Origin of the sequence: Roseimicrobium gellanilyticum (genome assembly GCF_003315205.1) — a bacterium.
Lineage (GTDB): Bacteria > Verrucomicrobiota > Verrucomicrobiia > Verrucomicrobiales > Verrucomicrobiaceae > Roseimicrobium > Roseimicrobium gellanilyticum.
This window is the reverse complement of sequence record NZ_QNRR01000003.1, coordinates 115,343-230,685: the sequence shown is the minus strand read 5'-3', so window position 1 is coordinate 230,685 and position 115,343 is coordinate 115,343. Positions and strand designations below refer to the sequence as shown.

Below are 115,343 nucleotides of genomic sequence, written 5' to 3'. Positions count from 1 at the left end.
CGCGTGACCTGCCAGATGGCCGCCGTGGTTCCGAGAGCCTTCAGCCCCTCCGGCCACACGGGTGGCTGCTCCAGAGTAGGGAAGGGCGCACGGAGCAAGTCCAGCGGCTGACCAAACCAATCGTATCCCTCATTGTCCTTGAAGTAACCGTCCGCCGTCCCTTCAAAGATCGCCCGGGCACTGCGTTTCGATTTCTCGCCGAAGAAGACCGCGTTTCCCACCACTGCGATTTTCGCCCTGGGAAGGTTGGCCGTTTCGGCTGTGGGCACCGAGGCGTGGATGGCTCGCTGGCCGGGATTGGCGATCACGTTGTTCACGACCACGCCGGAGGTGTTGAGCTTGAAGACGGGATTGCGCTCCACATTGCTGGAGTAGAGGTTGCCTGCGATGGCCACGTGCTGCGTTCCATCGAGCACCAGCGTGCCTTTTGAGTGAGGGCCTTCCTCGTGGGTGGCGTCGTTGAGGGACTCCGCGATGATGCAGTTGCGAATGAAGATGCGCTGGGCAGGCTCGCCTGTGGGTGACTTGTAGGTGCTGGCGGAGATGCCTTCATCCAGACTCCAAGTGACCGAGCAGTGGTCGATCCACACATCCGCAGGACCTCCACTCGTGGTGATGCCATCTGGCTGCCAGCCACTCTTCTTGGGCTGGCCTGCATCACCGGGACGCACATGCAAGTGTTGCAAGACGACTTGATTGGCTTCGATGCTCAGCCCACCTTTGATCAAGGTGATGCCGGGTGCGGGCGCTGTCTGTCCTGCAATATAGACCTGCGGTTCCTTGATCTCGATGCCCTTCATCTCAAGATCGATCACGCCGGCGACATCAAACACGACGATCTTTGGTCCCGGTACCTTGAGTGAGTCGCGCAAGGTCCCTTTGCCTTTTGACGCGAGCGAAGTCACGTGGATGACCTGCGCCGCATCCAGATCCATGCCCACATCCGGCACCAGCGCGTGCTGCCATTTCCAAGGGGCGGTCTGGGCAGGGAGCGATGTCGACAATGAAAGGGCGCACAAAAGGAGGAGCGGGAGCGACAATTTCATAAGGCACAGGGGAAAACGTCACCTTCGAGCACACATATCATCTTTCCCCGGTAAAGGTGCTGGAACATCCCCCGTTGGAGATTGCATGACACGTCGCACTCTTCTCACCACTGCTGCTTCCGCCGCTGCTGCCATGGCCTTGCCAGCCCAAGGCCAGACGACTGCCCCCTTCAAGGGCAAGATCCGCAAGTGCCTGAAGTGGGGCATGGTGAAGGATCAATCGCTCCCACTTCCGGAAGCATTCCGCAAACTCAAGGCCTGTGGCTATGATGGAGTGGAGCCCAGCTTCAAACACGTGAAGGACGCGGATTCCTGGCTGGCTGCGAGTAAGGAGACTGGGCTCGTGATTGACTGCGTGGTCGGAGCGGGAGAGCCAGATCTCAATGCAGTCATCGACCTCGCGAAAAAGCTGGGCGGTGACAGCATTCTCGTCACCACCGGTTATGACCAGAAGAAGACCTGGTGGGAGAACTGGAAAGAGTCCCAGGCTAAAATCAAAGCCGCTGGTCCGCATGGCGAGAAGCAGGGCATCAAGGTTCTCATTGAGAACGTGTGGGCCAGCTTCCTCATCAGTCCGCTGGATATGCAACACTACGTGGAGGAAATCGCCCACCCGTTTGTAGGAGTGCACTATGACGTGGGAAATGTGATGCGCTGGGGCGTGGCCGAGCATTGGATCCAGGTGATTGGCAAGCACATCGGGAAACTCGATATCAAGGAGTATGACCTTGGCGTCGCCATGAAGGAAGGCATGAGCGCCGGATTCAAGAAGCCGATCGGCGAAGGAAGCATCAACTGGGCGGCAGTGCGCGAGGAACTCGTCAAGATCAACTATACAGGCTGGGCGGCTGCGGAAGTGGCTGCGGGAGACTGGGACTACCTGGCTGACGTGGCGCAACGCATGGACAAGGTGCTCGGAATCGTATGAGCATTCGGCAAAAATAAGTGGTGCTGCCAGCGGGCTCCGCTAACATCCTGCCCGTCATGCGTCGGGTATTGCTTAGCCTTGCACTTGTGGCGCTCATTGTGGCGCCAGGATTTGCCGTCACTCCGGCCAGCGTTCGTCTAAAGAACGGCGCAGAGGTCAAGGGTGAACTCCTCAAGGAACGAGCCGATGCGCTGGTGCTCGACCTCGGCTTCACCATCCTGACGATTCCGCGCAATGAAATCGCCGAAGTGAAGCGGGATGAGCAGGCCCAGGAGGCGAAGCCCTCGGACGCCACCCGCCAGCGGCAGGAAGATATCTTCTATGCCGAGGCCGACCGCAGCGCCATGGCGGTGGAGGAGAATGTGAAGCGTGTCTCCGAGGGTGTGGTGCAGATCCAGACCGCCACCGGCCTCGGCTCCGGTTTCATCATCAACTCGCTCGGCCACGTCGTGACGAACCAGCACGTCATCGCCGGAGAGCAGGAGATTCGTGTCGTAGTGTACCGGCAGAGAGCTACCGGCATCGAGAAGGAAACCTACTCGAAGGTGAAGATCGTCGCCATGAATGGTTTCCTCGACCTTGCGCTGCTGCAGATCGATGACGAGGAGGCAAAAAATCTTCCTCACGTGGTGCTCGGTGAGTCGGATATCATTTCCCAGGGCGAACATGTTTTTGCAATCGGCAGCCCGCTGGGACTGGAGCGCACCGTGTCGCAGGGCATCGTAAGTGTCCGCGCCCGGGAGAATGGTGGTCGTTGGTACATTCAGACGACCACGCAGATCAATCCCGGGAACTCCGGTGGTCCGCTTTTTAACGCACGGGGTGAAGTCGTGGGTGTGACCAACATGAAGCTCGCGGGCGCCGGGGTGGAAGGCGTGGGTTTTGCCATTCCTGCGAGCCTGCTGAAACTCTTCCTGAAAAACCGCGAGGCATTCGCCTTCGACGCACGCAACCCCAATCACGGCTTCCGCTATCTGCCGCCGGTTTCCTCTGAAAGGCCCAAGGCTGAAGAGGCTGCCAAGAATTCTCCCAAGTCCAAACCATGAAAGCCAGACGTCATTTTTCTCTACGCACGCTCGGTCAGTCTTTGCTGACGGGCGCCTTCTTCGCCATCAGCGTGGCCGCTCAAGGTGCTGGCAAGGTGGAAGACTGGGTGAAACTCCTGCCGGAGAGCGCGGTGGTGGTCATTGGCATCAAGGACACTCCGGAGTTCGTGAAGGACTGGGATGGCAGTGGTGCGGGCCGCTTCATGGAAGATGAAGCCGTGAAGCGCTGGATGGCGCCGATGTACAAAAATGGAGAGGCGCCGTGGGACAAGTTTTTCAAGGAGGGGACCGGGGAATCGCTGCGCGAATCCTCGGCGCTGTACTCTGGTGCGGCGGTGGCTGGTTTCATCCTGGAATCGCCGGAAGACTTCGAGTCTGATGACACCCGGCTCGTTGCGATTAGTGACATTGCCGGAAACGAAAACAAGCTGGCCGAATCCAGAGCGAAGCAGATCGAGGCCTACAAGAAGGATGAGTATCCGGATGCCGTGCTCAAGAGCAAGGAGATTGACGGCGTGCAGGTGAGCTACATCTCGGATGGCGATGACGAAGATGCCTGGTGGATCGAAGCATGGGCGGTGGTGAATGGATTGCTCCTCGAGGCATCTGATGAAGAGTTGATCACCGACTTGATCGCGCGTGTGAAGGCCGCACAGGGGGAGCACCCCGCTGCAGCGCACTTTGCCCGACTGGCGGAAATCCGCGGCAGCGAGGCGGACATCACCATCTATGGCCATCTCGATCCGCTCTTCGCCATGGCCAAAGAGCGCTTCGAGGAGGAGGCTGGGGATCAGCCGTCTCCCATTACTCCACAGGGTGTCTTTGATGCGCTGGGGGTGGGGGAGCTGCATGCGGTGGCAGCCTGCATCGAGCTCAATGACCAGCACGCACGGGGTGACGTGGTGCTCTTTCACGATGAGAAACCACAAGGAATTATCCCGGCCTTGATCCGTGGCACCGGTACGGATGTGCCCCAGCCCGCCTTCATTCCTGCAGACGTGGATGCTGCCACGGTGAATCGCGCGAGCCTGGGAAATATCTATGACACGCTCTTCAAGTCACTGGCCAAACTCGGGCCCATGGCGATGATGCTGACCGGTCAACTCGAAGGTCTGGAGAAGCAGGCGGGCATCAACATTCGCAACGATCTCCTGGGCAGCCTGGACGATGTGTATCTGGAGATGAGCAAGGTGTCCCCAAGCGCGGAAGGACCGCTCCCGGAGCAGAATCAGGTGAGCGCCTTCAAGCTGAAAAATCGTGACCGCTTCCAGTCTTCCTTTGATGCGCTGTGGAAGCTCATCGGAAATGGCTTCGGCGTGTTCGAGGAGACGGAATACGAGGGGCACAAGATTTTCATGATGAAGCCCTCTCTTACGGGCGGGCAAAAGACCGTCGGCACGCCGTCGCTGAATTTCGGCTATGTCATCACGGACGAGTACGTCTTCATGGTGCAGGGGACGCCGGATCTGCTGCACAAGGTGCTGGGCCGACTGAAGAACAGCCCGGCTGGCACGAGCCTGTGGGAGCAGCCGCAGTCCCAGGCGGCGCTGGCCGCCCTGCCGAAGGGCTTTACCGCGATGGGACTCAGCAGTGGCAGCGCGATCCTGCGCACGCTGCTGACTACGATGTCACGCGCCCAGTCCATGGTGCCCAATGTGAAGGCGGAGGAGAAGTCTGCCAAGAAGGGACCGAAGTCGAAGCCCGGTGCTGCTGCTGAGGTGGACGAGGGTGAAGTGACCGAAGACGGGGATGAAAGCATCTTTGATCCGAATGCCGCGCCGCCGGATGAGATCTTTGAGCGCTACTTCGGCGTAGGCGCTTCCGCTGTGTATCCGCTCACGGATGCCACCCAGTTCATCTACATCTCCCAACCTGCGGAGAAGAAATAACAGCATGTCCGCAACAAGCGCTCTCCGCGTACGCGGGTTCGTCATTTCCAGCACTACGTCCGCATGCCGCAGGAGCAGTCGGTGGGCTTGCAGGCTGGCGTATGCAGGTCTGCTGGGCGGCTCGCTGGGTGCTTCTGAACCAGCGCCCGCCCTGCCAACGATCCGCTTCACTGGTCCTGAGGTGGTCCGGCTGGATTGGAATACACGCTGCCCGCGGGTGGCTGATTTCGATGGTGATGGCCGCATGGATCTCGCGGTGCTGAATCTCGATCGCTCTCGTGTGGAGTTCCTTCTGCAAACGAAGGAGGGACCAAAGGAAGCGGACGCCGCACCCAGTTCACGGAAGGATGTCTGGAATCCCGTGCTGGAGGTCTCGCGTTTCCGTAAGGAGGCACTCGTCACCGGGGAATCCATGTACGCGCTCGTGGTCGGTGACTGGAACGGTGACGGCAAGGCTGATGTGGCTTATACCACCGATGGCAAGCGCCTCGTCTTGCGCACGCAGGGCAAGGACATGGTGGACTGGACGCAGAAAAAGGAGATCCTGCTCGACTCCGTAGCCTACGATGCGGATTCACTCCTCGGAGCGGACCTCAATGGGGACAAGCGCACGGACCTCGCGCTGCTGACGAAGTCGAGACTGATGGTGTGCCTGCAAGGTGAAAAGGGTGCCTGGGAAGAACCGCGAAACTATGCGCTCACGCAGCAGGGATGTGCAGGCCTGCGTGCGGCAGACCTCAATGGCGATGGGCGCACGGATCTCTTCTGCACCTCGGAGGAGGCGGATGCACTGCTCGTGAGATTGCAATCCAAGGACGGTGGTTTCGGCGAAGAGTGGCGGCTGGAAATCCCCTCCGGCGAGAGCTGGGTGACTCCCGTGAAGCTCGGGAAAGATATCGCCCTGGGCTGGCTACAGGCGGGGACGGAAATGGTGGAGCTCGCGCGCCTGAACTCCGCGACCGTGGCAGATGCGGATCGCGCGGCCTCTGTGCGCCACGCCATTCCGCCTTCGGATTCCAAGACGGGTGCTGCCGTCTTCGGCGATGTCACGGGAGATGGTGTAGATGATGCGGTGCTCGCCGAGCCAAAGCGTGCCCGTGTGTGGCTCTTTGCCGGTACCGCTGACGGTGGTTTTGATGAGGGGAAAGAATATCCCTCGCTCAGCGGCATTGAGGGCATGAGCCTTGCGGATGTGGATGGTGATGGGAAGGCGGAGGTGGTGATTCTCAGCCCGGCGGAGAAGAGCATTGCGCTTGCCCGGTGGGATGCGGATAAGGGACGCCTCGCCTATCCCGAAGTGGTGTATGAGAGCGAGGACTCTCTCACCGCCATGACCACTGGCCGTCTCGCGGATGGAAAGGACATGGTGGTGCTCTGCGCGCGCGAATCCAGGCCAAAGAACTCGCTCGTGAGTCTCGCCTGGAACGAGAAGGAGAAGAAGCTGGTGCCGACTGCGCTGGAGATTCCCGGACTGCTGGCGAAACCGGGAGCACTGCGCATCCTGGATGCGGATCAGGATGGCCGTGGTGATGTGGCTGTCTTCGCCAGCCTGACGAACATGCAGATTCATGTGAGCCGTGCGGATGCGAAGGCTCCCTTCAAGAAGGTGGAGGGGCTTCCCGACAATCTCACCAGCCGCCTCCAGCCCGTCGCGCTCACCCAGGCGGACATCGACGGAGATGGAAAACCGGAATTGATTGCGGCGAAGGATCAACTCGCCCGCGCCATCCGCATTGATGCATCCGGCAGGGCGAAGGTGGTGGAGCAGTTCAATGCACCCGATTCCAGTGCGCAGCTTTCCTGTGCCATCGTGCTCCCCGGGAAGGCGGGCACCGGGAAGAAGGTGCTGCTCTTTGACAATGCCTCCTCCCAGCTTCACGAGCTGGCCGTGGATGCGGATGGGGTCTATCGTGTGCGGCGCTCCCGCAAGATCCACGGGGCGGCCTTGGAAGAAGTCCGTGTTCTGGGAAAGAGCGGCGACCTCCGGTTGCTGCTGCTGGGAAAGCAGAGCTTCGATGTGCTGCCGCTGGAAGGCCGCACGCTCAAGCTGGAGACCATCGCCAGCTTCACCACGGAGCTCAAGGACACCAAGCCTGCCGACCTGCTGGCAGCCAGGTTCACCGGTGGCGATTCGGATGACCTCATGCTGCTGGACACGCAGCAGAGCCGGGTGGCGGAATTTTTCCGCACGAAAGATGCGGAGCATCACGATTGGCAGAGCTTCCTCTACTTCCGCATCTTCCAGGCGGATCCACACTATCGTGGCAAGACCGGATTTGATGCGGAACCCCACGACTACACCGCGGCGGATCTCAATGGCGATGGCCGCGCCGATCTCTGCCTGCTGGTGCATGATCGTCTCCTGCTGTACGTGCAAGAGTAGGCTGGCTTCAACGTGAAAGGCTTCTCCAGAAGCCTTTCACGGTATGCTGCCTTCTGTGTTGTTTACGAAAGCACGGGCGTGATTACATGCCCGTGTACATCCGTGAGACGGCGCTCAATTCCGTTGTGGTAGTAGCTGAGCCGTTCGTGGTCGAGTCCCAGCAGATGCAGCATGGTGGCGTGCAGATCGTAGATGGTGGTCACATCCTGCACAGCCTGGTAGCCAAACTCATCCGTAGCACCGTGGCTGTGTGCTTTCTTTACGCCGGCACCTGCCAGCCATACCGTGAACCCCTTGGGATTGTGATCACGCCCGTTCGCTCCCTTCTGGAACGTGGGCATGCGGCCAAACTCGGTGACGAAGGCGACCAACGTGTCCTGCATCAGACCCCGTGCTTTCAGATCGCGCAGCAGCGCGGCGCAGGGTTGATCCAGGATCTGAGCATGACCTGGGTACTGTGCCGCGATGGTTTTGTGCCCATCCCAGTTGCCCACGCCTTCACCCATGGCGTAGCTTCCGTGGAAGAGTTGCACAAACCGCACTCCACGCTCCAGCAGGCGGCGTGCGAGAATGCAGTTTTTTGCAAAGCCCGCCTTGCTAGCATTGGTGTCGTTGGCACCGTAGAGATCCAGGGTGGTCTTGCTCTCACCCCGGAAGTCGCCCAATTCGGCGGCGGCAAGTTGCATGCGTGCCGCGAGTTCGTAGCTGGCCACGCGCGCCGAGAGTTCCGAGTCCCCGGGATGCTGAGCCAGGTTTTCCGCATTGAGTCGCTTTAGGAAATCACGAGTAGCTTTCTCAGAGGCCGCCGTGATGGTCGCGGGCGGCGCGAGATTCGGAATGGGCTTGTCTGCATTGAATGCCGTGCCCTGGAAGACAGCGGGAAGAAATCCATTCGCCCACTGGCGCTGCCCAATCTGCGGACCACCACGTGGATCAGGGATTGCGACAAAGGCCGGCATGTCTGAGCATTCACTGCCCAGCGCATAGCTCGCCCACGATCCCATGCTGGGAAATCCGTCCAGCGTGAAGCCCGTGCTCATCTGGCTCTCCGCGGGGCCGTGCGTGTTGCTCTTGCCCGTCATGGAGTGGATGAAGCACATGTCATCCGCCAGCTCCGCGATGTTCGGCAGGAGATCGCTCACCATCTTGCCGCTCTGACCGCGAGGCTTGAAGTCCCAGAGTGGTTTGATGAGATTGCCCTGCTCCCCTTGGAAGGTGACTAGCTTTCCGCTGCCGGGCATGGGCGTATCGTGCCGCTTCACCAGCTCAGGCTTGTAGTCGAAGGTGTCGACGTGACTGAGGGCTCCGGTGCAGAAGATGACCAGCACCCGGCGTGCCTTTGGCGCGAAGTGCGGCTGCCGGGGGGCATAGGGGCGCGCCGGATCGATGAGTGGGCGGACAGGTGGTGCCGAAGCGAGCAGTCCGTCACGCGAAAGCAGCGACGCCAGAGCGATGCCGCTCAGTCCATGGAAGGTGTTTCCAAGGAAGCGGCGGCGATCGAGGAGGTGTCGATTGTTCATGGTCTTGCTCGTGGTCATTCTCATGGGCTACCGGATTTGCAGAAACTCATTCGCGTTGTAGAGCGCACGGCATAGGGCGGGAAGGCCATATTCACGCACGAGTGCCTCTGCTGCGTTTGATTCCCCGGTGGTGGATTCACGGCCAAAGGCGAGAAGGAAGGCACGGTTGATTTGAGCTCGTGTATCGCTTCCGGCTTCACGCTGCACGCGTGCGGCGAACAGCTCCGCCTGCTGCACGGCGAATTTGCTGTTCAACAGGCTCAGTGCCTGGAGTGGGGTCGTGCTCAAGGTGCGGCTCGGAGTGGCTTGTCCGGCATCTGGGCAATCGAACGTGCCGAAGATGTTGTCCAACTCCACGCGGGGCTTGTTCTGGTACACCATGCGCCGGAACTCGGTGGGGCCGTAGTCGGTCTTGGTGGTGTACACCTTCACATAATTGGTGTTCGGTTCGAAGAGGTCGAAGCCAGGGCCGCCCATCTTCAGATCAAGGGAGCCACTGACAGCGAGAATCGTGTCACGCAGAGGTTCCGCTTCCATGCGGCGTGGAGGGAAGCGCCAGAGAAGACGAGAGCCGACGTCCACCTTCATGGCCGCTTCATTGGTGGCGCTGTCCTGTCGATAGGCGGCGCTGTTGAGGATGAGCCGGTGCAGGTGCTTCAAGCTCCAGTCACTGTCCATGAGTTCACTGGCCAGCCAGTCGAGCAGCGCAGGGTGGGAGGGTTTGCCGCCGTTCACTCCGAAGTCGCTCGGTGTATCCACGATGCCAGTGCCGAAGTGATAGTGCCAGAGACGATTTGCGATGACGCGGGCCGTAAGGGGGTGCTCCCGGCGCACCAGCCATTCCGCGAGGGCGAGACGGCGTTGGTGCTCAGGCATCTCAGACGTGAAGGTGATTTTCGGTCCGAGCGAGGCAAGTGCGTTGGGCGCAACGATTTCACGCGGCTGGGTCACATCGCCGCGCTGATACCGGTGAATCTCGACGGGCGGTGCGAACTTCCCAGCATAGGCCATAGGCATCGTGGTGGCATCGGTGATGAGCTGGCTGAGTTGCGTGCGTTTGCCTTGCAACGCCTGGAACCGCATTGCTTCCGATGCTGGCAGTCCATCAGCGCGAGCAATCGTGGCGATGCCCAACTTGGTGGCAGCGTCCAGGCGGTCGTGATGAGATGCCACCCGCACCCAATGGGTGCCATTCTGCGAAATTTCCACCGCATACTTCGTGGGCAAGCGGTCGTTGTAGCGGGGTACATTGTCGCGGTCCCGACTCCACACCACGCGGTCGATCATTTCGGGTTTTGCGAACTCGATTTGTACCCAGCCCTTGCCAGGCTCATCCGAGATCCAGCTATGGTCATTTCCGTAGAGGCCGTCGTTGAGATGAGCGACTTGATGAATTGCATATCCCGGCAGTGTGCTGGAGGCGCTGGCCTTCGCACCCAGCGAAGCAAGCGCGACATTTCTGGGCTTTTCTTCAGTCGTGAAGACTTCCAGCTCATCCATACAGGGCTGCAACTGTGTGGTGTCCTCAATGGTGAAGCGGACGAACTTCGCGCTCGTGGCTGCGAATCGCTCCGTATTCGCGCTCCGCTTCACTGGCACACGAACTCTGGGCGACTGTGCCTTATCTGACGCATCGCCACTCACGAGATCCTCCTGGAGCACCAGCACATCCGCCGTGGGGTATCCCTCGTCGCCCCCCACGCGCAGAATCAGACTCGAACTTGCCGTGAACTCGTGCATTCCGAGATCCTTGAACCCGCTCCACAGCTTGCGGTTGGGGGTGGTGCCGCTGCCATCGGCAAACTTTCGATGGTCTGCTTTGCCGATTTCCATCTGGTCTCCAGTGGTCTTTGGGTTTCCGTCCCGGTCGAAGATGTAGCGCGCATCTTCGTCATGCGATTTGTATCCGCTGCCCCAGGAGATCCACACACGGAACTTGCCTTCCGCCTTCGGCTTCCACTGGAAGACATCGCCCTTCGCGTTCTCGTGCAGCCACACCCAATAGCCGTCACCCAGCGTGGGCAGGTCCTTTTCAGTGCCAGTGTAGGATTTCTCACCCCGATTGGTTCCTCCCTCGTAGGTGGTGCGTTTGGCGTTTGCCATTTGCAGCTTGATGGTGTGCTCCTTGTCTTCAGGATGAATGACGAGTGTGCGTGCAGTCGTGGCTGCAGGTTCGAATCGTGCCAATTGAGTTTGTACTCCTTCGAGTTGGCCTTCCAGCTTCTTCGCCTTCACCATGCGATCGTCATAGTCCGATGGTTTGAGGGTGCGCTCACCATGGCGCACACCGGAGAAGACTGCCGCGATGGCATGGTAGTCCGTGTGGGATACGGGGTCGAACTTGTGCGTGTGGCACCTTGCGCAATTCAGCGTGAGACCCATGAAGGCAGCGCCGGTGGCGCTCACCATGTCGTTGAGTTCATCCGCGCGTTGTTGAGCGGTGAGTACCGGGTCGGGACTCTTCACGGTATCTACCGCGCCACCTACAAGAAAGCCGGTGGCCTCGTCCTGACCCGTGCTGTCGCCGGCGAGTTGGTCCTTCACAAACTGATCGTAGGGACGGTCCTCGTTCAGCGCGCGAATCACATAGTCACGGTAGGGCCATGCATTCGCGCGGGCAGAGTTCTTCTCAAAGCCGTCGCTCTCGGCAAATCGCACCACGTCCAGCCAGTGCCTTGCCCAGCGTTCGCCGTAGTGCGGAGATGCGAGCAAATCATCCGCCAGCTTTCGCACGGCGAGATCTGCGTCTTTCCCGTAGGCCCGGGTGAAGGTGGCAATCTGCTCAGGTGTCGGAGGCAGACCGACCACGTCAAAATACATCCTACGCACGAGGACGCGTCCGTCGGCAGGCGGCGACATTTTCAGCCCTTTTTCTGCCAGCTTCTCTTCGATGAAGACATCAATCGAGCTACTTTGAGTGTTGTTTGGCACGGCTGGCCTCTTCACTGACTGAAACGCCCAGTGTGTCTTCAGCGGATCGTTCAGTGCCACACCGTCATCCGGCCACAAGGCACCGGCATCGATCCATTGCTTCAACGTCTGCACCTCGGTGTCCGAGAGCCGTTCCCCCTTGGGTGGCATGAGAAGGTCCTTGTCCTCACCGCTGGTAAACTTGATGAGAGGGCTCTGCTTGCTATTGCCCGCAAGGATGGCGCTGCCGTGCTCCTCGCCACCCTTAAGGGCGGCAGCTTTCACATCGAGTCGCAGGCCGCCCTTCTGTTTCGTTTCACCGTGACATGAAAAGCAGTGTTTCTCGAAGATGGGCCGGACATCCCGCGCAAAGTCCACGGCCGCAGGGCAGGCATTCGCAGCCAGCAGGAGAAACAGGGAAGTAGGCAGGGACCGACGCATGGATGTCCGAGAATACGGGATTCCCGGCGAATCTTCCCTCACGAGAGATCGTGAGGCTGTAAGAGCCTGCTCTCAAATCAGCCCCTCTTTCAGCGCCTTGGCGACGGCACCCGTGCGGGTATTGACTTCAAGCTTTTTGTAGATTCCACGCAGGTAGGTATCCACCGTGTGCAGGCTCAGTCCCAGGCGATCGGCAATCTCCTTGCGGATGTACCCCTGCACCATGAGTTCCAGTGTGTCCTTCTCCCGCGCGCTGAGTCCGTAGTCAGCCTGTTTCGGCGCGAACTGGGAGAAGAGCTTCAGCATGCAGTGGGCAATGCGCGGTGTCATGGGCACGCCGCCCGCGAGAGAGAGCTGGATGCCCTGCACCAATTCCTCCACGGAAGCGCTCTTTAGCAGGTAGCCTTGGGCGCCGTTGCAGATGGCCTCGGTGATTTTTCCCTCTTCTTCAAAGACCGTGAGAATCAATACGCGGCATTCCGGAGCGAGATCGCGGATGCGGGGGATGTGGTCCAGCCCGCTGCCATCTGGCAGGCCCACGTCGAGCAAGATAACATCCGGCGCGGTGTCCCTGCCATCAAGGGCCTGCAGCAGGGCCTTGCCTGTGGAGAATTGTTTCTCGCACAGCATCTCCTCCCGTGCACTCAGGGCACGCGCCACGGCGCCGCGATAGGTCGCGTTGTCTTCGGCAATCCAGATGCGGGCGCGTGTGCTCATGGGGTTATTGCAGCGGGACGGTGATGGTGACCGTTGTTCCCTTTCCGGTATCAGACTCAAAGGCGCAACTTCCTCCTATGCGTCGCGCCCGCTCGCGAAGGTTGTTGAGTCCGAAACCTGAGTTGGAGGACGCAGCGGTATCGAAGCCGCGGCCATTGTCATCGATAGTGACCTTTAGAGCGCCACCTTTCACTTCCACGAGCATGCCGGCGGCAGTGGCCTGGCTGTGTTTTACGATGTTTTGCAGCACCTCCTTGCACATCAGATAAAGCTCGCGGCGCATGTCCAGGCTCATGGTGATCCGTCGTGCGTCCTCCATCGCATTGAAGGCCACCTGTTCCATCCCCTTGAGCATGCGCTCTGCGAGTGCACGCAGGCCGTTCACGAGGTCACCGGGAGCTCCGGGCTGGATCATCCACACCAGATCGTGCATGGAGCCGGCGGTCTCCTGCGCCACGCGCTGGATCTCTTCCAGCAGGGATGCCCGCCCTGCTGCATCCGCCTTTTCCGCCTCACGCGAAAGCAGTGCAATGCCTGCCAGGTTGCTGCCGACTTCATCATGCAGGTCACGCGCGATGCGTTCACGGAGTTGCCGAAGGTCACGTCTCCGCCGCAGGCTGTTGCGGATGAGAAAGACGGTAGGCAGCACAAGCACCAGTGTGCCGAGAGTGATGCCTGCTGACATCGCCCACTCCCGCCATTGTTGCATGCGTGCGGTGCGCTCTTCTTCGAGTTCGGTCAGCTCACGCTCCAGCGAAATACTCCGCTCCAATTGCGCGATCCACGCTGGGAATGCCAGGATGGGGTTCTCACTGGCATCACCATCCACCAGATTCGCGTCGGCCCAGGGCTTGTCCGGGTAAACACTGGTGGTGCGCGGTGTTCTGCCCTTGGCCGCGTTTCTGCCCGCGGAATACACCTGCACCTCGGACAAGGCCACCGCATGGTCGGTGAAACGTTCCCACTGTTTGGTGGTCGTGATTCGGACGTACCTTCCTATGATGCCATTGGCTGGCATCACGGTCGGATTCATCCCGGGATTCGGGAAGTCGGTCGCCGTGAAGTCTGCCACGAGATGAGGGAGCGAGAACGAAGGTTCAAGCGCGCTCTCCACCTTGAAGCGCACAGGAAAACCAAATCCCACCCAGTGTGGGTATCCCGTCCAGCGCATGGGAAAGAGGCGCACATCCTCGATGGGATATGCCTCCCCGAGATCGAGCGTGATCTCTAATGGCGTGTTCGCCTCGGGATAGGCAATGCTGTGCCAGCCCTTTCGCTCTGTCGGCACGGCGCCCACAGGTGGTCCCAGAATGCTCTCGCTGTCGGTCAGATTTGCCAGTGACCATACGGGGGGTGCTTCACGGGAAGTCGGCGCGGTGACGGGGCGGCCAGCTGCGAGATTGCGATCATTTCGCAGCACCATGATTTCCGCCAGGGCCAGCGATGGCCAGCTGACCTGCCCATTCTTGTTGCGACGGCCCGCGGGCAGGGTGGAAGTGAGACGCAGATATCTTCCTTTCGTCTCTCCTACCCGCAGGATCACGGGCACCTTTCCGGGATTGGGGAAGTCCGCCTTCGTATGATCATCGATGGTCGATGCCGTCGCGAAGCCTGCGTCATCCGAGACTTCCACCTTGAAGCGCCACGGGAAGCCATAGCCTTCGATGCCACCCTGTTCCTTAGGCAGAACCACCGGTACGATTACCACGGTGTCGAGTGTCTCACTGGCTGACAGATCAATCTGTACCCAGAGCTGTTCTGGCGTCCCTTGAAGGATGCGGCTGTGATAGCCGAGCCGTTCCCCGGTCTGCTCGGCGGGAACGCGTGCCAGGGTGCCAAGAATCTGATGAATCTGACCAATGCGGGCATCCGTGCGTTGGAGTTCCCCATCCAGCACATGCGCTGCGCGGGAGAGCAGATCTCCCTCCGCCTGTGCCCGGAGCGGCACAAGGGCCAGCAGGCAGATGAAAGTGCAGAGACGGTGGACGGTATCCATGAAGCAGACGTTGCTCATACGAAGCCGAGTGGCCAAAACCTTGCAAGGGGAGGCTTGTCCGGTGGGATATAAGTGTGGCAAGGTTTTGCCCGTACCCGCGTTTCCTTTTCCAATGAAGACTGCTCCCTCTTCCTCCACCACCTGGTCACGCCGCCGCCTGCTGAAGACTGTATTCTGCTCGAGCGCGGCCCTTGGCCTGAATCTGCGTCCCGATGGCATCTCCGCAGCGGAGTCCGCGGCGGACGATCAGCACTGGTTTGCGCTGGGTGATTTTGGCAGCATGCAACCCGCCCAGTCCGCCGTGGCGGATGGCATGAAGGGTTACGTGGGGAGACTCGGAGTGAAGCCGAAAGGACTCCTGCTTCTCGGGGACAATTTCTACAGCAAGATGACCGGCGGCCTGAAGTCGGAGCGCTGGAAGACGGGGTTTGACGACATGTACCCCAAGAGTGTCTTTGACTGCCCCTGCCCCGCCGTGCTGGGGAACCACGACTACCACGACAATGCAGGCGGAGAGCTCGTGCAGGTGGAGTACAGCAAGCAGCCCGGCACCCGTTGGACCATGCCGAACAAGTGGCATCGCATGGACATGGGGGGGAGCGCTGGCAAGCCGCTGGTCACCTTCATCTGCCTTGACACCAACTTCCGTGCCGTGAGTGGTGGGAGGAACAAAAAGGATGGGAAGCTGAAGAACTCACTTATTGAAGCAGAGGAGCAAGAGCAGCTCTACTGGTTCAAGGAAGAATTGAAAAAGCCACGTGCCACGTGGACGATTGTGGTGGGGCACCATCCTTTGTATAGCAATGGCATCCACGGCGACTCCAAGCCACTGCAGGCGGCATTCGATTCGTTGATGCAGGAAAACGGCGTTCACCTCTACATGTGCGGTCATGACCATGACCTCCAGCATCTGGAGTTCGCGGGAAAGAAGACCAGCCACATCCTTTCAGGTGGTGGTGGTGCCCGTGTGCGTGAACCGAAGATTGCCGACCGTGGCCCCTACTCGAAGGCCGTCTATGGCTTCAGCCACATCCAGGCGAACGAGCAGCGTTTCATTTTCCGCCACATTGATGCCAATGGAAAGCTGCTGCATGAGTTTGAGAAGCGCCCGGACTTCAGCTTCAGCGTGACGAAAGTCTCATAACCGGTCACCGTAGAGGCATCGCCGGAGAGCCTGGTATTGCAAGGGGCTCCGGCGCATCGCGTATCCATCGCATGCCTCACCGCGTTCTTGCTTTTCTTGCAGCACTCCACCTCGGAGCAGCTGGCGATCTTGCTGCCGCAGATCTCAAGCCGGATGAGTCCAAGACGATTCCTGCAGACGCGATCCGACCAGTGGTGGTGTCGGCAGATGCCGCAGCCGTTGCAGGGATGAAATCTCAGGCACCCAAGGCCACGCTGCCGGAAGGCTGGGAGCTGGTCACGGCAGCAGCGGCCCCGCTGGTCACGCATCCCATCATGGGCTGCCTGGATGACAAGGGGCGCTTGTTCCTGGGGGATGCGGTGGGACTGAACTGGAACAAGAAACGGCTCGAAGAGAATCCGCCCAACCGCGTGTTGATGCTGGAGGACGCGGATCACGATGGTGTTTTCGAGAAGAGCACGGTCTTCGCAGACAAGCTGACTTTTCCCCAGGGCGCGGTGTGGCTGAAGGGCAGCCTGTATGTGGCTTCACCTCCCGGCATTTGGAAACTGACGGATGCGGATGGCAACGGCGTGGCAGAACAACGTGAGATGATCGTGGGTGGATTCGAGTACACCGGCAATGCGGCAGATGTGCACGGACCATTCCTGCATCCGAACGGGAGGCTCTACTGGTGCCATGGGCGCAAGGGGCACAAGGTGGCGCAGAAGGATGGCACTCTCGTGCATGAAGGACTGGCCAGTGGCATCTGGTCCTGCGAGCCGGATGGCGGCGATGTGCGGTGGCATTCCCTGGGGTGCGCGGACAACCCTACGGAGATCGATTTCACGCCCAGTGGGGACATCATCGGCACCTGCAACCTCTACTACTCCCAGCCGCGTGGGGATACACTCATGCACTGGCTGCAGGGGGGCGTGTATGAGCGGGCAGACATGATGAAGGCCATTGAAGGTCTGCCACGCACGTTGGAACATATGCCGGTGATTCATAATTTCGGCCACGTGGCGGTGAGTGGGTGTGTGATTTCCAAGAGTGGATTGTTCGACCCAAAGAATTCCACGGTGGAGCAACAAGCCGGACTGTTGAGCATGTTCGTGACCCACTTCAACACCCAGCGGGTGGTGCGTATGGAGTTGCTGCCGCATGGTGTGACTTACAAGGCCACGGAGCATGAGTTCCTCCGGCTGCCGGATTCGCCGGACGTGCATTTCACGGACGTGATCGAGGATGAACTGGGCGACCTGCTCGTGCTGGATACAGGTGGATGGTTCCGCATTGGCTGTCCCAGCAGTCTCATGGCCAAGCCGGAGGCGAAGGGCGCAGTGTATCGCGTGCGAAGAAAGGATGTGAAGGGAGGATTGGCCAAGGTGGTCAACACCCTGAAATTCTGGAAGGAGTCCTGGGAGATCCGCGATGAGAATGAGGCGTTGAAGCAACTGACTGGGAATCAGAATGCCCGCGCCAAGGTGCAGGCGTGCCAGTGGATCGCAGAGCATCCGGGCAAGAATCCCCAGGTGCGCGATGCGGTGCTGAAGCTGCTCGATTCAGCTGTGGAGCCAGCGCTGGAGCATGCTATTATGCATGCCGCGCAAGCGTTGTTTGCCAAGGGGGGGCTTCCACCCATCGATACGCGAAATGAATTGTTGGCCAGCCGCCTTCTGGTCCTCGCATCGCAGGGTGAGAATCAGGCCGATGCAGCTGCCTCACTGCTGTCAGCGGCCAGAAATGTGAACGCGGCTGGGGATTCCGGTCTTGCCAATGCCATTCGTCGTACGGCGTGTGCCATGCCGAACGGTGGCGAAGTCATGCTGCCGGTAATGCAGAAGTGGCTGGAGGAGTCTCCTGCATCTGAGATGAAGCTGCAGATGGCCGCGGAGATTATCGAGGCGCATTTCAAGGAGGTGCCTGTGCAGGATTTCGTGGCAGCGATGCTCGGCAGCGCTCAGGTCTCCGTGCGCCGTGTGGCATGGCACATCCTTTCCACGCAGACGACCGGCATCACGAATGAGAAATGGCTTGAGCCCCTGGAGAAGAGTCTTGCGGAAGCGGGCTCCAGCGATCTGGGGCTGCTCATCGAAGCTGTGACCCGGTTGAAGAGCGACCGATTCAACGTGGTGCTGCAAGCCATGGTGAATGATCCGAAGCGTCCTCAATCCATCCGCCTCAAGGCGTTGAGTGCGACCTCGCGTGGCAGCAAGATCTTGAGTCCCGAAGGTTTCGCCTTGCTCACCCAGTTGCTCGGAGACGTGACGAACGTCACCGCACGCATCGAGGCCGCCCGAGTGCTGGCCACCGTGCCTCTCATGAAGGAGCAATTGCTGCAGCTTGCGGGGACGATTCCCACGCTGGGGCCGTTGGAGCTTCAGGAGATGCTCAAGCTCGTGCGCAAGACGAAGGATGCGGACACCATCAAGGCCCTCGCAAGTTCCTTCGCTCAATCTCCGGTTGTCGGTGCGATCGAAGAGAGCGCGTTCAAGACCGCCTTCGCCAACTCGCTGCCCGAGGCATATGACTTGGTGGCTCCCGCCATCCGGCAGGCGGCGGCGCTCACCGATGCGAAGAAACGGAAACTCGCCTCCCTGGCCAGCGAAGTGCAGACTCAAGGGAGGGCCGAGGAAGGAAAGAAACACTTCGCCACGGGGAAGGGGACCTGCCTTGCCTGCCACAAGGTGGGTGAAGTCGGGCGCGCGCTCGGCCCGGACCTCACGAAGATTGGCGCCATTCGCACAGAGCGTGATCTTCTCGAGAGCATCATGTTCCCCAGCAACACGCTGGCACGTGACTACGAAGCGCATGCCATCGAGACCAGCGATGGCCAGAGCCTCATGGGCCTCATCCGCAGTCACACCGCTGAAGGGTTGCTCCTCGTGGATTTGGCCGGCCAGGAGAAGAGCGTGCCCCACGCCAGCATCGTAGCGAACACCACCCTCACCACGAGCCTCATGCCCATGGGACTGGATGGCACCATGACCGAGCAGGAACTGTGTGACCTCGTGGCTTGGCTGCGCTCACTGAAATAGCGGCCATCCAGAAATCTGGCGTTCCGTGACTCATGCCGCTTCAGCATTAGTCACAGAATAAAATGGTATTTTGGATATCACGGGAAAGGTGTCCATTGGCGGGAGTGGATGCATCTTTGCATCGACGTTCTGCCACCGAATCATAGCCTCTACGAACGCATTCCTCCCGTGCAGTTGAAACGCAATTCCCTGTTTTACATCATCACACTTGCCGCGGTTGGCGCGGTCATGGTGATGGTATTGCAATGGGGTGCATCGCTGCCGGTCCCTGAAGGCGTGCCAGCGGTGGCCAAGGCCCCGTCGACTGCGGTGCACGCTGCGTCGGCGAATGCTCTTGATGCCATGTGGCACGGGATAGCAGGGCATTTTCAGAGCCCGCTTGCCCATCTCTTTGTGCAATTGCTCGTCATCATCGCTGCTTCGAGGGTGATGGGTAAGGTGTTTACCTTGCTGGGACAGCCCTCCGTGATCGGAGAGATGGCCGCGGGTATTTTACTGGGGCCGTCACTATTTGGCGCGGTGGCGCCGGATGCTTTTGCGGTGGTATTCCCGGCGTCTTCCATGGAGTCGCTGAAGTTGCTCAGCCAGGTGGGGGTTTGCCTCTTCATGTTCGCTGTGGGTATGGAGCTGGAGATTGGGCATGTGCGCAGCAAGGCGCAAACCGCAGTGCTGGTGAGCCATGCCAGCATCGTGTTCCCCGCTTTGCTTGGGGTGATTCTCGCCTATTTCCTCTACAGCAATCTCGCGGCACCAGGCGCGAAATTCACTGCCTTTGCGTTGTTCATGGGCGTCTCGATGAGCATCACGGCGTTTCCTGTACTGGCCCGCATCATGCAGGAGCGTGGCATGACGAAGACAAGGTTGGGTGGCACGGCAATCACCTGCGCCGCCATTGGTGATGTGACCGCATGGAACTTTCTGGCCTTTGTCGTGGCTTTTGCCCAATCCACCGGTGTCGCAGGCACCGTTCTCAATCTCCTGCTTCTGGTGCTGTTCATGGTGGTAATGATCTTTGTGGTGAGGCCTGGGCTGCCCCGCTGGATTGGTGCCGCGCGCCTTGGAAAAGATGAGCCTTCGGGAGGTGTGCTCGCCACCATACTATGTGTGGTAGTGGCCGCAGCCCTCTTCACAGAGGTGATCGGCATTCATGCACTGTTCGGTGCTTTCCTGGCCGGGGCCATCATGCCAGACACCCACGGATTCCGTCACAAGATTGCCGTGCGTGTTGAAAAGTTCAGCTCAGTGTTGCTGCTGCCGCTCTTCTTTGCCTTCATCGGATTGCGCACACAGCTGGGACTGCTCAATGACTGGGCTGGCTGGCTCGTGTGCCTGGTGATTATCGTGGTCGCAACTTTGGGCAAGCTCGGCGGCACGGCTTGCGCTGCTCGCTTCGCAGGCATGAACTGGAGGGAGTCACTCCAACTGGGTGCGCTGATGAACACCCGCGGGCTGATGGAGCTCATTGCCTTGAATATCGGCTACGATATGGGAATCCTCTCACCACGGATTTTCACGATGATGGTGATCATGGCGCTCGCTACCACGTTGCTTACGGGACCTCTCCTCTCCTTCTTTGGCAACCGGGGGAAGGCTCCAGACGGCGCCTCGCTGGGGACCACATCTTAGTAGGAGAAGCTGGCATATCTCGCCGCAAGATCGAGCCATGTGGCAGCGATTCGATTGAATGCGCATCCGCTTTCTCCTGCTTGCCGCGGCTCTGTTGAGCCAGCCTTCCTCCGGAGTTCTCGCCCAGTTCGACACGGAGCAGGGGAATTCCCAGCTGGATGCTCTGCGTGGTAACTTCAAAACCGAGGTCGGCCGCCTTGAGGGACAGCTGGCCCGTGAAATCAAGACGAAGGAAGACTGGCTTTTGAAAAAGGATGAGTACCGCCGCCAGCTTGCGGAGATGCTCGGGCTCGATCCCATGCCTCTCCGCACGGACCTGAAGGCGACGAAGACCGGAGAGTTCGAGCATGAGGGCATCATTGTGGAGAACCTCCACTACCAGTCGATGCCCGGCCTGTATGTCACGGCGAATCTCTATCGTCCCAAGCAGGTGGAGAAGCCCCTGCCCGCCGTCCTCTACGTCTGTGGGCACTCCAGCAAGATGAAGGACGGCATCAGCTACGGGAACAAGACGGGCTACGAGCACCACGGGGTGTGGTATGCGAAGCATGGCTTCGTGTGTCTTGTCATCGATACCGTGCAGCTCGGTGAAATTCGCGGCGAGCATCATGGCACCTACAGCAAGGGACGCTGGTGGTGGATGGCGCGTGGCTACACACCCGCTGGCGTGGAGGCATGGGCGGGCATCCGTGCCCTAGACTATCTGGAGTCACGTCCTGAAGTGGACAAGACGCGCTTTGGTGTCACGGGACGCAGCGGTGGCGGCGCGTACTCCTGGTGGGTGGCGGCACTGGATGAGCGTATCAAGGCCGCAGCGCCCACCGCCGGCATTACCACCTTGCGCAATCATGTGGTGGACGGGTGCGTGGAAGGACACTGCGACTGCATGTTCATGGTGAACACCTACCAGTGGGACTACGAAACCGTGGCGGCTCTCGTGGCACCACGCCCCCTGTGCATTGTGAACACGGACAAGGATCGCATCTTCCCGATTGATGGGGTCTTCAACATCTATCAAAACGTCCGTCGCATCTACAAGCTGCTCGATGCGGAGAAGAATATCGGCCTGCAGTTTGCGGAAGGACCGCACATGGATACCCAGCCGCTCAATGTGGGTGAGTTCCATTGGATGACACGGTTCCTGCAGGGCGCGGAACTCATGAGCACACTGGATTCACCGGCGGTGAAGGGCATTCCGATGGAGAAGCTACGAGTCTTCACCGAGCTCCCCAAGGACGAAAGGAACACGAAGATTGATGAAACCTTCGTGGCGAAGGCTCCAGCGCCAGCCAATTCTGAAAATGCTGATCAATGGAAGGAGTGGCGCGAACGCTCCATGAACGCGTTGCGTGAGAAGGTCTTTCGAAGCTGGCCAGTTCCCAGGGAAGAACAGAAGGCTCCCAGCCTGACACTTCAAAAGATGAACGAGGCGGACGGCGTGGTGATGACCGTGGTCGATGAAGCATGGAGTGACCTGCTGCTTCGGCGGAATCAAGGTGCGAAATTGCCGGTGTATCTGGCACATCGTGCAGGGCTTGGGCACAAGGATTTGGAACTGGTGGTCCTCAACGTGCTCGATGAGCAGGGATGGACTGAGTTCGTCTCCACGTACGGTTCGAAGTTTCCTGAGTGTTTCCCCAGCGGCATGCCTCCGCAATCTGATGCGAAGGCATTCGAGCAGGAGAAGAAGATGTTCCAGAACTTCAAGTGGGGGATGGCCTATGTGTGTCCACGTGGTATCGGACCCACTGCGTGGGACAAGTCGGTGGACGGCAGCAGTGCAAAGGAAAAAGCCAGCGCTGACAAAGCCCGGGCCCAACGTCTGCGCCGTTTTTACCTGCTGGGGCAGACGTTGGAAGGTCAGCAGACTTGGGACATCCTTTGCGCCATTCGGGCTGTGAGATCGTTCAGCGGGCTGGAGAACACGAAGCTCTGGTTGCAGGCCAGCCGCCTGCAGGCCGGGAATGCAGTTTACGCGAGCTTGTTTGAAAACGGCATCACGCGCCTGGACCTGCACGAAGTGCCGCGCTCACACGCGGAGGGACCCATCTATCTGAATGTGCTGAAATACCTCGACATGCCACAGGCAGTTGCCATGGCGAGCGAGCGCACGCGCGTCATTGTCTATGATGATGACAAGGAAGCCTGGTCCTATCCCCAGCAAGTGAGTGACAAGCTGGAGTGGGGGAAGGAAAAGAAAGCTGGCTTCTCCCGACGCGATGTGCCGAAGATGGCGGCGGAGTAGTAACGTGGAAGGCGTCTCCGGAAGACTTGGATTGCATCGCCCGGCTTCCTCACGGCCGTTTCATGCGGTACACATCCAGTGAGTGCAGGGATTCACGTGAGTGGAAGGTTGCGGTGCGCTCGAAGCGGGCGGTGTCTTCCAACACCGCAAGGATGTCCGCGCTTTTGAGTTGGGCCAGATCACGGAAGCCCACGATGACATACAGTTCCTTGCCTGTTTGGAGTGCCCTCTCCATATAGGGCTGCACGGTGGCGAGGTCGCGGGCGCGGCTTTCTCCGCGCGGATCGTAGAGCGCTGAGAAGCGCCAGAGCCAGACGGTCAACACGCCGGAGGTGGCATCGGGAGAGAAGGGTTCATGACGCGCGATGGTGGCTGCCACGGCGCCCTTGTAGTTTTCCTCCGCCATTGAGACCAGGCTTGCATTTGCAGGCCACAGGGACGCGCTCATCAGCAGGACCAGCGCAATCATCGTGTTTGCGAAAGTCATGTTCCTCCATCGTTGGGGCACGCATCGCGCACAGAAGCATGCTGCTTCCAGCCAGCCCAAAGCCACACACATGGCGAGGAAGGGGAGGGTGAAGATGAGGTACCAGGGGCGCAGTTCGTCCTCGAGGATGTATTTGAAGTGGAGTGTGCAGATAATCGCGGCAGAGAGCACACTGGTCACCACCAACGCCACCGGCTTGCTACGTCGCCACATGACAAAGAAACCCAGTGTGAATGCGCCAAACAAGACCACGAATCCGACGCCCGTGAGTACGGGAGATTGGGACAGCAGACGTTCCCAGCTCAGCTCATGTGGATTGGTGGCATACTGCTCATGATATGAAATGCCGGTGAAGGGCTGCGTGAGCAGATTGTGGAACCACACCTTGTCCATTGGCAGCCCCTTGAGCCAGAGAAGGCGTCGTCGCGCACTTTCGATCTGCGGCACGTGGGGAAGATACAGGGAAACGAAGACCGCTGCTGCCAGCAGGTTCGCGGTGAGCCACCGTATCAGGAGTGGCAGACGGTCCCGGCGCATCAGCATGAGGGCTGCGGCCGCCACATTCACCATCGCCAGCGCATACATGACGCCCGCCCATGAGTACATGATGAGGAACTCCATCAGCGCCACCGCCAGCCAGTCCCGCCAGCGATTTTTCTCCAGGGCATTCGTCAGACAAATGAGAAACGCCGGTACGAAGAGCAGCATGAAGGCATAACCACGTGCCTCCACGCCATAGCGCACATGCCACGGATGCATCGTGAGGAATGCGGCGGTCATCAGTCCCGGCAAGGGAGCCCCCCACCTCTTGAGGAGCAGAGCCATGGTGATCAAGGCACCCAGTCCTGCGATCAGAACAGGCAACCGGATGATCCACTCCGTGAAAGCAGTGTGTGGCTGGCCGGTGATTTTCTGCCAGAGATTCAGGCACAAGCGGCTCGTGGCGCTGAAGACCACGTGATTGTTCGCCCCATGGCGGGCGCTGAAGAAGGTTTGCTCCCAAGTGGGTTGCTCAAAAAACAGGGGGCCATCGAGCTGGGTTTTGTCCACCGGGCGGAAGTTCCCGTGGATGTACGCTCCCACGGCATGGGCCTCATCTCCCCAGAAGGAGTGGTCCATTCTGGGAAGCCGCATGGCCAGAGCGCCGAGCACAATGACTCCAAGCACTACGCCAAAGACTTGTGGGGACAGCTGGGGATCCGTCTTTTTTCCCAGCATGAACGTCGTTCCGCTGCCGGGCTCCCTTTTCACTCCCCACCCCAGAGAGACCACCAGCAGCAGGCCGCACAGGCCCACCCGCGCTGCAGCGCCGTACCAGAGGCCGGTCGAGAGATGCTCGTTGAAGGTCGGTTCCTTGCCTTCCGCGCGGTGGCGGGCCCACGCGGATTTCCACGGCGGGCGCATTTCGTCGAGTTGTTCCGCAGAAAATAGCAGCACTCCCAAGAGGATCAGGCGCCCAAAATTCAGGGGGGTAAACAGAGAGCGGAGGCGGGGCATGGCAAAAGCGGCGAGGCTGATGCTTAGCCAGTTTCAGATTCCGTCCAGCCGATTTTTCCCACGCGTTTGTTGTTTTTAGCTGGGAAAAATTGTGAATCGCCACGTTTTGCACAATGGGGTTCATAGAGCCTAGAAGCTTGGATTCGTGTCATTTCCGGATCATTTTACTCCTTCCGAAGGCAGTGGCAGGCTTGGTGCTTGATGCCTTGAAATACTCGGGTAGTGTCCGGGCGAAATTCCCTCTGAATGCCAGTTTCTATGCGAAAACTTCTGCTTGGGCTTGCGGTGCTTGGTACCGCGATGGGAGCCTTCGCGGACGAGTCCGCACCCGTCAGTTACAACTTCCAAGTCAAACCCATCCTCGCCGAGCATTGCCTGAAGTGCCACGGACAGGATGTGAAGCAGCGCAAGGCGGACCTGCGTCTCGATGACAGGGAAAACGTCCTGACGATGAAGTCCATCGTGCCAGGCAAGCCGGACGAGAGCGAATTGCTGAAGCGCCTCGTGACCCATGATCCGGATGACATCATGCCTCCACCCAAGGAGCAGCGACCCCTCACGCCGGAGCAGATTGGCATCATCCGCCGCTGGATTGAAGAGGGTGCCACCTATGAGAAACACTGGGCTTTCATCCCACCCCAGAAGCCCGAGATGCCTGTGCTGCGGAGCTATGAGTCCCGTGTGAAGGCCCCGGTGGATGCCTTCGTGCTGGCGAAGCTGGAGAAAGGGGGCATCACCCCTGCGGCAGAGATCTCCCGGGAGGATTGGTTGCGTCGGGTGACCTTTGATCTCACTGGTCTGCCGCCGACACTGGCGGAGTTGGATGCGTTCCTGGCGGATACATCGCCCGAGGCGTTTGAGAAAGTGACGGAGCGCCTGCTTTCCGGCGAAGCCTACGGTGAGCATATGGCCGTCGCCTGGCTGGATGTGGCGCGGTACGCGGACACCTATGGTCGCCACGAAGATCACGACTGCCTCACCTGGCCCTACCGTGATTGGGTGGTGCGTGCCTTCAATACCAATGTGCCGTATGACAAGTTCGTCCTGTGGCAGACGGCTGGAGACATGTTGCCTGGCGCCACGCAGGACATGTACCTTGCCACGGCCTTCAACCGCCTGCCCCAGCAAAGCAATGAGGCGGGTAGCGATGAGGAAGAGTTTCGCCAGGACATCATCGCGGATCGCGTGCGGACCAATGGCATCACCTTCATGGGCCTCTCCTTGGAGTGCGCGCGCTGCCACGACCACAAGTATGATCCCATCTCCACGAAGGACTACTACAGTATCGCGGCCTTCCTGAACAACATCGACGAGTGCGGCCTCTATACGGTGTACACGGACTCCATCCCCGCGCCTACCATGTTCGTGTACAAGGACAAGGGGGAAGAGAAACGGCACGCGGAAGTGCGTTTTGAGATCGCGGCCCAGGAAATGGCCCGGGCCAGTCTTCTTCCCACTGCACGCGAGCGCTTCATGCAGTGGATTCGCTCCGGTGATGCTGAGGTCGCCGCTGCGAAGCCGCTGGTGAGGCTCGAGTTTGAGGAGATGACGGAGGACAAGAAGTTCGCCAATCTCGCCCAGCCCCAGTTCCCTGCCTCCGTGCGACTGAAGTCGAAGGTCATGCCGGGACGCAATGGAAATGGCCTGCACTTCCGGGGGGATAATCATGTGTCCATCCCGGGAGCAGGCGACTGGACACGCACGCAGCCCTTCAGCACGTCCTTCTGGATTCAGCCCATGAAGGAGACGGCGCGCGCCGTGATCATGCACCATTCGCGCGCCGGCCTTGATGCAGGCTCGCGTGGCTATGAGGTCATCATCGAGGACGGAAAGCCCTCCTTTGCGCTTTGCCATTTCTGGCCGGGCAATGCCATCCGCATTCGCGCGAAACAAAAGCTGCCCCTCAACCAGCTCACGCACATCACCGCGACGTACGATGGGTCAAGCAAGGCGAAAGGCCTGCGCATGTACATCAATGGGGTCGCCGCGGATTGTGACATCGTGCGGGACAATCTTTACAAGGACATCACCTACGCGCAGGTCTACATCGACAAGGACAAGGTGGAAGACTCGATGCTCGGTCTCGCCGGGCGCAAGAATGACAACTACCTCACGGACGCCATTGTCGATGACTTCCGCCTGTACGGCTGTGAATTGTCGCCGGTCGAGGCGCGCTTGATTGCCGGCACCGGCGGTCCCGTAGCGCGTCAGGAGTGGTTCGAGTGGTACTTGCGCGAGAAGGATCCGGAATGGAAGGCCCAGACGGAAGCGCTGCAAAAGCTGCGTGATGAGGAGAATCAGCTCTCCATGAAGATGCAGGAGATCATGGTCATGCGTGAGCTTCCTGAGGCGAAGCGCCGTGAGACACGCATCCTCGATCGTGGCCGCTTCGACTCTCCGACGGACAAGGTCAGTCCGGACACGCCGGCCAGTGTGTTCGCTTTCCCGCCGGAATTTCCGCGGAATCGACTGGGCTATGCGCAGTGGCTGGTGGACCGGCGCAACCCTCTGACAGCGCGTGTGTTTGTGAACCGCATGTGGCAGCAGTTCTTTGGTCGTGGTATTTCGGGCACGAGTGAGGACTTCGGCATTCAAGGGGAACTGCCCGCGAATCCTGAGCTGCTTGACTGGCTGGCAGTCTGGTTCATGGATAATGGCTGGGATGTGAAAGCCCTGGCCCGCATGCTGGTGCTCAGTGGCACCTACCGGCAGTCCAGCACTCCGGCTGCTCCTGAACTGCTCATCCAGGATCCGGAGAACAAGCTGCTAGCCCGTGGACCACGGGTGCGTCTGACAGCTGAGCAGCTTCGTGACAATGCACTGGCTGTTTCCGGACTGCTCGACAAGCGCCTCGGTGGTGAGCCGGTGAAGCCCTACCAGCCGGCGGGCCTGTGGGAGGACTCCGGCACCCAACACGACTACGTGCAGAGTACGGGCAAGGATCTCTTCCGCCGCAGTGTGTATACCTTCTGGAGGCGCACGCTGCCGCCGCCCTCGATGTCGGTGTTCGATGCGCCCACGCGTGAATTCTGCAAGGCACGCCGTGAGAAGAGCGCTACGCCGCTGCAAGCCCTGGTGCTCTTCAATGATCCCCAGTTCCTCGAGGCCGCCCGTGTGCTTGCGGAAAGACTCGTGCGCGAACATCCCAGCGATGACTGTGCCCGTGCGAAGACCGCCTTCCGCTTGCTCACCGCAAAGGAACTGGACCCTGCCGCTTGCGATATTCTCGTAGGACTCGTCAAACAGGCGCGTGAGAATTTCACCAACCGCCGCAGCGAGGCCGATGCCCTGCGTCGCAAGAATGGTGAGGCAGCCGTGGATGACAAGTTGGACGCCGTTGAAGTCGCCGCCACCACCATGCTCACCCGGGCTCTGCTGGCCTACGATGAGTGTGTGATGAAACCGTGAACATTTAAGACCAGCCACCTTTCGAATGCTCTCTCGTCGTCAGCTTCTCCAGCGTTCCGGTTTCGGACTTGGCAGCCTCGCCCTGGCAGACATGATGTCTGCGGCGCCGAATGCTGAGTCGCCAGCAGGAGCACTGGGTGGCCTGCCTGGGCTGCCGCATTTCGCACCGAAAGCGAAGCGGGTGATCTTCCTCTTTATGAGCGGGGGGCCCTCGCATCTGGAGAGCTTCGACTACAAGCCCTACCTGAGCGAGAAACAGGGGATGGAGTTCCCCGAATCCTTGCGCAAGGGCAAGATGCTGCCTGGCATGGCGGGCTCGCAGAGTTATTTCCCACTTGTGGGCAGTCCGTACAAGTTTGCCCAGCACGGCAAGAGTGGTGCATGGGTGAGTGCGGTGTTTCCGGAGACGGCAAAGGTCGTGGATGACCTTTGCTTTGTGAAGAGCATGTTCTCAGACGCGGTGAACCACGATCCCGCGCTGACATTTCTTCAAACGGGCTCTCCGCTTCCTGGGCGTCCGAGCATTGGAGCCTGGGTAAGCTACGGTCTCGGTACGGACAATCGTGATCTGCCGAGCTTCATCGTCCTCATCAGCAAGCGTGGCGTGGACCAGCCACTCAGCGCGCGCTTGTGGGACAGCGGCTTCCTGCCCACGCAGTATCAAGGCGTGCAGTTCAGGGCAGCAAAGGACCCCGTGCTGTATCTCAGTGAGCCAACCGGGATTGCCCGGCAGGATACGCGGAACATGCTGGATGCGCTGAACAAGCTGCATGCTCATGAGCATGCGGTGCGGCAGGATGCAGCCATCAATTCGCGCATTGAGCAGTATGAGATGGCCTTCCGCATGCAGGCCAGCGTGCCGGAGGTCACGGACATCAGCGGTGAGCCGGAGCACATCTATGAGATGTACGGCAAGGATGCAAAGAAGGCGGGCAGCTTCGCGGCGAATTGCATTCTCGCGCGCCGTCTTGCTGAGAAGAATGTGAAGTTCATCCAGCTCTATCATCCGGGCTGGGACCATCACGGCGGTCTTCCCCGTGACTTTGCCGTGGGTGCTTCGGAAATCGACCAACCCTGTGCAGCACTCATCAAGGACCTCAAGCAACGTGATATGCTCAAGGACACCCTGGTGATCTGGGGTGGTGAGTTTGGCCGCACCAGTTATTCGCAAGGCAGCATCACGAAGGGGGACACGCCGAGCTTTGGTCGTGATCACCACCGCGGATGTTTCACCTTCTGGATGGCCGGCGGAGGGATCAAGGGGGGCATGACCTATGGCGAGACGGATGAACTGGGCTACACCATCGCCCGCGATCCGGTATCCGTGAATGACTTTCATGCCACGCTCCTGCATCTGCTGGGCGTGAACCATGAACGTCTGACCTTCCGTTTCCAGGGACGCGATTTCCGTCTTACCGACGTGGCTGGGAATGTGGTGAAGCCGCTACTAGCCTAGCGTCCTTGCTTCGCGTCACCAAGCTGTCTTGGGAAAGGACCTGCAGTGCGCCGTCTGTACGGGCGGGCACGTATTGAAATACGTGGGCAGTGTCTTTCTGTTTGCTAGACAAATTGGTGTTCTGTTAGTGTTCATTGGTGGGTTCTCACCCGGACCATTCACTTAACGTGTGACTGCCATGCTCCGCCGTCTACTTACCCTCCTGCTCATCTGCGGTGCCGTGCAACTTGCAGAACCTGCGTTGCCCGCCCAGTCTGACGGCGGCAAGGTGCAGGTGAACCTCGACCCGCTTCTGGCGTTTCCTGCGATTTGGGAGAAAACCCAGGACACAGTGGCCAGCACGTTCACAGATGCTGGAGTGAAGCAGAGTCCGCAGTTCTCCTGGCTCGGGCGCACGAAAGGGGGCAAAGACGTGGCGTTGTTTGACGCCAAGGCCTACTCCGGCTCTGAAGCGCTTCTCAGCATCTTCGCCGGGAAGGTACCAGTGGAATCTGCCGGGGTTTATTTTGCGGGGGGAAGAGTCAGTCACATGATCGTCCAGGTGACCGGACAATCCTCAAACTTTGAGGAAGTACGTGCGGCTGTGGAAAATAACCTGGGCGCGCTATTTTCTTCCACGCCGGTTTCACAGCCCCAGCTTCGTGGATTTGAAGGGGAGAAGGGGATGCAGATCCAGGTCTGGCGGAATGCAAATTCCATGGCCGTGATCAATGTCAGCAAGGAGAAAAAATTCCTGCGCATCTCTTTCGCACCCGCTTCTGCGGACCCCGTGCTCGTGGCTGGGTATCCGGCGCAAAAACTTGCATCTGAAGATCCCAAGTTCTTCCTCAATCTGGATGCTCTTCTTGCATTGCCGTCGCTATGGTCGCTGACTCCAGAGAGGGTGGAAAAATTGTTTTCCATGCCGGGTGGGGCGGACTCGCCGTACTACCAGTGGCTCACGACGGACAAGTCGGGGGTGCGTTTCTCCCGCCGTCCTTTCAGCAATGTGGAGGTGGACCTCAAGATCTTCGATGGCGCGGTGCCTGTCGACGAAGCGGTGGTTGAGTTTACCAAGGGCAAAGCTACTCGCGTGTCAGTGTCGCTGTACAATCGTGGCGATAGCGGGCAGGTGTCCTCAAGCGAATTTGATCGTCGCTACAAGATAGCGGGGGTGGCCGTCGGAAAGCTCCTCGGGGTTCGGCCCACGGAGCGGCGCCCTGGTGCTCAGACAGCGGTGAAAATCGGTGGCTGGGCCTGGAATGCTCCCGCCGCCCTTGCCGCCCTGGAATACAACGCGGGAGCCCTTGATGGTGGCCAGCCGGAGTTTCTTCGCTTGCGTCTCGCAGCTCCGGGTGAACGGGAGTCCTTCGCGAGTGAGACCGGTCAGAGCATCCGTCGCACGGCCTTGGGCAAGTCTGAGTTGCCGAGATTCGTGAAGCGGGAGAAGAACGGCGATGTCTTCATCAGCGAGGTGCCGATGGTGGATCAGGGGGCGAAGGGCTATTGCGTCGTAGCCTCCTGCCAGCGGTTGTTTGGCTACCTGCGGATCCCCTGCGACCAGCATGAAATCGCGCAGATTGCGGGCTCGGATGCGAACACTGGGACCAACTCCATGGACATGGAGGATGCGCTTCGCAAGATCGACAGCCGCTTCAAGGTGAATTTTAAACCGTTGGGCTACCGCCTGCGGAGCGGCGGTCTCGGCGTGCCTTATGGCAACCGGTTGAGCGAGGTGAATCTAGCCAAGTTCGAAAAGCAGATTGAGGATTATACCTCCAAGGGGGTGCCGATGCTCTGGGCTCTGGAGCTGGGGCGCTACCCTGAGGAACCTGCCAATGCCGCACAGGCAGGAGGCAATCACATGCGCCTGATTATTGGGTACAACAAGGCCAGACAGCAGCTCATTTTTACCGATTCGTGGGGTGCCGGCCATGAGCTGAAACGCATGGGCCTGGAGGACGCCTTCAGGGCCACACTGGCCCTGTACGTCATCGAGCCGAAGGAGCACTGAGGCTAAGTCGATTTTTCTTCGTCAGGATTGCGCACTTTCGGGTTGGAAGAATTGCAGAGGGTTTTGTAGTCTCCTCCCATGTCCGCCGAATCCCGTCTTCTCGAACTGAATCTGGAACTCCCCGCCGCCCCGGTGCCGGTGGCAGTGTACAAGCCCATCGTCATTGTGGGGAATCTCGCCTACATGTCGGGCCATGGCCCCTTGCGCTCAGACGGCACGCTCATCACCGGACAGGTGGGCATGGACCTCACCCTGGCCCAGGGGAAGGAAGCGGCCCGGCAGGTCGGCCTGGCCATGCTGGCGACGCTGAAGAAGCAGTTTGGCACGCTCGACGCGGTGAAACGCGTGGTGAAGCTCCTTGGCATGGTGAACTCCGCACCGGACTTCTATGACCACCCCAAGGTCATCAATGGCTGCAGTGAGTTGTTTGCCGACGTGTGGGGCAAGGACAAGGGGGTGGGGGCTCGCAGTGCGGTTGGCATGGGACCGCTGCCCGGCAACATTGCGGTGGAGATTGAAGGCATCTTTGAGCTCGATCTGCCGAAAGTGGAAGTTCTGGAGTAGCCTCCAACGGGACAGGCAGCCGTACAGAGGTACACAAATGCGGGAAGGCAGAAGCTCTTCCTGCTCAACGTATGAGGCAGGCGGAATGCTGGGCGTGGCGGCGGCAGTGGGACTAATGGCCTTCGAATGGTCATGGTCCTGCATGTTGCAGCGCTTTTTGGATAGTCTGCATTCGCCTGCTGCGGTGTGCTTTGGACACTTTGCCTGGATCCATAAAGTTCGCGCGCATTTGCTGCACTGGCTCAACTCTGGAAGATTATCTGCAGGTTGGTTGTTACCATGCCCTCAATGATTGACGTGGGATAGAGCAATTGTCCCGTGTGGTCACTCGTTCATCGTTGAGCCCATAGATGGTGCTCATAGCGCGTTATCTGGTTTTGTAGATAACGTCGGTGAATACCGTGGTGCGGTGACATAAAAGCGTCAGTTCGGGTCAGAATCAGACGTCTGGGCGCATGGGTCCGTGGCACGCGCCGTGCTTTTGCGAAGCACGCAAACCCCCAGACCCACTGCGTCATCAATTGCTGCGATGAAGGAGCATCGCGGAACGGAGAATCCATGTCTGGGCCGGTCATACCCCCATGCATATACGTTCACGCAGTCTCTTCGTAGTAGGCATCATGCTGGCAATCACCTTCGTTGCAACGCATGCATCTGCGCAGACTTTCATCTGGGACGCCAATGGCGCTGGAACCAGTCAACCGAACGGCAGTGGTCAGTGGCTCGGCGCCGGACAGTGGTGGGATGGGACGAACAATGTGGATTGGGACAATGCCAATCCCACCACGGCACAGTTTGGTGTCACGGGCTCTACACCAGTGGGACCGAATATCGTGACCATCACCGGAGAAATCATAGGAGTGGCAGGATTGGACTTCATGGGCTTTTCTTCCGCTCCGACTACGGTGAGCGGCAATGGTCAGCAGTATACCATCGCTGGTGCCAGCGGAGGTACACTCGCCTTTGGGGAGAATGCATCGATCAAGCTGGCGGATCTTTCCTCTGGAGGAAGCAACTTCATCACGCTGGCGAGTTCGTTGTCGATCATGGGAAATGGACTCACGATCGAGAAGTCAGGAGGCTCGCTACAGCAGTTCTTTTCGTTCGGGATGACCTCCTCGACCCTCATGGGTACGCTCACGATTAAAGGCGCGTTCGGGGGGCTGTTCGTGCGAAGCACGGCCGCGGGGACACTCGCGAGCATGTCAAACATCGTCGTCGAAAATGGGAGCTGCTTCTCCATCGCGGGCGGAGGATTCTACAACGTGCCGATCAGCATCGCCGGTACAGGTGGCTTGGGCCAGTATGGTGCCATTCGTGTGGATGCCTCAAACACGACCATCAGCGGGCAGATCACGCTCACAGGTGACGCAGGCATCCAGACCAATACGGGGGGCATCACTGGCACGGTCATCAGCGGAGGCATCACAGGGAACTTCGGATTCAGTCGATTTGCTACGGGCTCGGGATTGGGCACACTGACGCTGACTGGCACCAGCAACTACACGGGGGCCACCACCTTGGGCCGTGCTTCAAGTTTTGCAGGTGGTGTGACCATTCTGGATTTCTCAGGAAGCGCAGCGCCTGCTTCAGATCTCCTGTACAACAATGTGACGGATGCGGGAGCCCTCAACTTCATTGGAGGCAACAACTCGGCGACGGTGCTCAATTTGGTGGGAAAGGCATTCACCACCAACTCCCAGAGGTTTGGTGCTGTATCTGTGACAGGCTCCACCAGCACGCTGGGAGGATTGGCAGTGGTCAACCTCACCTCTGGCACAGGCGGCAGTATGAACCTGAGTCTCGGCAACATCTCCCGGACTGGAACAGGCATGATCGCATTCAAAGCAGCGGCTTCAGGGGCGATCACCACCACGATGGCTGATGGCTTTCTGGGCCCATGGGCCACCTACCGAGATGGTGCTGGTGAAACATCCTGGGCGCGGGTATCTGGCGGCGTGGTCATGGGAGGCTTCGTGGGCAATCTAACACACACCACAGGCACTGCGCTCTCCACGCTTTCAGGCTACACGAACACCAGTCACCTGACCATCAGCAGCGGCTCCACGGGAAATGTGACTGTAACCAGTGGGACCAACGATATCAGCACGGTATCCATGACGGACATGTGCACGGATCGGACGGTGGCATTGGGGGGTGGCACTTTGCGACTCGGTGCAACGGCGGCCGGTGGGGGCGGCATCCAGCTCGGAGCGAAAGCCGGCGATCTGATTATCTCCGGCGGCACCCTGACTGGTGGGGGACCAACTGCGAACACAGCAGGCCAGATCATCCTGACGAACAACTCCACCACTTCTGAACTGCGTATCGATGCCAACATCACCAACAACGGCACAGGGGCGATGATGCTGCTGTTCAATGGCGTCACGGGATCGAAGGTGGTGCTCGGCGGCACGAATACCTTCACCGGTGGTGCCACGATTGCTTCAGGGGCGGTTGAGATGCGCAGCAACGGCGCCTTTGGCTCGAGTGGCACCATCACGGTCCTGGAGAACGCAGCGCTGCAGCTCTCCGGAGGCATCACGGTCAGCAGAACCTTCAGCGTGGGGGGGCATGGTGAGAACAATGACGGCGCTATCCGCAACCTGGGCGGGAACAATACCATGAGTGGAGTCATCACCCTGCTGGCACCGGCGCGGATTCACTCAGACAGCGGCACATTGACGCTCTTCAATGCCAATGCGGCGAACAATTCCATCACCTTCGGCAGCACCAGCAGCACGCTGACGTTCTCGGGTGCGGGAGATATTGTGGTGAACAGCCGGATCAATGCAACGACTCAAGCCATCACCAAGCAGGGCACGGGACGACTCACTCTGGGTGGAGATAATTCGGTCATCACGTCCGGCGCTTTCACGGTCAGCGCCGGTGTCTTGCGTATCACGCATGCCAGCGCTCTCGGCAGTACCACGGGAGCCACTACCGTGAGCGCAGGGGGAGGATTGGAGCTCTTCTTCGGATCAGACGCCTCCGTCGCGGAGAACATCACATTCGAGGGTGGTGGATTCAATGGAGCGGGAGCGATTCGCAGTGTGTCCGGGAACAATACTTTGTCAGGAACTCTCAGCGTTGGCGCTTCGGGAACTGGTTCCATTACCGCGGATTCAGGCACGACGCTGATCCTTTCTGGCAGTGTGAGAACAGGCGCGACTTCCGGCACACGAACGGCTCAACTCGGAGGAACAGGCACGATCAACGTCACCGGTGTCATAGGCAATAATTCGGCTGGTGTCACCGCCCTTACAAAGATCGATTCTGGCACCGTGAATCTCAGCGGCGCGAACACATACACCGGCGTCACCTCCGTGAATGATGGAATGCTGAACCTCAACTTCGATGCTGCGGGCGCGCCTGCCACCAACATTCTGTATAACAATGTCACACTTTCCAGCACGGTGGGCACTCTCACAATGGCGGGCGGTACTTTCCGCGCGACGGGCAAAACGAATGGCGCGAGCAGCCAGGCTTTGGGAACGCTCAATGTGAATGGTGGTTATTCACGCATTTCCGCTGTGTCCACCGGCACGGGTGGCATGGACATCCGTTTTGGAGCCATCAATCGCGGTGCTGGAGGGGTGGTGCGTTTTGATCTTCCGTCCAGCGGAAGTATCAAAACCACGGCTGGATCGGACAATGCGTTGCTCACAGGCACCGGAGGCGCTGCCTTTGCCACGGTTGGCGCAGACGACTGGGCGGCCACGGATGTGGCTGTGGCTGGTGTGCGAAATATTGTGGGACTTTCCACTATCAATGGATACACCGCCAGCACCGCAACGACTCTGGAGGGCAATGCGGACATTGCCGGCAGTGTCGCGGGCACCAGCCTCACCGTGAATACGGCCATCAACAGTTTGCGATTCAATCAAGCGCAGGCCACGACCGTCACCTTGGGCGCGGGCAATGAACTCGCCACGGGCGGCATCCTCGTGACCTCTGGTGTAGGCGCAAATGCGACTGCCATCCGTGGTGGGGGACTTCGTGCGGGTGCTGGCGCCACGGACTTGGTCATCATTCAGAACAACACGGCGGCCGCTCTCACCATTTCCAGTCACCTCTATGCAAGCCTCACCAAGGCAGGGGCTGGCGCTTTGGTCATTGAATACAACGCCGTCTACGCACCGACGGATTACTCAGGTGACTTTCGTATTCAGGAAGGAACTTTGCAGCTTGTCAAAACCACATCGTCCTCCATCGCCTACGGATTGAACTACAATTCGAACTACATCCTCGGCAATGGCACCAGCAGTGGGAAGATTATTTTGGGAGGAGCAGGCAATCAATCCGTCGCGCTCTGGGGTGGTTTGCGCATTCAGGGTACCGGTACTGGAAATGCAGTGGTGGGTGGCAATACGAGCCTCTCGGTCTTTCACCACTATGTGAGCGGTACGAGCGATTTCCGGAACGGCTTTCTGGGAGGCGGCGGGACCAATGAAAATCATCTCAGCCTGATCATCTCACAGGGCACGCTGCAATTGGGTGAGGCCAATACCTTCAAGGGCTCTACAAACATGTATCGGAATACCCTTGAGGTGACCAAGCTGGCGGATCGCGGTCAGGCCAGCTCTCTCGGGACCGGGGATTTCGATGCCAATTCGCATATCATCCAGATGGCCACGCTCTCGACCTCGGCCACGAACGCGAGTGCACTGGCCACACTTCGCTACATTGGAGATACCGATTCCGCCACCAATAGGCCGATCAGTGTCACCAACTCAGATGAGCCTGGAGACGTTTCGTCCGTCATTGCTGCGATTGAGAATGTAGGCAAAGGCACCCTGAAGTTCACCGCTGCTTTCACCGCGGGAGGCACCAATACTGTGCAGCGTGTGCTCCGCCTCGGCGGCACCAACACGGGGGAGAATGAGATCGTCAGTTTTGCGGATGCCAGTGCCTCCATCTCCAGCAAGCTGGAAAAGACGGGTTCCGGCAAGTGGGTGCTCACCGGCAACAGCACGTATACGGGTGGCACGACCATTTCGGCAGGGGTGCTGCAACTCGGCAATGGAGGCGGTGCCGGCATGGTTGGCGCGGGCGACGTAGCCATCGGTGCTGGCGCTACGCTGGTCATGAATCGCAACAATGCCTTCACTGTGGCGAACAACATTACAGGTGCGGGTTCCGTGATGATCAAGCACGCAGCGGGTGGAGCCACCATCCTCAGTTCGAATGGCAATACCTATGGAGGCGGCACTCGCGTGAATTCGGGGAGGCTGGTCGTCACCAATACTTCCGGTTCGGCCACGGGCACGGGAGAGGTGCATGTGGAGGCGGCAGGTATTCTTGCTGGCACGGGGCGCATCGCGCCGGGTGCAGGGAATTCTGTGATCGTTTGCGGTACGCTGAGTGTTGGTGAGGTGCCGGCGGTGGCAGCGGATCTCCACATTGAAACGTCAGGCGCGGGAACGCTACTGGTGGAGGGTGGTGGTGCGGTGGTGTTGGACATCACCGGAGGTGCAGGCAGTGGCATGCTCAATGATGCCGATGACGCAGACAGGTTGGTCATCGGGGGAAATGTGATGCTGAATCAGGGCAGCATCCTTCGTGTGCAGAATCTGAATGGACTCGTGGACTGGGCTGTGGGGGACGCGTGGCACATCATCGACTGGACCGCCCTGGAGGCCAATCGCACAGGCGCCTTCACCATGCTGGATCTGCCGACGCTCACGGGTGCCTTCTATTGGGACACGAGCGCGCTGTACACTTCGGGAGTCATCGCCATCGCCGTACCCGAGCCCGGACGAGTGGTGCTGCTCGGTCTGGCTGCCATGGCACTGGTCCTGCGCCGCGGGCGCGGGCGGAGGTGCCCAAGCCCTGTCGTCATTTCTTGAACAGCAGGCCCTATCCCGTGGGCAGGGTGGCTATCATCACGCCTTTGCTCCTGGTAAATTCATTGGCGCTCTCGTGCTGCGGGTGAAACATCGAAAAGCCGTAGTCGTCCGAGAGGAGGAGCGATCGAGTGAATCAGATCCACGAATCTCGTCTTGTGACGAGGTGGTTTCGGGAGAGGTTTCCATCAAGCGTGGGGGTGGGTGTTTCCCCGTGGGCAATCAAGTTGCGAGGATATCACCCAATTCTCCCTGACGTCCGTCGGGTGGAAAGGCTGGCGAGCCTTAGTTCGCCTCGTCATTCAGGGAGCTCACTACCTGGTCCACCACTTCCTGAAGCACCGGCTCATACTCCTCAGCACCGCCTATGGTGACCACGATGGACTGCTTGCGGAGGGGGATGACGATGTTGAACGTCAGATAAGAAGGGTTCCTCGTCGCATCGACGCAGCGGGTGCCGCCCACTTTACGCCCACGCCAGTCAAAGACTGCGGACTCGCTTGTCTGGCCCGAGGGCGGGGTTGGGAAATTCTTTGCTGCAGCGAGATGGCGTGAGTAATCACCCTCAAACGTCCGGATCTCGAGGATGCGCGTGGGTTCTGTCATGAACTTGCGCTTGTAGGCATGCTTCTCCGCGGGATTGGCGTCCTGTGGAAGGGTGTATCCCTCCAGGAGTGCGAAGGAGACGCCGAGTTCCTGGTCCTCCACCCGAGTGGCGCCTTCGGGATGGACTGGAGGAGATTGGGTGACGGGCTCCATCTTGCGCGGGGCTTCGGGAGCAGGTGCGGAGGTGAGGCTGGACGTGGAGGCGTAAGTCGAGGGAGCGGTCGTCTCAGCCTCTGTGCTGGCTTTCGTGCTGGCGGCGATCTCCTTGACCTTTTCTAGCAGGGGGAACATCAGAGCCGTCAGTGCCACGAGGGCCATCCAGAGAAAAAGTCCCACCAAAGCCGGAATCAGAATGCCTTTGCGACCGTGCCGACGAATGCCGAAGAGGGCAATGATGCCGGACACAATCCCACTGCCCCAGATCACTCCGAGGAACACAGCCTTGATCAGGGTGCTCTCGTCAGTTGTGGGGAGCTTGGCAGCGTTCAGGGCCAGGTTCACTCCAATCGACAGGAGGACGGCCATCCAGCAGTAGTGGGCCATGACCCGGAAGAAGCTACCGGTCTTCTGGGGAGGAGCTTTGAAGGGCGTCCGACCGATGAAGGGCGGCGGTGGCGCGGCCAAAGGAGGCGCCACCGGTGGCGGGGGCGGAGGTTGAAATGCGACCTCTGCCTCAGTGGGGTACTCCGAGGGTAATGGAGGTTCGGGCAGGGACTGTGGTGGCGGAAATGGCTGAGGCTGGGGTGGGGGTTGAGGCACACCGGCTACACGCGGTATGAAATAGGGCTGCTGCGGTTGCGGGTTCGCCATCCGCTCCCATGGTTCATACAATCATGGAGTAAGCAAGCTTCGAAACTGTCGCGAGAAAAGAACAGCATTGGTTCATGGGCGGGCCATCTTTACTCTTTTTGAACGCGATGTAGCGGGCAGAGTGCGGGTTTTGTCCTGTTTTCGGCAATTTTTCTCGGTGGAATGCCTCGCCTCTCTCAAATTCGGGTTAAAAACATCAATTTTCATCTTGATGATCTCGCCTTTCGTGGGATTTTCACCCTCCAAACCCGATTTTTCAGGAGACACAACCATGAGCCAAGAAAAAATGGACGGCGCTCAGGCGCTTATCAAAACCCTCGACCAACTCGGCATCGAGTACGTGTTCGGCTACTCTGGCGGCGCTGCGCTGCCGATGTTCGACGCACTGGAAACCGTGAAGACGAACATGAAGTTCGTCCTCGTGCGTCACGAGCAGGGTGCAGTTCATATGGCGGACGGCTACGCCCGCGCGACCGGCAAGCCTGCTGTGGTGCTCGTGACCTCCGGCCCTGGCGCTGGCAACACCGTGACGGGCATCATGACCGCCCAGATGGACAACGTGCCCATGATCGTGCTGACCGGCCAGACCGTGTCGTGGATGCTGGGCAAGGACGCCTTCCAGGAAGCGGACATCTTCAACATCACCTCCCCGGTGGTGAAGCATAGCTATCTGGTGAAGGTGACCAATGACCTCCCCCGCGTGGCGCGTGAGGCTTATCACATCGCCACCACCGGCCGCCCCGGTCCGGTGCTCATCGACATTCCCAAAGACATCAGCCAGGCTCCCTTCGACGGCGACCTGAATGCCGAGATGGACCTTCCGGGCTATCATCCCGAGGAAGACTTCAACATCGACAAGAACGCGGTGAAGGAAGCCGCCCGCCTCATCATGCAGGCGAAGCGTCCCCTCATTCTCGCCGGTCACGGCGCGATGATCGCCCGCGCGGACAAGGAAATCCGCAGCCTCGCGGAAACACTCAATTGCCCCGTGACCTCCACGTTGCTGGGCAAGGGCGTGTTCCCTGAGACGCACCCCCTCAGCCTCGGCATGCTGGGCATGCACGGCACCGCGTATGCGAACAAGGCCATCTGCGAATGCGACTGCATCATCAACGTGGGCTCCCGCTTCGATGACCGCATCATTGGCAAGCCTGCCATGTTCGGTAAAAACGCGACCATCGTTCACTTCGACATCGACGAAGCCGAAGCTGGCAAGATGATCAAGCCCGACGCTTTTGTGAAGGGTGACGCCAAGGCCGCGCTCCAGGAACTCATCCCCCACCTGTCCGAGCTGGACACGAAGGAGTGGAACGAGCACCTCGATGGCTACAGGAAGAAGTTCCCCCTCGGTTACAAGAAGCAGGGCGGCCTCCGCATGCAGCAGGTGATCGATGAGCTGTTCCAGCTCACCAAGGGCAAGGCCATCGTCACCACCGACGTGGGCCAGCACCAGATGTGGGCGGCGCAGTTCTACAAGAACGACGAAAGCTTCAAGTGGATCAGCTCCGGCGGCGCTGGCACCATGGGTTTCGGCTTCCCTGCGGCCATCGGCGCGCAGCTTGGCTGCCCGGAAGACATCGTGGTGTCCATCAGCGGCGACGGCGGATTCCAGATGACCTTGTTTGAGCTGGCCACCGCTGCCATCCTCAAGCTGCCCATCAAGATCCTCGTGCTGAACAACAGCTACCTGGGCATGGTGCGCCAGTGGCAGGAGCTCTTCTTCGAAAACCGCGAGAGCGGCGTGGATCTCCTGGGCAACCCGGACTTCGTGAAGCTTGCTGAAGCCTACGGCATCAAGGGCTGGCACATCCGCCGCCCTGCGGACATCGAGAAGGTCCTCACCCAGGCACTGGAATACAATGACGGCCCCTGCCTCATTGAAGCCGAGTGCATCAAGACGGAGAACGTGTTCCCCATGATCCCGGCTGGCGCCGCTCTGGAGGACATGCTCATCGAGCCTCCGAAGCACAAGATGGATAAGCCGGTGGGTTCGACGTAATTAAGGAAGGAACAAGGTTCAAGGGATAAGGGACAAGGCTCAATGCGATGAGCGATATCAAATCCTACAAAGACTTGATTGTTTGGCAGAAAGCCATGTCCCTTGCCAAGTTGGTCTACACCCTTAGCCGCCAGTTCCCAAAAGAAGAACAGTATGGTTTGAGTCAGCAAATTCGCCGGGCTTCGGTGTCTGTCCCTTCAAATATCGCTGAGGGCAACGGCCGCGGTTCCAAACCTGACTACATTCGCTTCCTTTAAATGGCTCGAGGTTCCCTCTACGAAACGCAAACCCAGACAGAACTATCCCGTGAGTTTGGCTTTGTATCTCCAGATGACTCCGAGCAAGTCCTCAATCTCTGCAATGAAATCGAACGCATGCTGAACGCTTTGATTGCCCGCCTGGGTAGCTAGAAGCTTGCTTGTCCCTTGTCCCATATCCCTTGTCCCTCTGTTCCTATGAGCTCCCGTAATATCCCCTCCAGTGATGTGAAGCCGTCTCCGAAGCCGGACATCGTGAACGTGCATACGCTCAGTATGTTCGTGGCGAACAAGCCCGGTGTGCTTGGCCGCGTCTGCGCGGTGTTCAGCCGTCGTGGTTTCAACATTGACTCGCTGGTGGTTTCTCAAGGTCGTGACCCCCGCTACTCCCGCATGACAGTGGGTATCAGCGGTCATCCCGAAGGCCTGAGCCAGATCATCCTGCAGTGCCGCAAGCTGATTGACGTCATCCATTGCTTTGAGCACACGGACCGCGATTCCGTGGTGAAGGAAATGGTGCTCATCAAGTTGCTGGTCAGTGCGGATCACCGCACGGAAGTGCTGCAGATCGTGGAGCACTTCAACGGCAAGACCGTGGACCTTCAGGAGCAGTCGATGATCGTCATGATCAGCGGCAACAGCGACAAGGTGGATGCCGCCGTGAACCTGCTGGCCAAGTTCGAAATCATCGAAACCGTGCGCACCGGCAAGGTGGTCATGGCTCGTGGTACGGCTGAAACCTAAACCTGCGCCGCTAAACGTACCTCGCGAGTCCCTTCGCGAGAGAAGTTTGGTTTGATATTTCCAAATCACAAAGCCGCGTCCCTGCTGGGATGCGGCTTTGTTTTTGCAGATGGGAGACTCCATCCTCTATCGGTCCGTACATTTGTGCACGACGACGAGGCGCGGAAGTGCTATCGCCCAAACTCGGATGTGCCCTTCCCTCCTGCTCGACCAACTTGTGGAACCCTACGGTCTACGCGCAGACGATCTGGTCTTTCTGCGTAAGAGCCAGAATTCCGTGTATCGGGCACGGCGACCATCTGGCGGTGGCGTTTGCATCGTCCGTATTTCAGAAGGCAGACACCGCACGCTGACTGAGGTGGAAACGGAGCTGAAGTGGGTATCGCGGCTTGCTGCACGTGGCGTCTCAGTGTGTGCACCGCTGCCAACGCTGGCTGGAGAATGGTGCGTCAGTCTTCGACAGGGTGGAGCTGAGTACGTGGTGGCCTGCTTCGAGCAGGCACCCGGCCAACAGATCTCGCCCAAGTCAGATGACCTGCCGCGATATGCTGCCGAGTATGGGCAATTGGGTCGGCTGCTTGGACACTTGCACCGCGAGTCAATTCCATACAAACCCCATGACTCATCAGGGCACCGTTCCAGTTGGCACGAGTCCCGTCTCCTTTGTCAGGATGTGTCCGCCATGGAGGAGAGGTTGGGGGAGGACTTTTGCCACAGTGTGGCCACTCTCGTGGCAGATTTGCGTCAGTCCCTGGATGTGACCATGGGGTACGGACTGGTTCACGGAGATGTCAGTTTCAACAACTGCCACTTTGATGGGGTACACCCGTGGCTCTTTGATTTCGACAACTGCGAGTACGGAAGCTTCCTCCAGGACATCGCCACTGTGCTCTACGACTCCATCTACTGCAGAGCACTCAACCGCTTCGCGGACGCGGAACTGCACCAGCGCATGCTTCCACCGCTGGCATCATTCCTCGAGGGGTACTTCGGTACGGGCATCGGAACCGTTCTCGATGAAAGTCTGATTGGGAAGTTTTTCCTGCTTCGCGAAGCGATCATCTATGTGCACTACCACCGCACCCTTGATGTGGGGAGTCTGCCCCAGTCGTTCAGGGATGGATTGGAAGTCATGCGTAGGAACGTCGAGAGTCAGAGCCACCAGGTGGATGTTTGCCAGTTGCTATCTCAATGCTGATGATAACGTAGCTCGCGAGCTACGTTGAGCTTACTGCTTCCCGCTGAGATGCTTCCTCAGATTGCCCGCATACCCTGCCAGTTCCAGGAATGCACGACCAACGATCTTTCCCTGAGCATCCAGGATATCACACGCACCCTCCCAATAGGGCAGGCCTGTGATGTCGCCACCTTGCTCCTGGTCTCTGGCAAGAGGTCGGAGACGATAAGCGGTTTGCTCAATAGCGACCTCCACCTCGATGGGATACTTCGCGCCTGAGCGCGGGCTTTGCCACGTGGTGATTTCCTTCCAGGAGAAGGCATCCGCCTTCAGCGCACGCTGGGTGCTATCTTTCCCAATCAGAACCAGTTTGGACGCAGCATCCGTGCTGCCATCCGCGCGCCGCATGCGGTAGACCATCATCTCCGTGCCATCGTGAAATTGGAGCGCGGCCCAGTCCCAGCCGACTTGCCCGTCATCGAGCTGGCTGCTGCTGAACTCATGGTCCATCCAGGCATCGCCGGCGACTTCGAGAGTCTCCGCTCCTTGTTTGACTGAGCCGGAGACCTTGAGTCGGGGGAAGGTTAGGTAGTGGCTCGCCGCGTTCTGCGCCACCCCTTTGCGTGAGACACCATTCTCGCCGAAAATCACCAGAGGCTTCGCAGGATCGAGCGTCAGGGTCAGGAGGGCATCTGCATGCACGGTCGCGTTGAGTTGGAGACGCTGCGTGTTTGTTTCCTGCTTGAGTGTCCAGTTCCCATTGCGCACGTCCAATCCGGTGGAGGAGGAAGATGCGTCCCATCCTTCGCGGTTCAGGCGCTCCTGATGGATGAACTTGCCGGTCTTCGCATCAAGCAGAGCTGCATGGGCGAAATGCAACTGGCGCACGGTGCCATCGGGCTGCCGATTTGCCTGTCGGAAGAACGTGACCTGAAAGCCGAAGCGTCGTCCATCCTTCGCATCCAGATGGCCGGTGATGTACCACCACTCGGTGCGGAACTCAGGATGACTGCCGTGATCACGGGGGAAGGTGAACTGCCGTCCCGGCTGGGGAAGGGCGAAGCCGTCTTCTGTAGTGAGTTGCGCATGTGCAACTGGAGATGCCACGACGCAGAGCATCGTGATCACAGAGTGAATGAGGCGTGTAAGGCGCTGCTGCTTCATGTTCATGCCCGTCTGACTACTCCTCCTGCTCCCAACGCATTCTTGAGCCCCAACGCCCCACCATGCTGGCGACAAATGCTCCCGCCCCAATGACCGCCACGCTTAGCAAAGTGAGCTGCCACCACGGTAGATTGAATCCGAGCGTCCAGCCGAAGCATTGTTTGTTCACTCGATAGATGAGCAGCCATCCCAGCCACAAACCTGCACCAATACCCATGGCTGTGCCTGCGGCAGCCACGCCAATGCCCTCCCATGCGGCAGCGCCAGCGATTTGTCCCGGAGTCATGCCAATGGCACGCAACGTGGCGAGGTCTGCGCGCCGTTCCAGCAGCAGACAGGCGAGCGCAAGACCCAGACCGGCGACTGCTACCGCTACACCCACCACCTCCAGTGCATGCGTCACTGCAAAGGTCTGGCGGAAGATGCGCAAAGCCTCTGATCGAAGATGGATATTGGAGAATACATTCAGTCCCGGTTGTGCCTGCCGCAGTTTCTCGCAGAAAGACTCAGCGTCAGTACCGGGCTTCAGCATCATGGCCACACGCCATGCCATGTCCGTGGCGAACCATTCGCGAAATTCTGAAGCTGCCACCGTGATGGAGCCCCGTTCGTTGCCGTAGTCCGCGTGGATGCCCACGAGCTTCACACGATGATCACCCGGCAGTGTCATGGTATCACCGACCTTTACGGCAAAGCGATCCGAGAAACTTTCGTTCATGATTGCGGGAGTAGCGCCGTCATTGCCCGGTCCCCCAGGCATCCACCAGCGCTCCTCCTTGGGTTTCTGGATCCACGCGTAGATGCCGTGTTTCGTGGTGTAGTTGCCATTCACCCCCAGCACCGTGGTTGGTGCTCCATGAATCTGAATGGGACGTGACTGCAATGCCGCGACTTCCTGCACCTCGGGCATTTTAGAGATGGTTTGCACGGTCGCTGCGCTGATGTGATTGGTACTGCCCGCACTCTGGGAACCGGCGCTGGCTGCATACACATCAGACTTCATGGTTCGCTGTATCCAGTCACGGACGGTCAATTCGAAACTGGAGACCATGATGGCCATGCCTGAAGTCATCGCGATGGCGCTCGCCAGGGCGGCTACGGCGAAGCGATGCCGCACGGTCGGACGGCGCAGATGGCTGATGGCCAACCGTCGCACCGGCGCATGGGACGGGATCTTTGACACGTATCGAAGCAGCGCTCCGGCGGCGAGCCCTGCGCCCAGCAACCACGAGAGCGCGGAGGCGTAGCCCGCGAGCGGCAAGCGCGTGCCGGCTTCCATCCTGAGAGGGGGAAGTTGTGCGAGCACCACTGCCAGCGCCATCAGCGCCCATCCCAGCCAGGAGGCACGCCACCACTTGCCGCCGCCATAGGTGGCCGTCTTGCGCCCCAGCATGTGTACGGGAGGAGTGCGCGCCGCTTCACGCGCAGGCCACCATGCGGCGAGGATGCTGGTAGCTATCGAGATGCCCATGCACAACGCTGCTTCTCCCAGATGAAGGTCGGCGCGTTGGGTACTCGTGGCGCCATAGAGCGCATTCACCGTCTTGCTCACGGCGCCTACTGCACCTTGAGCGCCCACCCAGCCCACCAGCAACCCAACACCGCCGCCGATGATGCCCAGCAGGGTGGCTTCCAGCAGGAAGGCTCGCTGAATCGCACCATCCGTGACCCCGAGCGACTTCAGAATACCAATCTCCTCGCGGCGGCGCAGCACGATACCATCCAGCGCCTGGAAGATGAGATAACCTCCCACGAAGAGAGCAAGCAGTGAGAGGATGGTGAGATTCAGCCGGAAAGCCTCCGTCATGGTGCCGGCGAGCATGCGTCGCTCTTCTGGTCCGCTAACCTGCCAGCGCTCCCGCAGGAGGGCGCCCACTTCTGCGCTCAAGAGTGGAAACGCTGCGCCCTCTTCACAGAGAATCTCCACCCGGTCCACTTCACCTTCACGATGCATGGCCTTTTGCGCATCGGGCAGGTCCATGAGCAACATGTGCTCCGGCAGGGAGAGCACACCGGGAATGTCAGACATGAGTCTTGCGATCTTCAGTGGAACCACGCGCTCATCAATGATCACGCGGAAGGTGTCACCTTCGGATACACCAAGTCTGGCTGCGAGCTTTGCACTCATCACTACGCCTTCCTGAGGTGCTTCACTTTTCCGGCGGTCCTGCTCCTGCTGAAGTTGCAGAGGCGTCTCACCACGCACATTCATAAGCCCAATCCAATCCGCACCGATGAGCCGCCACGTCGGTACGGAGCCAATTTCACCCTGACGCTCGCTCGCAGGACTCACCGTCTCCTCGATCATGGGGAGCATCTGCACCGGGCGGCTACCCAACAGGTCACGCATCTCCCGAAGCTCGGTCTCGCGGAGAGGACCGGTCTTCCCGGTCACGCTCCAATCGGGCTGGCGGGTGATGCCATCCGTGAATTGTTCAAAGCCCGAGAGAGCTGCACGATTGGCCAGACGCATGGCGAGATAGACGCCGGACCCAAGCGCGAGAATCAGCAGCAGGGCGAGTTGCTGCCGCCACGCCAGCTTCCAGTGCCGCAGGGCACACCGCTCCAGGATGAGCCACACGCTCTTCATGACTCTGTGAGCGTGCCGTCCTTCATGCGCAGAATTCGCTGGCAGCGGGCTGCAGCCTCTTCGCTATGGGTCACCATGAGCAGGGCTGCGCCAGTCTCGCGCACTACTTCCTCCAGCAGGTTGAGGATGGCCACGCCGGTTTGGGAATCGAGGTTCCCCGTGGGCTCATCCGCGAGCAGCAGCGCTGGCTTGTGCACAATGGCGCGCGCGATGGCCACGCGCTGCATCTCGCCGCCGGAGAGTTCTGAGGGAAGCGCCTTGGCGCGTTGCGTGAGGCCCACGCGATCCAGCAGCAGCTCCACCCGGTCCTCACGTTCACGAGTGGAAATGTCCAGCAACTGCAACGGCAGCTCCACATTCTCCGCGGCCGTCAGCGTTGGCAGCAGGTGGAAGAACTGGAACACCATGCCCAGATGCTTGCGGCGCACTTCAGCGAGACCATTCGTGTCCAGCGCATGCAGCCTGCAGCCGGCCACCAGCACCTCGCCCGAGTCAGGACGATCCACGCCGCCGATGCAATTTAGCAAGGTCGTCTTGCCACTGCCGGAAGGGCCCAGCAGGGCCACACGCTCTCCGGCACGCATGGTGAAGGTGACGTCGCGCAGGATGGGACGGTCTCCGTAGCTCTTGCTGGCTTTGGACACGGCCAGCACCGGAGCGGTGACGTCTTGTTCATGAAGGGAAGAACGGGACTGGGCTGCGAGCGTGGGATCTGCGGGCATGAAATCAGTGCTTCAACAGGAGGTGCACACACAGAAATCGCACCTCGTGTGAAAGGCAACCGTGGAGAGTGGGGATTCTCCGCCACCGTGCATCAGAAGTTCATTTGCTCGCGCCATCCTTCTTTTCATCGGGGGACACGGGTTTGGTATCAGGATGCATTCTGTACCCACCAGACCATTTCGGGCCTGTGAGCACCTTGAAGGAGAAGGCGGCATCATATTGCGGCGTCACCGGGGCAAAGCGTCCGTCCGGCAATCGGCGTAAGAAGGCGAGGTACTGCGGCTTGCCCACGGCATAGCCAGGGAACTTGAGTGATCCGGCCTCGACCTTGTCTTCATTGTTGGCGGGATACGTGGCGAGGTTCGCCGGCGGAAAGAAGAAGGTGATGAAGCTGGAGCCGTTGAAGTCCATTTTGCTCACGTACTGGAAGTGGACAATCTGCAGCGTTTCCGCTTTCAGCTCGCCCTTGAGCACCACCTCCACGCGGCAGGTGGTCTCCAGCGGCACGTAGTTGGTCATGGGCCTGTCGCCAAAGGAACCATCATCCGGTATATCTTTGGTCTGCTTGACAGACTGGGGTTCGATGACCACCACGAGACTGGCATCCCGTGTCAGCTCCGCCACCGAAGGTATGTAGACGGGACGGGCGTCGAGGCGGGCGCAAAGCAGCAGAAACAACGCGCAGCAGGAGAAAAGGAGTTTTTTCATCAAGGGGGAGACGTGGAAGCTGGATGGGTTCTTGCCACGCTGCTGCGGTGACAGGCTCTGGTTCAATAACTTTTTCAGGAGCGGCTGCTCAGGATGGCTGCGTGGGTCGTATCTCAGGTACATCCCCAAGCCACCCACTCGTCATGACCCGTCAACACCTCGCCCTCCTCGTGGGCGGAGCCCTGCCCGCTATCCTGCTGGGAATTTCCAGCGCAGGCCAGAAACTCAGCGCCATGGCTGGCACCGCCCCCGGAGTTTTCCTGATCGTGACGGGACTGGTGACCACCGTGGTGGGGGCTGCCTTTTGCGTGGGTGACCAGGACTGGAAATGGTCGGCAAGTGGAGCTGGCTATGCCTGCCTTTTCGGCCTCTGCTGGGCGGCGGCGACGGGATTCGTGAGCCTGGCTTTGAAGAAGTTCGATGCACAAATTAGCCAGCTCGTGCCGCTCTACAATATGAACACGCTGGTCGCGGTGATGATTGGGTTGATTGTCTTTGCCGAATGGCGAACGATTCATCCGGGCAAGATTTTGACTGCTGCTGCGCTGATTATAGCAGGTGGCGTGATTGCATCGAAGGCGTAGCACAGCGCTCGACAATGTAGAAGGCTTCTCCAGAAGCCTTTGTTGCGCAAATCTCAGCAAGCCTTCAGGCAGATTGGCGCGGTTGATCTGCCTCATTTCGTGACAGCCAAATGATGGTGATTCAGGGGTGAGCCAAGCGAAGCAAGGCTTCTGGAGAAGCCTTCTACATTGAGCTTCGCTACCGCATCGGCCCACGCTGCAGCATCATGAGCAGCTGGCGTGCGTCCGTGTAGTTGGGCTGGATCTGCAAGGCTCGCATGGCGGCCTGCCGGGCTTCCTCCGTCTGGCCGAGTTGCGCATGGATGGTGGCGCGGGCGTAGGGGATGGTGGGATCTGCGGGATTCACCACTTCACCCTGGCGCAGTGCGGCGATGGCTCCGGCGGTGTCCTTCTTCGCATTGCGCGCGAGACCGAGATTGAACCAGGCACGCGGATGGCGCGGGTCGAGCTTCACGGTTTCTTCCAATGCTTTGATGGTTTGATCCATGTCGCCCAATTCATTCCATGCGAGGGCGAGTTTGAACTGATACTCCGCCTGACGTGGATCCAGCTTTATCGCTTCCTGCAATTCACGAAGCGCATCCTGAGGTTTGCCCACGAGGCTGTATGCCACCGCGAGCTCATGGCGGATGCCGGCAGACCCCCCGTCAAACTTCGCAGCCCTGAGGAAATGCTCCAGCCCGCGCTCGGGCTCGTTGCGAGCGAACCAGAAGGCGCCCTTCTGCATCTGGCCGCTGGGCATGTCCGCATTGTGATCCAGCATGTGCAGCAGCTCCTTCCCCTGCTGGGTGGAGAGATCGAGTGTGGACTTCAGCGACCACGCAGCGGTGGTGCGGACGCTGCGGACGGGATCCTGCAGGAGCGTGTGAAGCGTGCTGCGTGCCTCGGGTGGGCCGCCCTGCTGCAGCAGAGGCTCCAGCGCGCGAGCCACGGCGGTGCGGACGACAGGATCCGCATGCGTCGCTTGTTTCATCACAGCTTGATACACTGCCGGATCCGTCATCCACGGATCGAGCATGCGAATGGCTGTGCCTTTCCACGAGCCGCTTTCCTTGTCCGAGGCCAGGAGGGCCAGAAGGCCATTGCGAGCCGCAGGGTCGCCACGCTTCGCAGAGGCAATGACTTGGGTGCGCTGGCGCTCGGGGCGATTCATCTTGTCGCCATACCACTTCTCTACGGCAGCGAGGGACCAGTCGACATCCTTGTCCGTGTGGCAGCGATTGCAGGCGTTGGGAATGCCGAACTGTTTCGTGAGCAGCGGATCCGGGATGGTGAATCCGTGATCATGTCGCGGGTGCCGTTGCATGTATGTGGTCTGCGGCATGTGGCAGTTGATGCACTGCGAGCCCGCACTGTCCAGCTGGTGGAAGGTGTGCGTGAGCATGTTGATCGCCGGGGCCTTGGGGAAGGGCTGCACATTCCCCACGTGGCAGCGCATGCACAGGGAGTTGTCCTTGGTGAATACCTTCGCTGTGTGCGGATTGTGGCAGTCCAGGCACTTCACTCCCGCGGCGTGCATCTTGCTTCCACGAAAGGCGCTGTATTCATAGTCCTCGTCCCACACCTGGCCGTCCGGGTAGAAGAGATTGGATTCATCCACGATGGCGAGCACGTGGTGGTCGAAAAAGGAATCACCTGGCTTGAAGTCGCCGGTGATCTCGGTGCGCCGCGCGTGGCAGGTTGCGCAGGTTTCAATCTTCTGCTCCGGCGTGTGCTTCACGATGGTGGGGTCCTTAAGAGCCTTGTCGGGATATTTCCTGCGCCACTCCACGTGTTCCTTCATGGGGCCGTGACAGGAGCCGCAGCTCACTGTCATCTCCGCCATGGTCGTGTGGAAGGTGTCCGTCTTCTCGTCGTAGTTCTTCCGCACGCGGGTGTTGTGGCAACTGGCGCACATCGTGTTCCACACCATGCCGCGTCCGGTCCAGTGCCCCCACTCGCCGGGCTTGCGATCCTCGTTTCCATATACGTTGAACCATTCTTTCTTGTGCGGGTCCCACGTGGCCTCCAGCGTTTGCAGCCGGTTGCCGGGTCCTTTGACCAGGAATTGTCGTAGCGGGTCGTGGCCAATGACACGCTCAATGGAATACGTCTCCACATGATTGTCGAAGCCCAGTGCCTTCACCGCCGGCTTGCCATTGCGCACGCAGGCCTCTGAGGTTTGTGTCCCGTGGGTGAAGACATGGGCCGGGTCGAAGGCCTCCTTGTCCAGCTTGTCATTCAGCGGGCGCTCGGCCATGCCATGGTTGGAGGCAATCCACTGGTCATAGATTTCCTGGTGACACTCGCGGCAGCTCGCCGAGCCGGCATAGCCCGCGTGGGCCTGCCCCTCAGGCTCCATGAGAGGAGCGAGCGCCATCTCCAGCGGTGATTGGGAAGAAGCGGGGGTGGGGGAGTTGGACGGAGTGGGCTGATGGGCCACTCCGTCGCCCTCCTTCGATTCCTTTTTCTCCCGTTTTGCCAGCACCCAGCCTGCGCCGATGGCGACCACGAGGGCGAGCACCACCCACGCCATCACCGGGAGCCCTCGGCGCTTTGTGGACATTTCCGGATCACGGGGCGGCGATGAATATACAGACGAAGACGCGGAAGATGGCGCAATCTCAGGGGATTCCGCCGGGGTGTTTTTGGGTGAGCGCCGCTGTTTCTTCTTTCCCATGCGAGAGGTGAGCCAGTAACATTAACTCGCGGGCCGTGATTCTCGCAATCAGAAGGAGATCTTCGCAGCAACCTTGAGGACCCGCATAAACGAACCGTTTCCGTTACCCTTACTCCCAAAAAACCATGCCCCACAAACTCACCTCCCTCATCATCTCCACCCTCATGCTTTGCGGTGCGGTGCTCGGGGAAGACAGGAAGTCTTCCGACGGAGCCACTCATGTGAAGGCCGGCGAAGCCGAGAAACTCGTCAAGGAAGGCAAGGTGCAGGTGCTCGACGTCCGCACTGCCGATGAATACAAAGAAGGCCACATCAAGGGCGCCAAGAACATCGACTTCACCGAAAACAACTTTGAAAGCGAAGCCGCGAAGCTGGACAAGACCAAACCGGTGCTCGTGCATTGCCAGGGTGGAGGCCGCAGCACGAAGTCTCTGGAAGTGCTGGAGAAACTCGGATTCCAGCATGTCTACCACCTGGATGGTGGGTTGAAAGGCTGGAAGGCTGAAGGGAAACCGGTGGAGAAGTGATCACGCTGCTGTCCTTTCAGAAGACCGGTGGGGAATGACTCATGCGTCATCCCACACCAGCCGCACATCGACTTCGCGATCCACGTACTTCCATTCTTCCGTGGCGCGCAGGGTCGCGACCAGATCTTCGAAGGCGGTGACTTCCGTCTCGGGGTAGTCGAAGAAAGTGAGGAAATCGAAGGGTTCCTGCTCCGCGAGGTCGCGACAGTGATGAAGCCGTCTCGCGACCCCGGGCAGGTATTTCAATCCGGTGTGGATGTGGTGTGAGCGATCTTCCAGCACCGCGCGCCGCTCATCCTGGGTCATGGCCCACCATGCGGCACTCTTCCGTATGGGGATGAGGGCGGCGTACTTGGCCTCTGGTCTGCCGAGAGCCACCTGCCTGGCGACCAGTTGGTTTTTCTCCTCCCGGGTGACGTAGCGTTCATTGCTGGTCGCGCCGCGGAGCGTCCAGGTTGATTCGCTGGATAGGATTGGGGGCGCACCTTGTACCACGGATAGGCGTCCGGCGGCGGGCAGGCTCTCACCCTTCACCGGATTGCAGGAAAGAATTTTCCACGGGCCGGACTCGCCGCCCATGAAGGTGTGGAGCCTGTCATTGGTCGATGGACCTGGGGCATTCACTACGGGCATGAGTTGCCAGGCTGCATATGTCGTGCCATTGCTCTAGGGGTTCATTGAGCCCCCCCCCCCACAGTGCGTACCGCATTTCCAGCACTCTTCCGCTCCTGCGCACCTTCAGCGTATTGTGGTTTGCCCTCGTTGTTCCCCTGTCTCTCTTGCTGCTCGTGGTGGCGATGACATTTCAAGGACGGATCTTTGCTATTGGCGCCATCGCGCTCGGCACGACACCCCTGCTGGCCGCCGTCTTCATTCACGCAACATTCCAACCTTTCATCATTCCACTACTCCGTCACAGCTAGCCCTTCCCCAGCCTCTCCCTTAATCCCGTATATCTCCTTCTTCCCTCACCATTGCGCACCGCCGTGCCGAGAGCCTTCTGCTCACCCACCACGATTACCAATCGCCGTCCGCGCGTGACCGCAGTGTAAATCAAACTGCGCTCCAGCATGATGAACTGTGCCATCGCAAGCGGAATGATCACACACGGGAACTCGCTGCCCTGCGACTTGTGGATGGTGATGGCGTAGGCGAGTTGCAACTCATCCAATTCACCCGGCTCGTACTCCACCAGCAGGTCATCGAACGCCACAGTGATTTTTACCGGCTCGCTCTCGACGGTGCGGATGTGACCGATGTCCCCATTGAAGACACCCTTGTCGTAGTTGTTTCGCGTTTGGATGACCTTGTCACCGGCTCGGTATTTGATGCCGAAGCGCTCCACTTCGAATTGCATCTCGTGTCCGGCATTCAGCGCATCCTGCAGCACTTCGTTAAAAGCGCGTGTGCCGAGAAGCTGGCGGTTCATGGGGCATAGCACCTGGATGTCTTTCGCAGGGTCGAAACCATACCGCGCGGGCAGGCGCTCTTTCATGAGCTGCACGATGGTCTGCTGAATCTCCTCGCCACTGTTGCGCTCCAGGAAGAAGAAGTCCGCTTCCGCTGAAGGTTTCAGGTCTGGCATCAGACCGTGATTGATGCTGTGCGCCGCGGTGATGATGCGGCTCTGCGCAGCCTGGCGGAAAATTTCGGTGAGCTTCACCACGGGCACCACATCACTGCTGATGCAGTCATGCAGCACCGCACCCGCACCCACGCTGGGGAGCTGGTCTGCATCTCCCACAAGCAACAGATGCGCCTCCTCCGGCAGGGCATCCAGCAGGCGGGACATGAGCTGCGTGTCCACCATGGAGCACTCGTCGATGACGAAGAGGTCGCCATCGAGGCGTTTGTTCTGGTTGCGACCCCAGACGCCTTCACCCTGGTACTCCAGCAGGCGGTGCAGCGTGCGTGCCTCCAGACCGGTGCTCTCGCCGAGGCGCTGCGCTGCGCGGCCCGTGGGTGCGGCTAGCACCGTGCGCACCTTCTTGGCGCGCAGGATGGTGAGCACCGTATTTACGATCGTCGTCTTCCCCACGCCCGGGCCGCCGGTGATGATGAGCATCCGCTGTCGCAGAGCCTCTTTCACCGCGCGCTGCTGGCTCTCCGCGAGTGCCAGCCCGGTCTTCTGCTGGCACCAGGCGATGGCCTTGTCTTCATCCATCGGTGGATGAGTTGCGGGGCGCTCCAGCAGCGTGCGCAAACGCATGGCTACCCTCTTCTCCGCGTGGTGCAGTGTGGCCAGGAACACGCGCTCTTCACCCCCGATGTGTTCTTGCACCACTTCCGCAGCGGCGAGCAGGCCTTCGAGTTGCAGCTCTACCAGCTCCAGTGCAGCATCGAGCATCTTTGCGGCATTCTCCAGCAGGAGAGGTCGTGGCAGGCAGGTGTGTCCGGAGCCAGAGGCCTCATCCAGCGCATAGAGAATGCCGGCGCGGATGCGCGGGGGTGCATCCTTCGCCATGCCCATTTGCGCAGCGATGCTGTCCGCCGTCTTGAATCCCACTCCGTGGATGTCTGCCGCGAGCCGGTAGGGATTCTGCTGCAGCACCTGCACCGCCTCCTCCCCGTAGGTCTTGTAGATGCGCAGGGCGCGAGAGGTGCTGATGCCCTGCTCATGGAGGAAGACCATGATGCTGTGCACCGCCTTTTGCTTCATCCACGAGTCACGAATCTCTGTGCGACGCTTCTTGCCGATGCCCTCCACCTCCTGCAGCCGCGCGGAAGTGTTCTCAATGATGTCGAAGACTTCCGTGCCGAATTTGTCCACGATGCGTTTCGCGTACTTCGAGCCGATGCCTTCAATGAGCCCGCTGCCGAGGTAGTGCACGAGGCCGTCGAGAGATTTGGGCCGCGCCAGCTTCATGTGCTCAGCTTTGAATTGGCGGCCGTACTCCGCGTTTTGCACCCAGGCACCGCGGGCCTCAATTTCCTCTCCGGGTACTACGCGTGGGGTGTTGCCCAGCACGGTCACGAGTTCGCCCCCGCCTCCCTTTTCGGGGCGCACCTTCAGGATGCAGTAGCCGGTTTCCTCCGTGTGAAACGTCACGCGCTCCACCACCCCTCGCAGGGTGGCGCGGGAGTCAGGTGACATGGGAGGACGGGGCATGACAAGACATAGGCGCGGGAGGGTCCGTCGCGCAAGGCATGAGGCAGACTGCTGCGGGTGAGCCGGTCCCCTTGATCCCAAATTGCGGCGAGTAGCTCTCGCCGGTCTGCTCCAGCAGTCATGGGTGGCGCGGATGCGCGGGTAGGGACGCTTATATTTCGTTGCCCAGCGGCGCAGCCTCGCTACTCTCGGCCGCCATGGAACTGCTTGCTGCTCTCAGCGCTTTTGACACCTCTTGGATCAACCAGCCGGAGGCGTGGATCGCACTTCTTACCCTCACAGTGATGGAGGTGGTGCTGGGAATCGACAACATCGTCTTCATCAGCATCCTGGTGGACAAGCTGCCCAAGGAGCAGCAGCCCAAGGCGCGTTTCATTGGTCTGGCGCTGGCCATGATCATGCGCATCCTGCTCCTCTTCTCCATCACGTGGGTGATGTCCCTGAAGAATGACCTCTTCACGATCATGGGTCACGGCTTCTCCGGGAAGGATCTCATCCTCATCTTTGGCGGCTTGTTCCTCCTCTTCAAGGCGACGAAGGAAATCCACCACAAGATTGAAGGTGACCCCGAAGGTGATGTGGAAGCCAGCGCGCCGAAGCACGCTGCTCTGGGACCCATCCTGGTGCAGATCACCATGCTGGACATTGTTTTCTCCCTGGACTCCGTGATTACCGCGGCCGGCATGGCGCAGAGCATCATGGTCATGATTATTGCCGTGGTCATTGCGGTCATCTTCATGATGGTCTTCGCCGGGTCGGTGAGCGATTTCATCAACAAGCACCCCACCGTGAAGATGCTGGCGCTCAGCTTCCTCATCCTTATTGGTGTGATGCTGATGATCGAAGGTCTGGCCACTGAGAAGGCGCACGACCTCCACCTGAAGAACTACATCTACTTCGCCATGGCCTTCTCGGTCTTCGTGGAGATCCTGAACATCCGCGTGGCTAGCAAGAGGGCGAAGAAGCGTGAGGCGATGAAGGCAGCAAACGCAGCGAAGTAACTTCATAGAAGGCTTCTCCATCCGAGCCCACCGCATCAACGCAAAAAGCCCGCGGCATTTGCATGCCGCGGGGCGGGGGACCGGGGTTTCTATTCTTTTCTTGGGGTCAGCCGATCTCGATGGTGCGGGGCTTGGCAGCTTCCTTGACGGGCAGCGTCACGGTGAGCACGCCATCCTCAAGCTTGGCGGTGAAGGCGACCTGGTCGACAGGGGCGTTCACGCGGAGCTGGAGCCCATAGTTCAGGCGGTTGAGCTCACGGTGGAGCGTCTGCCAGCCTTCTTGGGCGGTGCTCTGGCGCTGGGCTTTCAGAGTGAGAAGTCCGCGCTCGAAGTCGAGTTTCACGTCGCCTTTGCGCACGCCAGGTAGCTCGACTCGCACTTCGTACGCGTCCTTGCTGGAGCGTACGTCATAGCGGGGTTTCACAAGATGCTCCGTAGCCGGAGTCGAGCTGGTGGTGGCGGGAGCGCAGGCGGAAGTAGTGCAGGTATTCATGGATGGGTTTTGAATGGAATGTTGGAAGGGTGGAATGATGACAAAGTCGGAAAGGTTCGATGAGCTTCCTGGCCGGGAAGAGCCGGTGTACGGCGCCTCCCCAGTCAGGTATCGGGCATGGACGATGCCTATGCGATCTCGATGCTGCGCCCCTTGCGGTCCTCGCCCTTGGGCAGGGTGACCGTCAGGATGCCGTCCTCGATTTTCGCGGAGATGGCGTCTGCCTTCACGCTTTCCGGCACCGAGATGGACCGGGTGGAGGTGTAGCTGGACTCCTGCTCGCCACTCTTGTCCTTCTTGGTCACGGTGACACTCAGGAGGCGGTCGTTGAGCTCGACCTTCACGTCCTCCTTCTTCACACCGGGCACCTCAAAGGAGGCGTAGAAGTTGTCCTTGTCCTCATGGACATCAGCCGCGAGGCGCCCCAGCGGGGAATCCATGCTGAAGAATCGGGACAGGGACGGGAAGCCTGCCAGCGGGTGCTGGAACCAGTCATTGAGGTCCGCACGAGTGAGGCCGAAGGGATTGTAGTTCGTAAGTTTCATGGCGGTAAATCGCATTGTTGATTTGGATCGAGTGGTGTACACCTCATAGGGACGCATTGGACATGCCAAAGGCGACGACAACCGCATTTTCGGCTTGTAACGAACGATTTATAAAGAATTGAATCGTGTTGGTTGTTCTTGAATGTGAGATAAAGTGACGCATACTGGCTTGGAGTGGCGCGCGGAGCGTGTGTCAATATGACTCGTTTCTTTGCTGTCGCTTCCCTGCGCGGTCTCCACCTTGGCATGTCTCTTGCCTTGTAGAGCCCTCGCGAAGCTGTCACGCTGTGCGTGGAAAAAAGCCGCGAGCCCATGCTCCTGCCGTCCGGCACTGCACCCGCAGCCCACGCAGCAACGTCATCTTCCCTCCCCAGTCTTATGAAGAAGAAGCCGGCGACCAAAAAGAAGGTGAAGGGCAACAAGACCGCCCACGGGAAGAAGCCGGGAAAGAAGAAGTCCGACAAGAAGAAAGCGAAAAAGCAGGCCGGGAAGCAAGGACGTGAACGCGGTACCCTGACCGTGGAGCGCCAGGAGAGCGTGGATCTGCACGAAGTTTCCGGCATCTGTCTCAGTCGTGGCTCCAAGGAACAGATGTGGCTCATGGCCATCGGTGACCGGCATGCGCGATTGGCCAGGGTACGCTTGAACCGCAAGCAAACACAGAAGCTGGAGTGGGAATACCTCGATATCGCTGCGTTGCCAGGTTCGAAGATTCCCGCCAGCGATCCGCAGATCGAGGCCATCTGCACGGATGGTACCGGGAGGGTGTTGCTGTTGCAGGAGTGGCCTGCGCGAGCTGAGTTGGTCGACCTCCATGGCGGAGATGCTACTGTGGTCGCATCGTTTGAGTTGTCGGTGGGTGAGGACTTCAGGAAGGTCGCCAAAGAATGGAACTCCGACGGATCATGTGGCGAGGGCGCAGTGCTTTTGCCGAATGGACACCTGCTCGTGGCTAAGGAGAAAAAGCCCGCGGCACTGATTGAATTCGGCCCCCCTGGCGAAGCGCCACTCGGCGTGACAAAAGGTGGCTTGTTGCACAATGGCGTCCGCTGGGAGGTGACGACCGGCGATCATGAATATGTGGCGCTGGCCGTCTGGGAGCCGGATGGTTTGCTCGCTGATGCGTGTGAAGATTTCAGCGACCTCGAGACAGGCCCGGATGGGAATCTTTATCTGCTCAGTGACAAGTCCCGCACTGTGGCCCGCATCGACACCTTGTCCCCTGACAGCGATGAGGCCTCGTGTGTTGCCGTTTGGGAGCTCGATGGTGTGGATGGCAAGCCTGAGGGGCTCGCCTTCACACCAAAAGGGCAGGCCATCATCGCACTGGATCAGAAGGAGACGGCGGGCAATCTGGTGCTCATGACACCAGCGATTGCTGCGCGGAGTCGTAAATGAGCAGCTGACTTGGGTAAGAGCCTGCGGACTACTGGTGTCGCTATCTGAGGCTGCTACCGGCTTCATTCAGTCCGGCATCATTCCTCATCCCTTCCGAATCTCGGGAACTCTTGCAGCGTGCGGAAAAAACTGTTGTGATGTCGCCCATGAGAATACACCGCGTGATCTTCACTGCCTGTGGATTGGTGATGGCATCTCTGCCAGCGCAAGAAGCGGGAGATACAAAGGCCGCACCTGTGCCCATTGTCTGTGAAGTCCTCTCCGTAGAAGGAAAACCGGTGCCTGGTGCGAAGGTGTATGTGGACTGCTTTCCCATGCGGGATCGCCTTCTGGATGCGCCCATCATCGCGCAGGGTACGACGGATCCGCAAGGCTCCTTCCGCACGTCTTACACGCCGCCAGGTCACTGGAAGTATTTCTATGCTGCCTTGGTGGTGGATGCGGGGGAGCAGGGCTGCGGTTTTGGCATGGTGACCCACAACCCACCTCTGCCTTCACCGGAAAAACATTCGATCTCGATCGTGCCAGCGTCGGAACTCCAGGCCACCGTCCTCACCCCTGATGGTAAACCCGCGGCTGACCTGGAGTGTTGGGTCCGCACCGTGATGATTCCTAGAAAGACAGGGAACCTTCCGATACCGGACCTTTATGTCGAGACGAGCCAGTTGCCAGACCATTTCTGGCGAGCCCGCACCGATGCCCAGGGGAGGTTGCGCATTTCCCGGCTTCCGCAAGGCGCTTCGGTGCATCTGAAACATGGAGACTCGCGCTGGGCACAATTCCCTGGTCGGTACGAGATCGCCTCGCAGATCAAGATGGATGGTTCGCAGCCCACCCTGCGACTCACGGAGCCGGGTTCCATCCGAGGCCGCATCCTTCTCCCGGATGGCACGCCTGCCAGCGGAAGCATGGTCTCGATCATTGAGGGCGTGAGTCAGGGGCGTTATGTGACCGCGCACGGTGATGAAGTGAAGGCCAATGACCAGGGCGAGTTCACCATCTCCAGCATTCCTCCATCGACCTACACGCTTCACTATGACACCGAGCCACCCTATTTTCGGCGGTGGATAGGCGCGGAGAAGGAAGGCGTGACCGTCAGCGCTGGCAAGGTCACCGACCTGGGAGACCTGGTGGCGACGGAGGCAGCGTATGTCACCGGTGAGGTGCTGGACGCGGAGACTGGCAAGGTGATTGAGGAACCACTGAAGTTTCGCCTCGCCGCTGGAAAGCACGATCTCTACTACCGATCCATGCGTTATCCGGGAAAGGGTTACCATCCCCCGGGAGGCGGAGATATCCTGTCCGTCGAGTTGAAGGGCGGCGAGCGCAAAACGGTCGCCTTCAAGCTCCAGCCTGTGAAGCCCGAGGACCACATCATGGGTGTCGTGGTGAATGAGGAAGGCAAACCGGTGGAGCATGCGCAGGTTTTCATGCTGGGACATGGAGGCAGGCATTTCCCTGCCACTGTGATGACGGATAAATCGGGAGAGTTCTCGTTCACCCGGGAGAAGGGCGCCACGCAGGAAGCTGTGCTCGCCTATGATGCCAGGACGATGTCTGACATCATGCTGGTGGTCCCGGGGCAGACCCTGACGCTGCAACTCCGCGAGAATTGGGGCAAGGTGGTCGGAACCGTGGTGGATGAGGATGGCAAGCCGGTGGCGGGAGCGGAAGTCAGCTGGTACCTTCCTGAACCCGTTTCCTACTCCGGACCCGTGGTGAGGAACGTGAAGAGCGATGCCGCGGGGAGATTCGAATTCCCGCGCTTTTGGGCCCGCGAAAAAAGCGCCACTTTTTTCTGCAAGGCGGAAGGCCTTGGCAATGGCGCTTTGCGCAGCCAGACGGTGAAGAAGACAGGCACCACGGAACTGAAGTTCGCCTTGAAGAAGGCAAACACATTTGTGGCGGGAGTGCTCATGGACTCCGCTGGAAAGCCGGTGGAGGGGATACAGGTGTATGCGACTGGCGAGGGTCAGCGCAGTACCCAGGCTCGCACAGATGAGCGGGGACAATTCCGCATTGAGGGCCTGGCCAAAGGATACGTGCATCTGCGTGCCACCCTTGAGAAGGAGGAGTCCACGTCGGAAGTGGGCGAGTGGGTCAAGGGGGGAGACGCTGAGGTGAAGCTGACCTTTCCAGCTGCCGATGGCGAGGTGAGCGGTATGGTGGTGGATGCAGCCGGAAATCCGGTGCCCGCGGCCAAGGTGGAATCCTTCGAACGCGGTCGGAAGACGGCAACGGACAAGGAGGGTCGATTCAAACTCTCCGGCATCGTGAATGGGTGGTTTACCCTGAAAGCCGAAACGCTCAATGGCAGTGGGCAAAAGGTGGAGAGGGAAGTGCGGATCAAGACCGGCATGAAGGACGTGAAAATCGCCCTGCCGGGCAAGATGGAGGAAACGCCAGCCTATCCTCTCGATCCTGTGGATCTCATCGGCAAGGCCGCCCCTCAGGTGGAGTTTACCACGTGGGTGAATTGCGAACCTCTGGCGGCTCACGGCAGGGGCAAGGTGCGAATCCTCGACTTCTGGGGCATCCAGTGTGCTCCGTGCATTGCCGCCTTCCCCAAGGTGCAGAAGTTCTGGGAAACACATCGGGACAAGGGGATTGAAATCGTCGCTACCACGTCCTTCTACCCTGAGCAGGAGGTGAAGGAATTCCTCGCAAAGCATCCCACCTACAACTTCCCCGTGGCCTTGCGAGGCGAGAACTCCACTGCGGGTCGTGACTATGACGTGCGCGGCATTCCCACCTACATCGTCATTGATGCCTTTGGGAAGATCGTCTCCAAAGGGCACGATTTCGAAGCGGCGGGAAAGGTGGCGCTGGGGCTGGTTGGGAAGTGAGTGAATGTAGAAGGTTCCTCCAGAAGCCTTCTACGCTGGTTGTTCACAACTCCACAGGATATCCGACTCCGCGCTCATGCCTGCTCGTGCAGCATGATTCAGCCCTTTTGAGAATCATACGGCAGTACGATGCATATGTGCCGTGACGAAGGACCAGATGCTGGCAGCCAAAATCGCACCAAGGGGAGGAAGAAACAATAGGTCGCATACCGGTGCATTTACGCCAGCTCCCCAATAGTGTAGCGGCGCAACTGAAAGCAGGCTCAGCGTAAGTGACCATGAAAGCCGTCGATGGGCGCTGAAGATGACGCAGATGATGGCGAAAATCAGAATCAGCACCTCCACTCCAAGAATGGCAGCCACAACGTTGTATCCATATCGGTCCGGGACAAGGCAGTAGGCCGCCAATAGCCAAAGACCACATAGCAGTATGGCGAACAGTGGAATGATGCGGCGGAGGAGCATGGGGATGTTGCGGAGCATGGCTCTCGCGAACTTGATTGTCGCATCGATAAATTCGATGGCGCTTGCTCGGAAGTCGATGCACCCAGCGCTCCGATCTGTTCAAGAGTGGGAGACTATCCCCTCCTCTCAAACACATACAGCTTCCCATTCTCCGCAATCTTGAAGCCCGGCCCAGCAAAGCCGAGTTTCACGAGTTCCTTGCGCAGGAACATCATCACGCCAGCGTGGCTCACGATGAGAGTGTCCTCCTGCACGTGGGTGAGCACGGTCTCGGTGACCTGCTTCACTTTGGCCATGAAAGAGAGTTTGGCGTTTCGTTGGGACGAGTGGGAGGTCATCCACGCGAGGCGCAGGACCCATTTCCAAAGAGGGTACGGCAGCTTGAGATTGCCGGTGCGGAAGGCATCCAGTTGCGGCTCGCGAAGTTCGGACAATTGCAGGATGTCTCCAGTGAATGCCGCCTTTGCAGTGGTGTAGGCGCGTGGCAGATCACTGGAAATACAACGGCTCCAGGCGATGCCGCCCAGGTCGATGGGATTCGGGGTCACCTCCGTCCTCTCATACACTTCACGCCAGGCTGCCAGATCATTCCACGTCATCCAGCCGGTGGGGAAGGGATGTTTCACTTCGAAGTGGCGGATGAGACCGATACGGACTGGAGACATGCAAACGTGAACTGACTGAGGAGTGCTAAACGGAAGCGCTGAGGATTCCACAGATGAGGAGGTGAAGGAAGCTGAACAGCAACGCTGCCAGAATGACAAAAATCAACTGTCCCCAGTGCCATCGGCCCTGCGCCTTGAGGGTGATCGCGACGCCAAGTGTCATCAAGGGCAGCAGTACACACGCCCACAAAAGATGGCCTCTGGAGACGAGAGCGAAGGTCTGGAGTGCGATCACGAATGAAGCGACGTGCACTGCCAGGAGAATGCCAATGCCCGCTGCCGCTGCCAGGAACTGCCTGGTGCGAGGATCTCGTGGATGAACTCCTGTCTCCATGAATTGACTTCAACGGGTGACCCCTCAGGGTTTGTCCTTTGGACGGGATGTCCGGACCATGTCGGAGATCACCTCTCGCGTGGCGTACGCCCACTCTTCGTACCAGAACCTCAACCGCGTCCAATTGGTACGCGTTGAGAAGACCGGCCGCTCGACGCGTGACTCCGTGATTACCAGGTTCGCAGGCGTGCCCAGCACGCTCGGGTCCGTCACCTGGATGGGAGTGCCGTAGTTGATGAAGCCTTCGAATTCGTCCAACATGGCGCGATTCGCCTGCACCTTCCTGTAGACCGCGCCGACGAAAATGAGGCTCGAGCCGAGAAGGAGCGCCAGCGCGATGAATCCGGCTGTTCCGAGTTGGGTGCCTCTGTTAGGGGATTTCATGGGCGCGTCGGGCTGGTCATCTTCGATCGTGCCGGGGTGAGGCCGCAAGTTGAATCCGACTTCAGGCAGGTGGCTTTACCCCTTTCCACCACCTGAAGGTGTGAGGGAAAACCTTCAGCCACTTGCCCTTCCTCCAGACACAGGCTAGCAATAGGGTGTGATGTGGGAGTTTGTACAGAAGCACTGGAATCATGCCGTGGAGATCCTCCTCCTGGCGGTGCTGCTGTACCAGGGTTACCGCTTCCTGCGGGCCACCCGTGGCGCGCGCATCCTCACTGGCCTGCTGGTGCTGCTTCTGGGGCTGGCGCTGGTGTCGCAGCTTTTGAAGCTGGAGGTCATCACGTGGCTGTTGAAGGGCTTTGTCACCTTCTTCGCCATCGCGCTGGTCGTAATTTTCCAGCCGGAACTGCGCCGCCTGCTGGCGGAGCTGGGCAGCCACCGGTTCTTTTCTTTCAATGGCTCCGAGGAGGCCAGTCTGGATAACCTCATCGAGGCCATGGTGCAGCTCTCCCATCGCCGTTGCGGGGCGCTCTTTGCCATCCAGCGTGGCATCGAGCTGAAGCCCTTTGCGGAGAGCGGGGTGTCCTTGGACGCGAAAATCTCCACCGAGCTCATTGGCACCATTTTCCATCCCAAAACGCCGCTGCATGATGGCGGTATGGTGGTGGATCAAGGTCGCATCGTCGCGGCGGGTTGTGTGTTTCCTGTGAGCCAGAAGGATCTGCCGGATCGCAGCATTGGCCTGCGGCACCGCGCCGGGCTGGGCATCACGGAAGAGACAGATGCCGTGGCGCTCGTGGTGAGCGAGGAAACCGGCGCGCTTTCCCTTTGCCACAAGGGAAAGCTGGAGCACAATCTGGAACCCGATGAGCTGCGCGAGCGGCTGCAACGCATCTTGGTCTATGGCGAGGACGACAACACCCGCAACGAATCCGAATCTGGAAAGGCTGAGGAAGCTCGGTCCTCGGCTTAAGGGATGGATCGTGAATGACTGGGAGGCCAAGCTGGTGTCCCTGGTCCTTGCCTTCCTGCTCTGGTACGTGGTGAACGACCAGGCTCGCACGGACCGTCGCCCGATTCAGCAGGGGCTACCGAGCTTCCGGACCGATTGATTCTCTGGGTCTTGACCGGGTTCCGTTCCTGCGTCGTTTGCCGGCCATGACGAACTACCTCTTCCGGCTGCTGCCCCCGCGACCGACGTTCATGATGGACATGACTCCCGAGGAACAGGAGGTGATGCAGGCCCACGTAGCCTATTGGGCGGATCTCATGCAGAAGGGACTCGTCGTTGCTTATGGACCCGTGGCTGCTGTGGAAGGGGCCTTCGGCATCGCTATTCTGCAACTCCCAGAAGACGAGTCACCCGAGCCGCTGGTGGCAAATGACCCCGCAATCCTCTCCGGAAAGGGATTTTCCTCAAAAATCGACCTCATGCCCATGCTGGTGTCTCGGTAAGTGACGGGAAGACGCGATGAGGAGCGCCTGTGTAGGCACTACTGTTGCACCATCCTGCCGCTCGCCGTCGCACCGGTCTTTGACTTGCCGCCCTTTTCGGGGTAAAACCGCGCCCTCATGGCTTCAGCGAAGAGGAAATATTTTGGCACGGACGGCATCCGCGGTGTGGCGAACTCCCACCCGATGACGCCCGAGTTTGTGATGCGTCTCGGTCAGGCTGCCGCGAAGGTGCTGGCAATGGAGGCGGAGAAGGCGGGCATCCGGCCAAAGTGCATCGTGGGTCGCGATACCCGGCTCTCGGGAGACATGATTGAAACCGCACTCACCGCAGGGCTCACCTCCATGGGCGTGGACGTCGTGTTGTGTGGCGTGGTACCCACCCCGGCCGTGGCGCTGATTGCCCGCCAGGAAAAGGCCGCCATGGGAGCGATCGTTTCCGCCTCGCACAATCCTTACAAGGACAATGGCGTGAAGTTTGTGGACGGAGGCGGGCACAAGCTCACGGACGCGCAGGAACTGATGATTGAGGCCGCGTTTGAGAATGACGATGTGCTCAGCCAGCGCGCTCCCGCCACCAGCATCGGCCGGGTCTCACGCATGGACAATGCACCGGAACGCTTCATTGCGCATGCCGTGGCCACCATGCACAACCGTCGCCTGGATGGCATGAAGATCGCGCTGGATAACGCGAACGGCGCCGCTTACGTCACCACCACGGAAACGCTCAAGCGCCTTGGCGCGGAGGTGGAGGTCTTCCACTCGTCACCTGATGGCGTGAATATCAATCGCGACTGCGGCTGCACCCATCCGGAGTACATCGAAGCGCTGTGCAAGCAAACCGGCGCCTATGTCGGCGTGGCTCACGATGGTGATGCCGACCGCGTGGTGTTGGTGGATGAAACCGGCTCCGCACTGAGTGGAGACGAGTACATCGCCATCGTCGTCGCCTCCATGCTGCGTAAGGGCACCCTGCGCGAGAGCACCGTGGCCGTGACCACGATGAGCAACTTCGGCCTTGATGAGCTTGTGACTGGTCTCAAGGGCAAGGTCATCCGTACGGATGTGGGCGACCGCTACGTCATCGCCGCTATGCGCCAGCATGGGTTGAACTTCGGTGCGGAGGAAAGCGGACACATCGTTTTCTTTGATCACACCACCACGGGGGATGGACTCATCGCCGCACTGCAGGTGTTGAAGATCATGGTGGAGACCGGCGAACCGCTGAGCGAGCTGCGCAAGGTGTTGAGTCCCTTCCCCCAGGCCAAACGCAACCTCCGGGTGAAGTCGAAACCCCCGGTCGAAGAACTCGTGGCCGCACAGCTCCTTGTAAAAGAGACGGAAAAAAAACTCGCGAGCCTCGGCCGCGTGCTCCTGCGCTACTCCGGCACCGAGTCCCTCATCCGTCTCCTCATCGAAGGTCGCGACCCCGAGTACATCGAGTCGCAAGCGGAGCGCATCGCCGAAGCCATCAAGGCGCAGATCGGGGAGTAGCCCATGGTGGTCCGCACACTCCGTGTGCGGTCAGCCGCGCGTGGTCTCCAGTGTAGTCACTTCCCTCTGTAGTAGTGGGCAGAGAGCTTGAAAACTGGCAGACGAGCCAGTGGCGCCCCTTTGTGGATTCGAGTCATCCCGACCGCACACGGAGTGTACGGACCACCATTTGCGCTCGCCTCGCTCCCACATTTCTGCACACAATGCAGCCATGCGCCCAGCCGCCTTTCCGCCGTCGTCGTCCCTTCCTCTGAGACTCGCCGCGCTCGCCGCCTGCACTTTACTGCCACTCACAGGCACGCGTGCACAGACCCAGCCCCAGCCCGTGATGGAAAAGCCCGCCTCAGGTGCGCCAGGCTGGTTTCCCTTCCACATCTCTGCCTTCGATGATGCACCCGCCCTGCTCGACCTCTCCTTCCTGAACGAGGCACCCGCAGGCAAGCACGGCTTCATCAAGACCAAGGGTGAGACTCTCGTGGATGATCGCGGCACTCCGTGGCGCTACTTTGGCACGAACCTCACCGCCGCATCCTGTTTCCCTACCGAAGAGGAAGCCGTGAAGCTCGCGGGGCACTTCGCCAAGTGCGGCATCAATCTCGTGCGCTTCCACTTCATGGACGCGAACTGGAGCGGCACCCAACTCGTACGCAAGGATGGCAAAGCCGGCCTTAACGAGGAACCGCTCGCACGACTCGACTTCTTCTTCGCAGAGCTCAAGAAGCGCGGCATCTACGCGAACCTCAATCTCCACGTCGGTCGCAAGTACGAGGACCAGCCCCCCGGCGCTCCGGACATGAGCAAGGGCATCGATAACATCTATCCACCGTACGTCGATGCACTGAAGCAATATGCGCGCGACCTGCTCTTGCATGTGAACCCGCACACCGGGCTCGCCTATCGCGACGACCCGGCAGTGGCCATCGTGGAAGTGAACAATGAAAACACCCTGCTCTTCAATGCGTGGTGGCCTGCCAAGGTGAAGGGCCCGGTACATGACTCCGTGCTGAAGCAATGGAACGAATCGCTCGCGAAGAAGCATGGCAAGGACGACGCCAGCCTCCGCACGAAGTGGGGCACGCGCATGAAGGACGATGGGCCGAACCTCATCGGCAACCCCACCTTCGCGGAGAATGCCAAGGGGTGGTGGCTCGATAACCAGGGCGGTGCGGAGGCGAAGCTCTCACCCGCCTCTGATGGCAAAGGCGCACGCATCACCGCGACCAAGGCGGGTTCTGCGAACTGGCACACGCAACTCCTCTGGGCCGGGCTCCAGACGGAACCTGGCAAAACCTACCGCTTCCGTTTTCGCGCTCGTGCGGAAAAGGAGGCAAAGATCTACTCCAGTACCCAGCAATCCGTGGCTCCCTATGCCATGGCCGGTCTGTGGACCCTGATCAACGTGGGACCGGAATGGAAAGACTATACCTACATCTTCACTGCCAAGGACTCTCAACTCGGGAAGGTGAATCTCGCCTTCGGTCCGAACCAGAACACGGGCTGGTTTGAATTCACCGATGTGAAGTTGGATGCGTATACCGACGGCTTTCTGCCCGAGGACGCCAGCCTTGCGAAGGGGAACATTCCTCTGCCTGATGAAAACGCGAACAAAGCCGTGCAACGCGAGTATTTTGAATTCCTCGCGGACAAGGAGCTGGCTTATGCGAAAGAGATGCATCGCTTCTTGAAGGAGGATTTGAAGGTGAAGTGTCTTGTATCACACTCTCACATCTTCTTTGGTGCGCTCCTGGGGGTGCGTCGCGAGGCCATCGTGAGTGATGTGGTGAACGCAAACGCCTACTGGCACCATCCCTCCTTCCCCGGAGGCCAATGGGATCCGAAGAACTGGGAGGTGAATCAGGAAGTCCTTTCTCAGAATCCGGTCGGAGGGGTTCTCTCTGAACTCGCCGTGCAGCGTGCAGAGGGCAAGCCCTTTGCCCTCACGGAGTGGGACATTCCCGCTCCTATTGATTCCCTCGCGGAAGGTCTCCCCTTGGTGGCTGCCGTGGCTGCCCACCAGGGCTGGTCTGGCATCACGCTCTACACCTTTGCCCATGGCCGCGAAGACTTCACGGCAGATCATTTCCACAGCTACTTCAACTTCCAGGCGCATCCCGGCAAGCGTGCAGGTATTCCCTTCGCCGCGCTCCTCTTCCGCACCGGAGCGGTCGATGCGGGCAAGCAACGCGCCATTCTTACGCTCTCCGCCGCTTCGCTGTTGGATGACATCGCGGAGAACAAAGGCGGAGTCTGGGCGAACTGGCGCCGCTTCTATGAAAAGGTGAACAACGACGGTTCACTCTCCCTGAAAAGGCAGACCGCCGTGCGCATCGTGGAGGAGGGGAGTGCCGCACCTGCACTGAAGAACGCAGCAGAGAAGAGTGTTCCTGCTGTCTCGGAGAACGGTGAAATCAAATGGGGTGCTGTGGACAAGATTGCCACCGTGATCTCACCGCACGTGGTATTCGCCACCGGCAGTCTCGGCGCGAAGACCCACAAGCTCGGTCCCTGCTCCGTGAATGTCGCCCCGCTGGCTGGCGATGGCTTCGGCGTGTGGGGACTCATCACCATGGATGGCAAGCCACTGGAAAAGTCCAAGAAGCTCCTCTGCATGGCTCTTCGCCGTGCCGAGAATGAAGGCATGGGCTGGCGCGCTGACCGCAAGACCGTGGGCAACCAATGGGGCAAAGCCCCCTCTCTCGTCCTGGGCTTCGAAGGCAAGGTCTTCCTGCCTGGTGGTGAAAAGACGAATTGGAAAGTCAGCGCCGTTGGACCCGATGGGCAGCCAACGAAGGTGGTCTCCTCAAAGAGCAATGAGTTCCCCATGTCCCCCGAAGCTAGCACTGTGTGGTGGGTGGCGGAGAGGGAATGAAGTCACCCACAGCTTCAGCGCGCGATTTCCGTGCTGGTACAGAATCGACTTCTGGATGTATGCTTCCTCATCCCTTGCTACCATGGCTGCCATGAACACCCTGTGGAAAAATAGCCTCGCGAACCAGAGCTTGCTCGCGTGCGCGTTGGCACTGTTGTTATCCCCGACTCCGGCGCGAGCGGATCAGCCTGTCTCGGATCAAGAATACTCGGTGAACACCATCCGGCATGCTCCCTTTCCCACGGTGCAATTTGAGGACATCACCTTTGAAGCACTCATCGATAACTTCTGGCAATTCACTTCCAAGATTGATTGCGGTCGAAGGGTCAACCTGAGCTTTGTCCTGGATAGGAGCAGGCTGACGGAGGCACAACTCCAGTCACGCATTACCATACGCGAGAAGGACATGACCTTGGAGGAGTTGCTCTACGCTGTCTGCAAAAGACTGGGCGTGGGATACCGCATGGATGAGCACGCGATCTTCATTTCTTCACGCGACTATGTTGGCCTTCCCGAACCGCCATCAAAGCGGGTCGCCGCCGTGCCCGATGGCCGGGTCACTGCTTATGTGATCATTGTGGGCAGGGATAAATCGTAGCAGTCACCCAAGGACCAAACTTACTCTTCAAGTCATGACCTTTACTTCCCGCCATGTTGCCATCGTCCTTGCGATCGTCACCGTTCTCACCTCCTGCCGCACCATCTACTACGGCGCGATGGAGAAGATCGGCTTTGAAAAGCGCGACCTGCTTGTCCGAGCGGTGAAGCATGCGAAAGCCAAACAGAAAGAAGCTGGGGGTGAGTATCGCGATGCCCTGCAGCAACTCCAGGCGGTCTATGGGCGTAGTGGGAGCAATCTAGAGAAGGCGTATGACAAGCTGAACGTGGAATATCTTGCCTGCGACGCTGCCACCAAGATCGTGAAGCACCGCATTGATGAGATGGACCGTGTGGCCTCGGATCTCTTCAAGGAATGGCAGAAGGAAATCGGTATCATGAGTGATGCCTCACTCGCGGGCTCCAGCCAGGCAAAGCTCACCGAGACCAAGGCGAGATTTGCCGAGCTCTCCAGTGCCTTGCACAACTCCTACAACGCCATGCCCCCTGTTCTGGACAAGCTGCGCGACCACACTCTCTACCTGAAGCACAACCTCAATGCCGAAGCCCTGGGCGCTCTGCGTGGCAAGGCGGATGCCATCCAAGGGGACATCCAGGCCCTGCTCGAGCGGATGAATCGTGCAATTGCAGAAGCGGACGCGTTTGTGAAGGCCATGAACTGAGGCATCGGCAAGGCGCGGTGACTTCCGTTGTTACCGGGTGGGGGTGTGCCCGGGTGTTCTGGAACGCTTCTCTCGCAAGCTCGCACCGCAGAGCATCGTAGGAAACATGCCAACAGACCTCGCTGTTCCTCCTATGACACCTTGCCTCTTCTCCATCAGCTATGCCGGATTCTGGGGGCAGGATGCCCTGAGTCTTGAGCAATTCATCCGGCATGCAGGCGAGCTTGGCTATCCAGCGGTGATGATTGCGGGGAAGCGCCCGCATCTCTCGTCACTGGACGCAACTCCGGAACTCCTGGAGGGCGTCTGTGAAACTCTTGCTGCGGCGCAGGTGCGCTGCGATGTCATCGCCGCCTACACGAATCTCTCGCAGCCCACCGGCGTGGGCTGCGAGGTTCCGCATCTCGAGTTCCAGATCGCGTATGTCGAATCTCTGGCTCGCATCGCAGCGAAAGTCGGGGCCAAGGTGGTCCGCATCTTCACGGCATATGAGGTGGAAGGACAGGACCTGCAGGCGCAGTGGAAGCATTGCGTCACCGCCATCCGGGAAATGTGCGACCGCGCTGCACCTCATGGTGTATCCATTGCCGTCCAGAATCATCATGACATCGCTCTCCACACGGAAGCGTTGCTGGAACTGCTGGCGGATATCGACCGGCCCAATTGCGGACTGGGCTTCGATGCCTGGTCACCCGCCCTGCGTGGTGAATCCCTCTATGAAGCTGCGCGAATGGCAGCTCCGCGGACTCTAATCACGACCAATGCGGACTACATCAAGGTCCCCCGTCATCGCTATCGTCCGGAGTTGGTGAACTACGAGCGCCAGTCCACCGACTGGGTGCGCGCTGTTCCCTTCGGCACTGGCTTCATCGACTATCACGCCTTCTTTCAGGGTCTGTATGATGGAGGCTTTGGTGGTACTGCGGTTTATGAGATGTGCTCACCCTTGCGTGGTGGCGGCACGCTCAAGAATCTGGATGCCTGCGCCAGCGGATATCTCAAATGGATGCGTGCGCATCATCGCGCAGGATAAGGATTGGGTTGAATAAAGGTGCATTTGTTGCATCAATGCATGGAATGGAGGGATTGGGGTTTACAATCCGGCGGGCATTCTTAGCATGAGTCATGGCCATGGATCTCGATGATATTGCGGAGGCGCTGGAGCTCGACTACGAGAAGAACAAGGCGGTGGTGGATATGATGAAGGAGCGCATTGATGCTCGCCTTGGGACTTTGAAACTTACCCCGATGCAGCGGTTGCAAACCGAGTCCATGGTGAAGGACGAATTGGCGGCATGGCAGTCCGAGATGATGTACGGAGATGCAACCGTGCCGAAGACCACGGAAGGGTGGCGCGATGGCGTGGATGCCTGTTTGGCCAAAGCGGAGACGAGGTTGGAATCATCGCTGAAGCTGAGGGCGGAAATGGAGGCCAGCAATCTCGAGGCCTATGACGCCCGGGAGGAGCAGTACCAGAAGGAAGCGGCTCGGATGGATCGCGACGCCGATATCCGGCTGGAGGAATACTCGGAGGAATTGCCTCCAAAGGTGGTAGGCCATGCGGATATGGACGAGGTGGCTGTGGCCAGGCTCGGCAAGAACGATGCCGTGGCCACCTCAGCCCTCGCGAGCTGTACCGGAGTGAGCTTGTACGACCCCAAGACCGGAGTCGGCGCGGTCATGCACGTCTACCAGGGGAAGATCACCATCCAGGATGCGCTGGAAGCCATGCAGACCATGGACGCAGGCATCAAGGCCAGCGAACTCCAGGTGACCTTGATGCCGGGAAGTGCCAAGGGCGTAAACATGAGCCATCTGGAGAGCCTGCATGATCAACTGAGTGAAGCTGGCATCACCCAGGTGCGTGACTTCAGCAAGGAAGGGCGGACCTCCTCCACACTGCTGCTGCGCGGAGATGGCGTGGTGATTTCCACCACAGAAGCCGAGAAGCTGGCGATGGCACCGACAGGAGTAGGTTCCGCAGGCGCACGTGCCCGTTCGGACTCTGTCGACTCGACCAGCTCGGTCGAGGTCCCGCTACGTACACCGGAGAATCTGCCGCCAATGCCGGACTCACCTCGGCCCGATACCCCTGACGTGCCGGATGCTCCGACCAGAGCTCGAAGTGCCTCCGTAGGGGCCGTATTGGGATTGGGAAAATACAAACAGGGCGGCTCATCGGAAGGACTCGGGGAAGACGGCCCCTCCACAGGCAGCAAACTAAAGCGCTCAAGCTCAGAGTCGCAATTGGGAGGTGGCAGACGCATGTAGCCTTGGGCCCCCGCAAAAAACTTCGCGAGCTGTGGTGTGGCGATGTGGGCTCGACGTTGACCCTAAGCGGGCGGGAGCATTGTATCCACCTCAAATTGAAGCTGGAGCGGGTGATCAGAATCGAACTGACGTATCAAGCTTGGGAAGCTCGTGTTCTACCATTGAACTACACCCGCCTTTATTGGCGCCCAGCCTCAGTCGCACTGGATGCTTGCGATGGTGACGTTTCCGTCGCAAATGTCAACGAGTCTTCGTCAAAGTCTCCGTCACACACGTAAGCACTCGCACGTCCACGCCCCCTGCCATGTCCGCTCCTGCTTCCGCCTCCCCCGCGGCTCAAGTACCTGCTCCGCTCCCGCCTCCCACCACGGACCATGCGCTCGGGAAACTGCCGCTGAAGGCGTATGACAGAACCCACCGCATCAAGCCTGCCACCGGAGGCTGGGCCAAGAAACTCGAGGACCTGCAGGACTGGATTGAAGACGTGGTGGCGCGATTCTCACCACTGGGTGATCCGCCGATCTACAGCAATGAGCATTTCGACTGGATCCCGGAGGTCGAGGCGGATTGGAAGAAGGTGCGCGCTGAGCTGGACAATGTGATGCAGTACCGTGACTCCATGCCCAGCTTCCAGGACATCATGAAGGAAGTGGGCGCCATCCAGACAGATGACCAGTGGAAGACCTTTTTCCTCAAGGCGGTGGGCATGGATTGTGAAGAGAATGCAGCTCGCTGCCCGGAAACGATGAAGGTGCTTGAGAAGCTTCCTGGCGTGACCACGGCCTTCTTTTCCATCCTTTCCCCCCGGAAGCACATCCCATCCCATCGCGGTGCCTGGACCGGCATCCTGCGTATGCATCTCGGCCTGCTGGTGCCGGAGCCGCGTGAGAACTGCCGCATTCGTATCGCAAACCAGACTTGCACTTGGGAAGAGGGGAAAGTCCTCATCTTCGATGACACTTGGAATCATGAAGTGTGGAATGACACTGCTGGCTACCGCGTGGTTCTCTTCGTCGACTTCGAACGTCCTCTGAAATGGCCGCTGAGCTGGCTCAACTCCGCCGTCATGAATCTCGCCCCCCTGGCCCCCTTCCTGCGCGAGGTAAAGGGCAAGCAGAAGGCTTGGGAAAAGAAGATGTGGGGTGGCAAGAAGAAGTAGAAGTGGGACGACATGCAGCCTCTTGGGCTTGTATCAGCCCCCGCTTTGCAGTGGGGTCAGCATGGTGAGCACCATTTTACGTGACACTGGCGCGACCCTCTGCTCCTGTTTACGCTATGCAGACACCGCCTTCACTCCCCCTGAAGAAGCCGAAGACTTTCATGCTGCTGGGGGTGGGGCTGCTCATCCTGGGGATATTTTATGTGCTGGGATTGATGATGAACGGAGTCATGCTCGCCATCCCGGCCATGCGAGAGCAGAATCCGGCCCTTCGGTTGCTGGACCAGGACGCCACCTATGCTGCGATCCACTATGCGAGCCTGGTGCTCAATGGATTCTTGGGAGTGGTGGCCATTGTTGCCGGCATCGGTCTCATGAAGTCCCGGAACTGGGGGCGCATGCTCGGCATCACCTGGGCTGCGGTCACGATCCTCAGCACGCCGCTGGGGTTGTGGGTGACGACCAAGTATGTGCAGCCTGCGACCGCAGCAGAGATGCAGAAGGAAATGAGCAAGAGCGGCGCTCCTGCCGAGGTGGGAGACACCATCCTCAAAATCACCAACGTGCTGACCTATGCCTTCTTGTTCATCTGGGTCGTGTTTTGCATCGTGATGATCATCTTCCTCTCACGCGATAAGATGAAGGCTTGGTGCAGGTTGCAGGAGACCCAAACACAGGTGCCCGGTTAAGGGGGAGGGAGAGCGGTTGCCGTGGAGACCTACTTCACCGCGGCACGCACGGCTTTCACGACTTCACCAGCCAGCACCTCGGAGCCTTCTTTCGTGAAGTGCACGTTTGCCGGTTGTATTTGGATCTTCTGAAGCTGCGGCTTGGCGAAGGCATAGAGATCATTCACGGCGATGCCATTCTCCTTCATCACCTGCAGGGCGGCCGCATTATATTTCACCGCGTCTGCATCGGTGCGATAAACTTTCATGCTGCCCTCCGGCACCGGTGTGGTGGTGCAGAAGATGAGCTTCGCGCCTGTGGCCTTCAGCTTGGCTACGATCTCGCGCAGGTTCTTTTCATACACCTCCACCGTGGCTTGCGGCGGGTCTGTAGCCAGGTCGGAGGTCTTGCCATCGGGCTTCACATGCTTGAGGTCATGCAGGCCCCAGTTGAAATGGATCACGTCCCACTTCCCGCCGTCGATTTGCAGCCAGCGGTCAATGTTCGCTACACCGGAGGTAGTGCCACTGCAGTTCTCCGGTTTGTCGCCGCGCATGGGGCGCAGCACCACCATCTCATCCGCCAGCATCTTCTGCACAAAAGGGGTGTAGCCGATGGAGATGGAGTCCCCCAAGATGAGCACGCGCTTCTTGGCTGAAGTATCGGCAGCGGATGCAGAGCAAAGGCCCAGGGTGCATGTGGCTGCAAGGACCAGGGAGGAGCGGAGAAGGGTGCGGCGTCTCATGGCGCTGGAGAACGGTGCACGCCTACAAGAACTTTCCACCAACGCTCACTTCCCGCCCGTCATCTCCTTCATCAAATTGAAGAAGCCCTGCTTCCGTTCGCTGGAGATGCCCCAGTCCACTGGCACACTCTGGTAGCCCTTGGAGATGTCCTTGCTTTTCGCATTGGTGCGGAAATCGAAGTAGCCCCAGCTCGCATGCTCGCTCACTGCGGAGACGAAGTTGTTCGCAGGCTTCTCAAAGTCGAAGTGGTCATCTTCATTGAAGAGGATGGGCATGGGCCGCCATCCCTCCACCTTGCGTGCCAGCCGCACCATCTCCGCAATGCGTTCCGGCTTCTTCACCCCATTGCCGTGCATCAGGAGAAAGTCGGAGACCCTCACCACGTTCGGCTTCGGCACCGTGCCACCACCGTAGGAGGTGCCCACCAGGAGGCGACGACCGTCCTTGGTGTGGGTTTTGACACGCTCAATCAGTTCGTGCACACGGTCTGCTTTGAGGATGTCGTGATCGTACTTGTTCACGTTGCACTCATTGTTCACCTCGATGAGCACGTTTAGAAATCCTTTCTCCAGCACCCATTGCGTGGCGTTGTCCACGCCTTGCTTCACCGCATCCTCGTCCTTCAGCCGTTCATCTTGGCCGAAGTAGTAGTACCCCAGGATGACGACCATGCCCAGTTCATCCGCCCTGCGCAGGATGCGCTCCGTGCGAGTCATGAAATCGGGACGCAGACTGCCATCGCTCTCGAAGGCGGAGTTGTGCCAGGGCTGCTTGCTGGAGTAGCCCTGTGGTGAGCCTCCTTGAAGATTGAGCGTGAAAGAGAGCATGCCATGTGCACGCCACTCCGGCATGGCCGCGATGAATTCCCGCACGTTGCGCTCTGCATCCCATTTCCCGGTGTCAGGATATGCCCACATGGAGACGGTCTCGGGATTCAAGTCGTCGAAGGTCCCCTGTACCATGCGCGAGTTCATCAGCAGGCCTTCGATGCGATGTCCCTTCCAGGTTTGCCCTTCATAGGTGGGTTTGCCATTGATGTGGAAATCCTCGCCCTGGATGGTGACGGTGGTCTGGGGCGGCGTTTGGCTCCAGGCATTGCAGGTGAGCATGAGTGCCGCCGTGAGACGTGCGAATCGCGATGCCGGGGAGTTCATGAAGCAAGAACGCACGCGGGAGCCGGCTAGTTTCGAGGTTCGTGAGGGCGATGATGGTGATTGGCTCCTGCGAGTGCGGCGGTTTTTGCCTTCCCCACGCAAGGTGCTTCTGATTGGATGTGCGCACGCACGAATGACGTTGAACCTGATGAAGACCAAACCACTGCTGGCCTCGCTTCTCCGCATCGTGATGGGAGTACTTGCGGTATGTGCGCTGGGAGCGATTGGCTATGCGGTCTGGCAACCAGGGCTGGAGGTGAAGGATGGAAGACATGACCGCGGCGCGAATGGCATCTGGCTGGCGCACGGATGGCTCGGGGCCGACTCGTGGTTCGTTGATAACGGCAAGCAATCGGAAATGGCCCGCTATCGCAGTCCAGACTCCGTGAAGGCACTGGCGTCAAAGCTCAAGGCGCATGGCATCAAGGATGTGTTCCCGCATCTATGCCCCACTGACTACAAAGGGGAGATTGCCGGGGTTAGTCCTGTTCATGTGGAGACGTTTCTGGATGCATTCGGTGACTTCCGGGTGATCCCCTGGGTGGGCGGGGTGAAAGACAGCAGTGTGAGAATGGCCAACCCCGGTTGGCGAAAAGGCTTTGCTCAAAGCATCTCCAAGCTCGTGGCAGATCATCCCCGCCTCGCCGGAGTCCAGGTGAATGTGGAGCCGCTGCCCGTGGGCACTCCGGAGTTTCTTCTACTGCTGGAGGAGGTGCGCGCGGCCATGCCCGCGACCAAGGTGCTCTCCGTGGCCGCCTATCCTCCGCCCACCCGGTGGCATCCTTTTCCGGAAATTCATTGGGATGAGAGCTACTTCCGTGAAGTCAGCCGCCGCTGCGATCAGATGGCGGTGATGATGTATGATGCTGGTCAGGACTATGGAAAAGCCTACCAACACCTGATGCGCGGCTGGACGAGCGAGGTGCTCCAGTGGAGTGAAGGAGCCGAGGTGCTGCTGGGGGTACCCGCCTACCACGATGCAGGGGTGGGATATCACAACCCGAAGGTGGAGAATATCCCGAATGCCTTGAAGGGCATTCACCGGGGCCTGGAAGATGCCGGACTTCCTTCGAGTTATCAGGGCATTGCTATCTATTCAGAGTGGGAGACCTCCGATGATGAGTGGCAGTACCTCAAGGAGCATTTCCTGAAGGCACACTGAAAAGTTGCCCTGCGCGCTCGGGTCATTCTCTCTCCATTGACCTGCGCCCAGGGTCTTGATAATGATGTGCGGCACTGCTGGAACAGTCGTCACGGAGTTGAGCTGGTCCGAATCTTCTGAGCGCGTCACCCCATGCCAGACAAATTGCCTCCTCCTACCGAAGACGCCCTCTTCCCGCCATGCGATTCCTTCGACTTCTTCAGGACTCGTGAGGTCCATCCTTTTGATGCAGACGCGACCTCATACAGCGAAGTGAACGCCTCCTGGCTGGCAGATGCCTCTCTGCTGGCATACTCTGAAGAGTCAGTCGTGCATGAAGTGTATCGCAAGGCCGGCTTTGCTGAGGTTACGACTTTAAACGGCCATCGTACCCAAGCGTACATCGCCTCCAGTAGAGATGTGACCATCGTGAGTTTCAGGGGGACCCGGGTGGCCAAACGGTTCTCCTCGGAAGAGTTCAAAAACGTCATCGCAGACTGGATTACCGACCTCAGATTCGCGCTGGCGGAATCCTCCCACGGAGGCTTTGTCCATCTCGGGTTCAAGGATGCTCTGGGTGAGATTTGGGAGCCTCTCCTTGACTCGATTATGTCGCTGCAGAGGGATGACCCGAAGCGTCCCATTTGGATGACTGGTCATAGCTTGGGTGCGGCACTCGCGACACTTGCGGCTGCTCGCTTGGGACATGTGAAAGGAGTTTACACTTTCGGGTCGCCACGAGTTGGTGACGCTGGCTTTCACGCAGGCTATCGCGTGCCCACCTTTCGTGTGGTGCATCAAGATGACATTGTTACAAGGGTGCCCATGTACAGCTGCTTTGTTCCACCCCAGGTTGACGTGGGACTCTACAAGCATGTCGGAGAGTTTGTGCTGATTGACAGCTCTGGGAAAATTCACCTCAGTCCCGACCTGCGGACTGAGGCTGGGAATTTTGTCGAGGCTCAGCTCAAGGCCTTTGTCACTGCCACCGGCATCTTCCGCCATGGCTTGTTGTGGTCCTTGAGTCCCAGCGCTTTTTACAACCACTCCCCACTTTACTACGCCATGCAGATGCGGCTGTAGAAACAACGGTTTCGTGTACCAAAGCGTGAGCCATCCTCCCAGCCGCCGCGCCGCTCAAGGTCGCATTCATGGGCGTTCCTTTGTGGCGCCTTCTACGAAATCACCTGCTCACTCCGCCGCGCACTCCGCCAGCCGCTTCTTGTACACCGTGCGCGCATGTTCATAGGCGGCACGCGCATCTTCTTTCTCGTCATCATCATAGGTGGGCTCCTTCGAGGTCCAGCATTGGTCCACACACTTCAGGCACCAGTCCACGCTGCGCTTGCTCGCACGAATGGGTTTCTTGTCCACCATCACAAAGATGGGATTCGTGTGTGCGCTGGGCAGGATCCGCAGGGCCACCCAACTGCTGTGAGGAATCTCCACGTCGAAGGAAAGATCATTCACCGTGCCATCCGCCTTGAGTATCCTCTTCGCGACAGGGTAGCCATTTACAATCACCTCCACGGGCACTTCACGTGTGTCCCCAATACGCGCTCGCTCCACATGCCAGTAGGGTCTGCGGTAGAAGGCGTCGAAATTCCTTCCCCAGCTTTTCTGATTCTCTGAGCCGGGCGGTGCTTTCTGCCCACGGAACTCAGGCCGCGGCAGCTCGGAGAGCAAAGAGGCTACCTGCGCCTTCAGCGTCACCTTGCCTGGCTTCGGCAGATGCACCTCGCTGCTCTGTTCGCCCAGCGGCACTCCATTCGCGGTGAATTCCATGAGGTGGCTGAATCCATCGCTCACATAACAGCGCCCCTTTTCGATCGCATCGCACCACGCATCGTAGGTCAGGCGGCCATCCACCTTTGCATAGCTGCGACCCATGCCGACACGCTCGCCATAGATGCAGGGGAAGTCCGTCTCTCCACTGATGCGGGTGCGGAAGCCGGCGTTCAGGGTGTGGTACCAGATGTTTAGCTCCCACAGCGGCGCCGTATCCACGGTGGACATGAAGTCGACCGCAGGCACTGGCTTGCCATCGGGCCCCTCGACCTCATGGGTCACATCCACGATGTACTCATTCGCGCCGATGCCATCAAAAGGTGGAATGACATAGTTCGGCAATTCATTGGAATCCACCGCCAGCCCCGTGGCAGAGTGCGCAGGTCCGCACACCGCGCCCTGTTTCTGAGCCCAGCGGAGTGTGTTCAGGCCAAGCGTGGGCCAGTGCTTGCTGGAGTCGCCGCCGGGGTACATCTGATCCTTCAGACGCAGCAGACAGAGGTGGCCGCTCTTGTGCGAACCGAAGCCGCTAACCTCAATGTCATAGCGCAGGAGAAAGGGATACTGCGAGGTCTTGTCTTCCTTCCCGCTGAAGAACTGCTTCTGGTAGTCGAAGCAGGGACCCCACGTGAGGTTCGCGCCAATTTTCAAGTCTTCCCCCTGGCAATGTCGTGCCATGTCCGGCGCGTGCACCCCTTCGGTGGGGCTGGTGTAGTGGGCGCAGCCGGCGGCATGGATGTGATGATCTCCACTCCACCAGCCTTGCTTTGCAGGATCGATCCAGCGCTTCACCTGGAAGGCGAGCTCCTTCGTTTCCGCGTTGATCGTGACCTCCCGCTTCTCCGGCAAAGACTCTGGTCCGCGCTGGAAGGTGATGTGATACGCCCCATGGGGCAGCTTCACCTTCTCGCCGTCCTCACGATAGATCTGTTGCTGGAAACCGAAGTCCGGAGCGAGCCTTTTGAACTGTGAGGGGTATACTCGTCCCGCAGCATCTGTGAACGTGAAGGCTGCCATACAAGGCTCGCCGTTCTCATCCTTCACTCGTAGCGTCACCTCATGGGCGGGCAGGCAGTCGAAGAGCACATTCGTCTCCCCACGGAAGCCGAGATCTTGAGTGCCCTGACCCACATCAAAGTGAAATTTCGCATCGCGCTTGCCGGCATCCCGACTGTAGAGACCGATCATGCGGTACTCCACATTCAGCCCGCTCAAGGTCGGGCGCATGGGCGGCGCGTCCCACATCTGCACATCCAGCCAGCGTGCCGAAAGGGGAGGGGAGGGTGGCGGTGGATCCGCCCTGCCCGGCTGTGGGTAGTGCCGGAAGAATACCTGCCCGGCTTCCGGGCTGCTCACCTTCAGTGCTGCGGTCGTGCCCGCTTCATTCACCACCTTCACGAGGTATTGGTGCCAGCCCGCCTCATCCAGCTTGGGCAGCGCTTGCGTCGCGCTGACCTTCACTCGCTGCTCCGGATTGATGGTCACAAGAAACAGCACGCGTGCATCCAGGATACGCTGCGCCTTCTCAACGGCAGCGGCATCGTTTTGCTGGATGCATTGCTGCAGCGCCGCAGTTTCCTCCGTCGTGAAGGGGGAACCCAGGAACGCCGCGGTCTCCACGACCTGCCGGGTTGCCGCAAGGAAGGGCTGCGGTTCAGTGGCGATGACCGGAATCTCCGCACGGGAAACGTGGAACCACACGAGAGCATGCCAGCACACCAGGAAGAGGAAACGCGCGCGCATGCGGACTTTACGACCGCCATGGCAGCTTATTTCACCTTCCCATGGTCCCACTCCCAGAGTGCTTGCTTTGCACAGGTGCGCACGGAGGACTCGAGTGCCTCATCGCGCAGATGCTCCAGCGTGGTGCGGGCCTCAGGCACATTCCATTGGCGCAAGGACTCCGCCGCGCGGAAGGCCAGCCACTCGTCCTTGTGCTGCAGGGCCTCCTTCAGCCGGGGGACAGCCCGCTCATCGCCGAGTCGCCCCAAGATGTCCGCGCACCAGCGGCGCACAATCTCACTGCGATCACTGAGTGCATCGATGAAGATGGGCACCGTCTCCTTGTCCTCGATTCCTCGCAGTCCCGTCACCGCCACGTCGCGAACGATGCTGGAGGAGTCATGCTGAAGTGCGTGTAGCAGGGCCTTTTCTACTTCCGGGTGATCCATGCCCGTGAGAGCCGTCACACAGCGTGAGCGCTGGAATTCGGAGGGGGACTCCTTCAGCAGGGCGATCAAGGGACCGCGCGTCTGCTCTGCGTGCTCCTGCAGGACACTGAGCGCATGGTAGTGCGCATCGTCGTCCGAACTGCCCACTCGGGAGAGCAGTTCTTGGAGGTCCGCAGGATCGTAAGTGTATCGCATTGGCAAAGGGAGAGCAGGCAGTGTGCAAAAGAAGCAGGCCGCGTGTGAAATCAAGGGGCAGGCTTCCCATATTGCCGCTCCACCTTCGCCACCCTGAGGAAGTAGTCCGCGTACCACGTGGTCTGGCCGCCGCGCTGGGCGGCCAGGTGCTCTGCATTCGCCTTCCAGTGGCGGATGGCTTCCTCGCTTTCCCAGTAGCTCACGGTGATGCCCACGCCATCCGCGGCGCGCACGCTCTCCACGCCGAGAAATCCGTGCTGCTCACGGGCCAGCTCCACCATGCGCTCGGCCATGCGGGCGTAGCCACGGTCCCCTTCGGTGCGATCGCTGGTGAAGATGACAGCGTAGTAGGGGGGCTCGGGAGTCTTCGCGACGGCGCTCATGGTGTGTACTAGGAACTACGCGGGCTGCGGGGATTCGGGCAGACGTTTGATGAAATGATATCCCAGGATTTCATAGCCCATGCGCAGGTAGAAGCGGTGCGCATCTACGTAGGTGGTGTAGGAGTCCAGCATCACCACCTTGCAGCGCAGTTCCTGGGCTTTCTCGTGGAGCCAGTCCATCATGCGCCAGCCAATGCCGTGGGAGCGGAGCTCGGGCAGTACAAAGACATTGTCCACATCCATGTACTCCCCGCAGTAGAAGCGGGCGCTGACCCAGTAGCCCGCCACGCCGACCATGCGGCCCCCCATGAAGGCGGCGATGCAGCGGTAGCCGTGGGGAATCATGGATTCGAGCCGTCGTCGCAGCTCGCCCGGATCCAGCTTCGAATTATGTTGCTCAATGAGTGGTAGGATCTGCGGAAACTCGTCCACAGTCAGCTCGCGGATGACAAGGTCGGTGAGGTCAGCGGCCATGGGCGGGGCAAGGATAGCATGGTTTCCAGCCGCACGGAACAATTCAGCTCGCCCCATCGGAGAGGCCGACCCGTTGCCCACGCCCGAGGAGACCCTTTCCCGAGGGCGCTCATGGCACGACTGCTGCGTGCCTCGGCCCTTGCATGAAACGAAGGGACTGGATTGCCGCTGCGGTGGGGCTTGGGCTCGGACTCACACCATTGACGTCCTCCGCCATCACCGGCAGCGAGATTGCCCAGATGGTCCTTGGTTGCTCGGTCGCCGCGCCGCTGATTGTCAGCCTCATTGCCACGCGCTACGTCATGCTGCTGGCATTCATTCCCGGGGTGATCATGGCCATTTCGGTGAATGCCATGCACGCCATGATGGCCGACCATGCTCCTGGTGTGGGAGCTTTCCTCTGGGGGATGGTGAGCTTTTCTTCCTTTCTGGCGGCGCCAGCATTCATCGTGTCTGGGACCGTGAAGCTGGTCCGGTACCTCAGGGGCAGCCTGGAGGAGGCGGAGTCATCATGAGCAGGAGGGGAATGCTCCCAGCGCCTACAGCATCTTCTGCATCCAGATCACATCCAGCCATCGCCCTTGCTTGAAACCCACTTCCTTCAAATGCGACACCGTCACGAAGCCGAATTTCGCATGCAGCGCGACGCTTCCCGTTTGATCCGCATCAATGCCACCCAGCACGGTGTGATGCCCGAGTTCCTTCGCCAGGCGCAGCAGTTCCTCCAGAAGCAGGCTGCCCAGTCCCCGACCCAGCCACTCGTGATGCAGATACACGGAATCCTCCACACTGTGCCCATACGCCGCGCGGGGGTGAAACCTGCTCAGTGAGCCCCAGCCAATCACCTGCCCACCTTCCTCGGCCACGATGACGGGATGCTTCTCCCCATGCTGCTGGAACCACTCCTGTCGCTCCTCCGCTGTGCTCGGCTCCGTTTGATACGTACACGTGGAGTGCAGCACGTAGTGGTTGTAAATGGCATTGATGGCTGGCAGGTCAGCCGGCGTAGCAGGGCGGATGGTGGGCATGGGCGGGCGAGAGGAAGAAGGTCAGAGTGCCTTAGTTCTTGCTCATCGGCATCGAAAAAGTGCTCCCACGGGTGCGCGGCTAACCACAAGCGGCGAAGAGCTTCTTATGGAGCTGCGGGTTTGCTGCTTGCCGGACTCCATGGATACTTCACTCCCCAATCCAAGCCTCGTTCAGCGCGTTCCTCATCGATGGTCCCGCCATCATCCTTGCCATTTTTCCCCACGGTGTAGAGTACCTGTAGCTTGGCATTCCAGAGGAAAGGTGTTCCGGAGAAGATGTCAGTAGGCACAGCGGGAAGATAAGACGGCACCAAGGCGCCGAGCGTGTCAGGGAGGGAGCCGTGCTCCAACTCATGCAATCGGAGGGCCAGCAGCAGTCGGAGTTCGTTGTGCTGATTCCATCGGGATCGCATCCTTGGAAGGGTCAACTCGTGAAGCCATGCAGAACGACCCACAAAATTGGGATAGATGAAGAACTTCCATTGTTCAGCTTCATACAAGGCCTCGGTACTTTTCTCCCTGGCTTCGATGGCGGAGAACATGGAACTCCAACCGTGATCGAGCGCGGTCAGCACGGGGGTATCCAGTTGGACGCGCAAGGTGAGTGTCTGATTTGACTTGAAAAACCACGGTGCGAGAAATTCGAAGTGCTGGGGCAGATTTCCAATACCCCTCAGTTCCCGCGATGAAAATTTTCCGATGCCATCCTTGAGGTAGGCGTAGTCGACTTTCAGGGCCTTCTTGAATTGCTCTGTTGAGGGGCCTTTCAGTGTGCCCAGTTGCTGCAAGACCTCTCGCAGCATCGCGGGTGGAACTCCATCCGCTTTCCCTACCTTCAGCAAGGTGGCCTGGGCACCCCACTGGGTGCTGTGTGCTGTAAGCAGGTGGAGGCTAGCTCCTTCCGCCCCGTAGAGACCATCCGCCATGCGCGCGAGTTGCAGACTCAAGGCCACGGCTTCTTCCGTCCTGCCATCTTCATGGAGCTGCAGGGCCTTGGAACGCAGGACAAGGGACAATGCCTGAATCTCAGTGGCCCCTCGGCCAGTGAAAGGGTTTTCATACATGCCCGTGCCTTCAGCATCCGGCCACTGCCACGTGGCGGGATCCGTTTGCATCAGCGTTTCGAATGCCGCGACCTCTGCTGTGTGTGTAGCCAAGAACGTCCGTGCCTCTGGAGTGGACTTTTCATCGAGGTCTCTCTTCTCAGATTTCAGCTTCTCCCAGTCCTTGATGGAACTCCCCACGAGCGTCTTGCAGAAGACCGCCAGCGGATTGGCATTGCTCCCCCGCTCGGACCACGTCGGGATGAGATGCGCATCATCCGGCGGTGGGCCATCATGATACAGGATCACATACGCCAGCACTCCTAGCAGTAGAAACACCAGACCACCCAGGATGAGCAGGGGACGGCGGTGGTGTTTGCCGTCCATTTCGCCAGACATTGCCTTGGAGGCAGCCTCACTCATGTGCAGGTGAAGTTAATGGTGCATTGGCCCAGGGATAGGCCCTGCCCACATCAAGCCCTTTGCGGGGTTGTGCTTCGTTGATTCTGCCTCCGTCGTCGATGCCATTTTCCCCGGTGGAATAGACGACCTTGTCATTCGCATTCCAAAGCATCGGCTTGCCGGAGTAGATGTCTTCAGGCATCTCGGGAAGGTAAGTAGGCACAAGAGCCTCCAGAGATGCAGGGAGTCCACCCTGATCCATTTCATAGAGGCGGAGGGCAAGGAGCACCCTGCGTTGCTCCTGGGCGGCGCAGGCATTCATGTTGCTCCGGAAAGTCGCACGCATCGGTGTTGAGCAAAGCACGATGCATATTTTCCCGACAAAATTGGAATCCAGGAAGAATCCGATGGACCTCCTCTTGGCGGCAAGCTCCTCAAAGGCTGCATCCGCTAGGAGACCTGCTTTTAGACCCTCCCGCCATCCTCGGTCGAGCCCTTCTCGAATGGGAAGATCCCGGTCCAGCCGCATGTTGATGGTGCGATGCCGCTTGAGGAGAAACTTCGGCATTCGTTTGGGTGCCCCCGTGATCCCGCTGGTGCCCTTCGCTTGTTCAAACAGCTCCAGGTAATGCAGAAACATTTGGTAGTCGGCTTGCATGGCGAAGCTCAGGTCCTCGCGACGCGGACCCTCCATGGTGGACAGTTCGCGGAGTGTCTGCAGAATCTGCGACCGTGTGAATGTCTGGGATGTCGCAAGGGTGATGCAATGGTTCTCCCCCATCGCTTGAATGCCGTTGGCCACCATCAGATGAACGGGACAACCCTCCGCGCGTTGCATCCCCGCTCCCAGCTTTGCGACATCCAGGCAGAGACGCATGGCCTCATCTTCCTTTCCTTCGCGGGCCAGCAACTTTGCTTTTAGGAGCACCACCTTGACGACGACGTTGCAGGTGGACAGGTAGTCCGCGGCATAGTGCGGAGATGTCATGGCTTCTCCATCTGGCCAGAGCCATGTGGTGGAGTCGGTGTGCCTGATCTTATCAAACGCAGCGAGAGTATCTGATTGTTTGGCAAGAAACTCCCTGGCGGGCTGGACATCACCCGCATCGAGCCTCGCCGTCATATCCCGCGGGAGGTCGGAGTATTTCTTGGCGGCGGACCTCTGAATTTCATCACAGAACACGATTAGCGGATTGGTTGTCGGATCCCTCTCCGACCATTGCGGAATCATGCGTGAGTCATCGGGTTTCGGAATATCGTAAAACCCAACCAACCAGATGAGAGGCACCAGTAGTACCAACGCGATGCCGCCCAGCGCCAGCCACGGAAGGCGGCGGTGATTCTTCTCAAGGTCATCGGATGTCGGGGAGGTTTCGTGCATATGGGGAGACCGATTTCTGCCTGAAGCGGCGGGAGACGTCGAGAACTGTTTGCACACGTGCGCTCTTCCGCGGTTACGGTGACTTCCACCAAAGGGGAAAGACGATGTCGTCATCGTCGGTGCTTCTGACGACGGCAGGACAGTCCGGGCGACGGAGCCCCCTCGCGAGCAGTTCACGTTTCGCCAGATTCCACTGGATGGGCGCAAGGTTCATCGGATCCACCGGTACCGCCGGCAGGAACTCCGGTGTCAGCTCCTGCAAGCTCTTAGGCAGGACATTGTGGGTTAGCTCATATCGGCGAACAGCGATGGAAGCGAGCAACATCCGGTGTGTGCTGATTTGGCATGCGGTGTCCCTCACCAGACATTCCACATACGCCGCCATTTGGGTGCTCCACAGTTCCTGACCCAGAGCATTGGGACTCATCAAAGGGTGCCATCGTTTCGCCCTCCGCGTTTCAAAGGTCGTCATCGCAGCATCAGCCAGCGTTTGGGCCTTGCTCCAGTCACTCTCCAAGTTGGCAAGGACAAGTCGACGGAGGTTCAGATCCAGCCAAAGAGTGCGCTGAGGTTGGTACCACAGCCTTTGATTTGTCCGGTTCTTTCCAAAGACTATCGGAAAATGTTCCTCACGCTGGATTGCCTGGGTCATGGCTTGGAACAATCTGTAGTCGCACTTGAGCATTTGGATAAGGTCGGCGCTCTGTGCCTCCTCCCCGGTCAGCGCTTCCTGCACCTGCCGCAGGAATTCTGCGGAGTTCTCCCCACGCAGGGCATAAATCAGCCCCAGTCTTGCGGCCTTCTCAATTTCTGGCACCTGCTCGTAATAAACATGGCTGCCCTCTGCCTTCAGAAGACCCTGGGCGAATTTGTGCATGCGAACCGCCAGCCAGGCGGCCTGCTGATGCTCGCCTGTGCGCAGCAAGAGCTCCAGTTTGGTCCACAACGCCACCTTGGCGATTTCCTCGCATAGGGTCAAATGGTCCGGCAGTGGAAGGCTTGTCCCACGGTCACCTGGCCATCGCCACAAGGCCCTGTCAGTGACCAACAGCTTCTCGAAGGCGGGAAAAACAAAGGCGTTTTTTGCGATGACGTCCTCCAGAACCTGCTTTTCCTCTACCTTGGGTTGGTCCAGCGCAAGCGGAACTCGGGAGTATTGGTTTGTGTCATAGGCACCAACCTCTTCAATGAAAACGACCAGTGGATTCCGCGAACCGCCTCCCTCCGTCAGTATGGGCTGGAGATCAGCATCCTCCGGCGGCGAAGCGTCCACGAAGAAGAAATAAGTCAACGCTCCGAGCAACACGAGCACTACCCCGCCAGCGATGAGCCTGAAATGGCCGCGATGCTTCTTTTCGGAAGACTCGGGTGGGGGAGGCTCGGCGGACACGCGGTCGATTGTTTGCCGAGCCACCTCGATGCGTCGAGATCTCTTTGCTTTGGGAAGGCATCTTGCACGACCCTTAGCCCTCCCACCACGAATTCCTTTCGCATTCCCCAATCCGTGCTAGACTCCGCCCCCCATGATCAAAGTCGGACTCGTCTCCCTTGGCTGTGCCAAGAACCTCATTGATTCGGAAATCATGATCGGCCACCTCCAGCAGGCGGGCATGGCCATGACTCCGGAGCCCGATCTTGCGGATGTACTCATCATCAACACCTGCTCCTTCATCGACATGGCGAAGAAGGAGAGCATCTCCAGTGTGCATGAGGCCGTGGACGGCCGTGCTGAGGGGGGCAAAAAGCGTGCGAAGCAGAAGATCATCGTGGCCGGCTGCATGGCCCAGCGCTTCTCCCAGGAACTTCCGAACCTCATGCCCGAGGTGGATGCCTTCATCGGCCTGGACCAGCTCACGAAAGTGGCTCCCGTCATCGAGGGTCTCTTGGGCAAGAAGCGCGCCGAAGACGAGGCTCCCGAGAACCACGTCACGGAGAAGCCCCAGTGGATTCCGGACTATGACACGCCCCGCTTCCGCCTCACGCCGAAGCACTCTGCGTATGTGAAGATCGCGGAAGGGTGCAATCACCCCTGCAGCTTTTGCATCATCCCAAAGATTCGTGGCCGCCACCGCAGCCGCACCCAGGACAGCGTGGTGAAGGAAGTGGAAGCCCTCGTGAAGAGCGGGGTGAAGGAAATCAACCTCATCTCCCAGGACACCACTTACTTTGGCATGGACAAGTGGGAGGGCCAGCGGCCGAACCCGCGCAGCGGAGTGGACAGCACTCGTGGTGAAAGCCTCTCCACCCTCATCCGTGCGCTCAACGCGATCGAAGGCGACTTCTGGATCCGCCTGCTCTACACCCACCCCGCGCATTGGAGTGATGAACTCATCCAGGCCGTCGCAGAGAGCCCCAAGGTGGCCCGTTACGTGGACATCCCGCTGCAGCACATCAGCGACCACATGCTCACTCTCATGAAGCGTGAGACGGATGGAAACTACATCCGCGACCTCGTGAAACGCATGCGTGCCGGCATCCCCGGCCTGGCCATCCGCACCACCTTCATTGTCGGCTTCCCCGGGGAGACCGAGGCGGATTTCGAAGAGCTTGTGGAGTTCATTGACGAATTCAAGTTCGAGCGCGCCGGCGTCTTCAACTACTCCAAGGAAGAAGGCACTCGCGCCTACAAGATGGAAGGGCACATCCACCACAGCACGCGCCAGCGTCGCTGGAATGAAGCCATGCGCGCCCTGCAGCATCGGGCGGAAGAGTTCAACGCCGGCATGGTGGGCAAGACAGTCCGCGTGCTCGTGGAGAAGCCCGGTGAAGCCCGCACGTTCATGGATGCCCCAGACATCGACGGCACCGTCTTCGTGGATCCTACACTGCCCGTGGGCGAGTTCGCGGAGGTGACGATCCAGGACTGGCGTGGCTACGACCTCGTGGCGAAGCGATAGGTTGACGGAGCCTATTCTGAAGCTACGTCCTACCTCACAACTCAGAGATCACAAGGTGGTCGTTGAGTGAAAGCAGTCGTCTGATTAGCAATCCCATGAGGGCATCGCTCTCGGTACAGGCAACATGCTGGCAGAGGTAGATGTATTCAGCCTCCTCCTTCACCGAGATGAACAGGTGCTCGCGGGACAAGCCCAAATGGTATGTCCCTTCCTCTTCGTAGAGGAACTCTTGGCGATGTTGCAGGAGCTTTTGCCACTCCGTGCGGGCCCTATCATACGTCTCGATTTTATACTCCAGTCCCATTCACCAAGATTGCAGAATTGCGGTGGTTTGCGAGGTGTGTCACAACGACCTTGGCTTGGTTGGCGATCTTGGTGTGAATGAGTGTCATTCACCTGCAACGACGGCACTTGGCTAGTGCCGCTCCTTGATCAATCGAGCCTCGCCACGCTAGGCTTCGAACAAACGGTGAGGTCTATCATCTCGATGAAGTTGTGAGATGGCCCCTGTCCAAGGAGCGTGAATAGCCTTAGTCCCGGTGGTCGGCAATCTGGGTGCGGAGCCTCTTCTCGAAGCCCTGCTCCCTACTTCTTCTCCTCCACTCCCGGCGTCACCTGTCCATCCTTGAGCTTGCCTTTCAGGCGGGACCAGAAGTCGCTCTTCTCGGCGCCACCAGCCGGAGCGGGGGCAGGAGGCGGTGCAGATCCTGACGGAATCGTGGATGCTGCAGTGCCTCCCGTACTGCCTGGCGGCGTCGAGGGCGGCGTCACCGGAGCTGTCACCGCCGGTCTTGCCGTTCCACCTACCACCGGAATGCGCAGCCCGCGCCCCGTACGAATCACGCCGCTTGAGTCTGGTTGTCCAGCCCTCGCGGAAGGAGACTTGTGCGTGTACGTGGAGGGTGAGGTCGAGCGCGACACCTGCTCCTGCGCCTCTGTCAGTTCGCCACCATAGGGAGCAAAGGTATCCACCGGCACATCATACTTCCGCATGTCCACCGACAGACGGCGGTGCGCATTGATGAAGGCCGTGGGGCTGTGATAGTTCGAGTAGTCGCGGGCGAAGCTGCTGCGGTTCATGCCGATGGCCAGATTCTTCCGCACTTCCAGATGCAGGTGCACTGGGTACATCCCGTTGTTCCCGCCCATGGTGCCCACGAGCTGGCCGCGCTCCACCACCTGGCCCACTTTCACATTCCGCTGGTAGAGGTGGCCGTACAGGGAGTCCACCATCTCAATCTTGCCGGTGATCTCGCGGTACGCGTGCCGGATGATGACCACATTTCCCCAGCCCACCCTGACGTCCTCAGACAGCACCACCACACCGCGGCCGATGCAGTAAATGGGGTCGCCCAGATCGCTGTCGCCACCGCCACGGCCGTTCCAGTCTTCACCGAGGTGCCCATTCGGCCAGAAGCCACGCGCCTTGTAGTAGCCATCGGCCTCTGGCTTGCCCACAGGGAAGTCGAAGCCATCAGCGAGCTGGCAGCGGATGGTGTTGAACGCCAGTCCCGCGCTCGTGGTGCTCCACCACAGGCAGACCGTGAGCGCCACCTGCAGAAGCGACAGGGCGGCGGAGCGGGGGAGGGCGGGGGTGGGTCTGGAAAAGCGACGAAGCATTCGGGCGTGCGACAGCGGGATGGGAGGCTGCGTTGAAACAACATGGCCGCCATCCCGCGAACCGCTACCCTAGACAGAGCTTTAGGAATTGCCATGGCAAGTTTCTCAAAATGCGCGCCATGAAATCCCCGGAATGCAGTTGCGTGCCCCCGGACCGCCGCCAAGGTGCGCGCGCCAACCCCCATTTTTCACCCCTGCATGCCCGACTGGCTCTCCGCCATCCTGCTTGGCCTCATTGAGGGCCTTACCGAGTTCATCCCCGTCTCCTCCACGGGCCACCTCCTCATTGCGGAGAAGTGGCTGGGCCACCGCCCGGACTGGTTCACCGTCTTCATCCAGGTCGGCGCCGCGCTCGCCTTGCTCCCCATCTTCTGGTCAAAGCTCATGGGCCTGCTCATGACTTGGCAGAGGCCCGAGTCCCGCGACTACCTGCTGAAGCTCACGCTCGCCTTCTTCATCACCGGCGTGGGTGGCCTCGTCTTGGACAAGCTGAACTACGAGCTCCCGGAAACCGTGGGACCGGTCGCCTGGGCCACCCTCATCGGTGCCTTTGTGATCTGGGGCATCGAGTTCTGGAGAAGGGCTCCCCAAGGCAATCCCAACCTCACGTGGACCATCGCCATTGTATGTGGTCTCGCCCAGCTCCTCGCCGCTGTCTTTCCCGGCACCTCACGCTCCGGGGCCACCATCATGGCGGCGCTGGCCCTCGGGCTCGCACGCCCCGCAGCGGCCGAGTTCTCCTTCATCCTCGGCATGATCACCCTCACGGCTGCCGGTGGCTACAAGCTCTTCGACGCTTGGAAGGATGGTGAACTCCACGGCGCGGGTGCACTGGACCTGACCCTCGGCTTCATCGCGGCGGCCGTCTCCGCCTTCATCGTGGTGAAGTGGCTACTGCGGTTCGTGCAGCATCACAACTTCAACGGGTTCGCCATCTACCGCTTCATCCTGGGCGCGGTGCTGCTCGTCTGGTTTATGGAATGATCGAGCCACGGCGCGCTTGGCATGCAGTGCCGGTCCGCCGTAGATTTTGACGCATGAGGATACCCAATCCCCACTCCGAACCAGCTTCCTCAGAGCGCGTCCTGACCACGCTCGCTGGTGCGGATGCGCACCACGTCGGTGATGTTGTAGATGAAGATCTTGCCGTCACCCACCTTGCCGGTGCGCGCCGCGTCGGAAATGACCTTCACCACGGTCGCCACCTGCTCATCACTGGCCAGAATCTCAATCTTCGTCTTCGGCACGAAGTCCACCGTGTATTCGCTGCCACGGTAGATTTCCGTATGCCCGCGCTGCCTGCCAAAGCCCTTCACTTCCGTCACCGTCATCCCCTGAAGACCGGCTTCGCGCAGCGCCTCCTGGACTTCCTCAAACTTGTGCGGCTTGATGATGGCTTCGATTTTCTTCATGGCTGTGTTTCAAATCCGTTTCACTGCTTAAAGCGGCTGCTGCCTCCAGTGGCAAGATAAAAGAATCCTTGATCCTGAGGGCAGCTTTATTTCGCGCCCGCCGTCTGCATGCAACAGCGCTACCGCAAATTTGTCCTCGCGATGTACCGGAAGTTCCGGCACCCGCGCGTGCTCAAGCAGAATCGCTTCCGCCGCTGGTTTGCGCGTCACTTTCTGGACAAGACGGTGTGGAAGCCCACCCGCCATACCTTCGCGGGCGGCATTGCTGTGGGAGCCTTCGCCATGATGCTGGTGCTACCGGGGCAGATGGGCATTGCCTTTGCCATCGCTGCCCTCCTGCGGGTGAATATCCCCATCGCCATGCTGGTCACCTGGATTACGAATCCCGTCACCATGCCGCCCGTGGCCTGGTGGGAGATCGAGTTTGGGAACTGGGTCATCACTGCCCTGGGTCTGGGGAATCCCCCGCCACTCGACTGGCATGACCTCAAGGAGATGCTGAAGCAGATCATGAACGACTACACCCGCTACCGGGATGTGCTCGCTCATTTCAAGCCGTGGATCGCCTCGCTCTATGTCGGCGGCGTCCTGCTCGGCCTCCTCATCGCTCCAGTGGGCTATGCCTTGTCTTACATGTTCTGGGACCTGATGCTCATGCTCACCCACCGCCGCGTGCGACCCGACCCGCCGCCGCCGACCACGGAAGATGGGGCGTGAATGAGATGGGGATCGTCCCCCCGAGTCCGTCCTCAGGTCCACAAGCCCGCTCCTCCCCCTTGTCATCACCCCGCCTTGCGCTAAGGGATACAGATGCGCCCCCTCCGCCTTGTGCTGCCCTTGGCCGTTCTGGCTGTTCTGGTTGTCATCGTCGGTTGTGAATCCTCCTCCCGATCGTCCCGCTCCCGCTCGGGAAGCTGGGATTCCCAGTTGGGAGCTGTCCCTGTGGAGCGCAAGGTCGCCCCCGTGGCCCTGCTCGGAGAGGTGCGCCTGCGGCAGGACATGATCCGCCCCGGCACGGTGGGCCGCCGGTACAAGCGGCCCATGAACGTGCGCTACATCACCATCCACAGCACGCAGAACTACACTGGCGACGCCTACAACCACGCCCTGGCCCTGAAGCGCGGCGCCCTGCGTGCCCAGAAACGCCGTGGCGGCAACCGCATTGGCTTCCTCACCTGGCACTTCACCGTGCAGGACAACGTCGCCATCCAGCACCTGCCCACCAACGAGCAGGGCGAGCACGCCGACTTCGACGGACCGGGGAACAACTACAGCATCGGCATCGAGATGTGCGAGCACCGTGGCAACAACCTCGCGCAAACCATCGACCGCACCGCGAAGCTCACCGCCTACCTCATGTATGAGCACGGCCTCAGCATTGATCGCGTCGTCCCCCACTATCACTGGCCCCGCCGCGGCCTGAACCCGCCCAACAAAAACTGCCCCCACTTCCTCCTCGAGAACGGCCGCCCCGGAGCCACCTGGCGCTGGTTCAAGGCTCGCGTGCAAGCGCACTACAACCGCATCGTGCCGGGTCCGGTGCCGCGGATCTAGTTGATGGTTTTTGGTTGATAGTTGATAGCCTGAAGAGTTCCCCGCCATGACACGAGCCGACTTGCATGAGGCATTTGTGTCTGCTTTTCATGAAGGTGAAACTCCGGTGCCGGTCGAAGCTGCCGACATTCAAGCTGAAGTCCGAAGCCTGATTCCTCAGGCTATCAACTATCAACCTTAGACCATCAACTCCCTCGCCGCCGTCGGCGGCTCCGCTACTGCTTCGCCGTGCCCCAGCGATGATGCAGGAACCTCTCCCAAGGTGAGAACATCACCCTGTCGGCGAGCAAACCAATCAGCACGATCACCAGCATCACGCCGATGACTTGATCCATGGCGTGGAGCTCACGGCCGAAGTGGAGCAAGTGACCCAGGCCGTAGCCGGTGAGCACCGTCACATAGATTTCTGCAGCCATCAGCGAGCGCCAGGCGAAGGCCCAGCCTTGCTTCATGCCGCTGACTACAAAAGGAAGGGAGGAAGGCAAAATGACTGCGCGCAGGGTGTGGAAGCCACTTGAGCCCATGGTCCGCGCGGCACGCACGTAGATGGGCGGCATGTTGCGCACACCATTGTCCACGGCAATGAGCACGGACCACAGGGTGCCCATCACCACCACGAAGAGCATCGCGCCCTCACTCTGGCCAAACCACAGCAGCGCCAGTGGCACCCAGCACACACTCGGCAGCGTCTGCAGACCCAGCGCGAGCACGCCAATGGTATCGCTCAAGACCTTGCTCCGCGCCGTCATCAGGCCCAGTGGCAATCCGATCACACAACCAATGCCGTAGCCGATGAGCAGGCGTTTCATCGTCACCCAGGACGACTCCGCGAGGCTGCCATCCAGCAGCGAGGTCCACAGATACTTGCCCACCGTCAGAGGACTGGGCAGCAGCACCGGCGACCAGATGCCGGCCGCGTATACCGCCTGCCAGATGCCGACGAGAAGCCCAAAGAAAAGAATGACAATCACCGCGCGCTTCATGCCTTCACCCCCACCGCCTGGCTGCTCGTATGGTGCGCCTTGAGCGCCCTCGTGATTTCCGTCGCCTTCTCCGCCAGCACGATGCTGCTGATGTCCCGCGGACGATCCAGCGTGACCTTGAACTGCTCACGCACGCGACCCGGGTGCGGGCTGAAGAGCACCACACGGTCGCCGAGACAGGCCGCCTCGCGCACGTTGTGTGTCACGAAGACAATCGTCTTGCGGCGCGCGGCCCAGATCTTCTGCAAATCTTCGTAGAGCTGCTCGCGCGTCATCGCATCCAACGCGGCGAAGGGTTCATCCATGAGCAGCACGCGCGGATTCGGCGCCAGCGCGCGCGCGAGGGCCACTCGCTGCTTCATGCCACCGGAGAGCTCGTGGATGTTCGCATGCATGAAGCGCTCCAAGCCCACCAGCTTCAGGTAGTAGCGGGCCACATCCTTGCGCTCGGCATCCGTGAGACCGGGCTTCAGCTTCAGGGAAAACATCAGATTCCCCATCACATCCAGCCAGGGAAAGAGGGCATGCTCCTGGAACATCACCATGCGCTCGCGGCCCGTGCCGGTCACCGGCTGGCCATCTGACAGCACGCGACCCGAGTCCGGCTTGTCCAGGCCCGCAATGAGGTTCAACAGGGTGCTCTTGCCACAACCAGAGGGGCCCACCAGGCACACGAATTCACCCTCGGCGATTTCCAGGCTCACATTGTCCAGCGCCTGCACCACCCCGCTACGGGACTTGAACGACTTCGACACACCTTCCACCACCAGCTTGGAGGGGACGATGTTTTCGAGCTCTGAGTCGATGGACATGAGTGTCGTTTCCGGTGGTGGTGAGGAAATCAAATCAAGGCAAGGTCTTGAAGCTGAAACTGAAAGGCCCGTCCCTGGGACGCCCTCGTCACCGTGGGACGATCAAGCCCAGGCAAGGAAAGCGGCAGCAGGTCGACAACCGCGAACCAAGGCTATGAACCATGCAAGTCACCGGATCAAGAAGTTGCTGGGGGCAGTTCACGGGTTTTGGGTTCAGGCAGTGAGATGTGGGGTGGGGAAGGGAAGGCCGGTGCGACGGTGAGCGGTGCGACGGTAGGACGGTAGGACGGTAGGACGGTAGTCGGAGCAGAGGCAGAAGCTCAGGAGGTTAGGCTTTCCAGCCTGACGGCGGACGTCAGGCCTCCCGGCCTGACGATGGCGTTCGGGGGAAAATCCCAGTGTTGGCCAAACGAACTATCGTTTGGGGTAGTTGGTTGGTTTTCAGGGAGGTGGGGGGTGGTTTGTGGAGTTTGCAGGTGGGATGGGTCAGGTCAGAGATATGTGGGGGAGATTTTGGAGTGGAAGAGGGACAGCTTGCCTTGATTTTGTATCGATACAAATGTTGAATTATGAGTTGAGTTCAGTGTGAGAAGGACGGTGAGACGAGCTGCCGGGGGCTGTGTTGGAGTCGGAAGGTGGGAGGAAGGGGCAAGGAGGTCAGGCTTTCCGGCCTGACAGTTGTCCGTTAGGCCTCCCGGCCTGACGGAGAGGGAGAGCGGAGCTGGCGGGAGGGGGCGGAGCAGATCCGGTAGGGTGCTTCCCGCAAAGCGGGACGGCGCCCAAATTTCGGACCGGGCGCAGGCCGGGGGAGGAGCGGAGCCAGGGAGATTCATCGCGATGCGTGTCGAATCACCCGAAACGTTCCACACCCCCTCCGCCCATCTAGTCAGGGTGCCGACGCAGCAGCACCCTACCGAATTTGCTCCGCTCTCAAGCTCCCCCTCGTCAGGCCAGAAGGCCTAACGTCCCCTGTCAGGCTGGAAAGCCTAACCTCCTGTGGTGTCTGTGCGGCGCTCGAACAAAATTCCCAAGAGGTGTGAAATGCCTTCACGATGGAGAAAAAGCGTCTACAAGATAAACAACAACCCAAGCACCCCAGCGCGTCCGGATGGCCCCAGAAAGCTGGAAGACCGGACCACATCAGAGGGAGATGCCATTGGCAGCACCAAACTGACGGACTATGGAAATCGAAGTCACCCTGGGCCTGGATGAACGGGGGGAGCCGGAAGAGTTTACCTCGGACCTGTTCCCCCTTTTTCCATTCACCCATTACAGCCACCTCGGTTCTCAGGGGCTGCCAACCGTTGGCACCGTCATCACGCCGGGGATGGTCCTCGTGGGGAAAATCGGCACGAGCGCGGCGTACGGTAAGGAGCGCATGTGGACCAAGCTGGAGTACTACGCGCTGAGCTTCGAGGAACTCCACGCCCAGTTTGCCCACCTTTTTGTGGATCGTTCGGTGTATGCCGATGAATCGACCTCGGGGGTGGTGAAAGCTGCTTCGATGCAGGAGACGGCGAGCGGGCAACTGGTGGCGAGGGTGGTGATGGAGAAGGAGTGAGGGGTTGGGGGATTCGGTGGGGACCGGGGGCGGAGCAGATTCGGTAGGGTGCTGCTGCGTCGGCACCCAAATTTCGGGCCGGGCGCAGGCGGGGGGAGGAGCGGAGCCAAGGGGCTTCATCGCGATGCGTGTCGAATCACCCGAAACGTTCCACACCTCCTCCGCCCATCTAGTCAGGGTGCCGACGCAGCAGCACCCTACCGAATTTTCGCCGCCCTCAAGCTCCCCCTCGTCAGGCCGGGAGGCCTAACGTCCGCTGTCAGGCTGGAAAGCCTAACCTCCTGGGCTGATGGACTCAGTTTCAGGCTATCAACCATCGACCCTCAACTATCAACTGCGCAGCTCACAGCTTCGGGAAAAGCTGATCCAACGCCGGGATGTCCTTCAGGAAGCCAACCTTCTGCGCGCTCGCCACCATCTTGTCCATGGACTCGCGGGAGACGGTGTCGGTGATGATGGTGCGGGCGAGGGCTTTGGTCAGGAGTTCGTCGCTGGGGGCCTTGCCCATGAGGGCTTCGAGTTCGGCGGAGATGAGTTTCTTGGCCTCGTCGGCGTTGGCCTTGATCCAGGCGGTGAGTTCGGCGTGGGCGGTGGCGAGTTTCTTGGCTTGCTCGGGGCGGTCCTTCACGAAGGCGGCGCTGCCGGCGAGAAGGGTCACATTGGTGTCCTTGTCCTCCAGGAAGATCTTGCCGCCGGCTTCGAGTTCCAGGCGGGTGACCCAGGGTTCCACGGTCCACACGGCATCCAGTTCACCTTTCTGGAAGAGTGAGAGCTGGTCCGGGTTCTGGGTGGGCAGGATGGCGGCATCCCCGCCGGTCTGGGTGATGTTCAGGCCGTTCTCGGCCAGGTAGGCGCGCACCTGGATGTCCTGGGTGTTGCCGAGCTGCGGGGAGGCAATCTTCTTCCCCTTGAAGTCCGCGGGTGTGTTGATGTTCGCCGCCGGGCGCACCACCAGGGAGTTCCCGCCGTTCGCGCCGCCGGCCAGCACGCGCATCTCCGTGCCCTTGCTCTTCGAGTACGCATTGAGCACCGGGCTTGGGCCGATGTACGTCACATCCAGCGCCCCGGAGAAAATCGCCTCCGTCGCGGAAGGTCCCGCGTTGTACGTGAACCACTCCACCTTCACCCCCAGCTTCTCCTCAAACCAGCCTTTGCCCTTGCGGGACATCTGGTGCGCCACCAGTCCCTGCACATGCGTGATGTTCGGGAAATGACCGAAGCGGAGGACCGCAGCGTCTACCTTGCCTTTGCAACCGGTGAGGGAGGTGGCAGCGACAGCAGCAGGCGCGAGGGAAAGGAAGTGGCGGCGGTTCATGGACGGAGATTGTGGCGGCGGCACAAGCATGTCTCAAGTGTGACAATCAAAAACATTTCTTGGTGAGTTGGGCTTTGCCCCCCCAATGCCAGCACGTGGAGGGAAAAAGAGCCAAGGTGGTCCCTGCACCAAACGTTTTTTCTTGCTGATAAGTTACTCTACAGATAGTAATATATGAATCGCGAATGCCTTTGAAGGGCTGGAGGGTAAATGTTATCTCTTCACCAGCATTTCTTCTCATTTATAGCTTAACATGAAGCTGAGAAAATTTCTCGAAAATTGGGACATGACGGGTCTCAAGGTCAACACCGGTTTCCTTGAAATGGAATGGGCACCGCAGGAAAAAGACCGGGAAGCGGCCTGGGAATTGTATGTGGAAATGCTCACCAGAATCGTGACGCAACCTCTTCCTAAGGAACATGGAGACGAGAAATCTGCACTCGAAAGTGTTCATTCCCTGTTTCCGACGACGCGGGAGATTCTGCGGCGTAAAGGTCGTGAGTGCGTACAGCTCACAAAGATCGCAGTAATTGTGCTGAATCAGATTGTTCGTCCATTCACTACGAAATGGCACAGTGCTGATTTAAATGCCTTCGGAGATGCGACGAAGCGTGAGGACTTTCGCAAAGATCTGGAGCAACTGCAAAAGGTCCTCAAGGATTATACGCGTGCGCTTGCGGACATCGCTCAGGTCGAGGATCTGACTACCATGAATACCCCGTAAACATCTGGCTCAGCGAAGTCTATATGAGTCAATACGTTTAGATTGCACTGAAAATGAGCGCCAAGAGCAACCGAAAGCATGTCTTCATTAGTCATCATCATGCTGATGATGAACACGTGTCTAAGCTCACGGACTTGCTAACGAAACGTGGCAACGACATTCGAAACAGCTCCATTCGAGCCAAACCCGCAAACCAGCGGAGATTGGATGAGGGGCGAGTTCCAGATAAGGTGCTTAAGCGATTGCTGCGGATGAAAATCTCGTGGGCGTCCACAGTCGTGGTTCTAATTGGGAAAGAAACGCATTCGCGTCCATGGGTGAATTGGGAGGTTGAGCAGGCGCATCAGCAGGGGAAGAGGATTGTGGGAATTTACGTTCGAGGTGGAACTGAGGCTGATGTCCCGGAAAATTTTGAGAAATATGGCTCAGCACTGGTTGGCTGGAATACGGATCGAATCATCGGTGCAATCGACGGGACTGAGAATGAATTTCAGAAACCGGATGGATCGTCGCGAACTCAAGTTAATCCTAGTTCAAGAAGTGTCTGCTAAACTTAGAATGGCGCAATTGTTTATGTACGTAGTCGATCGTGACTTCGGTTTTGCGCCGAATCCTTTTCACGGGAAATGTACATTGGCCACGTGCAAACCCAAGTTGCGTAAATCAGCGGAAATAGGTGATTGGGTCATAGGAGTTGGAGGTGGTAGATTAAAAGCTAGTGGTAAATGCATATTCGCGATGCGAGTAACAGAAAAGCTGACGTTTAATGACTACTGGCTGAATCCTGTCTTCCACGACAAAAGACCAATAAGAAACGGAAGTAAAAAAATGATGGTCGGCGATAACATATACCATCGTGACCCAGGGAGACAGGTTTGGACGCAAGCCGACTCGCATCACAGTAACGAGGACGGGTCAGTCAACGAGCATAATCTGGCGAATGATACACAGGTGGACGCGGTGCTGGTTTCAAACCACTTCTATTATTTTGGACAAGCTGCGCCGGACTTGCCGCCTCCAATTGTGAAGGCATTAGGGTACAAAAACAAGCGAGGCTATCGAAGGTTCGACTTAGAAGGGCCTGCAAGGCTCCTTGTGGACTGGCTTGAGGAGGAGTGCAAAAGTCTGTTGAACCTTGTCGCGGGAGACCCGTTCGACTTCTCAAATAGCTCCGCGCGTTACTCTGTAGCAACGAACAGGGTGACGGACTAAAGTGCCTAGTCGCGTTCTCTCTTAGCCGTTCGGGCCAGCCACCTCTCAAACAGGAATACAAATAGTTGATTGGAGCAAGTGCGAAGAACTGCTTCCATCTCCTCACGCCCCCCTCTCCTACGTAGCCCTTCGGCAAACAGGATCGAAGCAATGTTTAACCAGGGTTGTGGGAGGTTGAGTTCTCTATATCGGTCTGCTAGAGTTCCACTCGCAACACTCTCATCGATGATCTGTTCGATGCCGAGGCTGATACTTTTGACGACTTCTAAAGTGTCATCATAACTTCCGGAGAGATGATCGAGGTTGGCTGGAGAGGTTAACGCATTGGAGGAAATGACTCTTTCGATAGAACCTTCATAGATATGGAGACTATCGCTTATGTGATGGTAATGTCCTAGTTCAAGGCCCAACCAACTTGCCATGAGTTCATGAAGTGTCGTGAACTGAATGATGTTGTATGGAAGGCCGATGAAGACATCGTTACTCCTCATGATTTGCAACCACTCTAGCTTGCCTGAACGCACCTTTAGCAAAGAGCATACATTGCAAGGGACGTCCGTTGATTTGGCAACGCCATCGTCATTGGGTAAATCGGAGGAAACATCCCAAATTTGAAGGATGACCTGCCTAGAATCGGGGTTCTCCCTCAGAACGTTGTAAGCCCGCTCAATCTGATCGATCCCAAAGTGGTTGCGAAGACGATGTCCATACGCGCCGTCGTACACTTCGCCCGTGCCCGCATACTTGGGAAGTGACCGATTGAAATAGTTAAGAAACTTGGAGTCGTTTTTGCCTTGAAGAATCCAAACAACCTCGGCAAACGCGAAGGCTGGATTCAGAACTGGGTTTCTGGAACTCACCCATCTTTGGCGGGGGTTACGAATGCAGAGGGCCGTGTGCAGCAACTCCGTCGTTTTGCCTGCGCGACTATTCTGCCACGACCCTTTGCCATCACGAAATTGGTTCGCGACGAGCATCCAAATCTCATCTGCGGTTTCAGCCTCAAGGTTGATTGTCATGCCATTCCCTTTCAATTCTGTCATTCAGCTCCCATTTCGGGGGGTACCAAGGTTTGAGCCTTGCCTGCCGAGGATGGAATTTTTGCTTAATGCGTGTTCTGCCCGAGACTCCTGAGAACTCTGGATGCGCTACCCTGGAATACTTGTCTACTTCACAGAAGAGGTTTTGGCAGTCGATTAACTGGAGCTTTCGCCCCCATAGATCTTGGAACTGGAGACCTAGTCTGAGAAACTCCTCCTTTTGTCGAACACACATCATTTCGATGATTTGAGTATCCGAGAGGCCTCCCTTGTCTTTGAAGCATTTTGCGATTCCGCTCTTAGCGCCCGGCCCAGCACAAGTGAACTCCATCTCTGACAGATGCATGGAAGCGGAATAATTCAGGTCTGTCACATACTGATAGGCGAGAAAATCTCCAATTGTGGGGTAGCCTCTTAAGAGTGCGAAGGCATCACCCATGCTCTGACTATCAGTAAGGCGAGTGTATATAGAGTCGCTCAGCATTCGCTCAAGTAACTGCAAATGCATCTGGTGTTTTCGTTTGCATGGAAAGCTCTTGCCTCCAGAAGGCATAATGTAAGCTGCGGAATAAAGTTTTTCGCCTCTCGACATGGCTTGGCTTAAAATTCTGTCGTAGTGAGCGAATCGATAGTCTCTGGAACTTGGAGAGCCGAAATTCTCGCTAAGCAGCTCCCACGTCTCAATTCGATTGAATAGCTTAAAGAGGAGTGTTCTAAAGAAAATTTCTCGAGGTGATTGGTCTCCTTTGTAGATGACCTCCCGTATCAAATACTGGCTGACGCGATCACTTGCTCTATACGCATTTGTGAATTTGTAAGTCTTTAGGATGGGGTCTGTCGTCCATGGTGGCGATTCGTTCTTAAATCTTGCGAAGAAGATACCCTGTCTTTTGGCGGCAAGGATCCAATAGGTGTCGAACACCACCGTTGTTTTGAGAGGTGCCCAAGCGGCATCTATTTGCTGCCTATCAGTTTCATTGTTGGAAATAAACGCGAGGGAAGGTTGTGCTGACATCAGCTAAAGGGAGGCGGATTTTGAAATTGCTTCGATCGCCACATCCACGGTGGATTCGTTAGCGATCCTGTGGACTGGGTAGCATTCCTCCTCTTGCTGCGCGAGTTCCCGGTACAATTTACTTAAATTCAGCCAATCCTTCCGTGCGTCTTCGCGTAAGGGTTGGGTTCGCTCAAGGAGAAAAAGGTGATCTGGCTTGATTGAACCCCAAGCGAGCTTCTCCGCAGCAATGAGTTGACGTAGTGTTTCCTTGCTAGCTCCCTGAAGGGTCCCATAGACGACAGTTGACCACCAAAATCGATCGAGGACTATTGTTGTTCCTTGGTGTAGGAGCGGAATGATTGTAGTTTCTATAGCATCAAGGTGTGCTGCAATGTGAAGAGTTTGAAGGGCTGTTGGCGTTATTGATGCTATTCCGAACGACCGGTGGTCGTGATGAAGGCGGTAAACAAGTTCTCCCAATGTGCCTGGGTTTCGCCCGGGAAATGCAAGGTTCACTGCACTAGTGCCGAGTTTTGCCATAAGAGAAGCAAGAACTGTAGTTTTGCCGGCAGCATCTGGACCTTCTAGAACGAGAAGTTTTCCTTTCATTTTCGTTGGCGGATAGCGTTTGCGTGAAACACGTGTCCGATAGGCGTTCAATGGGCAGGTGGAGAAAGAGTGTCAGTTAGTGGCTGTTTCTGCAATCCATTTTGTTAGGCTTTCTGCGGTGGGAAGTCCGCTGTAAATGAAAACGCCCCGGGTTTCCCCGGGGCGTTCTCGTGTAATGGTTCTGTGTAGCTAAGCCAGCAACTGCTCACGCAGCCACTCGCTTCGCTTCCTTACCCAATCTTCGGCAGTTCGAAGCCCTTGCGGTATTCTTCCTGGGCGAGCTTGTTGGCGTCTTCGGCGAATTCGCCTTCGAACTTCAAGGTGTCCGGGTTGAAGGAGAGCCAGGGTCCGAGGGCGACTTGATCGGCGGCGATGTCGATCTTGTTGGCCTGGAGGTTGGCGGCGAAGTCTTCGAAGGTCTCGGTGGCGAACTTGTCGCCGGAGAGACGCTCCTTCACTTCGGCAGGAGAGACCTTCTTGCCAAGGCGGTAGCTGATGTTGGACAGGATGGCCAGTGAGGCGGCCTGGAAGCCGTGGTTCACGTGGAGGTTGCTGTCCACCAGCTTGCCGGCGCGGATGGAGGCGATGAAGTTGTCCATGTGGGCGGGGCCGTCACGGATTTCGAACTTGGTCTGGTTCCACTTGCCGTCGTTGTCGTAGGCCTTGGATTCGGCGACGTAGCCGCCTTCGCAATGGATGATGTTGCCGATGCGGGTGCCTTTGTAGGCGGGTTCGTTGCCCTTCTGCCAGTTCATGTCGGCGCGGGGAAGGCCGCGGTTGTCGAACAGGATGGGGACATTGCCCTTGCCGTAATCATAGAGCGCCATCTGGTTGTTGGCGGTCTGGCCGTCGTCGGTGTAGCCCCAGCGGTTGCCGAAGCTCATGACGCGGACGGGGAGCTTCTCGGGGTTGCCGATCATCCAGCGGGCGACGTCGAGCTGGTGGGGTCCCTGGTTGCCGATGTCACCGTTGCCGTAGGCCCACTGCCAGTGCCAGTCGTAGTGGAATTTCTCGCGCATGACGGGCGCCATTTCGCGGGGACCGGCCCAGAGGTCATAGTTGATGGTGCCCTTGGAGTCCTTGAAGGTGCCTGCGGCGAAGGTGCCATCCGCGCCGGCGCTCTTGCCTTCGCTGACTTTTCCGATGCTCTGGCGGGCCTTGTAGTTCACGCCACGGGAGAGGAGGGTCTTGCCGAGGGCGCCGGACTTGATGTACTCCTGGGCGGCGGCCCAGCCGAGGTCGGAGCGGCGCTGCATGCCGTGCACGACGATCTGCTTGCCTTCCACCTTGGCGGCGGCCTTCACGAGCTCGGCGCCTTCCCAGAGGTTGTGGTTGGTGGGCTTTTCCACGTACACGTGCTTGCCGGCCGCGATGGCGGTCATGGCAATGAGGGTGTGGGTGTGGTTCGGCGTGGCGATGGTGACGGCGTCGATGTCCTTGTCTTCGCAGAGCTTGCGGAAGTCGGTGTAGGCCTTGACTTCGATGCCCTTCTTCTTGAGGTCAGCGACCTTGCCGTCGAGCACGTCGGAGTCGACATCGCAGAGGGCGACGAGGCGGACGCCTTTGATCTTCTGGAGGCTGCCGATGTGGCCGGAGCCGCGACCCTTGAAGCCGATGACAGCCACACGGATGTCGCTGTTGGAGCCTTCGGCGCGGGACCAGATGGGCAGGGCCATGGCCGTGCCTGCGTACAGCGCGCTGCGCAGGACGTCGCGACGCTTGATGGAGGTGTGGGTGTTCATGAGTTGGATCTAGATGGAATACTGGAAGGGTGGAGTGCTGGAATATGGGGCAGCTTCGGCTTCGTACTGAGTGGACGTGTGTCCGGACCGGGATGGCGGTAGACTAGGGAAACGGGGGTGAAAAGCGCTTATTTCGGCGGAATTGTAACTGGAAATCTGTGGTTTGTGACTAGGGAAATTGCGTGGGGTGGAGGGGGTGAGGGGAGTTTTGGGGACCGCGAATGGACGCTGGGGCGGTGTACGGCACGGATGGGTGTGGTGGTGTGCAGTGGGTTCAACGCGGAGACACGGAGACGCGGAGACTGAGGGAGAGGTGGAGGGGTGGAGACGCGGAGACGCGGAGACGCGGAGGAACTTCGGAGACTGAGGGCGGGCCGTCTGGTGGCCTCAGGCTCTCAGCACGCAGCTTTCAACCCTCAACCATCTCACGCCGCATCGCGTGCCAGCAGGTAGATGCCAAAGATGAGGGAGCGGTGCAGGTCGCACCAGAGGAGGCTGATGAGGAGGACGGCGGTCATGAGTCGGCGCAGGGTGAGGGCGGGCTCTTTTGCGAGGGCCCAGAGGCTGCAAAACAACAGGGGAAACATGAAGGCCAGGCTCCGCTGGAGATCGAGCACCACGAAGCCGCATACCACGGCCCCGCAGAGGAGGGCGAGGAAGCAGAGGGCCCAGGAGAGATTCCGCACTGCGAACGCGGCGACCAGAGCCAGGAGGGGGAGAATCCACAGGGTCTCGAAGGCGCCAAAGAGGTGGTGGGGAATGTTGTGCCGGAGATGATGGAGGAGGACGTCCAGGGTGAGAAGGGCGCTCTGGTCATTCTTCAGCCCAAAGATGAGGTGCAGGGCAATCCTCGCGATGAGGTAGCTCGCGCAGGCCGCGAGGGTGGCCCACATGACGGAGGTGCGGGGCCACAGGGAGGAGAGCCGCCATGTTTCCAAGGTGCCGCTGCGGGAGGATTGGAGGAAGTAGATGATGCCGCCTGCCACCACGCCGCGTTCATCCGTGAAGGCCGCCAGAAACAGGCTGAGGAAGACCACGACGGGCCTCTGCGAGAGGGCTGCCACGGCCAGGAGGAGGTAGGCCACGCCATCGCCGTACAGCAACCAGAATTCTCCGAAGAACTGGTGCCCCGCGGCGCACGCGGCGTAGGCCCAGGTGAAGAGTGCCGCGGTCACCCTGTCGCCCGTGAGTTGCGATGCCAGCAGGCAGATGATGGGGAAGAAGATGGCGCCGCAGATGCCTGGCAGCACGATCCAGCTCCAGATGCCCAGCGGTGTGAGGCGGCTCAGCAGCGGCATGGTGAGCCGGTAGCTGGTCTTGTACAGGTGGGAGACTCGCCCGAGTTCGTCGCCCTGGTATTGCTCCAGCGGTTTGAGGAATTCGGTGTTGGGGGTCAGCGGATGATGTGCCTGCCAGGTGAGGAACTGGCTGTCGATTCTCTGCGGGAGGTCTTCCTGCCCGTGGTACTGCGGGAGGCGGCTCACCCATGAAATGAGAAGGGCGATGATGGCCACCAGGAGGAGCCAGGCGCGATGCCCCGTCAGTTTCGCCATCCTGCCATGGCATGCATCTGCGAGGCGGGAGAGTAAATGGCTGACGGTGCGATCAGGGCGATCAGGCATGGTGAAGTCACGGGTGCCGCTTGTCAGGCGTGGTGGCAAGTGTCACCGATTTCACAGGTGGTGAGACGTGCCACGAAAAATGGGGGCAGGAATGCCCCCACTCCTTGAGTGTTGCGAGCGGTTCGCTTCCGGTCACCGCCCGACTGTCGCACCGGCTGCCCTACTCCTTCACGTACTCGTCATACCGTGCGGCCATGGCTTTGGGCATGGGCTTGCCGTTGCCGAAGAAGAAGCGGTAGCGGAGCTGGAGGGATTCACCTTTGGCGAGTTTGTGGTCGCCGAGGTGTTCCTGGTCTTTCTTGGCTTCGAAGTCGTGGATGCCGAAGGGGTTCGCGGCGAAGAGGCCGTAGTCGCGGGCGTGCCACCAGGTGGGGGCGCGGAAGTTCTTGGGATGCTCGAACATGGCGATGCCGACGACGTTGCCTTTCGGGTCTGGTCCGTAGTAGGCGCACCAGGGAGAGCGCTTGCCCCAGACCTGCTTGCGCTTGTCGTTTTGGGCGTTGTAGGCGTTGCCGGTGTTGTCTTCCTTCTTGAACTCAAAGCCGGTGTTCAGGCGGATGGCCATGGTGCCTTCCTTGGTGTCGCCGAAGGTGACTTCGCCTTCGGTGGCCTGGAGTGTGATGTCGAAGTCGAGGAGTTTCTCGCCGTTGGGCAGGGCGGTGAAGGTGAACTTGCGGGTGTCGCTCAGCACGGCCTTGCCATCTGGGGCGACCCACTTGGTGGTGGTGGTGAAGGAGCCTTTGGAGCCTTCCGCCTTGAGGTCGCTCACGCCGGTGGACTGTTGCTTGCCGAAGTCCTTCACTTCCGCCCAGAAGTCGATGCCATTCACGTTTCCGTGGGTGAACCAGAGGCCGCGATGGTGCGGGTGGTCCTGGGCTTCGCCGGCGACGTCTTTGCGCATGGGGAAGTTGCGCACGACGTTTTCTCCCGCGCCGCCGATGACGGGGTAGAAGAAGGGACGCGGCACGTCCTTGGTCACGTACTCGGTGAAGAGCTTGCCATCGATGTCCACGCGCACACCGGCATCACTCTGCGTGAGTGTGAGGGTTTGCGCGAAGGCGCTGGAGGCAAGGGCGAGCAAGCCGCAGGCGGCTGCAACAAAGGGCAGGGGGTGGAGGCGTCGCATGAGGAGGAAGAGTAGAGGCGGGAGATGGGGGCAAGGCAACGGGAAGGGAAGAAAAATCCTTTCAACGCAGGGAATTCGCCGTGGAAAAAATCAGGCGCGTTTCGGGAGATGTGCCAGAGTCGCGCGCACTCTTCTTTTCTTCCCCCAATTCACAAAAAGATGCCCAGCGCGTACCAGTCCCTGAAGTCCGACTTGAAAGGCAACGCCCAGCACTGGCTGGTGACCGGAGGGGCGGGGTTCATCGGCTCGCATGTGGTGGAGCGTCTGCTACGGTGGGGGCAGCGGGTGACGGTGCTGGATGACCTGAGCGCGGGGAGGAAGGAGAACCTGCAACTCGCGGCCACGGCAGCGGCGGAAGGTGGCGGCACGCTGCGCATGGCCCACTTTGTGGAGGGAGACATCACGGATGAGCAGAAGTGCCTGCACGTGATCCAGGGCATGGATTACGTGATCCACCTCGCGGCCATGGGTTCCGTGCCGACCTCGATGGAGAAGCCGGACCAGTGCCATGACACGAATGTGACCGGCACGCTGAACATGCTGCTCGCGGCGAAGAAGGCGGCGGTGAAGCGCTTTGTCTTTGCCAGCAGCAGCGCGGTGTATGGCGACATTGTGGCGGATGCGAAGGTGGAGCGAAATATCGGCCGCCCGCTGTCGCCCTATGCTGCGAGCAAGCACGTGAACGAGATCGAGGCGCAGTGCTTCTTCATGGCCTATGGGCTGCAGACGGTAGGGTTGCGTTTCTTCAATGTCTTCGGCCCACGGCAGAATCCGAATGGCGCCTATGCGGCGGTGATTCCCCAGTGGATCTCCGCGATGAAGGCGGGACGCAATGTCTTCATCAATGGCGATGGGGAGAATACCCGCGACTTCTGTTTTGTGCGGGACGTGGTGCAGGCGCTCCTGCTCGCGGCGACCACGGAGAACGAAGCGGCCTATGGTGAAGTCTTCAACGTGGGCCTGGGGAAGGCGACGAGCCTGAATGAGCTCTTCGCAGTCTTGCAGACGGAAGTGCAGTCGCAGACCGGAGTGGAAGTGCCGGGTCCGGTGTTTCGTGAGTTCCGTCCTGGAGACATCCGTCACTCATGCGCGGATGTGACGAAGGTGAAGGAACTGCTGGGCTTCGAGCCGGAGTATACGGTCGCGAAGGGGCTGAAGGAGACGGTGGCGGGGTACTGATGGGGAGTGATGGAGTGATGGGGTGAGCTTCCAACGCATCTCACCCTTCATTCAAGCACTACTCCATTACTCCAGCACTCCATCGCGCTCACCCGCGTATCACCACAGCGCCATCGCCGGCGCCGAGCTCGCGCATTTTGTTGACGCACTGGATGAGTGTGTCCGCGGCCTTTTGAGTTTCCTCCATGGTGTTGAGGCGTGACCAGGAGAAGCGGAGGGTGCTGTTCGCGTGCTGGGCGTCGTAGCCCATGGCTTCAAGCACGTGGGAAGGGTGGAGTGCGCCGGTGTGGCAGGCGGAACCGGCGGAGCAGGCGACGCCGCGCTCATCCAGCAGGATGAGGAGTCCGGGGGCATCGATGCCGGGGAAGGTGAGGCTGCTGGTGGTGCCGAGGCGATGGGCGCTCTCACCATTCACGATGGTGCCCGGCAGTGCGGCGCGGACTTTGGATTCAAAGGCATCGCGCATCTCGCGCACCTTCACATCGCCACCGGAGGCGAGTTCTTCGCGCATGAGCTCTGCAGCTTTTCCGAGCGCGACGATGTGGGGCACGTTCTCCGTGCCACTGCGGCGTCCGCTTTCCTGGCCGCCGCCGAGCATCCATGGCTTGAAGCGCACACGCTTGCTCACATAGAGAGCGCCGATGCCCTTGGGCGCATGAAACTTGTGTCCTGCGAGGCTGAGATAGTCCACCGGCAGGTCCTTCAGCGAGATGGGCAGCTTCCCCACAGCCTGCACGGCATCCGTGTGGAAGAGCACACCGCGGTCGTGCACGAACTTCACAATCTCCTCGATGGGCTGGATGACGCCGGTTTCATTGTTCACCCACATCACGCTCACCACGGCGGTCTGGCCTGGCTGCACGCAGCGAGTCCACTCCTCGGGGTGCACGGTGCCGCCTTCATCCACATCCAGGAAGGTGGTGGGATTGCCCTCTTCCACCCAGCGTCTGGCGACTTCCAGCACGGCGCTGTGCTCGGTCTTCGCCGTCACGAGGTGGCGGCGATGTGGCGTGTGCAGCGTGAGCGCGGAGAAAATGGCGGCGTTGTTCGCCTCTGTGCCGCAGCTCATGAAGATGAGCTCCTCCGACTCGCAACCGATGAGCGTGGCCACCTGCTCGCGCGCGTGCTCCACGGCCTTCCGCACCTGGCGCGCCGCGCGATAGGAGGAGGACGGGTTCGCGTAGTGCTCCGTGAGGTAGGGCAGCATGGCCTCCACCACGCGGGGGTCGATTTGCGTGGTGGCGTTGGAGTCGAGGTAAATCATGGGGTGGATCCGCCGATATCAAAGGATTCGACATCTGGTGTCGAGAGGTTTGCTCGAAACTTGCGCGACAAACGCAAAATTAGACGGGGTGCCGCCCTGAAATCTTCACGAGACCCGCTGAGTCTCAGAATGATGCAATCTGCAAAATGCCGGTCGAGGCGATCACGCCGACTTGCTTCAGGCTCACGAAGAGGAGCTCGGCCATGCTCACGCGGTCTTTTTTGCGCAGCTTCCGAAGGTGACCGAGAAGCTCCAAAAGAAGAGCCCGCTCCCGCTCTTCGCGCTCCGGGAGGTCATCCACGATATCTGTGATGGCAATCTCCAGGGACTTCACATCATTGCCCGGTGCCAGGGCCATGAGGTAACGCCCGGCGCTGACCTCCACGAGATGCAGGAAGGGAATGCGGCGCAGCAGGGCGCTGGGTCCCACAACCAGAAGGCCGATGTCCGCCACCATTTCCACCACCTCCACCATGGAGCGCGGGGATTCATCCTTGCCCAGAGCGGACTTGGTGAGCTTCACAATCGCCTGGCTGCGGTCGCGGTCGATTTTGAGGAGATCGTTCAGCGTCTCCTCGGGCAGGGTGAGCGTGATCGCACGGCTGGGCACGCCGAATTTGGGAGGTCGCCCTCCGGCAGGACGTCTCTTGGCAGGTTGTTTTTTCGGGGCGTGCGCGTCGGGGGTCATCACAGGGAATAAACATTACGACGCATCCTCGCCATCCTCCGCAGATTCTTCCTGCCGGGGATGGTTGGCTGCTTCGGCGTTGCGTGCGAGGCGGGCGGCGTAGAAGCCGTCGCCACCGTCATCGCCGGGCTGGAGGCGGAATTCTTCCTCCAGCGTCCACTCGTCGCCATGCTTCTGCAAAAAGGCTCGCACCTGATCTTCGTTCTCGCTGCGGAAGATGCTGCACGTGGCGTACACTAGCTTCCCACCAGGGCGGGTCATGCGGGAGTAGCGCTCGAGGATATCCGCCTGCAAGAGGGTGAGGCGGGTGAGCTCCTCGGCATGCAGCTTCCACTTCGCATCGGGATTGCGGCGGATGACGCCGAGGCCGCTACAGGGTACATCCAGCAGCACGCGGTCGGCAGTTTCACGCAGACGCTTGATGGTCTGGGAGCCTTCGATGACCTTCGTCTCGATGGTATCCGCTCCGGCACGCGCGGCGCGTTTGCGCAGTTCCTTGAGCTTCCACTCCACCGTATCGAGCGCGACGATGCGGCCCTTGTTTTTCATGAGGGCGGCGAGGTGCAAGGACTTGCCTCCGGCACCGGCGCAGCCATCCACCACGCGCATGCCGGGGGCGACCTGGAGGAAGGGTGCGATGCGTTGCGAGCCTGCGTCCTGCACTTCGAAAAGGCCGTCCTTGAAAGCCTGCGTCTGGAAGACATTCTGGCGCTTCGTAAGCACGAGGGCATCAGGCAGCTCTTCACCCACGGGGCGGGATTCATAGCCCTCCTCTGTCAGCGCATGACAGACCTTGCCCGCGGCGGCCTTCAGCGTGTTGGCGCGGAGGAAGACGGGCGCGGGCTCATTCAGCATGGCCAGCGCATGCGGCCAGTCCTCACCCAGCTCGTCAGCTCCACGGTCGTGCAGCCAGTCCGGGAACGAGGCTCGGATGGCGGCAGGCACGGTGCGGGCGCGGCGACGCTGGAGCTTGTCCGTGTTGATCTCCTGGCACTCGGGCCACCCGGGGAGGGAGCCGTGCTTCTCAAACCAATAGACCGACCAGACCTGCCAGAGGCGGGTGGCATCCAGCGCATCCTTTTGCAGGTACTCCTCCGCAGGCAGGCCGGCGAGGTGCCAGTACCAGCGCCACCAGCGGATGGTGTCATACACGCTCTCGGCGAAGAGGCGGCGGTCGCGGGAGCCCCACTTCGGATGGGCGCGGAAGCGGCGTTCGATGACCTTGTCCGCATGGTAGCCGTCCAAGAAGACATCGGCGAGCGCTTCGATGACCTGGTCAATGATGAGGCGGGGAAGTTTCTGCGGAATCTGGGGCACCGTCTGCGCTAACACCGTTCTGCGGGGAGCGCCAGTGCGGAGTCCAAAGTAGCTCCGGCTTCAGCCGGATGATTCCTACAGATGCCGCCGGTACGCCAGTTCTCGGGAGCGCATTCTGGCATACTCCATGGCGGAAAATTTGTTTTCGCCGTCATCCGGAGTGAGAAAGACATCCTCGTCGTGGGTGGACCACTGGGTGAGCAGGTAGTCCGGGGCCATGCCGGGGGTCCAGAGCTCCAGCAGACCGGAATCGACCAGGGCCTTGGCTGCTTCGAGTGCCTCGCTGTGCGACTCGTGAGTGGTCACCGGGCGGCGGGCTCCATCCTCATGCTGCCGGGAGAATTCTTCAATGCATACCTGTATCGGCATGGACCTGAACATGTGCCGCGGTCGTGCAGAATGCGAGAAAATTATTTAGCGGCTGCAATATTTATGCATAAGTTTATATTCAGAGGTAATTCCTTATTTTCATTCATGTAAACGGAGCGGTCGTTGATTTGTTCCAAGCTCACGCCAACCTCTCCACACATGAAGCCACTTTTTTGGGTCGCTCTGGCCCTGCTCTCCGGGGCGTTTCCGCTGCATGGCGCGTCCGGCCCGACTTCGTACCAGGTTCCAATTGAGTCCCTCGTTGACGAGGCCATCCAGCGTCCCGGTGATGGCGCGCAGATCTGCGATGCGCCACCGCCGGTGCCTTATTCTCGCCCGCCGATTCCTGCGTACGGGCTCTCGATTTCGCAGAGCACCTTCCTCTCCGAACCCATGACGAAGCTGCTGCGCGCGCGGCGTGATGAGGTGGTGCAGGAATTGGGGCGCCGACTGGTGAAGCTGGATCTGCTGAATCCGCCCAAGGCGCCTGCGAAGCTCAAGAAGCCGCTGCTTCCCGCGTTGTATCCACCTGCGAAGCCTGATGAGGTGGACTTCGAAACGGAGACGGACCAGAACCCACGCACGCTTGGCGGGGTGATGCTGAGCATGGTGCTGGAACTCGATGCGGTGGAACTGCTGCCGCATCTGCTGCGCCTCGAAGAGCAACTGCAGCAGCTCAATGTGGCCGCGGACCGTGATGAGAAGGCTCCCATCCCGGTCATCGATGCCGGTGGCAGCACGATGTGGGAAGGCGCTGGGGAAGACTTCAAAGATGTGGAGGACTGGAGCAAGCTGCCGCCGAAGCTGAAACGGAAACAGCAGCTCTTTGACTCGATGGTGTTCGATCGCGAGATGCTCGGCGTGATGGTGGAGCTATTGCATCGCAAGGGTTATGCGTCCCTGTCCACTTCCACGCTGGGGCGCATTCGCACACTGATTCTGCAGCATCGGAAGCTGGATGAAGATTTGCAGAAGGTGCGCAGTGCGGCAGACATTCCGGAAGACCGGAAGCGCTCCATGGCCTTCGATAAAGATGCCGGGGTGCCCTACTGGCGCTGGCGCATCGTGCGCGTGCCTTATACAGAGGAGTTGCGCAAGGAGACACGCGACCTGGTGCAGGCTTATCTGGAGAAGAAGGAGCTGCCCGCACTGACGGGGGCGCAGGTGCTGGATCAAGCGATTGCCCAGCCGGGTGACTACAGCCAGATGTGTGGCCTGCCGTGCCCCATTGCGTTTGAGGTACCGCTGCCGGCGTATGGTTTGCTGGCGCCGAGGCATTATTCGGTGGGCGTAGACACGGCTACGAAGCTGCAAGCTTATCGTGTGGAGGTGATGCCGGTGCTGCTGGAGCGCCTGAAGAACATCGATGTGGCCAAGCTCGCGGGACAGGCAGGCAAACCCGCGCAGCGTGAGACGACCATTCAAAAGAGCGGGCTGAATCGACAGGCGTTGTCCGCGCCGCTGCTGGAGACGGTACAGGCCGTGCAAGGCGTGGAGTGCCTGCCGGAGCTGCTGCGCCTCGAAGACCAACTGCATGTGCTGCTCACGGCGGCGGAGAAGGACGCTACTGCGCCGCTGCCTGCGCTGGAGCTGGACAGTCCGGTCTCGTGGAATGAACGCATGGTGCGTGGAATGGGAGAGCCGCGGAAGGAGCAGACCTATGCTGCACGCATCTATCAGCGGGAAATCCTTGGGCTCATTGGACACTTGCTGCGCAATGAAGACTACTCCCCGATCAAGAATACCGCCGTGGAGAAGGCCTATCGTGAAGGACTGAAGAAAGTGGCCGCGAAAGCTGAGCTGAAGGAATTCAAGTCCGCGGATGACATTCCGTGGGAATCCCGCAACTGGGTGAAATGGGACGAGGAACTGAACATTCCTGTGTACGTTCGTGGTACCGTGGTGCAGGTGCCGTATACGGAAGCCACTCGCGAGGAACTGCGCAAGGTGGCCAGCGATTACCTCACCACCGTGCCCGTGGAAAAGCGTCTCGGTGCCAAGGTCATGCCCGTGGCTCCCGAGCCTGATGGTCTGTAAACCTGGAGCCGGGGTTGATAGTTTATGGTCGATAGTTGATAGCCTGAGTCCAAGGCAATCCGCAGTCTGGAACAAATCACCATGAGGATGGTCTTCAGATGAAAATATTTTCCGCGTTTTGCACACTCTCAACCATCAATTCTGCAATTGGGTGACAAGATGAAGCGCGCCGTCCGCAACTCCATGGTGGTCCGAACACTCCGTGTGCGGTCA

Annotated in this window: 93 protein-coding genes, 1 tRNA gene and 1 pseudogene (2 of these 95 running past the window's edge); 48 read left to right on the top strand and 47 right to left on the bottom strand. The window is 59.4% G+C overall.

The features are described 5' to 3' along the window. Positions 1 to 1,004, bottom strand: partial view of a right-handed parallel beta-helix repeat-containing protein gene (locus tag DES53_RS10915; protein ID WP_170157018.1) — the 5' portion only. Its footprint begins 244 nt before the window's first position; only the first 1,004 of its 1,248 coding nucleotides appear in the window; the start codon lies at positions 1,002 to 1,004; its stop codon lies beyond the left edge, outside the window. A gap of 127 nt (positions 1,005 to 1,131) precedes the next feature. Between DES53_RS10915 and DES53_RS10910 the strand changes: the two genes are divergently transcribed. From DES53_RS10910 to DES53_RS10895, 4 genes are read left to right on the top strand one after another with little or no spacing between them, the layout of a single operon-like run. Continuing rightward, positions 1,132 to 1,974 (top strand): sugar phosphate isomerase/epimerase family protein, encoded by an 843-nt coding sequence (locus tag DES53_RS10910; RefSeq protein ID WP_170157017.1) that lies wholly within the window; start codon positions 1,132 to 1,134, stop codon positions 1,972 to 1,974. Positions 1,975 to 2,030: 56 nt separating this feature from the next. Next, positions 2,031 to 3,020, top strand: a complete 990-nt coding sequence (locus DES53_RS10905) for a S1C family serine protease (RefSeq protein WP_113958295.1) — start codon at positions 2,031 to 2,033, stop codon at positions 3,018 to 3,020. Continuing rightward, the gene (locus DES53_RS10900) at positions 3,017 to 4,909 is read left to right on the top strand and encodes a hypothetical protein (protein ID WP_147263337.1); all 1,893 of its coding nucleotides are present in this window, start codon (positions 3,017 to 3,019) and stop codon (positions 4,907 to 4,909) included. The genes DES53_RS10905 and DES53_RS10900 overlap by 4 nt, the downstream gene beginning before the upstream one ends. 4 nt (positions 4,910 to 4,913) lie before the next feature. Continuing rightward, positions 4,914 to 7,292: an FG-GAP repeat domain-containing protein gene (locus tag DES53_RS10895; RefSeq protein WP_170157016.1), complete on the top strand. Its 2,379-nt coding sequence runs from the start codon at positions 4,914 to 4,916 to the stop codon at positions 7,290 to 7,292. A 62-nt stretch (positions 7,293 to 7,354) separates the two neighbouring features. Here DES53_RS10895 and DES53_RS10890 read toward each other — a convergent pair whose 3' ends face one another. From DES53_RS10890 to DES53_RS10875, 4 genes are all read right to left on the bottom strand, one after another. Next, positions 7,355 to 8,836: a DUF1501 domain-containing protein gene (locus DES53_RS10890; RefSeq protein WP_245958139.1), complete on the bottom strand. Its 1,482-nt coding sequence runs from the start codon at positions 8,834 to 8,836 to the stop codon at positions 7,355 to 7,357. A 3-nt stretch (positions 8,837 to 8,839) separates the two neighbouring features. Further along, positions 8,840 to 12,163 carry a DUF1553 domain-containing protein gene (locus DES53_RS10885; RefSeq protein WP_113958292.1) on the bottom strand — a complete coding sequence of 1,108 codons (3,324 nt, stop codon included), beginning with the start codon at positions 12,161 to 12,163 and terminating at the stop codon, positions 8,840 to 8,842. Between the two features lie 72 nt (positions 12,164 to 12,235). Beyond that, positions 12,236 to 12,880, bottom strand: a complete 645-nt coding sequence (locus DES53_RS10880) for a response regulator (protein ID WP_113958291.1) — start codon at positions 12,878 to 12,880, stop codon at positions 12,236 to 12,238. Between the two features lie 4 nt (positions 12,881 to 12,884). Then, entirely contained in the window at positions 12,885 to 14,876 is a 1,992-nt protein-coding gene (locus tag DES53_RS10875; RefSeq protein ID WP_170157015.1) for an ATP-binding protein, read from the bottom strand. Between the two features lie 112 nt (positions 14,877 to 14,988). Between DES53_RS10875 and DES53_RS10870 the strand changes: the two genes are divergently transcribed. The 4 genes from DES53_RS10870 (at position 14,989) to DES53_RS10855 (ending at position 22,911) form a co-directional block, all read left to right on the top strand. After that, positions 14,989 to 16,020: a metallophosphoesterase gene (locus tag DES53_RS10870; protein ID WP_113958591.1), complete on the top strand. Its 1,032-nt coding sequence runs from the start codon at positions 14,989 to 14,991 to the stop codon at positions 16,018 to 16,020. 71 nt (positions 16,021 to 16,091) lie between these two features. Then, complete coding sequence (locus tag DES53_RS10865; RefSeq protein WP_113958289.1) at positions 16,092 to 19,040, top strand: PVC-type heme-binding CxxCH protein; 2,949 nt, start codon at positions 16,092 to 16,094, stop codon at positions 19,038 to 19,040. Positions 19,041 to 19,208: 168 nt separating this feature from the next. Further along, positions 19,209 to 20,666 (top strand): cation:proton antiporter, encoded by a 1,458-nt coding sequence (locus DES53_RS10860; protein ID WP_245958138.1) that lies wholly within the window; start codon positions 19,209 to 19,211, stop codon positions 20,664 to 20,666. A 58-nt stretch (positions 20,667 to 20,724) separates the two neighbouring features. After that, positions 20,725 to 22,911: an alpha/beta hydrolase family protein gene (locus DES53_RS10855; protein WP_113958288.1), complete on the top strand. Its 2,187-nt coding sequence runs from the start codon at positions 20,725 to 20,727 to the stop codon at positions 22,909 to 22,911. 49 nt (positions 22,912 to 22,960) lie between these two features. Here DES53_RS10855 and DES53_RS10850 read toward each other — a convergent pair whose 3' ends face one another. Next, positions 22,961 to 24,895, bottom strand: a complete 1,935-nt coding sequence (locus tag DES53_RS10850; RefSeq protein ID WP_113958287.1) for a glycosyltransferase family 39 protein — start codon at positions 24,893 to 24,895, stop codon at positions 22,961 to 22,963. Between the two features lie 258 nt (positions 24,896 to 25,153). Between DES53_RS10850 and DES53_RS10845 the strand changes: the two genes are divergently transcribed. The 5 genes from DES53_RS10845 (at position 25,154) to DES53_RS10825 (ending at position 38,165) form a co-directional block, all read left to right on the top strand. Further along, positions 25,154 to 28,303, top strand: a complete 3,150-nt coding sequence (locus DES53_RS10845; RefSeq protein ID WP_245958137.1) for a DUF1553 domain-containing protein — start codon at positions 25,154 to 25,156, stop codon at positions 28,301 to 28,303. 25 nt (positions 28,304 to 28,328) lie between these two features. Continuing rightward, positions 28,329 to 29,759 carry a DUF1501 domain-containing protein gene (locus tag DES53_RS10840; protein WP_113958286.1) on the top strand — a complete coding sequence of 477 codons (1,431 nt, stop codon included), beginning with the start codon at positions 28,329 to 28,331 and terminating at the stop codon, positions 29,757 to 29,759. 178 nt (positions 29,760 to 29,937) lie between these two features. Beyond that, the gene (locus DES53_RS10835) at positions 29,938 to 31,752 is read left to right on the top strand and encodes a C39 family peptidase (protein ID WP_113958285.1); all 1,815 of its coding nucleotides are present in this window, start codon (positions 29,938 to 29,940) and stop codon (positions 31,750 to 31,752) included. A 78-nt stretch (positions 31,753 to 31,830) separates the two neighbouring features. Further along, the gene (locus DES53_RS10830; RefSeq protein ID WP_113958284.1) at positions 31,831 to 32,316 is read left to right on the top strand and encodes a RidA family protein; all 486 of its coding nucleotides are present in this window, start codon (positions 31,831 to 31,833) and stop codon (positions 32,314 to 32,316) included. Between the two features lie 581 nt (positions 32,317 to 32,897). Beyond that, positions 32,898 to 38,165 carry a beta strand repeat-containing protein gene (locus tag DES53_RS10825; protein ID WP_113958283.1) on the top strand — a complete coding sequence of 1,756 codons (5,268 nt, stop codon included), beginning with the start codon at positions 32,898 to 32,900 and terminating at the stop codon, positions 38,163 to 38,165. Between the two features lie 282 nt (positions 38,166 to 38,447). Here DES53_RS10825 and DES53_RS10820 read toward each other — a convergent pair whose 3' ends face one another. Beyond that, positions 38,448 to 39,311: a hypothetical protein gene (locus tag DES53_RS10820; RefSeq protein WP_147263336.1), complete on the bottom strand. Its 864-nt coding sequence runs from the start codon at positions 39,309 to 39,311 to the stop codon at positions 38,448 to 38,450. A gap of 538 nt (positions 39,312 to 39,849) precedes the next feature. On the opposite strand from DES53_RS10820, the gene ilvB reads away from it, so the two are divergent. From ilvB to DES53_RS10800, 4 genes and pseudogenes are all read left to right on the top strand, one after another. Continuing rightward, on the top strand, positions 39,850 to 41,577 hold the full coding sequence (ilvB, locus tag DES53_RS10815) for a biosynthetic-type acetolactate synthase large subunit (protein ID WP_113958588.1): 1,728 nt from the start codon (positions 39,850 to 39,852) through the stop codon (positions 41,575 to 41,577). A 47-nt stretch (positions 41,578 to 41,624) separates the two neighbouring features. Beyond that, positions 41,625 to 41,987, top strand: a pseudogene (locus DES53_RS33705) (four helix bundle protein). Between the two features lie 45 nt (positions 41,988 to 42,032). Next, entirely contained in the window at positions 42,033 to 42,578 is a 546-nt protein-coding gene (ilvN, locus tag DES53_RS10805) for an acetolactate synthase small subunit (RefSeq protein ID WP_113958281.1), read from the top strand. Positions 42,579 to 42,687: 109 nt separating this feature from the next. Beyond that, positions 42,688 to 43,776 (top strand): phosphotransferase, encoded by a 1,089-nt coding sequence (locus tag DES53_RS10800; protein WP_113958280.1) that lies wholly within the window; start codon positions 42,688 to 42,690, stop codon positions 43,774 to 43,776. A gap of 30 nt (positions 43,777 to 43,806) precedes the next feature. Here the strand turns inward: DES53_RS10800 and DES53_RS10795 are convergent, their stop codons facing one another. The 4 genes from DES53_RS10795 to DES53_RS10780 all read right to left on the bottom strand — a co-directional run bounded on the left by DES53_RS10795 (position 43,807) and on the right by DES53_RS10780 (position 48,940). Next, the gene (locus DES53_RS10795) at positions 43,807 to 44,925 is read right to left on the bottom strand and encodes a lipocalin-like domain-containing protein (protein WP_113958279.1); all 1,119 of its coding nucleotides are present in this window, start codon (positions 44,923 to 44,925) and stop codon (positions 43,807 to 43,809) included. A gap of 10 nt (positions 44,926 to 44,935) precedes the next feature. Continuing rightward, the gene (locus DES53_RS10790) at positions 44,936 to 47,509 is read right to left on the bottom strand and encodes an ABC transporter permease (RefSeq protein WP_113958278.1); all 2,574 of its coding nucleotides are present in this window, start codon (positions 47,507 to 47,509) and stop codon (positions 44,936 to 44,938) included. Next, positions 47,506 to 48,231, bottom strand: a complete 726-nt coding sequence (locus tag DES53_RS10785; RefSeq protein WP_113958277.1) for an ABC transporter ATP-binding protein — start codon at positions 48,229 to 48,231, stop codon at positions 47,506 to 47,508. Before DES53_RS10785 ends, DES53_RS10790 begins: the two co-directional genes overlap by 4 nt. A gap of 100 nt (positions 48,232 to 48,331) precedes the next feature. Further along, positions 48,332 to 48,940, bottom strand: coding sequence for a hypothetical protein (locus tag DES53_RS10780; RefSeq protein ID WP_147263335.1), 609 nt, complete (start codon positions 48,938 to 48,940; stop codon positions 48,332 to 48,334). A 143-nt stretch (positions 48,941 to 49,083) separates the two neighbouring features. Between DES53_RS10780 and DES53_RS10775 the strand changes: the two genes are divergently transcribed. Further along, the gene (locus DES53_RS10775) at positions 49,084 to 49,524 is read left to right on the top strand and encodes a hypothetical protein (RefSeq protein WP_113958275.1); all 441 of its coding nucleotides are present in this window, start codon (positions 49,084 to 49,086) and stop codon (positions 49,522 to 49,524) included. A gap of 178 nt (positions 49,525 to 49,702) precedes the next feature. On the opposite strand, the gene DES53_RS10770 is transcribed toward DES53_RS10775, so the two are convergent. Continuing rightward, positions 49,703 to 52,069 (bottom strand): tetratricopeptide repeat protein, encoded by a 2,367-nt coding sequence (locus DES53_RS10770; protein WP_170157012.1) that lies wholly within the window; start codon positions 52,067 to 52,069, stop codon positions 49,703 to 49,705. A gap of 239 nt (positions 52,070 to 52,308) precedes the next feature. Here DES53_RS10770 and DES53_RS10765 point away from each other — a divergent pair, with 239 nt between their 5' ends. Further along, entirely contained in the window at positions 52,309 to 52,710 is a 402-nt protein-coding gene (locus DES53_RS10765; RefSeq protein ID WP_113958273.1) for a rhodanese-like domain-containing protein, read from the top strand. 39 nt (positions 52,711 to 52,749) lie between these two features. On the opposite strand, the gene DES53_RS10760 is transcribed toward DES53_RS10765, so the two are convergent. Both DES53_RS10760 and recD2 read right to left on the bottom strand, forming a co-directional pair. Further along, positions 52,750 to 53,289, bottom strand: a complete 540-nt coding sequence (locus tag DES53_RS10760) for a chlorite dismutase family protein (RefSeq protein WP_245958136.1) — start codon at positions 53,287 to 53,289, stop codon at positions 52,750 to 52,752. A gap of 340 nt (positions 53,290 to 53,629) precedes the next feature. After that, positions 53,630 to 55,804: an SF1B family DNA helicase RecD2 gene (recD2, locus tag DES53_RS10750; RefSeq protein WP_245958135.1), complete on the bottom strand. Its 2,175-nt coding sequence runs from the start codon at positions 55,802 to 55,804 to the stop codon at positions 53,630 to 53,632. A 212-nt stretch (positions 55,805 to 56,016) separates the two neighbouring features. On the opposite strand from recD2, the gene DES53_RS10745 reads away from it, so the two are divergent. Then, a complete protein-coding gene (locus DES53_RS10745; RefSeq protein ID WP_113958269.1) occupies positions 56,017 to 56,820 on the top strand; it encodes a TerC family protein in 804 nt (267 codons plus the stop codon). A gap of 106 nt (positions 56,821 to 56,926) precedes the next feature. On the opposite strand, the gene DES53_RS10740 is transcribed toward DES53_RS10745, so the two are convergent. Beyond that, entirely contained in the window at positions 56,927 to 57,313 is a 387-nt protein-coding gene (locus tag DES53_RS10740) for an Hsp20/alpha crystallin family protein (protein ID WP_113958268.1), read from the bottom strand. Positions 57,314 to 57,441: 128 nt separating this feature from the next. Further along, a complete protein-coding gene (locus tag DES53_RS10735) occupies positions 57,442 to 57,858 on the bottom strand; it encodes an Hsp20/alpha crystallin family protein (protein ID WP_170157011.1) in 417 nt (138 codons plus the stop codon). Between the two features lie 378 nt (positions 57,859 to 58,236). Here DES53_RS10735 and DES53_RS10730 point away from each other — a divergent pair, with 378 nt between their 5' ends. Then, a complete protein-coding gene (locus DES53_RS10730; protein WP_113958266.1) occupies positions 58,237 to 59,256 on the top strand; it encodes an SdiA-regulated/phytase-like domain-containing protein in 1,020 nt (339 codons plus the stop codon). 146 nt (positions 59,257 to 59,402) lie between these two features. Beyond that, entirely contained in the window at positions 59,403 to 62,102 is a 2,700-nt protein-coding gene (locus tag DES53_RS10725; protein ID WP_170157010.1) for a carboxypeptidase regulatory-like domain-containing protein, read from the top strand. 114 nt (positions 62,103 to 62,216) lie between these two features. Here the strand turns inward: DES53_RS10725 and DES53_RS10720 are convergent, their stop codons facing one another. The 4 genes from DES53_RS10720 to DES53_RS10705 form a co-directional block, all read right to left on the bottom strand. After that, positions 62,217 to 62,567 (bottom strand): hypothetical protein, encoded by a 351-nt coding sequence (locus DES53_RS10720; protein ID WP_170157009.1) that lies wholly within the window; start codon positions 62,565 to 62,567, stop codon positions 62,217 to 62,219. A 113-nt stretch (positions 62,568 to 62,680) separates the two neighbouring features. After that, positions 62,681 to 63,232, bottom strand: coding sequence for a histidine phosphatase family protein (locus DES53_RS10715; RefSeq protein ID WP_113958263.1), 552 nt, complete (start codon positions 63,230 to 63,232; stop codon positions 62,681 to 62,683). A 25-nt stretch (positions 63,233 to 63,257) separates the two neighbouring features. After that, a complete protein-coding gene (locus DES53_RS32920) occupies positions 63,258 to 63,467 on the bottom strand; it encodes a hypothetical protein (protein WP_170157008.1) in 210 nt (69 codons plus the stop codon). Positions 63,468 to 63,590: 123 nt separating this feature from the next. Then, positions 63,591 to 63,950 (bottom strand): hypothetical protein, encoded by a 360-nt coding sequence (locus DES53_RS10705; protein WP_147263334.1) that lies wholly within the window; start codon positions 63,948 to 63,950, stop codon positions 63,591 to 63,593. A 196-nt stretch (positions 63,951 to 64,146) separates the two neighbouring features. Here DES53_RS10705 and cdaA point away from each other — a divergent pair, with 196 nt between their 5' ends. The 9 genes from cdaA to DES53_RS10665 all read left to right on the top strand — a co-directional run bounded on the left by cdaA (position 64,147) and on the right by DES53_RS10665 (position 73,316). After that, positions 64,147 to 64,923 carry a diadenylate cyclase CdaA gene (gene cdaA, locus DES53_RS10700; protein ID WP_170157007.1) on the top strand — a complete coding sequence of 259 codons (777 nt, stop codon included), beginning with the start codon at positions 64,147 to 64,149 and terminating at the stop codon, positions 64,921 to 64,923. Positions 64,924 to 64,933: 10 nt separating this feature from the next. Further along, positions 64,934 to 65,062: a hypothetical protein gene (locus DES53_RS33850; RefSeq protein ID WP_281270145.1), complete on the top strand. Its 129-nt coding sequence runs from the start codon at positions 64,934 to 64,936 to the stop codon at positions 65,060 to 65,062. A 46-nt stretch (positions 65,063 to 65,108) separates the two neighbouring features. Next, a complete protein-coding gene (locus DES53_RS10695; protein WP_113958259.1) occupies positions 65,109 to 65,405 on the top strand; it encodes a YciI family protein in 297 nt (98 codons plus the stop codon). A 117-nt stretch (positions 65,406 to 65,522) separates the two neighbouring features. Then, positions 65,523 to 66,896, top strand: a complete 1,374-nt coding sequence (gene glmM, locus DES53_RS10690; protein WP_113958258.1) for a phosphoglucosamine mutase — start codon at positions 65,523 to 65,525, stop codon at positions 66,894 to 66,896. 211 nt (positions 66,897 to 67,107) lie between these two features. After that, a complete protein-coding gene (locus tag DES53_RS10685) occupies positions 67,108 to 69,765 on the top strand; it encodes a carbohydrate binding domain-containing protein (protein ID WP_113958257.1) in 2,658 nt (885 codons plus the stop codon). Positions 69,766 to 69,847: 82 nt separating this feature from the next. Further along, the gene (locus DES53_RS10680) at positions 69,848 to 70,363 is read left to right on the top strand and encodes a hypothetical protein (RefSeq protein WP_113958256.1); all 516 of its coding nucleotides are present in this window, start codon (positions 69,848 to 69,850) and stop codon (positions 70,361 to 70,363) included. A gap of 34 nt (positions 70,364 to 70,397) precedes the next feature. Beyond that, a complete protein-coding gene (locus DES53_RS10675; RefSeq protein WP_113958255.1) occupies positions 70,398 to 71,045 on the top strand; it encodes a DUF2959 family protein in 648 nt (215 codons plus the stop codon). Positions 71,046 to 71,178: 133 nt separating this feature from the next. Beyond that, positions 71,179 to 72,078, top strand: a complete 900-nt coding sequence (locus DES53_RS10670; protein ID WP_113958254.1) for a sugar phosphate isomerase/epimerase family protein — start codon at positions 71,179 to 71,181, stop codon at positions 72,076 to 72,078. A 92-nt stretch (positions 72,079 to 72,170) separates the two neighbouring features. Continuing rightward, positions 72,171 to 73,316, top strand: coding sequence for a hypothetical protein (locus DES53_RS10665; RefSeq protein ID WP_113958253.1), 1,146 nt, complete (start codon positions 72,171 to 72,173; stop codon positions 73,314 to 73,316). Between the two features lie 102 nt (positions 73,317 to 73,418). Here the strand turns inward: DES53_RS10665 and DES53_RS10660 are convergent. Beyond that, a tRNA-Gly gene (locus tag DES53_RS10660) sits at positions 73,419 to 73,492 on the bottom strand. Positions 73,493 to 73,620: 128 nt separating this feature from the next. Here DES53_RS10660 and DES53_RS10655 point away from each other — a divergent pair. Both DES53_RS10655 and DES53_RS10650 read left to right on the top strand, forming a co-directional pair. Next, on the top strand, positions 73,621 to 74,475 hold the full coding sequence (locus DES53_RS10655; RefSeq protein ID WP_113958252.1) for an aspartyl/asparaginyl beta-hydroxylase domain-containing protein: 855 nt from the start codon (positions 73,621 to 73,623) through the stop codon (positions 74,473 to 74,475). 116 nt (positions 74,476 to 74,591) lie between these two features. Next, positions 74,592 to 75,164, top strand: a complete 573-nt coding sequence (locus DES53_RS10650; RefSeq protein ID WP_113958251.1) for a hypothetical protein — start codon at positions 74,592 to 74,594, stop codon at positions 75,162 to 75,164. A gap of 29 nt (positions 75,165 to 75,193) precedes the next feature. Here DES53_RS10650 and DES53_RS10645 read toward each other — a convergent pair whose 3' ends face one another. Then, positions 75,194 to 75,889, bottom strand: a complete 696-nt coding sequence (locus DES53_RS10645) for an SGNH/GDSL hydrolase family protein (RefSeq protein ID WP_113958250.1) — start codon at positions 75,887 to 75,889, stop codon at positions 75,194 to 75,196. A 45-nt stretch (positions 75,890 to 75,934) separates the two neighbouring features. Next, positions 75,935 to 76,999, bottom strand: coding sequence for a hypothetical protein (locus DES53_RS10640; RefSeq protein ID WP_113958249.1), 1,065 nt, complete (start codon positions 76,997 to 76,999; stop codon positions 75,935 to 75,937). Positions 77,000 to 77,192: 193 nt separating this feature from the next. Here DES53_RS10640 and DES53_RS10635 point away from each other — a divergent pair, with 193 nt between their 5' ends. Next, entirely contained in the window at positions 77,193 to 78,206 is a 1,014-nt protein-coding gene (locus DES53_RS10635) for a glycoside hydrolase family 18 protein (RefSeq protein ID WP_147263333.1), read from the top strand. A 132-nt stretch (positions 78,207 to 78,338) separates the two neighbouring features. Next, a complete protein-coding gene (locus DES53_RS10630) occupies positions 78,339 to 79,268 on the top strand; it encodes a lipase family protein (RefSeq protein WP_113958247.1) in 930 nt (309 codons plus the stop codon). 108 nt (positions 79,269 to 79,376) lie between these two features. Here DES53_RS10630 and DES53_RS10625 read toward each other — a convergent pair whose 3' ends face one another. From DES53_RS10625 to DES53_RS10610, 4 genes are read right to left on the bottom strand one after another with little or no spacing between them, the layout of a single operon-like run. Further along, complete coding sequence (locus DES53_RS10625; protein WP_113958246.1) at positions 79,377 to 81,716, bottom strand: CehA/McbA family metallohydrolase; 2,340 nt, start codon at positions 81,714 to 81,716, stop codon at positions 79,377 to 79,379. A 26-nt stretch (positions 81,717 to 81,742) separates the two neighbouring features. Beyond that, positions 81,743 to 82,339: a HEAT repeat domain-containing protein gene (locus DES53_RS10620; RefSeq protein ID WP_113958245.1), complete on the bottom strand. Its 597-nt coding sequence runs from the start codon at positions 82,337 to 82,339 to the stop codon at positions 81,743 to 81,745. Between the two features lie 50 nt (positions 82,340 to 82,389). Then, entirely contained in the window at positions 82,390 to 82,722 is a 333-nt protein-coding gene (locus tag DES53_RS10615) for an antibiotic biosynthesis monooxygenase family protein (protein ID WP_113958244.1), read from the bottom strand. Positions 82,723 to 82,737: 15 nt separating this feature from the next. Next, on the bottom strand, positions 82,738 to 83,196 hold the full coding sequence (locus DES53_RS10610; protein ID WP_113958243.1) for a GNAT family N-acetyltransferase: 459 nt from the start codon (positions 83,194 to 83,196) through the stop codon (positions 82,738 to 82,740). Positions 83,197 to 83,339: 143 nt separating this feature from the next. Here DES53_RS10610 and DES53_RS10605 point away from each other — a divergent pair, with 143 nt between their 5' ends. Further along, entirely contained in the window at positions 83,340 to 83,711 is a 372-nt protein-coding gene (locus tag DES53_RS10605) for a hypothetical protein (RefSeq protein WP_113958242.1), read from the top strand. A 24-nt stretch (positions 83,712 to 83,735) separates the two neighbouring features. Here the strand turns inward: DES53_RS10605 and DES53_RS10600 are convergent, their stop codons facing one another. The 4 genes from DES53_RS10600 to DES53_RS10585 all read right to left on the bottom strand — a co-directional run bounded on the left by DES53_RS10600 (position 83,736) and on the right by DES53_RS10585 (position 88,440). Next, positions 83,736 to 84,224: a GNAT family N-acetyltransferase gene (locus tag DES53_RS10600; protein WP_113958241.1), complete on the bottom strand. Its 489-nt coding sequence runs from the start codon at positions 84,222 to 84,224 to the stop codon at positions 83,736 to 83,738. Between the two features lie 104 nt (positions 84,225 to 84,328). Beyond that, positions 84,329 to 85,690, bottom strand: a complete 1,362-nt coding sequence (locus DES53_RS10595; protein WP_113958240.1) for a hypothetical protein — start codon at positions 85,688 to 85,690, stop codon at positions 84,329 to 84,331. Next, positions 85,683 to 87,050, bottom strand: a complete 1,368-nt coding sequence (locus DES53_RS10590; RefSeq protein ID WP_113958239.1) for a hypothetical protein — start codon at positions 87,048 to 87,050, stop codon at positions 85,683 to 85,685. The genes DES53_RS10595 and DES53_RS10590 overlap by 8 nt, the downstream gene beginning before the upstream one ends. Positions 87,051 to 87,123: 73 nt before the next feature. Next, complete coding sequence (locus DES53_RS10585; protein WP_147263332.1) at positions 87,124 to 88,440, bottom strand: hypothetical protein; 1,317 nt, start codon at positions 88,438 to 88,440, stop codon at positions 87,124 to 87,126. Between the two features lie 133 nt (positions 88,441 to 88,573). Between DES53_RS10585 and rimO the strand changes: the two genes are divergently transcribed. Beyond that, complete coding sequence (gene rimO, locus DES53_RS10580) at positions 88,574 to 89,947, top strand: 30S ribosomal protein S12 methylthiotransferase RimO (RefSeq protein ID WP_113958237.1); 1,374 nt, start codon at positions 88,574 to 88,576, stop codon at positions 89,945 to 89,947. A 34-nt stretch (positions 89,948 to 89,981) separates the two neighbouring features. Here rimO and DES53_RS10575 read toward each other — a convergent pair whose 3' ends face one another. Both DES53_RS10575 and DES53_RS10570 read right to left on the bottom strand, forming a co-directional pair. Then, positions 89,982 to 90,251: a hypothetical protein gene (locus DES53_RS10575; RefSeq protein WP_113958236.1), complete on the bottom strand. Its 270-nt coding sequence runs from the start codon at positions 90,249 to 90,251 to the stop codon at positions 89,982 to 89,984. A 281-nt stretch (positions 90,252 to 90,532) separates the two neighbouring features. Beyond that, positions 90,533 to 91,567, bottom strand: a complete 1,035-nt coding sequence (locus tag DES53_RS10570) for a M23 family metallopeptidase (protein WP_113958235.1) — start codon at positions 91,565 to 91,567, stop codon at positions 90,533 to 90,535. A gap of 198 nt (positions 91,568 to 91,765) precedes the next feature. Here DES53_RS10570 and DES53_RS10565 point away from each other — a divergent pair, with 198 nt between their 5' ends. Continuing rightward, positions 91,766 to 92,551: an undecaprenyl-diphosphate phosphatase gene (locus DES53_RS10565; protein WP_113958234.1), complete on the top strand. Its 786-nt coding sequence runs from the start codon at positions 91,766 to 91,768 to the stop codon at positions 92,549 to 92,551. Between the two features lie 89 nt (positions 92,552 to 92,640). Here DES53_RS10565 and DES53_RS10560 read toward each other — a convergent pair whose 3' ends face one another. Further along, entirely contained in the window at positions 92,641 to 92,979 is a 339-nt protein-coding gene (locus DES53_RS10560; RefSeq protein WP_113958233.1) for a P-II family nitrogen regulator, read from the bottom strand. A 108-nt stretch (positions 92,980 to 93,087) separates the two neighbouring features. Here DES53_RS10560 and DES53_RS10555 point away from each other — a divergent pair, with 108 nt between their 5' ends. The 3 genes from DES53_RS10555 (at position 93,088) to DES53_RS33845 (ending at position 94,714) form a co-directional block, all read left to right on the top strand. Then, positions 93,088 to 93,696, top strand: a complete 609-nt coding sequence (locus DES53_RS10555; protein ID WP_113958232.1) for a DUF2062 domain-containing protein — start codon at positions 93,088 to 93,090, stop codon at positions 93,694 to 93,696. A gap of 93 nt (positions 93,697 to 93,789) precedes the next feature. Further along, positions 93,790 to 94,533 carry a peptidoglycan recognition protein family protein gene (locus DES53_RS10550; protein WP_113958231.1) on the top strand — a complete coding sequence of 248 codons (744 nt, stop codon included), beginning with the start codon at positions 93,790 to 93,792 and terminating at the stop codon, positions 94,531 to 94,533. A gap of 46 nt (positions 94,534 to 94,579) precedes the next feature. After that, positions 94,580 to 94,714 carry a hypothetical protein gene (locus DES53_RS33845; protein ID WP_281270144.1) on the top strand — a complete coding sequence of 45 codons (135 nt, stop codon included), beginning with the start codon at positions 94,580 to 94,582 and terminating at the stop codon, positions 94,712 to 94,714. Between the two features lie 34 nt (positions 94,715 to 94,748). Here the strand turns inward: DES53_RS33845 and DES53_RS10545 are convergent, their stop codons facing one another. Further along, positions 94,749 to 95,516, bottom strand: coding sequence for an ABC transporter permease (locus tag DES53_RS10545; protein WP_113958230.1), 768 nt, complete (start codon positions 95,514 to 95,516; stop codon positions 94,749 to 94,751). Further along, on the bottom strand, positions 95,513 to 96,328 hold the full coding sequence (locus tag DES53_RS10540; protein ID WP_113958229.1) for an ABC transporter ATP-binding protein: 816 nt from the start codon (positions 96,326 to 96,328) through the stop codon (positions 95,513 to 95,515). Before DES53_RS10540 ends, DES53_RS10545 begins: the two co-directional genes overlap by 4 nt. Before the next feature lie 1,180 nt (positions 96,329 to 97,508). Here DES53_RS10540 and DES53_RS10535 point away from each other — a divergent pair. Continuing rightward, positions 97,509 to 97,889 (top strand): hypothetical protein, encoded by a 381-nt coding sequence (locus DES53_RS10535; protein WP_113958228.1) that lies wholly within the window; start codon positions 97,509 to 97,511, stop codon positions 97,887 to 97,889. A 343-nt stretch (positions 97,890 to 98,232) separates the two neighbouring features. Here DES53_RS10535 and DES53_RS10530 read toward each other — a convergent pair whose 3' ends face one another. Then, positions 98,233 to 99,204 (bottom strand): ABC transporter substrate-binding protein, encoded by a 972-nt coding sequence (locus DES53_RS10530; protein WP_113958587.1) that lies wholly within the window; start codon positions 99,202 to 99,204, stop codon positions 98,233 to 98,235. A gap of 253 nt (positions 99,205 to 99,457) precedes the next feature. Between DES53_RS10530 and DES53_RS10525 the strand changes: the two genes are divergently transcribed. The 3 genes from DES53_RS10525 to DES53_RS10515 are packed head-to-tail and all read left to right on the top strand — an operon-like array spanning position 99,458 to position 101,140. Then, on the top strand, positions 99,458 to 99,928 hold the full coding sequence (locus tag DES53_RS10525) for a hypothetical protein (RefSeq protein WP_113958227.1): 471 nt from the start codon (positions 99,458 to 99,460) through the stop codon (positions 99,926 to 99,928). 53 nt (positions 99,929 to 99,981) lie between these two features. Further along, entirely contained in the window at positions 99,982 to 100,479 is a 498-nt protein-coding gene (locus DES53_RS33935; protein ID WP_113958226.1) for a TIR domain-containing protein, read from the top strand. Beyond that, positions 100,412 to 101,140 carry an Nmad2 family putative nucleotide modification protein gene (locus DES53_RS10515; protein WP_342782351.1) on the top strand — a complete coding sequence of 243 codons (729 nt, stop codon included), beginning with the start codon at positions 100,412 to 100,414 and terminating at the stop codon, positions 101,138 to 101,140. The genes DES53_RS33935 and DES53_RS10515 overlap by 68 nt, the downstream gene beginning before the upstream one ends. 5 nt (positions 101,141 to 101,145) lie before the next feature. Here the strand turns inward: DES53_RS10515 and DES53_RS10510 are convergent, their stop codons facing one another. From DES53_RS10510 to DES53_RS10485, 6 genes are all read right to left on the bottom strand, one after another. Beyond that, entirely contained in the window at positions 101,146 to 102,183 is a 1,038-nt protein-coding gene (locus tag DES53_RS10510; protein ID WP_113958224.1) for a thymidylate synthase, read from the bottom strand. Then, positions 102,143 to 103,195: a nucleotide kinase domain-containing protein gene (locus DES53_RS10505; RefSeq protein WP_170157006.1), complete on the bottom strand. Its 1,053-nt coding sequence runs from the start codon at positions 103,193 to 103,195 to the stop codon at positions 102,143 to 102,145. Before DES53_RS10505 ends, DES53_RS10510 begins: the two co-directional genes overlap by 41 nt. 3 nt (positions 103,196 to 103,198) lie before the next feature. Further along, complete coding sequence (locus DES53_RS10500; protein WP_113958223.1) at positions 103,199 to 103,786, bottom strand: dTMP kinase; 588 nt, start codon at positions 103,784 to 103,786, stop codon at positions 103,199 to 103,201. 230 nt (positions 103,787 to 104,016) lie between these two features. Next, positions 104,017 to 105,528, bottom strand: coding sequence for a Gfo/Idh/MocA family protein (locus DES53_RS10495; RefSeq protein WP_113958222.1), 1,512 nt, complete (start codon positions 105,526 to 105,528; stop codon positions 104,017 to 104,019). Between the two features lie 425 nt (positions 105,529 to 105,953). After that, positions 105,954 to 107,150: a hypothetical protein gene (locus tag DES53_RS10490; RefSeq protein WP_147263331.1), complete on the bottom strand. Its 1,197-nt coding sequence runs from the start codon at positions 107,148 to 107,150 to the stop codon at positions 105,954 to 105,956. A gap of 160 nt (positions 107,151 to 107,310) precedes the next feature. Continuing rightward, positions 107,311 to 108,276 carry a DUF6807 domain-containing protein gene (locus tag DES53_RS10485; protein WP_113958220.1) on the bottom strand — a complete coding sequence of 322 codons (966 nt, stop codon included), beginning with the start codon at positions 108,274 to 108,276 and terminating at the stop codon, positions 107,311 to 107,313. A gap of 159 nt (positions 108,277 to 108,435) precedes the next feature. On the opposite strand from DES53_RS10485, the gene DES53_RS10480 reads away from it, so the two are divergent. Next, positions 108,436 to 109,455 (top strand): SDR family oxidoreductase, encoded by a 1,020-nt coding sequence (locus DES53_RS10480; protein ID WP_113958219.1) that lies wholly within the window; start codon positions 108,436 to 108,438, stop codon positions 109,453 to 109,455. A gap of 88 nt (positions 109,456 to 109,543) precedes the next feature. Here the strand turns inward: DES53_RS10480 and DES53_RS10475 are convergent, their stop codons facing one another. From DES53_RS10475 to DES53_RS10460, 4 genes are all read right to left on the bottom strand, one after another. Then, complete coding sequence (locus DES53_RS10475) at positions 109,544 to 110,719, bottom strand: cysteine desulfurase family protein (RefSeq protein ID WP_113958218.1); 1,176 nt, start codon at positions 110,717 to 110,719, stop codon at positions 109,544 to 109,546. A gap of 124 nt (positions 110,720 to 110,843) precedes the next feature. Further along, positions 110,844 to 111,329 (bottom strand): hypothetical protein, encoded by a 486-nt coding sequence (locus DES53_RS10470; RefSeq protein WP_170157005.1) that lies wholly within the window; start codon positions 111,327 to 111,329, stop codon positions 110,844 to 110,846. Between the two features lie 93 nt (positions 111,330 to 111,422). Then, a complete protein-coding gene (locus DES53_RS10465; protein WP_245958133.1) occupies positions 111,423 to 112,739 on the bottom strand; it encodes an RsmB/NOP family class I SAM-dependent RNA methyltransferase in 1,317 nt (438 codons plus the stop codon). Between the two features lie 60 nt (positions 112,740 to 112,799). After that, positions 112,800 to 113,093, bottom strand: a complete 294-nt coding sequence (locus DES53_RS10460; protein WP_147263330.1) for a hypothetical protein — start codon at positions 113,091 to 113,093, stop codon at positions 112,800 to 112,802. Between the two features lie 159 nt (positions 113,094 to 113,252). On the opposite strand from DES53_RS10460, the gene DES53_RS10455 reads away from it, so the two are divergent. Both DES53_RS10455 and DES53_RS10450 read left to right on the top strand, forming a co-directional pair. Next, positions 113,253 to 115,130 (top strand): nuclear hormone receptor family protein, encoded by a 1,878-nt coding sequence (locus DES53_RS10455; RefSeq protein WP_113958215.1) that lies wholly within the window; start codon positions 113,253 to 113,255, stop codon positions 115,128 to 115,130. Positions 115,131 to 115,313: 183 nt separating this feature from the next. Beyond that, positions 115,314 to 115,343, top strand: the 5' end (the start) of a protein-coding gene (locus DES53_RS10450) for a formylglycine-generating enzyme family protein (protein WP_211325513.1). 873 nt of this gene lie beyond the right edge of the window; only the first 30 of its 903 coding nucleotides appear in the window; the start codon lies at positions 115,314 to 115,316; the stop codon falls past the right edge of the window.

Excerpts from the sequence above, each read along its gene's own strand:
- DES53_RS10910 (WP_170157017.1), top strand. The coding sequence starts at position 1,132 with ATGACACGTCGCACTCTTCTCACCACTGCTGCTTCCGCCGCTGCTGCC.
- DES53_RS10905 (WP_113958295.1), top strand. The coding sequence starts at position 2,031 with ATGCGTCGGGTATTGCTTAGCCTTGCACTTGTGGCGCTCATTGTGGCG.
- DES53_RS10900 (WP_147263337.1), top strand. The coding sequence starts at position 3,017 with ATGAAAGCCAGACGTCATTTTTCTCTACGCACGCTCGGTCAGTCTTTG.
- DES53_RS10895 (WP_170157016.1), top strand. The coding sequence starts at position 4,914 with ATGTCCGCAACAAGCGCTCTCCGCGTACGCGGGTTCGTCATTTCCAGC.
- DES53_RS10890 (WP_245958139.1), bottom strand. The coding sequence starts at position 8,836 with ATGAGAATGACCACGAGCAAGACCATGAACAATCGACACCTCCTCGAT.
- DES53_RS10885 (WP_113958292.1), bottom strand. The coding sequence starts at position 12,163 with ATGCGTCGGTCCCTGCCTACTTCCCTGTTTCTCCTGCTGGCTGCGAAT.
- DES53_RS10880 (WP_113958291.1), bottom strand. The coding sequence starts at position 12,880 with ATGAGCACACGCGCCCGCATCTGGATTGCCGAAGACAACGCGACCTAT.
- DES53_RS10875 (WP_170157015.1), bottom strand. The coding sequence starts at position 14,876 with ATGGATACCGTCCACCGTCTCTGCACTTTCATCTGCCTGCTGGCCCTT.
- DES53_RS10870 (WP_113958591.1), top strand. The coding sequence starts at position 14,989 with ATGAAGACTGCTCCCTCTTCCTCCACCACCTGGTCACGCCGCCGCCTG.
- DES53_RS10865 (WP_113958289.1), top strand. The coding sequence starts at position 16,092 with ATGCCTCACCGCGTTCTTGCTTTTCTTGCAGCACTCCACCTCGGAGCA.
- DES53_RS10855 (WP_113958288.1), top strand. The coding sequence starts at position 20,725 with ATGCGCATCCGCTTTCTCCTGCTTGCCGCGGCTCTGTTGAGCCAGCCT.
- DES53_RS10850 (WP_113958287.1), bottom strand. The coding sequence starts at position 24,895 with ATGCCCCGCCTCCGCTCTCTGTTTACCCCCCTGAATTTTGGGCGCCTG.
- DES53_RS10845 (WP_245958137.1), top strand. The coding sequence starts at position 25,154 with ATGCGAAAACTTCTGCTTGGGCTTGCGGTGCTTGGTACCGCGATGGGA.
- DES53_RS10840 (WP_113958286.1), top strand. The coding sequence starts at position 28,329 with ATGCTCTCTCGTCGTCAGCTTCTCCAGCGTTCCGGTTTCGGACTTGGC.
- DES53_RS10835 (WP_113958285.1), top strand. The coding sequence starts at position 29,938 with ATGCTCCGCCGTCTACTTACCCTCCTGCTCATCTGCGGTGCCGTGCAA.
- DES53_RS10830 (WP_113958284.1), top strand. The coding sequence starts at position 31,831 with ATGTCCGCCGAATCCCGTCTTCTCGAACTGAATCTGGAACTCCCCGCC.
- DES53_RS10825 (WP_113958283.1), top strand. The coding sequence starts at position 32,898 with ATGCATATACGTTCACGCAGTCTCTTCGTAGTAGGCATCATGCTGGCA.
- DES53_RS10820 (WP_147263336.1), bottom strand. The coding sequence starts at position 39,311 with ATGGCCCACTACTGCTGGATGGCCGTCCTCCTGTCGATTGGAGTGAAC.
- ilvB (WP_113958588.1), top strand. The coding sequence starts at position 39,850 with ATGAGCCAAGAAAAAATGGACGGCGCTCAGGCGCTTATCAAAACCCTC.
- ilvN (WP_113958281.1), top strand. The coding sequence starts at position 42,033 with ATGAGCTCCCGTAATATCCCCTCCAGTGATGTGAAGCCGTCTCCGAAG.
- DES53_RS10800 (WP_113958280.1), top strand. The coding sequence starts at position 42,688 with ATGGGAGACTCCATCCTCTATCGGTCCGTACATTTGTGCACGACGACG.
- DES53_RS10795 (WP_113958279.1), bottom strand. The coding sequence starts at position 44,925 with ATGAACATGAAGCAGCAGCGCCTTACACGCCTCATTCACTCTGTGATC.
- DES53_RS10790 (WP_113958278.1), bottom strand. The coding sequence starts at position 47,509 with ATGAAGAGCGTGTGGCTCATCCTGGAGCGGTGTGCCCTGCGGCACTGG.
- DES53_RS10785 (WP_113958277.1), bottom strand. The coding sequence starts at position 48,231 with ATGCCCGCAGATCCCACGCTCGCAGCCCAGTCCCGTTCTTCCCTTCAT.
- DES53_RS10780 (WP_147263335.1), bottom strand. The coding sequence starts at position 48,940 with ATGAAAAAACTCCTTTTCTCCTGCTGCGCGTTGTTTCTGCTGCTTTGC.
- DES53_RS10775 (WP_113958275.1), top strand. The coding sequence starts at position 49,084 with ATGACCCGTCAACACCTCGCCCTCCTCGTGGGCGGAGCCCTGCCCGCT.
- DES53_RS10770 (WP_170157012.1), bottom strand. The coding sequence starts at position 52,069 with ATGTCCACAAAGCGCCGAGGGCTCCCGGTGATGGCGTGGGTGGTGCTC.
- DES53_RS10765 (WP_113958273.1), top strand. The coding sequence starts at position 52,309 with ATGCCCCACAAACTCACCTCCCTCATCATCTCCACCCTCATGCTTTGC.
- DES53_RS10760 (WP_245958136.1), bottom strand. The coding sequence starts at position 53,289 with ATGGGCGGCGAGTCCGGCCCGTGGAAAATTCTTTCCTGCAATCCGGTG.
- recD2 (WP_245958135.1), bottom strand. The coding sequence starts at position 55,804 with ATGTCACCTGACTCCCGCGCCACCCTGCGAGGGGTGGTGGAGCGCGTG.
- DES53_RS10745 (WP_113958269.1), top strand. The coding sequence starts at position 56,017 with ATGGAACTGCTTGCTGCTCTCAGCGCTTTTGACACCTCTTGGATCAAC.
- DES53_RS10740 (WP_113958268.1), bottom strand. The coding sequence starts at position 57,313 with ATGAATACCTGCACTACTTCCGCCTGCGCTCCCGCCACCACCAGCTCG.
- DES53_RS10735 (WP_170157011.1), bottom strand. The coding sequence starts at position 57,858 with ATGAAACTTACGAACTACAATCCCTTCGGCCTCACTCGTGCGGACCTC.
- DES53_RS10730 (WP_113958266.1), top strand. The coding sequence starts at position 58,237 with ATGAAGAAGAAGCCGGCGACCAAAAAGAAGGTGAAGGGCAACAAGACC.
- DES53_RS10725 (WP_170157010.1), top strand. The coding sequence starts at position 59,403 with ATGAGAATACACCGCGTGATCTTCACTGCCTGTGGATTGGTGATGGCA.
- DES53_RS10720 (WP_170157009.1), bottom strand. The coding sequence starts at position 62,567 with ATGCTCCTCCGCCGCATCATTCCACTGTTCGCCATACTGCTATGTGGT.
- DES53_RS10715 (WP_113958263.1), bottom strand. The coding sequence starts at position 63,232 with ATGTCTCCAGTCCGTATCGGTCTCATCCGCCACTTCGAAGTGAAACAT.
- DES53_RS10705 (WP_147263334.1), bottom strand. The coding sequence starts at position 63,950 with ATGAAATCCCCTAACAGAGGCACCCAACTCGGAACAGCCGGATTCATC.
- DES53_RS10695 (WP_113958259.1), top strand. The coding sequence starts at position 65,109 with ATGACGAACTACCTCTTCCGGCTGCTGCCCCCGCGACCGACGTTCATG.
- glmM (WP_113958258.1), top strand. The coding sequence starts at position 65,523 with ATGGCTTCAGCGAAGAGGAAATATTTTGGCACGGACGGCATCCGCGGT.
- DES53_RS10685 (WP_113958257.1), top strand. The coding sequence starts at position 67,108 with ATGCGCCCAGCCGCCTTTCCGCCGTCGTCGTCCCTTCCTCTGAGACTC.
- DES53_RS10680 (WP_113958256.1), top strand. The coding sequence starts at position 69,848 with ATGGCTGCCATGAACACCCTGTGGAAAAATAGCCTCGCGAACCAGAGC.
- DES53_RS10675 (WP_113958255.1), top strand. The coding sequence starts at position 70,398 with ATGACCTTTACTTCCCGCCATGTTGCCATCGTCCTTGCGATCGTCACC.
- DES53_RS10670 (WP_113958254.1), top strand. The coding sequence starts at position 71,179 with ATGACACCTTGCCTCTTCTCCATCAGCTATGCCGGATTCTGGGGGCAG.
- DES53_RS10665 (WP_113958253.1), top strand. The coding sequence starts at position 72,171 with ATGGCCATGGATCTCGATGATATTGCGGAGGCGCTGGAGCTCGACTAC.
- DES53_RS10655 (WP_113958252.1), top strand. The coding sequence starts at position 73,621 with ATGTCCGCTCCTGCTTCCGCCTCCCCCGCGGCTCAAGTACCTGCTCCG.
- DES53_RS10650 (WP_113958251.1), top strand. The coding sequence starts at position 74,592 with ATGCAGACACCGCCTTCACTCCCCCTGAAGAAGCCGAAGACTTTCATG.
- DES53_RS10645 (WP_113958250.1), bottom strand. The coding sequence starts at position 75,889 with ATGAGACGCCGCACCCTTCTCCGCTCCTCCCTGGTCCTTGCAGCCACA.
- DES53_RS10640 (WP_113958249.1), bottom strand. The coding sequence starts at position 76,999 with ATGCTCACCTGCAATGCCTGGAGCCAAACGCCGCCCCAGACCACCGTC.
- DES53_RS10635 (WP_147263333.1), top strand. The coding sequence starts at position 77,193 with ATGAAGACCAAACCACTGCTGGCCTCGCTTCTCCGCATCGTGATGGGA.
- DES53_RS10630 (WP_113958247.1), top strand. The coding sequence starts at position 78,339 with ATGCCAGACAAATTGCCTCCTCCTACCGAAGACGCCCTCTTCCCGCCA.
- DES53_RS10625 (WP_113958246.1), bottom strand. The coding sequence starts at position 81,716 with ATGCGCGCGCGTTTCCTCTTCCTGGTGTGCTGGCATGCTCTCGTGTGG.
- DES53_RS10620 (WP_113958245.1), bottom strand. The coding sequence starts at position 82,339 with ATGCGATACACTTACGATCCTGCGGACCTCCAAGAACTGCTCTCCCGA.
- DES53_RS10615 (WP_113958244.1), bottom strand. The coding sequence starts at position 82,722 with ATGAGCGCCGTCGCGAAGACTCCCGAGCCCCCCTACTACGCTGTCATC.
- DES53_RS10610 (WP_113958243.1), bottom strand. The coding sequence starts at position 83,196 with ATGGCCGCTGACCTCACCGACCTTGTCATCCGCGAGCTGACTGTGGAC.
- DES53_RS10605 (WP_113958242.1), top strand. The coding sequence starts at position 83,340 with ATGAAACGAAGGGACTGGATTGCCGCTGCGGTGGGGCTTGGGCTCGGA.
- DES53_RS10600 (WP_113958241.1), bottom strand. The coding sequence starts at position 84,224 with ATGCCCACCATCCGCCCTGCTACGCCGGCTGACCTGCCAGCCATCAAT.
- DES53_RS10595 (WP_113958240.1), bottom strand. The coding sequence starts at position 85,690 with ATGAGTGAGGCTGCCTCCAAGGCAATGTCTGGCGAAATGGACGGCAAA.
- DES53_RS10590 (WP_113958239.1), bottom strand. The coding sequence starts at position 87,050 with ATGCACGAAACCTCCCCGACATCCGATGACCTTGAGAAGAATCACCGC.
- rimO (WP_113958237.1), top strand. The coding sequence starts at position 88,574 with ATGATCAAAGTCGGACTCGTCTCCCTTGGCTGTGCCAAGAACCTCATT.
- DES53_RS10575 (WP_113958236.1), bottom strand. The coding sequence starts at position 90,251 with ATGGGACTGGAGTATAAAATCGAGACGTATGATAGGGCCCGCACGGAG.
- DES53_RS10570 (WP_113958235.1), bottom strand. The coding sequence starts at position 91,567 with ATGCTTCGTCGCTTTTCCAGACCCACCCCCGCCCTCCCCCGCTCCGCC.
- DES53_RS10565 (WP_113958234.1), top strand. The coding sequence starts at position 91,766 with ATGCCCGACTGGCTCTCCGCCATCCTGCTTGGCCTCATTGAGGGCCTT.
- DES53_RS10560 (WP_113958233.1), bottom strand. The coding sequence starts at position 92,979 with ATGAAGAAAATCGAAGCCATCATCAAGCCGCACAAGTTTGAGGAAGTC.
- DES53_RS10555 (WP_113958232.1), top strand. The coding sequence starts at position 93,088 with ATGCAACAGCGCTACCGCAAATTTGTCCTCGCGATGTACCGGAAGTTC.
- DES53_RS10550 (WP_113958231.1), top strand. The coding sequence starts at position 93,790 with ATGCGCCCCCTCCGCCTTGTGCTGCCCTTGGCCGTTCTGGCTGTTCTG.
- DES53_RS33845 (WP_281270144.1), top strand. The coding sequence starts at position 94,580 with ATGACACGAGCCGACTTGCATGAGGCATTTGTGTCTGCTTTTCATGAA.
- DES53_RS10545 (WP_113958230.1), bottom strand. The coding sequence starts at position 95,516 with ATGAAGCGCGCGGTGATTGTCATTCTTTTCTTTGGGCTTCTCGTCGGC.
- DES53_RS10540 (WP_113958229.1), bottom strand. The coding sequence starts at position 96,328 with ATGTCCATCGACTCAGAGCTCGAAAACATCGTCCCCTCCAAGCTGGTG.
- DES53_RS10535 (WP_113958228.1), top strand. The coding sequence starts at position 97,509 with ATGGAAATCGAAGTCACCCTGGGCCTGGATGAACGGGGGGAGCCGGAA.
- DES53_RS10530 (WP_113958587.1), bottom strand. The coding sequence starts at position 99,204 with ATGAACCGCCGCCACTTCCTTTCCCTCGCGCCTGCTGCTGTCGCTGCC.
- DES53_RS10525 (WP_113958227.1), top strand. The coding sequence starts at position 99,458 with ATGAAGCTGAGAAAATTTCTCGAAAATTGGGACATGACGGGTCTCAAG.
- DES53_RS33935 (WP_113958226.1), top strand. The coding sequence starts at position 99,982 with ATGAGCGCCAAGAGCAACCGAAAGCATGTCTTCATTAGTCATCATCAT.
- DES53_RS10515 (WP_342782351.1), top strand. The coding sequence starts at position 100,412 with ATGAATTTCAGAAACCGGATGGATCGTCGCGAACTCAAGTTAATCCTA.
- DES53_RS10510 (WP_113958224.1), bottom strand. The coding sequence starts at position 102,183 with ATGACAGAATTGAAAGGGAATGGCATGACAATCAACCTTGAGGCTGAA.
- DES53_RS10505 (WP_170157006.1), bottom strand. The coding sequence starts at position 103,195 with ATGTCAGCACAACCTTCCCTCGCGTTTATTTCCAACAATGAAACTGAT.
- DES53_RS10500 (WP_113958223.1), bottom strand. The coding sequence starts at position 103,786 with ATGAAAGGAAAACTTCTCGTTCTAGAAGGTCCAGATGCTGCCGGCAAA.
- DES53_RS10495 (WP_113958222.1), bottom strand. The coding sequence starts at position 105,528 with ATGAACACCCACACCTCCATCAAGCGTCGCGACGTCCTGCGCAGCGCG.
- DES53_RS10490 (WP_147263331.1), bottom strand. The coding sequence starts at position 107,150 with ATGCCTGATCGCCCTGATCGCACCGTCAGCCATTTACTCTCCCGCCTC.
- DES53_RS10485 (WP_113958220.1), bottom strand. The coding sequence starts at position 108,276 with ATGCGACGCCTCCACCCCCTGCCCTTTGTTGCAGCCGCCTGCGGCTTG.
- DES53_RS10480 (WP_113958219.1), top strand. The coding sequence starts at position 108,436 with ATGCCCAGCGCGTACCAGTCCCTGAAGTCCGACTTGAAAGGCAACGCC.
- DES53_RS10475 (WP_113958218.1), bottom strand. The coding sequence starts at position 110,719 with ATGATTTACCTCGACTCCAACGCCACCACGCAAATCGACCCCCGCGTG.
- DES53_RS10460 (WP_147263330.1), bottom strand. The coding sequence starts at position 113,093 with ATGCCGATACAGGTATGCATTGAAGAATTCTCCCGGCAGCATGAGGAT.
- DES53_RS10455 (WP_113958215.1), top strand. The coding sequence starts at position 113,253 with ATGAAGCCACTTTTTTGGGTCGCTCTGGCCCTGCTCTCCGGGGCGTTT.